Origin of the sequence: Ruixingdingia sedimenti (genome assembly GCF_031432425.1) — a bacterium.
Lineage (GTDB): Bacteria > Pseudomonadota > Alphaproteobacteria > Rhodobacterales > Rhodobacteraceae > Ruixingdingia > Ruixingdingia sedimenti.
In genome coordinates this window covers 142,647-240,880 of the sequence record NZ_JAVKPH010000005.1, presented here as the reverse complement: position 1 = coordinate 240,880, position 98,234 = coordinate 142,647, and the positions used below count along the sequence as shown (strand labels likewise).

Below are 98,234 nucleotides of genomic sequence, written 5' to 3'. Positions count from 1 at the left end.
ACCGCCGAAAGCTTCCTGGGCTTCATCGACATCACGTCGATCCGCCTCTGGCTCCGCCATTTGTCAACATGACCTAGACCCAAATATCCCCGCCGGAGGCTCCGGCCCCGTCGGCCGGGCCAGCCGGCGGGTGGGGGGCGGCGGTCAGTCCTTGCGGCGGATCAGGCGCACGTGGTCGCCCTGCGCATCGTCGGGGCCGAGCGCCTTGTTCACCGCATAGACATTGCCGCGGCCATCGGCATGGACGTGGTTGGGATAGCTGCCGCCGTCCAGCACCGCGACCACCGCGCCTTCGGGCGACACCACCGTCACCGTCCCCGCGCCGCGGTTCGACACATAGGCGAGGCCCGTCACCGGCTCGTGCGCCACGTTCAGCGCGCCCGCGCCCACCGGCACGTCCTGCACCACCTTGCCGCTGTCCAGATCCACCACCAGCAGGTTGTCGCTGTCCTGCGCGGCCACGAGCACCCGGCCCGAGGCGGCATCGAAGGTCACGCCGCTGGCGTTCTTTGCGCCCGGCAGGTCGATCACCTGCGCGACGGTATCGGTGGCGAGGTCGATCACCGCCAGTTCGTTGCTGATCCGGCTGACCGCGAAAAGCCGCCCGCCCGCCGCATCCAGCGCGAGGCTCATCACCGAGAACTCGCCGCCGCGCCTGGCCGAGGCGATCTGGATCACCCCCACCTTTTCCAGCGTCGCGGTGTCGAACACATGCACCCCGTCGGTCGCCGAGGCAGAGGCATAGGCCCGCCCGCGCGCGCCGTCCACGATCACGTCGCGGGCGTGATAGACGGTGCCGGGGGCGAACTGCCTGACCAGCGACAGGTCATCCTGGCCATAGACCGCAACGGTGTTGTGGAAGGTGTTCGTCACCCAGACCGTGCCCTTCGCCTCATCCACCGCCACGCCGAACACGCCCACCGGCTGCGGCCCCTCCTGCCCCGGGGGGCGCTGGTCCTCGGGCAGGTCGGGCGGGGTGATTTCGGCCAGCACCGCCAGCGTCTCGGGGTCGAGCTTGAGCAGTTTCGATCCCGCCGGACGGAACGAGGCCGAGGTCACGAACAGCGCCCCCACCCGCGCGCTGTAGGCGGACTGGTAGAGCCCCGGCGCGGGTTTCACGCCGTTCACGGCGAAGGCATCGGTGTTCGTCACCGGGATGTCGGGCGACACCTTCACATCCACCAGCACCGTGGACGAGGGGGTGTCGAGGAACACCGCCACCGGATGCAGCCCCACCGCCGCATCCGCCGGCAGGGTGAAAGTGAAGTTCAGGTTGCCATCGGCATCCGCGGCCGGCGCGCCGTCGTTCAGCACCGTCAGCCCGCGCTGGAACGTCGCCGCCTGCCCCGGCACGAGGCCGGAGCCCGTCAGCCTGACCTGCCCGCCCGGCAGGACCGGCCGGCCCGGTTCGGCGCCCGAGACGCGGAAGCGGCCGGCAAAGTCCACCGGGGCGGGGAAGGTCGATTCGGCCAGCGCCGCAAGCGGCGACAGCGCCAGAACGAACGCAAGCGGCAACAGGCCGCGCGAAAGGGGCAGAGGGGCCCGGATCATGGGGATACTCCTGGTCAGGTTGCGGAACCGGCATCGACCTGGCGCAGGCGGGGGAAAGGGGCCGGATACACCGGAAAGACGGCCCGGAGGCGCGATTGTCAACCTGAAACCGGGCCGCCGCCCCGCCCGCTGCGGCACAAATCCCACATCTGCAATTCAGCTTTGCCGTCGCGCCGATCATATCTTGACTATTTACCTAAGGTATACAAAACCACGCAGCACGCATGAACCGGAAGCGGCGAGCCCCGCTCGCATTCCGTTCCCTGCCCCACGCCAGCATCACGATCCCGCTAGCGATCCCCCGAAAACCGGACCGACGCGAGGCGGCTATGACTGGACGCAATTCCCTGCGTGCTGCTCTGTTGAGCAGTTGCGCACTTCTGTTCCCCACACTGGCCCTGGGCCAGGACACCGCGGGCACGACCGTGCTCGACCCGATCATCATCCAGAGCAAGCGTGACGTGCAGACCGACACGGCCACCGCCGTGACCGAGATCGACCAGGAGGAAATGGACGACCGGCAGGCGAACACCATCGCGGAACTGATCGATTCCGTCCCCGGGGTGACGCTCATCAACGGTTCCACCCCCACGGGCGGCGGCATCAACATCCGCGGCTTCGGCGCGGGCAACACCTACGGCAGCAACCAGAAGGTGCTGATCCAGGTCGATGGCGCCACGCAGGGGTCGGAAGAACTCTACCGCATCAGCACGCAGTTGCTCACCGATCCCGAACTCTACAAGAGCGTCGAGGTGATCCGCGGCACGACGGGTACGTTCGAATACGGGTCCGGCGTCGTCGGCGGCATGGTGCGGCTGCAAACCAAGGATGCAGGCGACTTCACCGGCGGACAGATCGGGGTGAAGGTACGGCAGGCGCTATCGTTCGGCACCAACGGCGACGGTATCAGCAGCAGCACGACGCTGGCATGGCAGCCGGCCGAGGATCTCGAATTCCTCGCCAACTACAGCTGGCGGCGGCAGGGCCGGCAGATCGGTGGCGACGGGCTGGACATCGGGGCAGAGGGTTTCAAGACGCCCTCCTATCTGCTCAAGGGCAAATACACCTTCGGGCAGAACCGCGACCAGTATGTCAGCCTGTCGCTCACCGAAACCAGCGCAGCCGAACGCGATGTGCCCTATGACGCCTTCGGCACCACCGGCGGCTTCTTCGGCAATGTGGACCGCGACATCACCTCGCGCAGCGCGGTGCTGAGCTATGGCTGGGATCCGGCGGCGAACGATCTGGTCAACCTCGAGGTCCGCCTCAGCCGCGCCGACCAGCAGATCGACAGCACCGCGATCGGGGGGCCGAATGCGCTCGGCGACGCCGATCACCGTTACGAAACCACCCAATTGCTGATCAAGAACACCGCCGAACTGCGCTTCGGCGGCTTCGACAACCGCTTGCGCACGGGGGTGGAGTTCATCCGCAAGGAAAGGCTCGAGGCCAGTTCGGCCCCCGGCGGGACGGACGACCGCGTGGCGCTGTTCATCGTCAACGACATGGATTTCCGCAACGGCCTGACGATCACCCCGGCGCTGCGCTATGAAACGCAGGACATCGACGGGCGCCGTTACGGATACGGCCGGTACGACAACGACGCGCTGATGGGCGGGATTTCCGCGCGCTACGAATGGTCGAACGGCTTTTCGGTCTTCGCCAGCGCGGCCTATACCGAAAGCCTGCCGATCCTCGACGACCTGACCAACACCGCGCAGAACTGGGGCGGGCGGATCGTCAACTACATGACGACGCCGGAACGGGCCCGCACCTATGAAATCGGCTCGGCCTATCGCGGGGACGACCTGTTCGCGACCGGCGATGCGTTCAGCTTCAAGGCCAATATCTATCATACCAAGGCGTGGGACCTGACCTCGGAACCCGGCATGTCCGGTACCGACATGAAGGGGCTGGAACTCGAAGCCGCCTACAGCATGGCGAACGGGATCTATCTGGATCTCAACGCCAACCTCGCGGACTACGCGGCGACAACCGTCGCGGGCGTTCCCGGCCAAGGGTATGCGCACACCCCGACCAACCAGGCACGGCTGACCATCGGCAAGAAGTGGGACCGGGGGCTGGATCTCAGCTGGGAAATGATCGCCGACAAACGGTATGACGCCGGCACCACGGTTTCGCCCGGCTTCGCCGTGCACAGCCTGCGCGCCAGCTACCGCCCCGAAAGCGGCGTGCTGGCGGGGGCGGAATTCCGCGTCGCCGTCGAGAACCTGTTCGACCGCGACTACAAACCGCGGCTCGGCACCCGCAACGGCCCCGGCCGCAACGTGAAGTTCGCCATCGCCAAGACGTTCTGAAATCCCGGGGTCCGCAGGTGCCGCGGGCCCCGGGGCAAATGCGGCGGGGGCCGATCCCTCCGGTTCCCCGCCGCGCCCCTTCCATCCATGACGGAGCCAACCATGCCACATCCATGCACCCGCCTGCTGTCCGGTATCGCCCTTCTGTCGGCGCTCGCCGCGCCCGCCCTTGCGCAGCAGCAACAGCCGCAGGGCGAAGGCCGCCCCGGCATCGCCGGCGGCCATACCGCCGCGGCCTTCATCGCCGCCTATGACCGCGACGGCGACGGCAAGGTCTCGAAGGACGAATTGTTCGCCCTGCGCACCGACCGCTTTCAGGGCGCCGACAAGGACGGCGACGGCAAGCTGAACGAGGCCGAATACGTGGCCGAATTCGAGGGCCGGCTGAAACAGCAATATGCCGAACAGGGCAAGGAGCCCGACGAGCGGTATGCCGGCGGCCTGAAACAGGCGGGTGTGCGGTTTGCGGTGCTCGACCGCGACCGCGACAACCTGCTGACGCAGGAAGAGGATCTGGCCTCGGCCGCAAAGACCTTCGACGGGCATGACACCAACGGCGACGGCGTGGTGTCTGCCGACGATCCGCCGCGTCAGCGCAACCGCGACGGCGATCGCGCGCAGGGCGAGGCGCGCGGCGGCAACTGACCGCGGCCCGCGCGCCCCTCGGGCGCCGGGGGTTCCCCGGCCGGCTCTCCCCCGGCTGCCCCGGCGCCCGTTCTCTGACCGCCGAATGCGAAAGGCCCTGCCATGCCGACGACCCCGCAGACCCGTACCGCCGCCGCCCGGCTGGCCTCTGCCGCCACTGCCACCGCGGCCCTGATCGCCACCCCCGCCGCCGCCGGCGGGCTGGAGGTGGAAATCACCCTGCCTGAGATCGACGCCGCCCCCTATTACCGCCCCTACCTTGCCGCCTGGATCGAGGATGCGGCGGCGAAAGAGATCCGGGGCACGGTCGCCGTCTGGTACGACACGCGGCTGCGCGACAACATCGGCGCGGGGTTCCTGCGCAGCCTGCGCACATGGTGGCGCAGCACGGGCGAGGCGATGACCCTGCCCGCCGACGGCATTTCCGGCCCGACGCACGGCCCGGGCAGCCATGCGCTGACGATCCCGGGCGACAGCGGCGTCCTGGCCGCGCTCGCCCCCGGCGACTATGTGCTGGTGGCCGAGGTCGCGCGCGAGGATGGCGGGCGCGAGGTCCTGCGCGCCCCCTTCGCCTGGGGCGGGGCCGCCAACGCAGGCGAGGCCGGGGGCGACACCGAAATCACCCGCCTGCGGGTGTCGGTCACGCCATGAGGGCCGCGGCACCCATGCCCGGCACCGGGGGAATGCGCGCCTTCTGGCTGCGCCAGTTCCGGCTGTGGCACTGGGTTTCCGCCGCCGTGGGCCTGACTGGCATGCTGTTGTTCGCGCTGACCGGGCTGATGCTGAACCATGCCGGTCTTTTCCCCGCGCGCCCGGTGACGGTCGAGGAAACCGTCGCCCTGCCCCCCGACCTGTTGCCCGTCCTGGCCGCGATGCCCGAGGCGGCCGAGGCCCCCCTGCCGCCTGAACTCGCCGCCTGGCTGACCACGCGGTTCCGCGTCGCGCTGGTGGGCCGGGCGACCGAAACCGACGCGGCAGAGGTCTATGTCGCCCTGCCCGTGCCCGGCGGCGACGGCTGGCTGGCCATCGACCGCGACACCGGCGAGGTGACGCACCGGCATACCGATCTGGGCTGGGTGGCCTTCCTCAACGACCTGCACAAGGGCCGCAACGCCGGGCCGGTCTGGGGGCTGTTCATCGACCTGCTGGCGGTGGCCTGCGTGGTGTTCACGGTTTCGGGCCTCGGGCTGCTGTGGCTGCATGCGCGGGTGCGGCCCGCGACCTGGCCGCTGACCTGGGCGGGGGCGCTGCTGCCGCTGCTGGTCGCGCTGCTGTTCGTGCACTGATGGCCCTGCCCGTCCTCACCCCCCGCCCCCGGAACCGTGTCGTCCTGCCCCCGGTGCACCCCGACGGCCCGCTGCTGCCGCCCCCGCCGGGATTGCGGCTGCACCGCCTGACGGGGGCGGCGATGGGCACCGGCTGGACGGTGCTGGCCCATGCCGCGCCCGATGCCGCCGATACCCTGCGCGCGCTGATCGCGGCGGAAATCGCCCGCACCATCGCGCTTTTCAGCCCCTGGGTGGCGGAGAGCGAGATTTCGCGGCTCAACACCGCCCCCGGCGGGGATCTGCCGCTGTCGCCCGCCTTCGCCGCCGTGCTGGCGCCGCTGCTGGATCTGGCGCGCGATACCGAGGGTGCGTCGGACCCGACGCTCGGCGCGCTGGTGGACCTGTGGGGCTTCGGCCCGCCCGGCCCCCGGCCCGCCGCCGCGCCCCTGCCCGGCGGGGCCGGGATCGCCGCCGCCCGCGCCGTCAGCGGCTGGCGCCGCGTGCATCTGGCCGCGGGCCGCCTGCACCGCCCCGCCGGGCTGCGGCTGGACCTGTCGGGCAGCGCCAAGGGATGGGCGGTCGATCAGGTCTCCGCCCGCCTGACCGCGGCGGGGGCGGAGTTCCACATGGTCGAGATCGGCGGCGAGCTGCGCGCACGGGGCCTCAAGCCCGACATGCAGCCCTGGTGGGTGGAAATCGAGCAGATCCACCCCGGCCCCCGGCTGCTGGTGGCATTGAACGGCATGGCGCTGGCCGGTTCGGGCGACTGGCGGCGGCAGTTCACCCATGCGGGGCGGCGCTATGCCCATACGATCGACGGCGCGGCGGGCTGGCCGGTGGACAATGGCGTGGCGACGGTCAGCGTGCTGCACGACAGCGCGATGATGGCCGATGCGCTGGCCACCGCGCTCATGGTGATGGGCCCCGGCCGCGGCATGGATTTCGCCGCCGCGCGCGGCATCGCCGCGCTGATGGTGCTGCACCGGGGCGACCGGATCGCCAGCCCGGCGCTGGCGCGGATGATGGAGGACGCATGCTGAGCCCCGATCCCGCCGACTGGCTGATCGCCGGGGCCGCGACGGCGGGGTGGCTGGCGCTTGTCGCGCGGATGGCGCTGCGCCGCCCTGCCGCCGGTGCGGCCCCGGGCCCCGATACCCCGGAAGGGCTGCTGATCGGCTATGCCAGCCAGACCGGGTTCGCCGAGGATCTGGCCCGGCAGGACGCGGATGCGCTGGCCGGTATCGGGCCGCGCGTGCTGCCGCTCGACCGGATCGGGGCGGCGGATCTGCTGGCGGCGCGGCGGGCGGTGTTCATCGTCTCGACCACCGGCGACGGCGATGCGCCAGAGAATGCGGCGGCCTTTCTGGCCCGGGTGATGCCGGGGCGGCCGGCGCTGAGCCATCTGTCCTATGCCCTGCTGGCGCTCGGCGACCGGGATTACCCGCGCTTTTGCGGCTTCGGCCGGGCGGTGGATGCTTGGCTGGCGGACTGCGGCGCGCAGCCCCTGTTCCCGCGGGTGGAGCTTGACCGCACCCGCCCCGAGGCGCTGGACCACTGGCGCCGCCGGCTGGCCGAAACCCTCGACGCCGCGCCCGCGGGCGACGGGCTGACCGACTGGCAACTGGCCGGGCGCCGCCACCTCAACCCCGGCAGCCCGGGGGGCGGCCTCTACCATCTGCGCCTTGTGCCGCAGGGGGTGTTGCCGCACTGGCAGGCGGGCGACATCGCGGCGGTAGAAATCGCGCTGCCGGACGGCACGCGGCTGATGCGGGACTATTCGCTCGCCTCGCTGCCCGCGAGCGGCGGGGTGGAGCTGATCGTGCGCCGCACGGCGGATGCGGCGGGCCGCCCGGGCCGGGGGTCGGACTGGCTGACCCGGCAGATCGCCCCGGGCGCGCCGGTGCGGCTGCGCCTGCGCGCCAATGCGGGCTTCCGCAGCCGGTCGGACCACGCGCCGATGATCCTGATCGGCAACGGGGCCGGCCTGTCGGGCCTGCTGGCGCATCTGCGCCACCGCGCCGCGCTGCGGGAAACCGGGCCGGTCTGGCTGATCTTCGGCGAACGCACCCGCCGCCACGATGCGATCTTCGACGACGAACTGCGCGGGTTGCAGGCGGCGGGCGTGCTCGACCGGCTGGACCGCGCCTTTTCGCGCGATGGCGGGGCGGGGCCGCGCTACGTGCAGGACCTGATCCCGGCACGGGCAGAGACGCTGCGCGCCTGGATCGGACAGGGGGCGGATATCCACATCTGCGGCCAGCGGCCCATGGCGCAGGGGGTGCGCGCGGCGCTGGAACAGGTGCTCGGCCCCGCGGCATGGGCCGATCTGCTGCGGGCGGGGCGGTGCCGGACGGATGTGTATTAGGGCGGGCCCGAAGCTCTCCTTGGCGGAAGGCGTGTGCCTTCGCCACCGCGATTCAGATCGCGTTGCCCCGGTCGGGGGGCCCCAAGCCCCCGGCCAGCGCCCCTGCGGCACCGCCGCGCGAACGGGCGGGGGAAACGCAGTGCGTTTCCTCATCCCGCCCGGCCAAACCGTAATGTGATTGCCCCCTACCCGCCATCCCGCCAGCGGTTGACCATCGGATAGCGGCGGTCGAGCCAGAAGGCGCGTTCGGTCAGCCGCGTGCCGGGGGCGGACTGGAAGCGTTTCCATTCGGCCCCGTAGACCAGCGCCTCCACCCGCTTCACCACCGCGCGGTCGTGGCCCGCGGCGACCAGATCGGCCACGCTTTCGTCGCGGTCCACCAGCCCTTCGAGGATCGCGTCCAGCACCGGATAGGGGGGCAGGCTGTCCTCGTCCTTCTGGTCGGGGCGCAGTTCGGCGCTCGGCGGCTTGTCGATCACCCGGGGGGGGATGACCTCGCCCGCCGGGCCCTTCATCCAGTCGCGGTGGTTGGCATTGCGCCAGCGGCAGGTCTCGAACACCCGGGTCTTGTAGAGATCCTTGATCGGGTTGTAACCCCCCGCCATGTCGCCGTAGATCGTGCAATAACCCACCGCGACCTCGGACTTGTTGCCGGTGGTCAGCAGCATCGCCCCGAACTTGTTCGACAAAGCCATCAGCAAGAGGCCCCGCAACCGGGACTGGATGTTTTCCTCTGCCAGCCCCGGCGCGGTGCCGGCAAAGAAGGGCGCCAGCGCCCCGGCCACCGCGGCGCGCGGCCCCTCTATCGGCAGGCTGTCCAGACGGCAGCCAAGGGCGCGGGCGACGCCCGCCGCATCCTCCAGCGACGCGGCAGAGGTGTATTCGGACGGCAGCATGAGGCAATGCACGTTGTCCGGCCCCACCGCATCGGCGGCGATCGCCGCCACCAGCGCGGAATCGATGCCCCCCGACAGGCCCAGCATCACCCGGGCGATGCCGCTCTTGCCCAGATAGTCGCGCAGGCCCTCGACCATCGCGCGGTAATCCGCTTCCCACGCATCCGGCAGGGGCGCGCGGGGCCCCTCTTCGGCGCGCCATCCCTCGGGGGTGCGGGTGAAGGTGACGATCTGTTCGGCCGCGTCGAAGGCCGGCATCTGCACCGCCAGCGCGCCGCCGGGGTTCAGCACGAAGGAGGCGCCGTCGAACACCTGGTCATCCTGCCCGCCGACCATGTTGAGATAGACCAGCGGCAGCCCAGTTTCCACGACGCGCGACACCATGATCATCTGCCGCCGGTCGTGCTTGCCCCGCGCATAGGGCGATCCGTTCGGCACCAGCAGGATTTCCGCCCCGGTCTCGGCCAGCGTTTCGCACACGTCCTCGTGCCAGGCGTCCTCGCAGATCGGGATGCCGATGCGCAGCGGGCCGATGCGGCAGGGGCCGGGCACCTGCGCGGGTTCGAACAGGCGGCATTCGTCGAAAACCTCGGCATTGGGCAGGTGATGCTTGCGCACCACCCCGGCGATGCGCCCGCCGTCGAGCACATACCAGGCGTTGTGGATCGCGCCCCCCGCTGCCTCGGGTGCGCCGATGCCGATGGCGGGGCCATCGGCGCAATCGGCGGCCAGCGCCGCGATGGCGGCGCGGATGTCGGCCAGAAAGGCGGGGCGCAGCACCAGATCCTGCGTCTGATAGCCGGACAGGAACATCTCCGGCAGCGCCACCATGTCGGCCCCCGCGGCGCGGGCCCGGGCCCAGGTGGCGCGGGCGGCATCGGCATTGGCCGCGATCGCCCCCACGGTCGGGTTCAGTTGCGCCAGCATCAGGCGGAAAATGTCGGCCATCCGGGATCCCCTGTCCATTCCCGCCCCGTTCTAGCAGAACATCCGCCGGGGGAAAGCCGCCGCCGGACGAAAGCGGGCGGGCATCCGCCCGCCGCCCCCGGGCTTGGCGCTTGTCAGCCCGGCCCCCGGCGGCTACCGTCCCGGGCAAGGTTCAGGCGGCAGGAGGCTGGGGCGGATGGCAGGCATGGCGCGCATCGGCATCGTGGCAGCGACGGCACTCGCACTGGCGGCAGGGGCCGCGGCGGCGCAGGTAGCGACCAAGCAATACGACGACGGATCCGTCTACGAGGGCGAGTTCCGCAACGGCCGGCAGCACGGCCAGGGCACCTACCGGATGCCCAACGGCTATGAATACACCGGCGCATGGGAGGACGGCGAGATCCGCGGTCAGGGCCGCGCGCGCTTTCCCAACGGCGCGCTGTATGAAGGCGCGTTCGCCGCCGGCAAGCCGGAAGGGCGCGGCAAGATCACCTTCCCCGATGGCGGCACCTATGACGGCGACTGGACCGGCGGCCAGATGACCGGCGAGGGCGTGGCCCATCACGCCAACGGGTCGGTCTATACCGGCAGCTTCGTCAACGGCAAAAGCCACGGCAAGGGCGTGCTGGAAAGCGAGGGCGGCTATCGCTACGAAGGCGACTGGGTGGAGGGCGAACGCGAGGGCCAGGCCCGCATCGCCTATCCCGACGGCACCGTCTATGAAGGCACCGTGGTCAAGGGCCAGCGCGCGGGCAAGGGCGTGCTGACCCGGCCCGACGGGCTGCGCTACGAAGGCGACTGGGTAGACGGCCAGATGCAGGGCGAGGGCAGGCTGACCCAGCCCGGCGGCGATGTCTACGAAGGCGGGATGGCGAACGGCAAGCGCGAGGGCAAGGGCAGCGTCACCTTTGCCGACGGCGCCCGCTACGAGGGCGATTTCCGCGACGACCGGCGCGAAGGCAAGGGCAGCTTCCGCGGCGCGGACGGCTTCGCCTACGAGGGCGACTGGGTGGCCGGCCGGATGGAGGGCCAGGGCAAGGCCACCTACCCCGACGGTTCTGTCTACGAGGGCGCCTTCGCCGGCGACAAGGCGCATGGCAAGGGCCGCATCACCTATCGCGACGGCTCGGGCTACGAGGGCGACTGGGTGGACGGCGTGATCGAGGGCGAGGGCACGGCCCGCCATGCCTCGGGCGTGGTCTACGAAGGCGCGTTCAAGGCAGGGCAGAACCACGGCCACGGCCGCGTCACCTACCCAGACGGCTATGGCTATGAAGGCGAATGGCTGGCGGGCGAACGCCACGGCGCGGGCAAGGCGACCTATGCCGACGGCAGCAGCTACGAGGGCGGTTTCGTCAAGGGCCTGCGCGAGGGCAAGGGCGTGCTGCGGATGGCCGACGGCTTCGTCTACGAAGGCGACTGGAAGGGCGGCGAGATGGAGGGCCAGGGCAAGGCCACCTATGCCACCGGCGATGTCTACGAAGGCGGCTTCCGCGCCGGCAAGCGGCATGGCCAGGGCGTGCTGCGCTATGCCGGCGGCCAGACCGCCGCGGGCACCTGGACGGACGGCATCCTGACCGGCCCGGCAGAGGGCGGCGAGGGCGAGGCCCCGGCGGAGCCTGCGGCGCAGTAGCCCGCCCCGCCGTTGCGCGGGTGGCGAGGGCGCGCCGGGGGCCAGCCCCCGGACCCCCGGGATATTTCTGGACAGAAAGTGAAGGGGGGGCGTGGGCTTGTCCGGGGGGAGCCGATCCGGACTGCGGGGCGGGGTTTGCGCTGGAAGGCCGCGCGCAGCGCGGCCCGGCCCAACCTTGAGGCGATGCGCCACAGGCGCGTCAACGAATGGCGGGAGTGGCCCCGGCCGCTTGTGGGCGGATCGGCATTCGTGGCCCCGCCGGCGGGTGTTTCCGGCGGCGCGGGGGATCCGGTATCGGTCATCGGCAGGGCGGCGCGGAAAGGCAGGATGACGCCTCCTCCGCATATCCCCCGGCCGTGTCGCGGTCAGTAGCCCACACTGAACCGCTGGCGGATGTGGCGGGGGGTTTCCAGTTCGTCCGCCAGGGCGACGGCGTAGTCCTCGAACGAGATGCTGGACCCTTCCGGCGTGGCGATCAGGTCGTCCTTGCCGAGCCGGAACCGGCCCGTGCGGGTGCCGGGGACGAACATCGCCGCGGGCGACAGGAAGGTCCAGTCCAGATCCGCGACCGTCCGCAGGTATTCGAGGAAGGCGAGGCCCGCCGACGCCTCGGGCCGGTAGGCGGCGGGGAAGTCGGGGGTGTCGATCAGCCGCCGGCCCGGCGCGACCTCGAGGCTGCCCGCCCCGCCCACGACCAGATAGCGCCGCACCCCCGCCGCGCGCACCGCGCCCACCAGGCGGGGCGCGTCCGCGGCGCGGAAATGCACCGCGCTGATCACCGCATCGTGCCCGCGCAACAGGGCGGCAAGGCCCGGCTGGTCGGACACGTCGCCCGCGGCGGCGGTGACGCCGGGCAGCGCGGCGATGCGTTCGGGGTGCCGCGCGATGGCGGTGACGGCATGGCCGCGGTCCGACAGTTCCTTCAGGATGCGGCTGCCCGCATTGCCGGATGCGCCGATGAGGGCGATCTCTGCCATCTCTCTCTCCTCTGGTTCCATTTTGCGACAAGGTATGCAATAGGGACCATTGGCTAGATCGCCCCGCCCGCCCTGGCAAGAAGGCACTTTCCGGCGATCAGGTCAGCGCCGCGTGACCATGGAGGGATGACGATGCTGAAGGATCTTGCGGGCCGCCCGCTGCGCCTCGACGCCCCCTGCCCGGTGCGCGACGTTCTGGACCGCGTGGGCGATCAGTGGAGCCTGCTGGTGCTGATGATGCTGGCGCAGGGCACGCAGCGGTTCAGCGCGTTGAACCGGGGCATCGGCGACATCTCGAAACAGATGCTGTCGCGCACCCTGCGGCGGCTGGAACAGGACGGCTATGTCAGCCGCGCGGTCTTTGCCGAGGTGCCGCCGCGGGTGGAATATGCGCTGACCGACATGGGGCGGTCGTTCCTCGGCCCGCTGAAGGTGCTGATGACCTGGGCCGAGACGCATCACGCCGACATCGCCGCGGCGCGGGCGCGTCGGGCCGGGGGCTGACCCGCGCCGGGCGGGCGGATGCGGCCGCGCAAATTCCGCACAGCGGCCTGCATTTTCCGCTTTTCATCCGGGCCGCGCCGGTTATAGTCCCCGGCATGGCACGGAATCGACATATCGCTTGTGGCGCGGGGGCGGATCGCCCCCTGACCCTCCGTGGCCTGCTTCTCCTTAGCTGCCTCTGAGCGTGCCCTCGGGCGCGACCGCTCGGAGGTGACCAGCGCCCAGGGACGAAGCAGAGACAGCAAGAGAGATTTCCCATGAATACCAAGACCGAACAGGACCGCGTCCTGATTTTCGACACGACGCTGCGCGATGGCGAACAGTCGCCCGGCGCGACGATGACGCATGAAGAAAAGCTGGAACTGGCCGCGCTGCTGGAAGAAATGGGCGTGGACATCATCGAGGCCGGGTTTCCCATCGCCTCGGTCGGCGATTTCGAGGCCGTCAGCGCCATCGCCCGCCAGTCCGACCGCAGCGTGATCTGCGGCCTGTCGCGCGCCGCCTTCACCGACATCGACCGCTGCTGGGAGGCGGTGAAACACGCCCGCCGCGCGCGGATCCACACCTTCATCGGCGTGTCGCCCACCCACCGCGACATCACCAACCTGACGATGGACGCGATGGTCGAACGCATCCATGCCACCGTCACCCATGCGCGCAACCTGCACGACGACATCCAGTGGTCGCCGATGGACGCCACGCGCACCGAACGCGACTTCCTGTGCCGGGTGGTGGAAACCGCGATCAAGGCCGGCGCCACCACGATCAACATCCCCGACACCGTGGGCTATACCGCGCCGCGCGAAAGCGCCGACCTGATCCGCATGCTGATCGAACGGGTGCCGGGCGCGGACGAGGTGGTGTTTTCCACCCATTGCCACAACGATCTGGGCATGGCGACGGCCAACAGCCTCGCCGCGGTCGAGGCGGGCGCGCGGCAGATCGAATGCACCATCAACGGTCTGGGCGAACGCGCGGGCAACACCGCGCTGGAAGAGGTGGTGATGGCGCTGCGGGTGCGCAACGACATCATGCCCTACCGCACCGGCATCGACACCACGCGCATCATGAACCTGTCGCGCCGCGTCGCCGCCATTTCCGGCTTTGCGGTGCAGTACAACAAGGCCGTGGTGGGCAAGAACGCCTTCCTGCACGAATCCGGCATCCACCAGGACGGCGTGCTGAAGAACGTGGAGACGTTCGAGATCATGAAGCCCGAGGATATCGGGCTGGTGGCCAACAACATCGCCATGGGCAAGCATTCGGGCCGCGCCGCGCTGCGCACCAAGATGCGCGAACTGGGGTTCGAACTGTCGGACAACCAGCTGAACGACGTGTTCGTCCGCTTCAAGGCGCTGGCCGACCGCAAGAAGGAAATCTACGACGAAGACCTGATCGCGCTGATGGCCGATACCGCGACCAATGCCGAACACGACACGATCCAGGTCAAACGCCTGCGCGTGGTCTGCGGCACCGAGGGCCCGCAGGAGGCCGAACTGACGCTGGCCATCGACGGGGCGGACCATGCGGTCGACGCCACCGGCGACGGGCCGGTGGATGCGGCCTTCAACGCGGTCAAGATGCTGTTCCCGCACCGGGCGCGGCTGCAACTCTACCAAGTGCATGCAGTGACCGAAGGCACCGATGCGCAGGCCACCGTCAGCGTGCGGATGGAAGAGGACGGCAAGATCGTCACCGGCCAGTCTTCCGACACCGACACGGTGGTCGCCAGCGTCAAGGCCTATGTCAACGCGCTGAACAAGCTGATCGTGCGGCGGCAGAAGACGAAACCCGAAACCGCCGACACCCCCTGAGGGGTGGGCGCGACCATCGCCGGGGGCGCGGGCACGACCTGCGCCCCCTGCCCTTTCCGGCCCCGCCAGCGGCATAATGCCCAAAGCCGCGCTTCGTGAACGGCGGGGGACTTTCCCTTGTGTGCGCCAGTCTCTATAGAATGCCGCCGCAGCGCAGCCAGAGTCGCGGGGCCCGCCCCGCGCAGGACAGGATCACCTCAGCATGTCGGTTTTCTCGGGCCTCTTCTCGTCGGACATGGCGATCGACCTTGGTACGGCCAATACGCTTGTCTACGTGAAAGGGCGCGGGATCATCCTGAACGAGCCCTCGGTGGTCGCCTATCACGTCAAGGACGGCAAGAAACAGGTGCTGGCCGTGGGCGAGGACGCCAAGCTGATGCTGGGCCGCACCCCGGGGTCCATCGAGGCGATCCGGCCCATGCGCGACGGCGTGATCGCCGATTTCGACACGGCGGAGGAAATGATCAAGCATTTCATCCGCAAGGTGCACAAACGCACGACATTCAGCAAACCCAAGGTCATCGTCTGCGTCCCCCATGGCGCGACCCCGGTGGAAAAGCGCGCGATCCGTCAGTCGGTGCTGTCGGCGGGCGCGCGGCGCGCCGGGCTGATCGCGGAACCGATCGCGGCGGCGATCGGGGCGGGGATGCCGATCACCGACCCCACGGGGTCCATGGTGGTGGACATCGGCGGCGGCACGACCGAAGTCGCGGTGCTGTCGCTTGGCGATATCGTCTATGCCCGCTCGGTCCGCGTCGGCGGCGACCGGATGGACGAGGCCATCATCAGCTATCTGCGCCGCCACCAGAACCTTCTGGTGGGCGACGCCACGGCCGAACGCATCAAGACCAGCATCGGCACCGCGCGCATGCCCGACGACGGCCGCGGCGCCAGCATGCAGATACGCGGCCGCGACCTGCTGAACGGCGTGCCCAAGGAAACCGAGATCAACCAGGCCCAGATCGCCGAGGCGCTGGCCGAACCCGTGCAGCAGATCTGCGACGCGGTGATGCAGGCACTGGAGGCGACGCCGCCGGATCTGGCCGCCGACATCGTGGACCGGGGCGTGATGCTGACCGGGGGCGGGGCGTTGCTGGGCGAACTGGACCTCAGCCTGCGCGAACAGACCGGGCTTTCGATCTCTGTCGCCGACGAGTCACTCAATTGTGTGGCGCTCGGCACCGGCAAGGCGCTGGAATATGAAAAGCAGCTCCGGCATGTGATCGACTACGACAGCTGAGGCACCGCCTGCGGGGCGGCGCGCGTGCATTTCAGGGGCAGCCGTGGCCAGGGACAGGTCGGCACAGCAGAACTTCGGGCGGCCGGTGCGCCGCATCCTGGTGGGCCTTCTGGTCTTCCTGCTGGTGGCGCTGTTCCTGTTGTGGCGCATCGACAGCCCCCGGGTGGAACGGCTGCGCGTGGCGCTGGTGGACCGTTTCGTGCCCGGCATGGACTGGGCGATGCGCCCCGTCACCCGCATGGTCGGGATGGTCGAGCATTTCCAGTCCTACGCCCGCGTCTATGAACAGAACCAGGAACTGCGGCGCGAATTGCAGCAGATGAAGGCCTGGCGCGAGGCGGCGCTGCAACTGGAACAGGAAAACGCCAAGCTTCTGGGGCTGACGCAGGTGCGGCTGGACCCGCGGCTGACCCATGTCACCGGCGTGGTGCTGGCCGATTCGGGCAGCCCCTTCCGGCAGTCGGTGCTGCTGAACGTGGGCGAACGCGACGGGATCCGCGATGGCTGGGCCACGATGGACGGCCTTGGGCTGGTGGGGCGGATTTCGGGCGTGGGGCGGACGACCAGCCGGGTGATCCTGCTGACCGACGCCAACAGCCGCGTGCCGGTGTCGATCCAGCCTTCGGGGCAACGCGCGATCCTTGCGGGCGACAACACGCCGCTGCCGCCGCTGGAATTCCTCGAAAAGGCCGATCTGGTGCGCCCGGGCGACCGGGTGGTCAGTTCGGGCGACGGGGGCGTGTTTCCGGCCGACCTGCTGGTGGGTCAGGTGGTGCAGGGGCCCGACCGGCGGCTGCGGGTGATCCCGGCGGCGGATTACCAGCGGCTGGAATTCCTGCGCGTGCTGCGCAGCCACGAGGCCGAACCGATCACCGACACCGGCGGGCTGATCGCGCCCCCCGGCGGAATCGCGCCGCCGCCTGACGCGGCGGTGGACGGATCGGGCGGAGGCAGCGATGGTTGATGCGGTCCGTTCCGCACCCTGGGGCTGGCGGGCGCTGTTCGTGGCGGTGGTGCTGGCGACGCTGGTCGTGCGGCTGCTGCCCTTGGGGCGCGCGGCCGGCGGCTGGCCCGCGCCCGATCTGGTGCTGTGCCTGACCTGCGCCTGGGTGCTGCGGCGGCCCGACTATGTGCCCGCCCTGCTGATCGCGGCGATGGTGCTGCTGGAGGATCTGTTGCTGATGCGCCCGCCGGGCCTGTGGACGGCCTTCGTGCTGCTGGGAAGCGAATTCCTGCGCGACCGCGCGTCGTTTTCGCGCGAACTGACCTTCATGGCCGAATGGATGATGGTGGCGGTGGTGATGCTGGCGATGCTGGCGGGCTACCGGCTGGCCACCGCGCTGGCCTTCCTGCCGCAACAGGGGCTCGGCATGGCGCTGGCGCAGGTGGCGGGGTCGATCCTCGCCTATCCGGTGGTCGTCGGGGCCTCGCGCCTGCTGTTCGGGCTGCGCAAGCCCGCCACGGGCGAAGTGGATGCCTATGGGAGGCGGCTATGAGACGCACCGCCCGCGACAGCGACGAAAGCGCCCGGCGCATCACCCGCCGCGCGCTGTTCCTGGGCGGCGCGCAACTGGCCTGGATCGCGGTCCTGGGCGCGCGCATGCGCTACATGCAGGTGGACCAGGCAGAGGAATTCCGCCTGCTGGCAGAGGAAAACCGCGTCGCCATCCGCCTGATCCCGCCCGAACGCGGCCAGATCTTCGACCGCAACGGCGTGCTGATCGCGGGCAACGAACAGAACTACCGCGTCGTCATCACGCGCGAGGATGCGGGCGATGTCGAGGCGGTGCTGGACCGGCTGTCCAAAGTCATCCCCCTGTCGCCCGAGGACATCGAGCGCACCCTGCGCGAGGTCAAGCGGCGCAGCGCCTTCGTGCCCATCGTCGTCGCCGACCGGCTGAGCTGGGAGGATCTGGCCCGGGTATCCGTCAACGCCCCCGCCCTGCCCGGCGTGACCGCCGAGGTGGGCCTGTCGCGCCACTATCCGCTGGTCGAGGATTTCAGCCATATCGTGGGCTATGTCGGCCCGGTCAGCGAAAGCGATCTGGCGCAGATCGAGAACCCCGACCCGGTGTTGCAGATCCCCAAGTTCCAGATCGGCAAGGTGGGCGTCGAACGGCGGATGGAGGATGCGCTGCGCGGTTCCGCCGGATCGCGCCGGATCGAGGTGAATTCCGTCGGCCGGGTGATGCGCGAACTGGGCCGGCAAGAGGGCGTGGCGGGCGCCGACCTGCGGCTGACCATCGACGCGGGGCTTCAGAACTATGTCCAGGCGCGGTTGGGCGCGGAAAGCGCGGCCGCGGTGGTGATGGATGTGCAGACGGGCGACCTGCTGGCCATCGCATCGGCCCCCGGCTACGACCCGAACCTGTTTGTGCGCGGGATCTCTTCCACCGATTACCGCGCGCTGATGGAAAACGACCATCGGCCGTTGTCGAACAAATCCGTGCAGGGCGCCTATCCGCCCGGGTCCACCTACAAGATGGTGACGGCGCTGGCGGCGCTGGAGGCGGGCGTGATCACGCCCGAAACCACCGTGCGCTGCCCGGGCTATTACGAATCCGGCGGGCGGCGGTTCCATTGCTGGCGCGGCGGCGGCCACGGGCCGGTGAACCTGCGCCGCAGCCTCGCCGAAAGCTGCGACGTCTATTATTACGACATTGCGCAGCGGGTGGGCATCGACGCGATCGCGGACATGGCCGCGCGGCTCGGCCTCGGCCAGCGCCACGACTTGCCGCTGTCGGCGATCAGCGAGGGGCTGAACCCCAACAAGCAATGGAAGCTCGAACGCCGCGGGCAGGAATGGCGCATCGGCGACACCATCAACGCCTCCATCGGGCAGGGCTATGTGCTGACCTCGCCCTTGCAACTGGCGGTGATGACGGCGCGCATCGCCTCGGGCCGGGCGGTGGTGCCGCGGCTGGTGATGGCCATCGGCGATCAGGACCAGCCGGTGCCCGAGGCCCCGCCGCTCGGCCTGTCGGCGGCGCATCTGGCGGCGATCCGCGACGGCATGTATGCGGTGATGAACATCCAGAGCGGTTCTGCCTATTCTTCGCGCATCGAGGAACCGACGATGCGCCTTGCCGGCAAGACCGGCACCAGCCAGGTGCGCAACATCACCGCCGCCGAGCGCGCGCGGGGCGTGCTGCGCAACGACCAGCTGCCATGGAACCGGCGCGACCATGCCCTTTATGTCGCCTTCGCCCCCCATGACGCGCCCAAGATCGCGGTGTCGGTGGTGGTCGAACATGGCGGCGGCGGCGGCGCGGTGGCCGCCCCGGTGGCGCGCGACATCGTGTTGCAGGCGCTTTACGGCGGGTTGCCGCCGCTGACCGCCTATCCGTCCAGCCAGCGCAACCGCATCGAAAGCCAGCGCCGCGACCTGCGCCTGCGCGAACCCTCGGCCGCCGCGCCGCAGGGGCGGACACGGGCCTGAGGGGGCGGCGGGATGAGCTACCTCGAATACAACGTCAAGCGCGCGCCGACCGGGTTCCGCAAGGTGCTGGCGATCAACTGGGCGCTGGTGCTCTTGCTGATCGCGGTGGCGGCGGCGGGGTTTCTGATGCTCTATTCCGTCGCCGGCGGGCGGATGGAGCCCTGGGCCGAACCGCAGATGAAACGGTTCGCCGCCGGGCTGGCGATCATGTTCGTCATCGCCTTCATCCCGATCTGGTTCATCCGCAACATGGCCGGGCTGGCCTATGGCATATCCGTCCTGCTGCTGCTGGCGGTGGAATTCTTCGGCACCGTGGGCATGGGGGCGCAACGCTGGATCGACCTCGGCTTCATGCGGTTGCAGCCGTCGGAACTGATGAAGATCACGCTCGTGCTGCTGCTGGCCGCCTATTACGACTGGCTCGACATCAAGAAGGTCTCGCGCCCGCTTTACGTGCTGATCCCGGCGGTGCTGATCCTTGCGCCGACCGCGCTGGTGCTGATCCAGCCGAACCTCGGCACCTCGATCATGCTGTTGCTGGGGGGGGCGGCGGTGATGTTCGCGGCGGGCGTCAGCCTGTGGTATTTCGCGGCGGTGGGGCTGATGGGCGGCGGCGCGGTGGCGGCGGTGTTCCTGTCGCGCGGCACGCCCTGGCAGTTGCTGCACGACTACCAGTTCCGCCGCATCGACACCTTCCTCGACCCGACCAGCGACCCCCTGGGGGCGGGCTACAACATCATCCAGGCGCAGATCGCGCTCGGTTCCGGCGGATGGGCGGGGCGGGGGTTCATGCAGGGCACGCAATCGCGGCTGAACTTCCTGCCCGAAAAGCACACCGACTTCATCTTCACCACGCTGGCAGAGGAATTCGGCTTCGTCGGCGCGATCTCGCTGGTGGTGATGTACGGGCTGATCATCTTCTTCTGCTTCGCCTCGGCGCTGAAATCGCGCGACCGCTTTTCCAGCCTGGTGCTGATCGGCATCGGCTGCACCTTCTTCTTCTATCTGGCGATCAACCTGGCGATGGTGATGGGGCTGGCGCCGGTGGTGGGGGTGCCCCTGCCCTTCCTTTCCTATGGCGGATCGGCGATGCTGGTGCTGATGGTGGCCTTCGGCGTGGTGCAGAGCGCCCATGTCCACCGTCCCCGCTAGACCGCGACAGGAGAACCGATGCCGCTGACCGTCTATTTCGCCGCCGGCGCGCGGCTGTGGCCCGTCTATGGTGAACATCTGCGCGCCGCGCTGGCGGCCGAAGGTGTCGAGGCCGAGATCCTGACCGACACGCCCACCGACCCGGCGGCGGTGGACTACATCGTCTTTGCCCCCGGCGGCGACATCGCCGATTTCCGTCCCTATACGCGGGTCAAGGCGGTGCTGAACCTCTGGGCGGGGGTGGAACGGATCGTGGGCAACGCCACGCTGACCCAGCCCTTGTGCCGCATGGTCGATGCCGGCATGACCGAGGGCATGGTGGAATATGTCACCGCCAACGTGCTGCGCCACCATCTGGGGCTCGACCGCTACCTCCTCGGGCAGGACGGCTGGAACCCGGCCGAAGAGGTGCCGCCGCTGGCGCGCGAACGCCCGGTGACGGTTCTGGGCTTCGGCGAATTGGGGCAGGCCTGCGGGCGGGCGCTGGCGGCGCTGAACTTTCCCGTGACGGGGTGGAGCCGCACCCCCCGCGCGACACCCGGCCTCACCTGCCTGCACGGCCCCGAGGGGCTGGAGGCCGCGCTGCGCCGGGCGCAGATCCTCGTGCTGCTGCTGCCGCTGACGGCGGAAACCGCCAATCTGCTGAACGCCGAAAGGCTGGCCTGGCTGCCGCGCGGGGCGGCGATCGTGAACCCCGGGCGGGGGCCGCTGATCGACGACGCCGCGCTGCTGGCGGCGCTGGACGCGGGCCATGTGGGGCATGCGACGCTCGATGTGTTCCGCACCGAGCCGCTGCCCGAGGGGCATCCCTTCTGGGCCCATCCCCGCGTGACCGTCACCCCGCATATCGCCGCCGGCACCCGCCCGATCACCGCCGCCAGGGTGGTCGCGGAAAACATCCGCCGGGGCGAAACGGGCCAGCCCTTCCTGCATCTGGTGGACCGCGCCCGGGGGTATTGAGCACCCGCCCGCAGGCTTGCGTTGACAGAACCGCGGCGATCCCGCATGCCAGTGGAAAAAATCCGCACGGCAGGCGCGAAGGGGCAGCGGCATGAAGATTGCGATGATCGGCACGGGCTATGTCGGCCTCGTTTCCGGCGTGTGCTTTTCCGATTTCGGGCACGAGGTCGTCTGCGTCGACAAGGACGCGGCCAAGATCGCCCGGCTGGAAGCGGGCGAGGTGCCGATCTACGAACCCGGGCTCGACCAGCTGATGGCGCGCAACGTGGCGGCGGGGCGGCTGTCGTTCACCTCTGACCTCGCGGGGGCGGTGGACGGGGCGGATGCGGTGTTCATCGCCGTGGGCACGCCCACGCGGCGCGGCGACGGGCATGCCGACCTGACCTATGTCCATGCCGCGGCAGAGGAGATCGCGCAGGCGCTGACCGGCTATGCGGTGGTGGTGACGAAATCCACCGTGCCGGTGGGCACCAACCGCCAGGTCGCCCGCACCATCCGCAAGGCCAATCCCAAGGCGGAATTCGATGTCGCCTCCAACCCCGAATTCCTGCGCGAGGGCGCGGCGATCGACGATTTCATGCGCCCCGACCGCGTGGTGGTGGGCGCCCAGACCGACCGCGCGCGCGAGGTGATGGCGGATGTCTATCGCCCGCTGTTCCTGCGCGATTTCCCCATCGTCTACACCGATCTGGAATCGGCAGAGATGATCAAATACGCCGCCAATGCCTTCCTCGCCGCCAAGATCACCTTCGTCAATGAAATCGCGGCGCTGTGCGAACGGGTGGGGGCGGATGTGAAATCGGTGGCGCAGGGCATGGGGCTGGACGGGCGCATCGGCAACAAGTTCCTGCATGCGGGCCCGGGCTATGGGGGATCGTGCTTTCCCAAGGACACCCGCGCGCTGGCCCGCATGGGGCAGGACCATGCGGTGCCGATGCAGATCACCGAGACCGTGATCAAGGTGAACGAGGAAACCAAGCGCCGCATGATCGAAAAGGTCGAGGATCTCTGCGACGGCAAAGTCAACGGCAAGGTGATCGCCGTGCTCGGCGTGACCTTCAAGCCCAACACCGACGACATGCGCGAAGCCCCCGCCCTGACCATCATCCCCGCGCTGGTGGGCGCCGGCGCGAAGGTGCGCGTGGTCGATCCACAAGGCCGGAAAGAGGGCGAGGCGCTGTTGCCCGGTGTGAAATGGATGGAGGATCCCTATCAGGCCGCCCATGCCGCCCATGCGCTGGTGATCCTGACGGAATGGAACGAGTTCCGCGCGCTCGACCTGCGCAAGATCGCCCGCAAGATGGCCGCCCCCCGCATGGCCGACCTGCGCAACATCTATTCCGAGAAAGACGCCCGCAAGGCCGGGTTCGACGCCTATATGGGCATCGGCCGCTAAGGCGGAAAGGGCGGCGCCGGGGCGCTGCCCCGGACCCCGGGATATTTAGGGACAGAAAATGAACAGGGGCGCATCCTTTTGGGAAAGGCGCGACCTTGTTCATTTTCTGTCTCTTAAATATCCCCGCCGGAGGCTCCCGCACCCTCCACCCGCGCAACCGCCGGGCGCGTGGCTCAGCCCCGCCCCACCAGCGGCATCTTCGTCGCCATCAGGGTCATGAACTGGACATTCGCCGCCAGCGGCAGGTCGGCCATGCGCAGCACGGCATCGGCCACCAGCGCGGGGTCGATCATCGGCGGCGCCTCTGCCGCCGGGTCGGCGGCGCGCAGGCGGGCGATGTGGTCTTCCAGCAGTTGCGTGCGCGCATTGCCCACGTCGATCTGCCCGCAGGCGATGTCGAAGGCGCGGCCATCGAGCGACAGGCTTTTCGTCAGCCCCGTCACCGCGTGTTTCGTGGCCGTATAGGCCACCGATCCGGGGCGGGGCGCCTGTGCGGCCACCGAGCCGTTGTTGACGATCCGCCCACCCCGCGGGTCCTGCCGCCGCATCCGGGCAAAGGCCGCGCGGGCGCAGAGGAACATGCCGGTCAGGTTGACGGCGACGGAATCGTGCCAGTCCTCCAGCGGGATTTCGTCGATCAGGCCGGCGGGGGTGAAGACCCCGGCGTTGTTGAAAAGCACATCCACCCGGCCGAACCGCGCCGTCACGGCGTCGAACGCCGCCTCGACCGCCGCCGCATCGGTCACGTCGCAGGGCAGCGCCAGCGCCGCCGGATGGCCCGCCGTCACCGCCTCCAGCGGCCCCGCGCGCCGGGCGAGCGCGGCCACCTGCCAGCCTGCGTCCAGAAACGCCCGCACCGCCGCCGCCCCGATCCCGGCCGAGGCGCCGGTGATCACCGCCACGCGCGCCATCGGCTCAGAACGCCTTGAAGGTCATCGTGGTCAGCGTGCGCACGATGCCGGGGATGTCGAACAGGCGGTCCGACAGGTAATGGCCCACATCCGCATCCGCGGGGATATAGATCTTGGCGATCAGGTCGTATTCGCCCGAGGTGGAGTAAAGCTCCGACACCACCTCGCGGTCGTAGATCGCATCGGCGACCTCGTAGGTCTTGCCGGGCTGGCAGCGGAACTGGACGAAAACGCAGGTCATGGCGGCCCTTTCGGTTGTCTGGCGGCAGGCTAGCCCATTTCGCGCCGAAGCTGAACCACCCGCCGCGGGGGATTTTCGGCATCGGCGTTGCCCGCCTGCGGGGGGGGGGGCAGGGCATGCTGGCAGGGACGCCGGGGAGGGACGGGCACGGGCGGAACGGCCACGGCAAGGCGGGCGGGCGATGCGCCCCCGCCCGGCAGAGATCCTGCCCGGTAATGGCGGCAACACGACCCGGGCACGGCTGCGCTGGCATTGGCGCGCACGCTGGCGCATCTGCGCGCGGTGGATCGGGGACAGGCGGTGCCGGGTTGACCGGCAGGAAGGCCGTACCTTTGTGCGGGGTGTCGAGAGGGTGCCCGGGGCGCAGGCGTTCTATAGAAACACCCTAGAACAAGGCCGCAGGAACGACGCGATTCCGCGATGCAGCTTTGCCCCCCGGGGGGGTCCACGGGTCCGGGCGTCAGCCCTGCCGCGATTCCAGCGCGGCGATGCGGGCTTCTAGCGCGGCGTTTTCCTCGCGCGCCTTGCGGGCCATTTCGCGCACGGCCTCGAATTCCTCGCGCGTCACGAAATCGCGATCGGCCAGCCAGCGGTCGATCATGCCCTTCATCGCCGTCTCCGCCTCTGTCCGTGCGCCCTGGGCCACGCCCATTGCATTGGTCATCAGTTGCGAGATGTCGTCGAAGATCTTCGAACGGGGGGTCATCGCCGGGCTCCTGTCACGTTTCATCCCTATATGAGCCCGCCGGGGGCGGCGCACAAGGTTGACTTCGCCGCCGCCCCCGCCCACAACCGCGGGCGCACAGCGGACGAGGCCGGACATGCCCCATATCCCCTTCCCCGACATCTCGCCCGAAATCTTCTCGATCGAGATCGGGGGCTTCAGCTTTGCGCTGCGCTGGTATGCGCTGGCCTATATCGCCGGGCTGATCGCGGGATGGCGGCTGGTAGTGGGGCTGATGCGGCGGCCGGCGCTGTGGGGCGGGGTGGCGCCGATGCAGCCCCGGCAGGTCGAGGATCTGCTGACATGGATCATCGTGGGCGTGGTGCTCGGCGGGCGGCTCGGTTTCGTGCTGTTCTACCAGCCGGCCTATTACCTTGCCAATCCGGGGCAGATCCTGGCGGTCTGGCAGGGGGGAATGTCGTTCCATGGCGGGTTCCTCGGCGTGGTGGCGGCGGCCTGGATCTACAGCGCGCGCCACGCGGTCCCGCGGCTCAGCCTTGCCGATGCGCTGGCGGTGGCGACGCCGCCGGGGCTGTTCTTCGGGCGCATCGCGAATTTCATCAATGCGGAACTCTGGGGTCATCCGACCACCATGCCCTGGGGCGTGGCCTTCCCCGGCGCGGGGCAGGATTGCGCGGGCGTGGTCGGCATCTGTGCCCGCCACCCTTCGCAACTGTACGAGGCGGGGCTGGAGGGGCTGTTGCTGGGCGCGGTGCTGCTGTGGCTGATCTACCGGCGCGGCTGGCTGAAGCGGCCGGGGCAGATCGCGGGGGCGTTCTTTGCCGGCTATGGCGCGGCGCGGTTCTTTGTCGAGTTCTTCCGCGAGGCGGATGCCCAGTTCGTCACCCCCGGCAATCCCTTTGGCCATGTGCTGCGGGTGGGGGAATGGGGGCTGTCGATGGGGCAATTGCTGTCCTTGCCGATGGTGCTGGCGGGGGTGGCGCTGATCGTCTTCGCCCGCGGGCGGCAGGCGGCATGACGCCGCTGGCGGCCCTGCTGACGCGGCGCATCGCCGCCACCGGGCCGATGACGCTGGCCGATTACATGGCCGAGTGCCTGCTGCACCCCGACCACGGCTATTACACCACCCGCCCGCCCTTCGGGGCCGAGGGCGATTTCACCACCGCGCCCGAGATCAGCCAGATGTTCGGCGAACTTCTGGGCCTGTGCCTTGCGCAGGCATGGCTGGATCAGGGGCGGCCCGGGGCCTTCACGCTGGCGGAACTCGGCCCCGGGCGGGGGGTGCTGATGGCCGATGTGCTGCGCGCGACGGCGCGGGTGCCGGGGTTCCATGCGGCCGCAAGGGTGGTGCTGGTCGAGGCGAGCCCCGCCCTGCGGGACCGCCAGCGCGCGGCGGTGGCCCCCCATGCCGTTGACTGGGCCGACAGCGCCGATGCCCTGCCCGAGGCGCCGCTTTTCCTTCTGGCCAACGAATTCTTCGACGCCCTGCCGATCCGCCAGTTCGCCCGGGCGGGCGCGGGATGGGCGGAAACCATGGTGGGGCTGAATGCCGACGGCCGGTTGGCCCTGGGCCGCGCAACACCGCTGCCGGTGGCGGCGCTGGCCGGGCGGCTGGCCGATACCGCGCCGGGCGATGTGGTGGAACTGTGCCCGGCCGCGCCCGGGGTGATGGCGGCGGTCGCAGGGCGCGTGGCCCGGCATGGCGGGGTGGCGCTGGCGGTGGATTATGGCGGCTGGCGGTCGCGCGGCGACACGTTCCAGGCGCTGCGGCGGCATGGTTTCGCCGACCCGCTGGCCGAACCGGGGCAGGCCGACCTGACCGCGCATGTGGATTTCGAACCCCTCGCCCGCGCGGCAGAGGATGCGGGGGCCCGCGCGCTGCCGCTGGTGACGCAGGGGGTGCTGCTGGAACGGCTCGGCATCGCGGCGCGGGCCAGCGCGCTGGCCGGGCGGCTGGCGGGCGATGCGCTGGCGGCGCATCTGGCCGCGCATCGGCGCTTGACCCATCCCGAAGAAATGGGAACCCTGTTCAAGGCGCTGGCGGTGATCCCGCACGGCGCGCCCCTGCCTGCCGGATTCGCCCCGTGACGCCCACCATGACGCTGGAAATCCTGACCGACCGCGCGCTGGCCCCGATCCGGCACGGATTCTTCACCCGGCGCGGCGGCGCCTCCTCGGGGATCTTCGCGGGGCTGAACTGCGGCACCGGATCGTCCGATCTGGCCGAGGTGGTGGCGATCAACCGCGCCCGGGTGGCAGAGGCGATGGGGGCCGCGCCCGACCGGATGGTGACGCTGCATCAGGTGCATTCCGCCGATGTGGCGGTGATCGACGCCCCGCCCGCGGTCCCGCCGCGCGCCGATGCGCTGGTGACGCGCACGCCGGGGCTGGTGCTGGCGGTGCTGACCGCCGATTGCCAGCCGGTGCTGTTCGCGGATCCAGAGGCCGGGGTGATCGGCGCGGCGCATGCCGGCTGGCGCGGCGCGCGCGACGGCGTGCTGGAGGCGACGGTGGCGGCGATGGAATCGCTCGGCGCCGACCGGGCGCGCATCCGCGCGGTGATCGGGCCGACGATCAGCCAGGCGGCCTACGAGGTCGGCCCCGAATTCGTCGAGGGGTTTCTCGACGACGACCCGGAAACCGCCCGCTTCTTCGCCCAAGGCGCGGGCGACCGGGCGCTGTTCGACCTGCCGGCCTATGGGCTTTACCGGCTGCGGGCGGCGGGCGTGGGCGAGGCGCTGTGGACGCGCCATTGCACCTACCGCGATCCCGAACGGTTCTATTCCTACCGCCGCACCACCCATGCGGGCGAGGCCGATTACGGGCGGCTGATCTCTGTCATCCGGCTCTGATCGTTTCCGGGACGGGGACAAGAAAACTCCCTTGGACTGCCGCGAAGCGCCGTCGGATGGCCATGTCCTTGCCGCAATCCGGGGCCCATATGGCGCCATGCCCCGGGTGACGGGATTGACGAGTGAGAGGATTGACCATCATGACGAAACAACGCCGCTGGCTGAAATCGGTCCTTGCCGCAAGCACCCAGCCCGTCCCCGCCCTGCCCTGGGCCCGCGGCAACCGCAGCGCCGCCGCCGCGCCCAAGGCCGCGCCGCAGCCCGCGCGCCCGGTGCGCGCCGCGCGCTGACCACCCCTCCCGAATCGTGACGCGACACACAGCCGGGCCCGCCCCGGCTGTCTGCGTTTCGGGGTCAGCACTGCCCCCTGGCGTGGTGATTCTGCCCGCCCTCGCCACGATCCGGCACGCCGCGCCGGACAATGTGCCACCCGTGGCGGGATTGTGTCGGCATGGGGCGGCAATTCAGGATTAATTTTGACAGCCCCGGACGCTTGCGACATTCTGCCCCTGTACGCCCCAGAAGGGTGCCGATCCGCCGCGATGCCCCCAAAGGTGACGCCGGACGCACCCGGGCGGACTGCTCGTACTCGACGACCCCGCCGCGCGGCCCTCTGTCCCGCGCGTTCCGGGGTCGTCAGTCGTTTCGGGGGGTGGTTGGCGCGGCGCAGGGATGCCGAGGCAAGCCCCGGCCGACGATCCTCAGGCCAGACGGGCCAGCCGTTCTTCCAGCACGTCGAAGGGCACGCCGGGGTCGTCCTTGGCGCCGCGGATCACCAGCGAGGTCTTGACGCTCGCCACATTGTCGGCCGAGGTCAGTTCGCCCGTCAGGAACCGCTGGAACGACGACAGGTCGGGCGCCACGCATTTCAGGATGAAGTCGATCTCGCCGTTCAGCATATGGCATTCGCGCACCAGCGGCCAGGCGCGGCAGCGGTCCTCGAAGGCGACCAGATCGGCCTCCGCCTGGCTGTGCAGGCGCACCATGGCAAAGACCTGCACCTCGAATCCCAGTTCGCGGGCGTTGATGTCGGCGTGATAGCCGCGGATATAGCCCGCCTCTTCCAGCGTGCGCACCCGGCGCAGGCAGGGGGGCGCGGAAATCCCGACGCGGCGGGCCAGTTCCACATTGGTCATGCGCCCGTCGGCCTGCAATTCCGCCAGAATCCGCCGGTCGATCGGGTCAAGCTTCGCGCCTGCCATGTCGGGTCTCCTTCTTCGCGGCGGAATGTAGGGGTTTCGCCCGACCCGCGCAACAATGTTTCAATTGCGGTCCTTCACAGGCATTTCCTGTCGGGGGCACAGGTGCGGCGCGCAATCCGCCGCAGTCCGCCCCGGCGGGGCTTTCCGCGCGCAGGGGCGCGTTCTATATCGGGGCGAACAAGGAAAGGAAAGAATGCGATGCCGGACAAACGCCATACTCGGGTGCTCATCATCGGTTCGGGTCCGGCGGGTTATACCGCCGCGGTCTATTCCGCGCGGGCGATGTTGCAGCCGCTGCTGGTGCAGGGCATCCAGCCCGGCGGCCAGCTGACCATCACCACCGAGGTCGAGAACTGGCCCGGCGACACGATGGTGCAGGGCCCCGACCTGATGGTCCGCATGGAAGACCACGCGCGCGAGATGGGGGCAGAGATCGTCGCCGACCAGATCCTGTCGCTCGACCTGTCGGCGCGGCCCTTCACCGCGCAGGGCGACAGCGGCACCACCTATACCGCCGACGCGGTGATCCTCGCCACCGGGGCGCAGGCGAAATGGCTGGGGATCCCGTCCGAGGAACGGTTCAAGGGCTTCGGCGTGTCGGCCTGCGCCACCTGCGACGGGTTCTTCTACCGCGGCAAAGAGGTCGTGGTGATCGGCGGCGGCAACACCGCGGTGGAAGAGGCGCTGTTCCTGACCAATTTCGCCAGCAAGGTGACGGTCGTCCACCGCCGCGACAGCTTTCGCGCCGAAAAGATCCTTCAGGACCGGCTGTTCAAGCATCCCAAGGTCGAGGTGGTCTGGAACCATACCGTCGAGGAGATCCTGGGCGAGGGCGACCCCGCCGCCGTCAGCGGCGTGCGCATCCGCGACGTGCAGACCGGCACTGAGCGCACCCTGCCCTGCGCGGGTTTCTTCGTGGCGATCGGCCATGCGCCGGCGTCGGAACTGGTCAAGGATCAGCTGGACCTGCACCACGGCGGCTACGTCAAGGTCGAACCCGGCACCACCCGCACCTCGATCCCCGGGGTGTTCGCGGCGGGCGACCTGACCGATCACGTCTACCGCCAGGCCGTGACCTCTGCCGGCATGGGCTGCATGGCCGCACTGGACGCCGAACGCTTTCTTGCGGGCGGCGAATAGGCGTTCTCCTGCCGCAGGGCGGCATTTTTCGCCCCTGCGGCAGGTTTCGCGGCCAATTGCGCTTGAAAAGCGGGGCGTGACGGGGGTAAGGCCCGGCTAGCGCGTTTTCGCGTTCAAGCCGCATTTTCAGGAAAGCCGAGATACGCAATGGCTCTGTCGTCCCATGCTCCGATCCCGGAGCTTTATGTTTCCGCCGAATCCGCCCAGAAACTCAAGATCGAAGCCGGCAACCTGCTGTCGTGGGATCTGACCCCGCGTCAGACCTGCGACCTCGAACTGCTGATGAACGGCGGCTTCTATCCGCTCAAGGGCTTTCTGGGCGAGGCCGACTATGACGGCGTGGTGGAAAACATGCGGCTCGCGGACGGGTCGCTCTGGCCGATGCCGATCACGCTCGACGTGTCCGAAGCCTTCGCCGAGAAGGTCGAGCCCGGCACCGACATCGCGCTGCGCGATCAGGAGGGCGTGATCCTCGCCATCCTGTCGATCAGCGACAAATGGGTGCCGAACAAGTCGAACGAGGCCGAAAAGGTCTTCGGTGCCGACGACGTGGCGCATCCGGCGGTGAACTATCTGCACAACACGGCCGGCAAGGTCTATCTGGGCGGTCCCGTGACCGGCATCCAGCAGCCGGTGCACTACGACTTCAAGGCCCGCCGCGACACCCCGAACGAGTTGCGCGCCTTCTTCCGCAAGGTGGGCTGGCAGAAGATCGTTGCGTTCCAGACGCGCAACCCGCTGCACCGCGCGCACCAGGAACTGACTTTCCGCGCCGCGCGCGAGGCGCAGGCGAACCTGCTGATCCATCCGGTGGTCGGCATGACCAAACCGGGCGACGTGGACCATTTCACCCGCGTGCGCTGCTATGAGGCGGTGCTGGACAAATATCCGCAGTCGACCACGCATCTGTCGCTGCTGAACCTCGCCATGCGCATGGCCGGCCCGCGCGAGGCGCTGTGGCACGCGATGATCCGCCGCAACCACGGGCTGACCCATTTCATCGTCGGGCGCGACCATGCGGGCCCCGGCAAGAACAGCCAGGGGCAGGATTTCTACGGCCCCTATGACGCGCAGGAACTGGTCCGCAAGCACCAGGACGAAATCGGCATCAGGATGGTCGATTTCAAACAGATGGTCTATGTGCAGGAAAAGGCCCAGTATTTCCCCGAAGGCGAGGTGCCCGAGGGCGCGACGGTGCTGAACATTTCCGGCACCGAACTGCGCCGCCGCCTGCGCGAGGGGCTGGAGATCCCCGAATGGTTCAGCTTCCCCGAGGTCGTGGCCGAACTGCGCCGCACCTCGCCGCCGCGCGCGAAGCAGGGCTTCACGGTGTTCTTCACCGGCCTGTCCGGGTCGGGCAAGTCCACCATCGCCAACGCGCTGATGGTCAAGCTGATGGAAATGGGCGGCCGTCCGGTGACGCTTCTGGACGGTGACGTGGTGCGCAAGCATCTGTCGTCGGAACTGGGGTTCAGCAAGGAACACCGCGACATCAACATCAAGCGCATCGGCTATGTCGCGTCCGAGATCACCAAGAACGGCGGCATCGCCATCTGCGCCCCGATCGCACCCTATACCGCGACCCGCCGCGCCGTGCGCGAGATGATCGAGGCCTACGGCGCCTTCATCGAGGTGCATGTGGCGACCTCGGTCGAGGAATGCGAACGCCGCGACCGCAAGGGGCTCTACAAGCTGGCCCGCGAAGGCAAGATCAAGGAATTCACCGGGATCTCCGACCCCTACGAGGCACCGGTGAAGCCCGAACTGCGGGTGGAAACCGAGGGCACCGATGTCGACAGCTGCGCGCATCAGGTGCTGCTGACGCTGGAATCGATGGGCCTGATCAAGGCCTGATCCGGCACGGCCGGATGCGGAAGGGCCCGTCCTGCCGGACGGGCCCTTTTCCGTTTCCCGGTCGGATTAACCCCTTGTTTACCTTTGCGCGGTTAGATCGGCCGGGCCGGCACGCACCGGCGATCACAAGGGAAGCCATCAGATGAGAAAATCCGTGCTGCTGACCGTCCTTCTGACGGCGCTGACCGCCTGCGCCGCGCCGACGGTCGAACCCGCGGTGTCGCAATACAACGGCGACAGCGTGAGCATCCAGCTCGACGGCGGCGCGCTGATGTTCGCCTCGGATCAGGACCGCGCGGCGGTCAACGCCAAGGCCGACGCCCGGGCGGTGGAAATCTGCCAGCGCGGGCACCGCAAACGGGCAGAATTCACCAGCACGCGGAACATCCCGACGGGGCAGTATACCTACGTCATCGAACGGCTGTACCTCTGCCTCAACTGAGGCAGCCCCGGCGCGTCAGTGCACGTTCACCGGCGCCAGATCGTGCTGGCGCGCCAGCAGGAAGGCGAGCTTGCGGTCGCGCACCAGCGCCAGCCGTTCGCCATCCGGGCGGTGGACGGAATAGATCACGTCCAGCCCGCCGACCTGCGCGCGCAGATCCTCGGGCAGGTCGGCCACCGCGACGGGGCGGACATAGACGATGCGGTCGCCCGTTTCGGGCCCGAAATCAAAAGGAACATCCATTACACGAGCCTCCTCAAGCACTGGTAATGTGGATTGTCTGCACCACCGTTTCCGGCACGGCGCGGCGCAGGTCGACATGAAGCAGGCCGTTTTCCAGCCGCGCGCCCGCCACCTCGACCCCTTCGGCCAGAACGAAGCTGCGCTGGAACTGCCGCGCTGCGATGCCGCGATGCAGGAAAACGCGGCCTTCGTCGGCTTCGTCCTGCCGGCCGCGGATGACAAGCTGCCGGTCCTCGACGGTGATCGCCAGATCGCTTTCGCGGAACCCCGCCACCGCCAGCGTGATGCGATAGTCGTTTTCGCTCACCCGTTCGATGTTGAACGGCGGATAGCCTTCGCCCGCGGTCTTGGCCGTCCGTTCGACAAGCCGTTCCAACTGTTCGAAGCCCAGAAGGAAGGGATGCGACCCGAAGCTCAGTTTCGTCATTTCCATGCCCTTGCAGCAAGCGACACCGTTGCGGGCCCCCGCCTTGCAGGCAACCCGCCGAATGAATATGGGGGGCGGGGAACTGATCGGCAAGCCCCCGCCATGCCGTGGATTTCCTTCCAAACCGGCGCGCATGGGCCTAGAATGGGCGGCAAGCCACCGCAACGACTCACATAGCTTTCATGAACGCCCCGACCGAACTCGACACCGAGGAAGTTCTGCGCATCCGCCTGGAGGTCCTGCGCCGCGAACACCGCGACCTGGACGAGGCGATCCATGCGATGGAGGCCGCGCAGCGCAGCGACCCGCTGACGCTGCGCCGGCTGAAAAAGCACAAGCTGGCGCTCAAGGACATGATCGCCACGATCGAGGACCGCCTGATCCCCGACATCATTGCCTGAGCCCGCCGGGCCGTTATAGTGCGCGCTCCGAATCCGGGGGAACGAATGGCACAGGTTGGGATCATCATGGGCAGCCAGTCCGACTGGCCGACGATGAAAGAGGCGGCCGCGGTGCTGGACGAACTCGGCGTGGCGTGGGAAGCCAAGATCGTCTCCGCCCACCGCACGCCCGACCGGCTGTGGTCCTACGGCAAGGCGGCGGCGGACCGCGGGCTGAAGGTCATCGTCGCGGGCGCGGGCGGCGCGGCGCATCTGCCGGGCATGATGGCGTCGAAAACCCGCCTGCCGGTGATCGGCGTGCCGGTGCAGACCCGCGCGCTGTCGGGCGTGGACAGCCTTTATTCCATCGTGCAGATGCCCAAGGGGTTCCCCGTGGCAACGATGGCGATCGGGGCGGCGGGGGCGGCGAACGGCGGGCTGATGGCGGCGGCGATCCTGGCGCTGTCGGACCCCGCGCTGGCCGAACGGCTGCAAGCCTGGCGCGATGCGCTGTCGGCCTCGATCCCCGACGAACCCGTTGACGAATAGCCCGCACGGGCGCCGCGCCTCGGGCTCTGGGGCGGGAACACGCATGACCACCCCCCTGCCCCCCGGTTCCGTCATCGGCATCCTCGGCGGCGGCCAGCTTGGCCGGATGCTGTCGGTCGCGGCGGCGCGGCTCGGCTATCGCTGCCATATCTATGAACCGGCGGCCAACCCGCCCGCGGGGCAGGTGGCGGAAAAGACCTTCACCGCGCCTTACGAGGATGCCGCCGCGCTGGCCGATTTCGCCGCGGGCGTGGATGTGATCACCTACGAGTTCGAGAACGTGCCGACCGCCGCGCTCGACCTGCTGGAGGCCGCCCGCCCGATCCGTCCCAACCGCCGCGCGCTGGCCGTCAGTCAGGACCGGATCGCCGAAAAGACCTTTCTGAGCGGGATCGGCCTGCGCACCGCGCCCTTCGCCCCGGTGAACGACCTTGCCGATCTGGACGCCGCGCTGGCGCGGATCGGGGCGCCGGCGATCCTGAAAACCACACGGCTCGGCTATGACGGCAAGGGGCAGGCGCGGATCAAGGCGGCGGGCGATGCGCCCGGCGCGCTGGCCGCCATGCAGGGCGCGTCGGCGGTGCTGGAGGGGTTCGTGACCTTCAGCCACGAGGTCTCGGTGATCGCCGCGCGGGGCGTCGACGGCAGCGTCGCCGCCTATGACCCCGGCGAGAACGTGCACCGCGACGGCATCCTTGCCACCACCACCGTGCCCGCCCGGCTGACGGCGGCGCAGCAGCAGGACGCGGTGCTGATCGCGGCGCGGATCCTCAATGCGCTCGATTATGTGGGGGTGTTGGGGGTGGAGCTGTTCGTGACCCCGCAGGGCCTGCTGGTGAACGAGATCGCGCCGCGCGTCCACAACTCCGGCCACTGGACGCAGAACGGCTGCGCGGTGGACCAGTTCGAACAGCATATCCGCGCCGTCGCCGGCCTGCCGCTTGGCGATGGCGGGCGGTATGCGGATGTGGTGATGGAAAACCTGATCGGCGAGGATGTGGACCGCCTTCCCGACCTGCTGCGCGAGGCGCGGACCGCCGTGCACCTCTACGGCAAGGCAGAGGCGCGGCCGGGCCGCAAGATGGGCCACGTGAACCGCATCCGGCCGCGCAGCTAGGGCGGGTCGGCGGTCAATCCTAGGGCAGCAGCCGCGCCACCGCCTCGACCCAGTTGGCCTCGGGGTCGAAGCGGCCGGTGGACAGAAAGGCCAGCACCTGCGCGATGACGATGGGCGAGTTCATCATGAACGTATGCGTCACCGGCAGCACGATATGGTCGGCCATCCCCGCCACGCGGGTGGAATCGACCGACACCTTGCCATCGTCGGGCCCCGCGATCAGCGCCGAATAGACCGGGTTCAGCGACCGGTCGCCCGCGATCACGCCAAGCGCGAAATCCACCGGCGGCAGGTGGCGCGGCACGCTGCCCTCGCCGGTGCCCAGTTCGTGCCCCGCGGGGCCGTTGATCCATTCGAAGGCGGCGATTTCCCCCAGGGCGTCGACCAGTTCGCTGCCCTGGTTGGGCGGACCCAGCATCACCACCCGGCCCGGATGCGTCAGGCGATGCGCCGTCAGCCAGATGCGCACGAGGATCCCGCCCATCGAATGGGTGACGAAATGCACCGCCCCCTCGGGGCCGCATTCGCGCACCGCCGGGCCGACGTAGTCGCGCGCCAGATCCTCCACCGGGGCGGTGGTCGAGGGATAGCCGCGGTTGACCACGCGATAGCCCGCACCCTCCAGCGCCGCGCGCATCAGCGCCAGCGACGCCTCGCTGCGGGCCAGCCCGTGCAGCAGCACCACGCAATCGGCCGCCCGGGCGGGCGCCGCGGCGGCAAGGGCCGCCACGAGGGCAAGAAGGATCGGCAGGCGCGGCATCGGGTCCTCGTCGGGCAACAGGGCAAAGGTAGGCGTGGCGGCGCCGCGATGCGAGAGGGGGAATGGACATTGCCCCCCGCCCGGCGCAGAAATCGCCCATGACCCTGCGTCCCGCCCGCCACCGCCTTGCCGTCCGCGCCCTGATCCTGCATCAGGACCGGCTGTTGCTGGTCAATGCCTGGCCCGGCGGGGTGTCGGATCTGTGGTGCGCGCCCGGCGGCGGGGCGGAACCGCACCAGTCGCTGCCCGACAACCTCGCCCGCGAGGTGCACGAGGAAACCGGGCTTGCCGTCGCCGTGGGCCGGCCGGTGCTGGTGAACGAATACCACGACCCGGCCAACGGCTTTCACCAGATCGAGGTCTTTTTCCGCTGCACCATCACCGGCGGCGCGCTGTCGCCCGACTGGCGCGACCCCGAGGGCGTGGTGACGGAACGGCGGTTCTTCGCCCGCGCCGAGATGGGCGCGATCCGGTTCAAGCCCGACAGCCTGCCGCAGGCGGCATGGGGCGAGGGGATCGGCTATGACCCGCTGGAGCCGCTGGCTCGCTGACTAGCGCCCCAGATGGGCGCGGATGATCGCGCTGCGGTGGCGGAACACCTCGTCGTCGCTGAACATCGCGCCATCGGCCGCCGCGGCCCGGATCGCCCCGGCGAGCCGCCCGCGGTCCCGCGCCAGCGCCGCCACCGCCCCGGCCAGCGCCGCCACATCGCCCTGCGGCACCAGCACCCCGCCGCCATGCCCGGCGATCAGATCGCGCGCGAAGGCCCCGTCATAGCCCAGGATCGGCGCGGCGGACACCAGCGCCTCGATCAGGCAGCGGGGCGATTCCGGGGTCTGGTGGCAGAAGAGGAAGAGATGCGCGCCCCGCAGCAGGCGCAGCACCGCCCCCCGGTCCTCGGTGAAGCCGGGCAGATCCACCCGCCCCGCCAGCAGCCCCCCATCGGCGGCCAGCCGGGCGCGCATCCAGGCCAGATCCTGCCCGTCGCCCAGCCAGGTGGCGCGGAAATCGACCCCTTCGGCGGCCAGCCTTTCCAGCACCGCGATCCAGTCGCGCGGGCCCTTCATCGGATCCGCCCGCCCGACATAGGCCAGACGCAACGGCCCCTCGGCCGCGCCGGCCGCCTTGGCCTTCAGCGCCGCGGGGGCGATGTGGTCGGCGCGCGACAGATGAATGTCATGCACCATATGGGGATTGCGGCTGAAGGGGGCATAGGCGGCAAAGGTCTCGCCGCCATGAAAAAGGCCGAGGTCCGCCCCCCGGATCACCGCGCGTTCCAGCGCCGCCATCGGCCGGTGCGTCAGCCGCGCCCGCAGCCGCGCGCGCCAGGGGCCCGGCTGCGCCGCCATGTGCCGCGTCACCGCCGATTCCACCCGGTCGGTCCAGACCGCATGCCGCCGGCCCATCCGGCGCGCCTCGAAACAGGCGACGGCGCCCCAGTCGCCGAACAGCCCGCCGATGGCGAAACTGAGGTAATCCGCCCGGTCGATCAGCGCGCGGATGCGACGGCGCGTGGCGGGCAGATGCCGCAGGAAGCGGTCGGGCCGCCAGGCCATGGGCAGCGCCGCGATCTCTATCCGCGCCACTGCCGGGCCGATGGCGGCGGCAGGCACCCACCCGGGCGGCGGCGCGCCGGGGGCAAGCGGCATCATCACGATCACCCGCGCAAAGTTCTCCGCCCAGAGCCGCAGCCCGTTGCAGGCCTGCGCCTCGACCAGCCAGCCGCCATCCGCCGCGCGATACAGCGGCACCGGCGCGTAGATGAGCAGCGTTCCGTCACTCTGGTCCATTCCGTTCCCATCCGCCTGCCGCGGCGCCCTCGTCCCTCTCCGTCAGGAACAACCTAGCCGCCCGCCCCACCGGGCACGAGCCCGGAATGCAGAAAGGGGGCCCGAAGGCCCCCTTCCCCTGATGGTTCCGCCAAGCGGGATTACATCATGCCGCCCATGCCGCCCATGTCGGGCATGCCGCCGGCCGGGGCCTTGGGCTCGGGCTTGTCGGCGATCATCGCTTCGGTGGTGATCAGCAGCGAGGCGACCGAGGCCGCATCTTCCAGCGCGGTGCGCACGACCTTGGCCGGGTCGATCACGCCGAACTTGAACATGTCGCCATATTCCTCGGTCTGCGCGTTGAAGCCGAAGTTCGCGTCGGACGATTCGCGCACCTTGCCGGCCACCACGGCGCCGTCGACGCCGGCGTTGGTGGCGATCTGGCGCAGCGGCGCTTCCAGCGCGCGGCGGATGATGGCGATGCCGGCATCCTGGTCGCTGTTGGCGCCCGTCAGCCCGTCGAGCGACTTCGCCGCCTGAACCAGCGCCACGCCGCCGCCGACGATCACGCCTTCCTGCACCGCGGCGCGGGTGGCGTTCAGCGCGTCGTCCACGCGGTCCTTGCGCTCTTTCACTTCGACTTCGGTCATGCCGCCGACGCGGATCACCGCGACGCCGCCCGCCAGTTTCGCCACACGCTCCTGCAGCTTCTCGCGGTCGTAGTCCGAGGTGGTTTCCTCGATCTGCGTGCGGATCTGGGTCACGCGGGCCTCGATCTCGGCCTTTTCACCGGCGCCGTCGACGACGGTGGTGTTGTCCTTGTTGATCGAGACCTTCTTGGCGCGGCCGAGCATGTCGATCGTGACGTTTTCCAGCTTCATGCCGAGGTCGTCCGAGATGACCTGGCCGCCGGTCAGGATCGCGATGTCCTGAAGCATGGCCTTGCGGCGGTCGCCGAAGCCCGGGGCCTTGACGGCAGCGATCTTGAGGCCGCCGCGCAGCTTGTTGACCACCAGGGTCGCCAGCGCCTCGCCCTCGACGTCTTCGGCGATGATCAGCAGCGGGCGCTGCGACTGGATCACGGCCTCGAGCAGCGGGACCATCGGTTGCAGCGACGACAGTTTCTTTTCGTGCAGCAGGATGTAGGCGTCTTCCAGTTCCGCGACCATCTTGTCGGCGTTGGTCACGAAATAGGGCGACAGGTAGCCGCGGTCGAACTGCATGCCCTCGACGACTTCGACCTCGGTCTCCATCCCCTTGTTTTCTTCGACGGTGATGACACCCTCGTTGCCGACCTTCTGCATCGCATCGGCGATGAAGCGGCCGATCTGGGCCTCGCCGTTGGCCGAAATGGTGCCGACCTGCGCGACTTCGTCGCTGTCCTTCACCGGGCGGGCGGCGGCCTTGATGGTCTCGACCACTTTCGCGGTGGCGGTGTCGATGCCGCGCTTGAGGTCCATCGGGTTCATGCCCGCGGCCACGGCCTTGAGGCCCTCGCGCACGATCGCCTGCGCCAGAACGGTCGCGGTGGTGGTGCCGTCGCCGGCCTCGTCATTGGTGCGGGAAGCGACTTCCTTCACCATCTGCGCGCCCATGTTCTCGAACTTGTCGGACAGTTCGATTTCCTTGGCGACGGACACGCCGTCCTTGGTGATGCGCGGGGCGCCGAACGATTTCTCGATCACCACGTTGCGGCCTTTCGGGCCCAGGGTGACTTTCACGGCATCGGCGAGGATGTTGACGCCGCGCAGCATGCGGTCGCGGGCGTCGGTATCGAAACGGACTTCCTTGGCAGCCATGTTGCTGTTCTCCTTGGATTATGGGATAGGGTGCGCGGCCTGCGCACCGATCTGGAAAAGCGGTCTCAGCCGATGATGCCGAGGATGTCGCTTTCCTTCATGATCAGCAGTTCTTCGCCATCCAGCGTCACTTCGGTGCCCGACCACTTGCCGAACAGGATGCGGTCGCCCGCCTTCACCGACGGCGCGATCAGCTCGCCCGAATCCTTGCGCGCGCCCTCGCCCACGGCGACGATCTCGCCCTCGGCGGGTTTTTCCTTGGCGGTGTCGGGGATGATCAGACCGCCCTTGGTCTTTTCCTCGCTCTGGACGCGGCGAACCAGCACGCGGTCATGCAGCGGTTTGAATGCCATCTGAAAACACTCCCTAGGTTTCAGGTTTCATGTTGGCACTCACCTTGTCCGAGTGCCAACGCGGGATCTAGGTAGTCAATGCGCCCGTCCCTGTCAACGGGGGCGGCGGCGGGGACGGCGGGGCCTTGGCGGGGGCCGGCGGGCGTGCGATACGGGGGGCATGTGGCACCGCCTGTTCCTTCGCCTTCTGCTGGCCGGCCTGTTTTTCGCCGCGGCGCAGCAAGCCGCGGCCGCCTGCGCCGGGCGCGACCTGATCGCCGCCCTGCCCGACGCGGATCGCCGGGCGCTTTACCGCGCCGCCGCCGCCGTGCCCTACCCCGAGGGCAATATCTGGCGCGCGCAGCGCGGGGATGCCGTGATCCATCTGGTCGGCACCTATCATCTGGACGATCCCCGCCACGACGCGCTGATGGACGCCATCGCGCCGCTCCTGTCGGATGCGCGCCTGCTGCTGGTCGAGGCGGGGCCGGAGGAACAGGCCCGCCTGACCGCCGATCTGGCCCAGAAGCCCGACATCATGTTCCTGACCGAAGGCCCCACCCTGCCCGAACTGCTGCCCGAGGCGGATTGGCAGGCGGTCATGGCGGCGATGCGGGCGCGGGGGGTGCCGGGGTTCATGGCGTCGAAATTCCGGCCCTGGTATGTGGCGATGCTGCTCGGCCTGCCGCCCTGCGCGCTGGAGGCGCTGAAGGCCGGGGCGGAGGGGCTCGACAACCGGCTGATCGCGGCGGCGCAGGCGCGGGGCCTGCCGGTGGCGGCGCTGGAACCGCATGACACGCTGTTCCGCATCTTCGAGGGGCTCGACCCCGCGCAGGAACTGGGCATGATCCGCGCCACGCTGCTGATGGCCGAGGATGCCGAAAACCAGGCGGTGACGCTGGCCAACGCCTATTTCCGCGGCCAGTCGCGGCTGATCTGGGAATTCACCCGCGCGCGGGCGCTGCACCAGCCGGGGCTGAGCACCGAAGAGGCCGCCGCGCAGATGGATCTGGCCGAATCCCTGCTGATGACCACGCGCAACCGCGCCTGGATCCCGGTGCTGACAGAGGCCGCAGGGCGCGGGCCGGTGCTGGCGGCCTTCGGCGCGCTGCACCTGCCCGGGGACACCGGCGTGCTGGCGCTGCTGGCGGCAGAGGGGTTCACCATCGCGCGGCTGGACGGGTAGATGCCGCAACGCAGAAAATCGCCCCGGGGCGGATGACATTCCACCGGCCCTCGGCTAAAAGGCCGGTGTTTTCCACAGCCGGCCACAAGCCAGACGCAAGGAACCAGACATGATCAAGGTATTCGGCCACAAGGCCCCCGACACCGATTCGACCGGCTCTCCCATCATCTGGGCCTGGTATCTGACCGCCATCAAGGGCACCCCGGCCGAGGCGAAGCTTCTGGGCGAACCCAATACCGAGGCGGCCTTCGTGCTGAAACGGTGGGATCTGCCGAAGCCCGAGATCATCGCCGACGTGGCCGCGGGCGACGACGTGGTGATCGTGGACACCAACAACCCCGCCGAACTGCCGCCCTCGGTCAACGACGCGAACATCATCCAGATCATCGACCACCACCTGCTGGCCGGCGGCCTGAAAACCAGGGGGCCGATCGACATCACCATCCGCCCGCTCGCCTGTACCGCGACGATCATGCACGACCTGATCGGCGACGACATGGCCAGCATGCCGGAAAACGTCAAATGCGCGATGCTGTCCTGCATCCTGTCGGACACGCTGGAATTCCGCAGCCCCACCACCACGCCGCATGACCGCGCGGTGGCGGAAAAGCTGGCGCGCGAACTGGGCATCTCGATCCCCGACTATGCAGAGGAACTGTTCGCGGCGAAATCGGATGTGTCGGCCTTTTCGGATGCCGAACTGCTGCGCATGGACAGCAAGGAATATGAGGTCGCGGGCAAGCAGTTGCGCGTCTCGGTGCTGGAAACCACCGCGCCCCGCGTCCTGCTGGACCGCAAGGACAGCCTGATGGCCGCCATGCCCGGCGTCGCCGCCGAGGACGGGGCCGATCAGGTGCTGCTGTTCGTCGTCGACATCCTGAAGGAAGAGGCGACGCTGCTGGTGCCCAACGATCTGGTGAAACGGATCGCCGAGGCGTCCTTCGCCTGCACGGTCACGGGCGACACGGTGGTCCTGCCCGGCGTCATGAGCCGGAAAAAGCAGATCATCCCGGCGCTCAAGATCTGATCCGCAAGGGGCGCCTCGGCGCCCCTTCCCATGAACAGGACCGCCATGACCCGCCTCATCACCGCGCTGGCCGAGATTTCCGCCGATTACGACGCGCTTTTCTGCGATCTCTGGGGGTGCCTGCACAACGGGCGCGAACCCTTCGCCCCCGCGGTGGCGGCACTGGCGGCGTTCCGCGCCCGGGGCGGCGCGGTGGTGCTGCTGACGAACGCCCCCCGGCCCAAGCCCTCGGTCGTCCGGCAACTGGATACGATCGGCGTGCCGCGGGATGTGTATGACGAGGTGGTGACATCGGGCGATGCGGCGCAGGCGGCGCTGGTGGCGGGCGCGGTGGGGCGGCGGGTCTGGCATCTGGGCCCGCCCAAGGACGACACCTTCTTCACCGAGATGGCCGACGACCTGACCGGCGGCGAGACCATCACCCGCGTGCCGCTGGCAGAGGCCGAAGGCATCGTCTGCACCGGCCTTTTCAACGACATGACCGAGACGCCCGAGGATTACCGGGGCCAGTTGCTGCTGGCCAAGGTCAACGGGCTCAAGATGCTCTGCGCCAATCCCGACATCGCGGTGGATTACGGCGACAAGCGGCTCTACTGCGCGGGGTCGCTGGCGCAGCTTTACACCGAGATGGGGGGCACCGCGCTTTATTTCGGCAAGCCGCATCCGCCGATCTACGACCTTGCACGCCGGCGGCTGGCCGCGATCCGCCCCGACATCGCACCCGACCGCATCCTTGCCGTGGGCGACGGCATCGCCACCGACGTGGCCGGGGCAGAGGGCGAGGGGCTGGACGCGCTTTTCGTCACCGGGGGTCTGGCGGCGGCGGAATTCGGCGCCGACCCGGCGGCGCCCGATGCAGGGCGGTTGCAGGCGTGGCTGGATGCGCGGCAGATGGCGCCGCGCTATGCCATCGGGCGGTTGGGGTGAAACCGGCGGGAAACATTCTTTCCCGTCAAACCGAATCCTTGTAAACTTGTTGCGCACCGGATTGCGCTGCATCGCGGCATGATGTATATGCTGCAACAGCCCAATCCCCCGGCAGAGGCCAAGGTCAAGGTGAACGACATGCTCGACAACATGCCCCGCGGCACGATCTGCATCGAAGACATCGAGATCGGCATGACCCGCCATCTGCGCAAGCAGGTGACGGATCGCGATATCGAACTCTTCGCCGAGGTCTCGACCGACCGCAACCCGGTGCATCTGGACGACGACTATGCCCGCGACACGATCTTCGAGGGGCGAATCGCGCATGGCATGCTGACGGCGGGGCTGATCTCTGCCGTGATCGGCGAACAGCTGCCCGGCCACGGCACCGTCTATCTGGGGCAGAGCCTGAAATTCATGGCCCCCGTGCGCCCCGGCGACACGGTTCTGGCAGAGGTCAGGGTGACGGCCATCGACCATGCGCGCCGCCGTGTCACCCTTGAAACCCATTGCGCCGTGGGCGATACGGTGGTCCTGAAAGGCGAGGCGCTGGTTCTGGCGCCGAGCCGCAAGTTCGACTGACGGCGGACGCCCCCGCGCATCCGCGGTTTGCGGGGGAAGATGCAACGACACCGGCATTGGCAACGGCTTTCCGCCGCGGACAGGGGCGCCTCGGTCGCGATGGGCAATTTCGATGGCGTGCATATCGGCCATCAGGCGGTGATCGACATCGCGCGCCGCCCGGACCTGCCGCTCGGCGTGGTGACGTTCGAACCCCATCCCCGCGAATTCTTTGCCCCCGAGGCCCCGCCCTTCCGGCTGATGAGCCCCGCCGCCCGCGCCAGCCGCCTGTCCAAGCTGGGGGTGGATCACCTTTACGAACTGCCCTTCGACGCCCGCCTCGCCGCGCTTACGCCCGAGGAATTCGTGGCCGAGGTGCTCCATGACGGTCTCGGGGTCCGCCATGTCGTGGTGGGCGAGGATTTCCGCTTCGGCCGCGGCCGGCAGGGCGATGCGGCGGCGCTGCGCGCGCTTGGCGCCGCCCACGGGATCGCGGTGTCGGTCGCCGGCACGGTGGAAACCCCGGGCGGCGGGCAGGTGTCCTCGACGGCGATCCGCACCGCGCTGACCGAGGGCCGCCCGCGCGACGCCGCCCGGATGCTGGGCCACTGGCACCGGATCGAGGGGCCGGTGCTGCATGGCGCGAAGCGGGGGCGCGATCTGGGTTTCCCGACCGCCAACATGTCGCTCGACCGGCTGCACCTGCCGCGGCTCGGCGTCTATGCGGTGCGGGTGGATGTGCGCGACGGGCCGCAGGCGGGCAGCTATCTGGGCGCCGCCAGCCTCGGCGTGCGGCCCATGTTCGGGGTGAACCAGCCCAATCTGGAAACCTTCATCTTCGACTTCGCGGGCGACCTTTACGGCCGCAACCTGTCGGTCGCGCTGGTGGACTATCTGCGCCCCGAAGCCGCCTTCGACAGCCTCGACGCGCTGATCGCCCAGATGCAGGAGGATTGCGCCCGCGCCCGCGACATCCTCGCCGCGTCATGACGATGTGCGCACCGCCCATCACTTTCTGTCCCCAAATATCCCCGCCGGAGGCTCCCGCCCTCTCCTCCGAGGCAAAGGCCGGGCAAGGCCCCGCCATCCTCGCGGCCCCCTTCCCTTTTCCCCGCCCCGCAGGCAAGACTCGCCCATGACCAAGCTTCGCCCCCGCTTCTGGGAAACCGTCCCCTTGAACCGCATGACCCCTGCGGAATGGGAATCCCTGTGCGATGGCTGCGGCAAGTGCTGCCTGAACAAGATCGAGTTCGAGGATACGGGCGAGGTCGCCTTCACCCGGGTGGCCTGCCGGCTGCTGGATGGCGAGACCTGCCGCTGCACCCAATACCCCATCCGTCACCAGTTCGTGCCCGACTGCGTGGTGCTGACCCCGAAAAAGCTGCCCGAGGTCGCCTATTGGCTGCCCCGCAGCTGCGCCTATCGGCTGCTCTACGAAGGCCAGCCCCTGCCGGACTGGCACCCGCTGCGCACGGGCGACCCGGAATCGGTGCATGCGGCGGGGGCCTCGGTGCGCGGCTGGACGGTGCCGGAATACGAGGTGACGGAAGACGACTGGGAAGACTACCTGATCGAGGAAGAGCCCTGATGTTCTTCGCCTCCGACAACGGCGCGCCCTGCCCGGCGCCGGTGATGGCGGCGCTGGCGGCGGCGAACGACGGCCCGGCGATGCCCTATGGCGCGGATCCGCTGACCGCGCGGGCGGTGGCGATGATCCGCGACCTGTTCGAGGCGCCGGGGGCCGCGGTGCATCTGGTCGCCACCGGCACGGCGGCGAATGCGCTGGCGCTCGGCGCCGTTTGCCCGGCCTATGGCGCGGTGTTCTGCGCCGATCAGGCGCATATACTGCACGACGAATGCGGCGCGCCGGAATTCTATACCGGCGGGGCGAAACTGCTGCCCGTCGCCGCCCCCGACGGGCGGATGGACCCGGCGGCGCTGGCCGCGGCGGTGGACCGGCTGGCGGGGGCGGGTGTGCATGCGGTGCGGCCGGCGGCGGTCAGCCTGTCGAACCTGTCGGAACTCGGCACCCTTCATACGCCTGCGCAGGTGGCGGAACTGGCCGCCATCGCCCATGCGCGGGGGCTGGCGGTGCATATGGACGGCGCGCGGCTGGCCAATGCGCTGGCCACGGCGGGCTGTTCCCCGGCAGAGGCGACATGGAAGGCCGGGGTGGATGTCCTGTCGCTCGGCGGGACCAAGAACGGGCTGATGGGGGCAGAGGCGGTCGTCATCTTCGACCCCGCCCGCGCGGCGGATTTCGACCGCCGGCGCAAGCGGGGCGGGCATCTTTTGTCCAAGCACCGCTATCTGGCGGCGCAGATCGCGGCATGGCTGGAAGGCGGGTTGTGGCTCGACCTCGCCACGCGGGCGAACGCGATGGCGGCGCGGCTGGCGGCGGGCATCGCGGCGCTGCCGGGCGGGCGCCTGCTGCACCCCGTGCAGGGCAACATGGTCTTTGCCACCCTGCCCGCCCCATCCCTGGCCCGGGCGCGGGCGGCGGGGGCCAGGTTCTACCCGCATGGGGACGGCCACGGGGCCGTGCGGCTCGTCGCCTCCTGGGCCACCACGGCGGCAGAGGTGGACGGGTTCCTCGCCGCCCTGCGCGGCTGAACGGGGACGGATCGCCCTTTGCACACCGCTCGGGCCGGGCGGGATCAGGAAACGCGCTGCGTTTCCCCCGCCCGTTCGCGCGGCGGTGCCGCTAGGAACGGAGATGCCGGGCAACCCGGGTAGGCCAGCGCCTGCCCCGGCGGGCGAGAAGCGCCCGCCATGGGCGGGGCGGGCGCTGGCCGGGGGCTTGGGGCCCCCGGCCGGGGCAACGCAATCTGCATCGCGGTGGCGAAGGCACGCGCCTTCGCCAGACAAATCGGCGGGGCCGCAAGGCGCGCGCCCTACGTCGGTTCCGCCAGCATCGCGCGCAGCCCGGCCGCCACCGCGGCGGAATGGGTGATCGGCAGCATATGCCCCGCCCCCGGCACCACCAGCCGGCGCGCGTCGGGAATGCGGCGGGCGAGTTCGCCCATGATCGCGCCGATGACCGGGGGCGAGGCGCCGCCCTCGGCCAGCAGCACCGGCATCGGCAGCGATTCGAGGCCCCCGGGCCGCAGCAGCCCCGCGCTGTCCTGCGCCAGATAGGGATCCTGCGCCACGATCAGGCCCATGCGGTCCACGATATAGCGCCGCTGGCGTTCGGGCAGCGCGTCCAGCGCGATACCGTTGCCCCATTCGGCATGGAACAGCGCCGCCGCATCCTCGCGCCGCCCCTCGCGCCAGGCCTGCGCAAAGGGGGCCTGCGCGGTGTCGGCGGCATAGTGCGCGGGGTCGGCCCGATGGGCGGCCGCGAACAGCACCGGTTCGATCAGCGTCAGGCTGCGCACCCGTTCGGGCCGTTCCAGCGCCAGCCGCAGCGCGACGGTGCCGCCGAAGGAATGGCCGATCAGGTCCACCGGCCCCTGCGCCGCGAAATGCGCCGCGATGTCGGTGGACAGCCGGTGCAGGTCGGTCCCGCCGTCCCAGTCCGCCGTCCGCCCGTGGCCCGGCATGTCCACCGCCGTCATCGTCAGAAGATCGCCCAACCGTTCGCCCACCGCCGCCCAGGCCCCGGCATGGGCCAGCGAACAATGCAGCGCCAGCGCCGGGCGCGGCCCGTGGCCGAACACCCGCCAGGCGGTGCGATGGCCGGCGATGACCGCCTCGGTCATCGCGCCTGCCCCGCAAGGTGACGGTCGAGGAAATCCAGCCGGTCCTGCCCCCAGAAACATTCCTGCCCGACGACATAGAACGGCATGCCGAACACGCCCGCGGCCACCGCATCTTCCAGATTGCGGCCATAGGTTTCGGCCCCGGTGAAAAGGCCCTTGTCGGCCAGCGCGGGGTCGAAGCCATGGGCGGCCAGCAGATCGCGGATCACCTCGTCCTCGGCGATGTTGCGCCCCTCGGCCCAGACCGCGCGCAGAAAGGCATGCACCAGCCCGCCCGGATCGCCCCCGCCCGCGGTCTGCGCCGCGATCACGGCGTAAGAGGCGGGCGCCGGGTTGGTTGGAAAGAACGCCGGCTGCGGGTCGAGCTTCATCCCCAGATGGTCCGACCAGCGGCGCAGTTCCTGCAGGCGATAGGCGCGGCGGCTTTCGTGCCGTTCGGGCAGCATCTTGCCCCCGGTGCGGGCGAACAGCCCCGCCGGATCGACGGGTTTGTAGGTGATGCCCGCGCCGTGGCGGGCGGCGATGCCTTCCAGCCGCTGGCCGGCGAGGTAGCACCAGGGCGACAGAAGCGTGAAATAGTAATCGACATGGGCCATGCTGCGGTCCCCCTGGCTGGCTGTGCGGGGCAATTTCGCCGCCCCCGCGCCAACATGCAACCCGTGCCGTCATCGCCCGGGTTTGCAAGCCGCAAGGCGGGTGATAAGCGGGAACGGAATCCCGAATCCGCCCGGATGCTGCCCGAAGGACCCCCCATGCCCGTGATGACCGAGCCGAAGCTGATTTCCGGCAACGCCAACCGTACCCTAGCTTCCGCCATCGCGCGCCGCATGTCGATGCATCGCGGCATGTCGGTGAACCTGCTGAATGCGCGGGTCGAACGCTTCAACGATCAGGAAATCTTCGTCGAGGTCTACGAAAACGTCCGCGGCGAGGACATGTTCATCATCCAGCCGACCTCGAACCCGGCCAATGACAACCTGATGGAACTGCTGATCATCACCGACGCGCTGCGCCGGTCCTCGGCGGCGCGCATCACGGCGGTGATCCCCTATTTCGGCTATGCCCGGCAAGACCGCCGCGCCAAGGCGCGCACCCCCATTTCGGCGAAACTGGTGGCGAACCTGCTGACCGAGGCGGGGGTGGAACGGGTGCTGACGCTCGACCTGCATGCGGCGCAGATCCAGGGGTTCTTCGACATCCCGGTGGACAACCTCTATGCCGCGCCGATCTTCGCGATGGATGTGGAACACCAGTTCCGCGGGCGGCTGGACAATGTGACCATCGTGTCGCCGGATGTGGGCGGCGTGGCGCGGGCGCGGGAACTGGCCAAGCGCATCGGCTGCGCGCTGGCCATCGTGGACAAGCGGCGCGAACGTGCGGGCGAGGTGGCCGAGATGACGGTGATCGGCGACGTGCGGGGGCAGACCTGCATCATCGTCGACGACATCTGCGATACCGCGGGCACGCTGGTGAAGGCCGCCGACCTGCTGATGGAAAACGGCGCGACCGAGGTGCACAGCTACATCACCCATGGCGTGCTGTCGGGTCCGGCGGTGGAACGGGTGGCGAAATCGCAGATGAAATCGCTGGTCATCACCGATTCGATCGAGCCTTCGGCCGCCGTGCGCGCGACCCCCAACATCCGCATCGTGCCCACGGCGCCGCTCTTCGCGCAGGCGATCCTGAACATCTGGAACGGCACCTCGGTATCCTCGCTGTTCGAGGTCGAGACGCTGCAACCGATCTACGAGGGGCTCTATCCGCGGCCCTGAGGCGGGGCGGATCGTCCGTCCGCCCTTCCGCTCTGGCCGGCGAAGGCGCGTGCCTTCGCCACCACGATGCCATGACCACTGCCCCGGCGGGCGCTGGCCTAGCCGGGTTTCCCGGCCTCACCGCCCCTGATGGCACCGCCGCGCGAACGGGCGGTGTGAATGCGCCCCCTAGCGCACGTCCCACAGATCATCGTCGGGCAGCGCGCCGATGGCCGTCCAGTCGGCGCGGATGCGGGCGACCCGCGTGTCGCCCCAGGTGCGGAACACGATCTCGAACCCTTCGGCGGTGATGTTTTCCGCCGCGATATGGGCGCGGATGTTGGTTTCGCGGTCCATGTCCCACATGGCGATGCCGACGATCACCGCCGGGGGCGCGGTGAAGGCCTGATCGAACCGCACCGGATGGCGGCTTTCGCGCGGGCCCGCGCCGGCCCACATCGGGCCGTCGTCCGCGAAATCGGAAAACAGCAGGCTGCTGCCCTGGGTCACGCCGACGATCCGGCCATCGAATTTCTGCATGCGGGGTCCGTTCTGCAACCGGGCCGTGGCTAGGGGCCAAAGCGGGCGGAAATGTGATGCGGGGCGGGCGGCGGAATGGCCGGGCGGGGGGCGTGGTCAGGCACGGCGGCGCCCCTCGCCCATGATCGCGGGCTCGCGCCGGGCGGCGCAGTCGCGGCGCGGGCAGATGCGGCAGGACACGCCCACCGGCGTCACCGGCCCGCCCGCCGCGCCCTCCGGCCCGGTATCGGGCAGGATCAGCATATAGGCCCGCATCACCGGCGCACCGTCGAAGCCTTCGGGATAGACCGGCTGGCACCAGGCCAGCGCCAGGAACCGCGCGCCGAGCCTTCCCGCCACATCCACCCGCCGCCGGATCGGCAGCGCCGGATGCGCCAGCGCCAGATAGAGCGGCCACAAGGGACAGGCCGCCCCGAACCGCGGCAGCCCGAAACCCGGCAGCGGCTTGCGCTGGATCAGCGTGCCCGACCCGTCGCAGACCACCAGCCCGAAGGCCCCCGCATCGGCGGGCAGCGTCGCCAGCCGCCGGAACACCGCCGCCGGATCCACCCCGAACCGCCCCGCCAGCCGCCCCGGATCGGGCCCCAGTTCCGCCACCCCGGCCAGAAAGGGCGCCAGCGGCAGGCGCGCGGCATCCTCGCGATAGGTCGCCATCCAGTCCAGCGCCAGCCGCCGCGCCGCGACGCTCGCCAGTTCCGCCGCCCCCCCGATCAGCGATTCGGGTGCGGCGCCCTCTTCCAGCGCGGGCAGGTGCCAGTCCTGCCCGGTCAGCCATGCCTCCAGTTCCTCCTGCGGGGCGGCGAGGCCGGTTTCCTCGGCCGCCACCCCGTCGAGGTATCCCGCCAGCGCCTCCGCCCCCTCGGCCAGCCGGCCGCTGTCCTCGGCCAGGTTGCGCTCGAACCGCTGGCGCCAGTCGGGGTCGATGTCGGGGGTTTCCGACAGGATCGCGGCGGTGGCACGCACGGCGGTGGCGGCCGACAGGATCTCGTGCAGCACGGCCGACAGATGGGGGTCGTGGCTCATCCGGTCGCTCAGCGCCTCGATCGCGCGGTCGAGCTGCGACAGCCGGTCGTGCTGCTGCACCACCAGCCCGGCCCAACCGGGAAAGCGGCCGGCGAAATCCTCGATCTGGTCCACCTCGGCCGCGGGCCCCCGCGGGGGCCCCGCCTGCGCCGCGGCCTCGCGCAAGGTATCGGCCAGCCCCGCCTCCGCCTCGCCCGACAGCACGCCGGTCTCGACGCCGAGCGCACCGGCCAGCCGCGCCAGAACCTCCGCCCCGATGCGGCGGCGGTTGTGTTCGATCAGGTTGAGATAGGATGCCGAAATCCCCGCCGCGCGCGCCAGATCGGCCTGCCGCACCCCCAGATGGATGCGGCGTTCGCGGATGCGGGTTCCTGTCAGCGGCACTTGCGACATGGGGCGGGGGTCCTCCTGGCGGGGGCACGTTAGCGCAAAGCCCCGGCCTGCATAAGCCCTGCCCCTTTTCCTGCGCCCCCCCGCCGCCTATAAGGCCACATCCGCCCCGAAGGAGACCCCCATGCGCCAGGCGACGATCACCCGCAAGACGGCCGAAACCGACATCGCGGTGACGGTGAACCTCGACGGCACCGGCACCTGCGACAACCGCACCGGGGTGGGGTTCTTCGACCACATGCTGGACCAGCTGGGCCGGCATGCGATGATCGACCTGACGGTGCGGGCGACGGGCGATCTGCATATCGACGACCACCACACGGTCGAGGATACCGGCATCGCCATCGGCCAGGCGCTGGCCCGCGCGCTTGGCGACAAGCGCGGCATCCGCCGGTACGGGTCGTGCCACCTGCCGATGGACGATGCGCAGGTGCGCGCGGCGCTGGACCTGTCGGGCCGGCCCTTCCTGGTGTGGAACCTCGCGCTGCCCACGCCCAAGATCGGCACCTTCGACACCGAACTGGTGCGCGAGTTCTTTCAGGCGCTGGCCACCCATGGCGGCATCACGCTGCATGTGGACCTGCTGCACGGCGTGAACAGCCACCACATCGCCGAGGCCGCCTTCAAGGCCGTGGCGCAGGCCCTGCGCGCGGCGGTGGAACCCGACCCGCGCCGGGGCGATGCGATCCCGTCCACCAAAGGGGCGCTGTGATGGCGGGCCTGACCGTCCTGGTCGATTACGAATCGGGCAACCTGCATTCGGCGGAAAAGGCGTTCCAGCGCGTGGCGGCCGAAATGGGCGGGGGCGAGGTGCTGGTCAGCGCCCGGCCCGAGGATGTCGCCCGCGCCACCCGCGTGGTGCTGCCCGGCGATGGCGCCTTTCCCGCCTGCCGCGCCGCGCTGATGGACCGCCCGGGCCTGTTCGAGGCGATAGACGAGGCCGTGAGCCGCCGCGCGGTGCCCTTCCTCGGCATCTGCGTCGGCATGCAGATGCTGGCCGAATGGGGCCGCGAATACCGCGACACGCCCGGCTTCGGCTGGATCGGGGGCGAGGTCACGCGCATCGCCCCCGCCGACCCCGCGCTGAAGGTGCCGCATATGGGCTGGAACGATCTGGTGATCGACCGCCCGCATCCGGTGCTCGACGGCATCGCCAGCGGCGATCACACCTATTTCGTGCACTCCTACCACTTCCGCGTCGCGGATGCGGCCGACCTGCTGGCCCATGTCGATTACGGCGGCCCGATCACCGCCATCGTGGGCCGGGGCAACGTCGCCGGCACCCAGTTCCACCCGGAAAAAAGCCAGGCCACCGGCCTGCGCCTGATCGCCAACTTCCTGCGCTGGCGGCCCTAGCGCCGGCGCAGCAACCGCCCGTCGATCAGCACGAGGCCAAGCGCGATCAGCGCCATCCCCGCGATCTGGCGCGCCACCAGCACCTCGCCCAGAACCAGCACGCCCAACAACAGCGCCGTGACCGGGATCATGAAGGTCACGAGTTGCAGGTTCACCGGCCCGGCAGAGATCAGCAGGCGGAAATAGATCAGATAGGCCCCGGCGGTGGACATAAGCGCCAGCACCACCAGCGCCGCCAGCGCATGCGGGGGCGGCATCGGCAGCGTCCATGGCGCGTCGAACAGCAGCGACAGCGGCAGCAGCAGCAGGGTCGCCATGCTCAGCTGGCCGAAGGCCATGGCGACCGGCGACAGGCCCCCGGGCACGATCCGGCGGGCAAAGACGGTCCCGGTGGCATAGAAGAACGCCGCGGCGAGGCTGAGCATCTGCGCCCCCGCCTGCCCCGGCCCGCCCGACAGCGCGCCGCTGCCCACCATCACCGCCACGCCGGCCATGCCCGCCGCCACCCCGCCAAGGCGCGCGGGCGTCAGCCGCTCGGCGCTGGTGGCGATGCGCGCCAGCACCACGGTGAACAGCGGCACCGTGGCATTCAGCACCGAGGCGAGCCCGCTGTCGATCGTCCCCTGCGCCAGCGCCACCAGCGAAAACGGCAGCGCATTGTTCAAAAGCCCCAGCATCGCCAGCCCGCCCCAGGCCCGCGCCCCGCGCGGCAGGCGGATCCCGCGCAGCCGCATCACCCCGGCCAGCGCCAGCGCCGCCAGCGCCAGCCGCACTGTGACCAGCGTGAACGCGGGCACGGACGGCAGGACGACCGCGATGAAAAAGAACGACACCCCCCACAGCAGCGCCAGCAGGCACAGCAGCAACCAGTCGCTCCGCCGCATGCTCTGCGCGCTCATGGCACCCCCGGGGCAAATCACCGCGCATCCTTGCCCCCGCCCCGGGGGGGATACAAGCCCGTCCGGGCCGTGCAACCGCACAGGCCCCCGCCCGGCGGTTGCGCGGGCGCAGAGTGCGGGAGCCTCCGGCGGGGATATTTAAGTCCAGCCTGAAGAACCAGCGCGCTCCCTTCCGAAAGCATGTGCAGGTCTTCAGGCTGGCGCAAATATCCCGGGGGCGGCGGCTGGTGCGCCACTGGTTCGAGAACCAGCCGGCGCGGGCAGCGCCCCGGCCCTGTCCCCTTCGCCCGCGCACCGGCCGGGTTACTTCGCCCGCGTCCATTCCTGCGCCCGGCAGAACACCGTGACGCAGCCCGAAACCGCCAGCGTGTCGCCGTTCAGTTCCATCTTAGCGCTGTAGGTCTTGTCGCGGTCGGGCGCCCAGACCTTGCCGCCGCCGTATTTGCCGTTGCCCCTGGGCTGCATGTCCCAGACGATCCGCTTGCCGACATTGGCAGAGGCCATCGGCTTTCCGGCCGCATCGAACGCCTTGACCAGCGTTCCGCAGACCATGGCCCCGCAGGGCACGATTTCCACCTGGCCGAAATTGCCGTTGTCGTCCGGTTTCGTCTTCCACAGCCCCAGCACCGGATCGGCCAGTGCGGGCGCGGCGGCCAGTGCCAGCCCCGCCGCCAGAATGAGTCGCAACATGTCGGGTCTCCTCCCCCGGATGATCACGCAGGCCAGCATCCGCCAGTCCCGCCCGCCCGGCAAGCCCGACCCTGCGGCAAGCCACCTTGGCAAAGGGCGCGCATTCTGCCAAGGAACCCCCGCCGGGCGCAGGCCCCGGGCCAGACGCAGGAGCCGCCGATGATCCTCTACCCCGCCATCGACCTCAAGGACGGCCAGTGCGTGCGCCTGCTGCGCGGCGACATGGACAAGGCCACCGTCTTCGGCGACGACCCGGCGGCACAGGCGGCGGCCTTTGCTGCGGCGGGCTGCGACTGGCTGCATCTGGTCGACCTCAACGGCGCCTTCGCCGGCACCCCCGTGAACGCCGCGGCGGTCGAGGCGATCCTTGCCCGCGTCGAGGTCCCCTGCCAGTTGGGCGGCGGCATCCGCGACATGACGACCATCGCGATGTGGCTGGAAAAGGGCCTTGCCCGCGTCATCCTCGGCACCGTGGCGGTGGAAAACCCCGCGCTGGTGCGCGAGGCCGCGCGCGCCTTCCCCGGCCGCGTCGCCGTGGGCATCGACGCCCGCAAGGGCCGGGTGGCCACCAAGGGATGGGCCGAGGAAACCGATGTGATGGCGACCGACCTCGCCCGCAGTTTCGAGGACGCGGGCGTGGCCGCCATCATCTACACCGACATCGACCGCGACGGCGCGATGGCGGGCCCCAATATCGAGGCGACCGCGGCCCTTGCCCGCGCCGTCGCCATCCCCGTCATCGCCTCGGGCGGCGTCAGCCGGATGGAGGACCTGCTGGCGCTGCGCGACACCGGCGTGATCGCCGGTGCGATTTCCGGCCGCGCGCTCTACGATGGCGCGATCGACCTTGCCGCGGCCCTTGCCGCGCTCAGGGCCTGAGCCCTTTTCCCGCCCGCCCCGCCACGCTAAGATCCGCCCATGCTCAAGACCCGCATCATCCCCTGTCTCGACGTGGCCGACGGCCGCGTGGTCAAGGGCGTCAACTTCGTCAACCTGATCGACGCCGGCGACCCGGTGGAGGCCGCGCGCGCCTATGACGCGGCGGGGGCGGACGAGCTGTGCTTTCTCGACATCCACGCCACGCATGAAAACCGCGGCACGATGTACGACCTCGTGACCCGCACCGCCGAACAGTGCTTCATGCCGCTGACCGTGGGCGGCGGCGTGCGCACGCCCGAGGACGTGCGCGCCCTGCTGCTGGCGGGGGCGGACAAGGTGTCCTTCAACTCCGCCGCCGTGGCCGACCCCGATGTGGTCGCGCGGGCCGCCGACCGTTTCGGGTCGCAATGCATCGTGGTCGCCATCGACGCCAAGACGGTCGCGCCGGGCCGGTGGGAAATCTTCACCCACGGCGGGCGCAGGCCCACCGGCATCGACGCGGTGGATTTCGCCCGCACCGTGGCGGCCAGGGGCGCGGGGGAAATCCTGCTGACCTCGATGGACCGCGACGGCACCCGCGCGGGATTCAACATCCCCCTCACCCGCGCCATCGCCGATGCGGTCACGGTGCCCGTCATCGCCTCGGGCGGGGTCGGCACGCTCGACCATCTGGTCGAGGGCGTGACCGAAGGCCATGCCTCGGCCGTGCTTGCCGCCTCGATCTTCCATTTCGGCGAATTCACCATCCGGCAGGCCAAGGACCACATGGCCGCCGCCGGCATCCCGGTGCGGCTGTCGTGACGCTGGCATGGCAGGATATCCGCCTGGAGGAAGGCGATATCCACCAGACGCCCTGCGACTGCTGCGGCACGACCACCAGCCGGATCGAGGGCGAATTGTTCGCCCCCGCCGGCTGGCTGGCCTTCTATGCCCTGCGCTTCGCCGCCGGGCACCGCGACCACGGCGTCCTGTTCCAGATCGGCACCGGGGACTGGTCCTCCGGCGATCCCGCGGCACGCCAGCTGTTCCGCGCGGTATACGACCCGGCGGCAGAGGGTTTCCGGATCACCGACATGCCGCAGGACACCGGCGCCAACGCCACCGCGCTGTCCCGTGCCGACATCCTCGGCACCCCTTTCGCGCCCCGGGCCTTCGCCATGCTGGATGCGATATTCATGCACGACAGCCGCCTGCAAGGAATGCTCAGATGAGTACGCTCGACCGCCTCGCCGCCACCATCGCCGCCCGCAAGGGCGCGGACCCGGACAGTTCCTGGACCGCCAAGCTGCTGGCGAAGGGCCCCGAGAAATGCGCCGAGAAATTCGGCGAAGAGGCCATCGAGGCGATCATCGAGGCGGTGAAGGGCGACCGCGCGCGCCTGACGGCCGAGGCCGCGGATGTGATCTATCACCTGCTGGTGATGCTGGCCGCGCGCGACGTGACGCTGGCCGATGTGCTGGCCGAACTGGAACGGCGCGAGGGCACCTCGGGCATCGCCGAAAAGGCGGCGCGGCCATGAACCCCGACCATCTGCGCTTTGCCGCGGTGATGCTGGCCGCGGGCGCCGGGGTGCCGGTGCTGGCGATGCTCAACGCGCAGCTCGGGCTCCGGCTCGGCGCGCCCGCGGCGGCGGCCTGCGTGCTGCTGGTGGTGGCGTTCCTGGGCGCGGTGGCGGTGATGCTGTTCACCACCGGCCCCGCGCCGCTGGCGAAACTCGCCGCGCAGCCGCGCCACCTGCTGTTCGGCGGGCTTCTGATGACCTTCTACCTCGTCAGCGTCACGGTAGTCGCGCCACGCTTCGGGCTCGGCAACGCGATCTTCTGCGTGCTGGTGGGCCAGATGGTCTCTGCCGCGGTGATCGACCATTTCGGGCTGATGGGCGCGCCGGTCAAGCCGATCAGCCTGATCCGCGCCACCGGCATCGCGGTGATGGCCGCGGGCGTGCTGCTGACGCAAAGGGGCTGATCCCCGGCGTCGGCCGCGTGGCGGGTGCTGTGTTCGAGTATTTCCGGCAAGATGAAGCCACCGGCGCGCCCGTCCCGCACTGGCGCACCCCTGATCATTTTCTGTCCCTAAATATCCCCGCCGGAGGCCCCGCACCCTCCGCCCGCGCAACGCCTTCCGGTCAGACCACCCGCCCCGCCTCCAGCCGCACCACCCGGTCCATCCGCGCGGCAAGGTCCATGTTGTGGGTCGCGATCAGCGCCGACAGGCCGGTTTCGCGCACCACCTCCATCAGCACGCCGAACACCTGCGCCGAGGTCGCGGGGTCGAGGTTGCCGGTGGGTTCGTCCGCCAGCAGAAGCTTCGGCGCATTGGCCAGCGCGCGGCAGAAGGCCACGCGCTGCTGTTCGCCCCCCGACAGCGCCGCGGGCCGGTGGCCGGCGCGGGCGGCAAGGCCGACGCGGGCCAGCAGGCCCTCGGCCCGCGCCCGCGCCGCGGCGGCGCCTGCGCCATTCGCCAGTTGCGGCAGCACGATGTTTTCCAGCGCGGTGAATTCGGGCAACAGGTGGTGGAACTGGTAGATGAAGCCCACCTCGCCCCGGCGCATTTCGGTCCGCGCGCGGTCGGATGCGCCCTGCATCGCCCGCCCGGCGATCGCCACCTGCCCCGCATCGGGCGTATCCAGAAGCCCCGCCACATGCAGCAGCGTCGATTTCCCCGCACCCGAAGGGGCGACCAGCGCCACCACCTCGCCCCGCGCAACGGAAAGGCTTGCCCCCTGCAACACCCGCACCTCGCCCGGGCGGTTGCGGTTGTAGGTCTTTTCGATCCCGTCGAGCATCAGCACCGCGTCACTCATAGCGCAGGGCCTCCACCGGGTTCATGCGCGCCGCGCGCCGCGCGGGAAAGATGGTGACGATGAACGACAGACCCAGCGACAGCCCCACCGCCTGCATCACATCGGCCAGCCGCAACTGCGCCGGCAGGTTGTAGATGCCCCGGATCGACGGATCCCAGACGCCGCCGCCCGCGACCCAGTTCACGAAGGAAAACACCGGGTCGATATAGATCGCGAACAGGCATCCCAGCACCACCCCCGCCGCCGTTCCCGCCAGCCCCGTCGCCGCGCCGCAGATGAAGAACACCCGCAGGACGGACCCTTCGGTCAGGCCCATCGTGCGCAGGATGCCGATGTCGCGGCCCTTGTTCTTGACCAGCATGATCAGGCCCGAGACGATGTTCATCGCCGCGATCAGCACGAGGATGGACAGGATCACGAACATCACGTTGTCCTCCACGTCCAGCGCGCGCAGGAAGCTGCCGGCGCTGTCGCGCCATGTCCAGACCAGCGCATGGTCGCCCGCCGCCTGCATCAGGCGCAGCGCGTAGCCGTCCACCGCCTCGGGGTTTTCGACCATGACCTCGATCTCGTCGGCCACGCCCTCGCGGTTGAAATAGCTCTGCGCCTCGGCGAAGGGCATGTAGATGCGGGTGCGGTCGATGTCGTAGCGCCCGGCGGTGAAGATATAGACCACCTCATAGGCGTTCACCCGGGGCGAGGTGCCGAAGGCCGTGCGCACCCCCTCGGGCGAGATCAGGCGGATGCGGTCGCCCGCCACCACGCCCAGTTCGCGCGCAAGGCCGGACCCGATGGCGATGCCCTGATCGAACCGGGCGATGTCGCCCTCGAAGGTCTCTGCCCGGCCGACGCGGGGGATGGTGCGCAGGTCGTCGAGCGTGATGCCGTAGACCTCCGCCCCCGCGTTGCGCCCCGTGGCATTGGCCATCACCTGGCCGCGGATCAGGGGGGCGGTGCGGGTGACGCCGGGGATTTCGGCGATGCGGGCGGCCGTTCCGGCGTAATCCGCCATCGTCCGGTCGAGCCCGCCCGCAGGCGTCTGCCGCGCGGCGGAATAGACGGTGACATGGGCATTGGCGCCCAGGATCGTGTCCACGAATTCGGCGCGGAACCCCGCACGCACCGCCAGCGTGGCGATCAGCGCGAACACCGCCAGCGTGATGCCGACAAGGCTGATCCAGGTCATCACGCTGACCCCGCCCTCGGCCCGCCGCGCGCGCAGATAGCGCCAGGCGATCATCCATTCGAAGGCGGCGAAGGGGGCGGTTCTGGCGGCCATGGCGGCTCCGGTTGTGGCTGGCGGGCACCATGGCGGCGGGTGGGGCGAAGGTCAAGCGAGGGGCTGCGGGGCGCGGCCCGGCCTACGCCGATGTGAAGGGGTTCGGGGGGAGCGCCGGCCCCGCGCCTGCAACACCCCGCCCCGGGCCGCATCGACATTCGCGCCATGACGGGGCCGGGCGGGATCAGGAAACGCACTGCGTTTCCCCCGCCCGTGGCGCGGCGATGGCGCCAGGGACGGTGATGCCGGGGAAAATGGAGAGGCCGGCGCCCGCCATGGGCGGGGCGGGCGCTGGCCGGGGGCTTTGGGCCACCGGCCGGGGCAACTCCACGCGCCGGATATGGCGAAGGCACGCGCCTTCGCCAGCCTGCCCGGGGGAACAAATTGCCCCCGCAGGGTCACTTCAACTGGCTGTCCTTCGATCCGCGCCGGTTGATGCCGCCGCGCAGGACGGGCCGTGCGTCGCGGGTCTGCTGGCAGTCGATGCAGAGCTTGACGCCCGGGACCGCCTGCCTGCGCGCCTCGGGGATCGGTTCGTCGCATTCGGCGCAATGGGTGAAGCTTTCGCCCCGCGGGCGCGGGCGCGCCCGCATCCGGGCGAGTTCATCCCCGATCGACGCCTCGATCTGTTCGTTCACCGCGCCGTCATGCGCCCAACCGCCGGCCATCGCCCTTCCCCCGGATGCCACCCGTTCAAGATGGGCGGCGCGGGGGTGGGGGTCAAGCCGGGGGCTCAGGGATGCGCGGCGTAGATCTGCGCGATACGGTCCACCGCGGCCTCGGGGCTCATTTCCTCGGATTCGCCGGTGCGGCGGCTGGTCAGTTCCACCTTGCCGTTCGCCAGCCCGCGCGGCCCCACGGTGATCCGCCACGGCAGGCCGATCAGGTCCATCGTCGCGAACTTGGCCCCCGCGCGTTCGTCGCGGTCATCGTAGAGCGGTTCCAGCCCCTGCGCGGTCAGCGCCTTGTAAAGCCCCTCGCAGGCCGCATCGGTCGCGGCGTCGCCCTGTTTCAGGTTCACGATCCCCACCGGGAAGGGGGTCACGCCCTCGGGCCAGATGATGCCCTTGTCGTCATGGCTCGCCTCGATGATCGCGCCCAGAAGGCGCGACACGCCGATGCCGTGGCTGCCCATGTGGACGGGCACGCGCTCGCCCTTGTCGTTGACCACCACCGCGCCCATCGGTTCGGAATACTTGGTCGAGAAGTAGAAGATCTGCCCCACCTCGATCCCCCGGCCGACCTTGCGGTGCGCCTCGGGGATCTGGTCGAACAACGCGGGGTCGTGGGTTTCGTCGGTGCGGGCGTAGAGGGTGGTGAATTCCTTGCAGATCCCCGCCACCTCGGCCCGGTCGTCGAAATCCACCACGCGGTCGCCCAGTTTCAGGCCCGTCACCCGGTCGTCGTAGAACACTTCCGACTCGCCCGTCGCCGCCAGCACCAGGAATTCATGCGTGTTGTCGCCCCCGATGGGGCCCGAGGCCGCGCGCATCGGGATCGCCGTCAGCCCCATGCGTTCGTAGGTGCGCAGATAGCTGACCATGTGGCGGTTGTAGGCGTGCAGCGCGGCGTCCTTGTCGATGTCGAAGTTGTAGCCGTCCTTCATCAGGAACTCGCGCCCCCGCATGACGCCGAAGCGCGGGCGGATCTCATCGCGGAACTTCCACTGGATATGATAGAGCGTCAGCGGCAGGTCCTTGTAGCTGCCGACATGGCTGCGGAAGATGTCGGTGATCATCTCCTCGTTCGTCGGCCCGTAGAGCAGATCGCGCTTGTGCCGGTCGGTGATGCGCAGCATTTCCTGCCCGTAGTCGTCGTAGCGGCCGGATTCGCGCCACAGGTCCGCCGGTTGCAGCGTGGGCATCAGCAGCGGGATGTGGCCGGCGCGCGCCTGTTCCTGATGCACGATGTCCTCGATCCGCCTGAGCACGCGATAGCCGAGCGGCAGCCAGGAATAGATCCCCGCGGCCTGCTGCTTGATCATGCCCGCGCGCAGCATGTAGCGGTGGCTGACGATCTGCGCCTCGGCGGGGTTTTCCCGCAGGACGGGCAGGAAATAGCGGGACAGGCGCATCGGTTCCTCCGGTGGGATTGGCACCCGCAGGGATTATGCGATCCGCAGGGGGCAGGCAAGCGGGGCGGGGCTTTGCCTTCGTCCAAAGCGCACCGTGCGGGGGAAGCCCCGCCGCCGCGGGTGAGAAACGGATGCATCCTGCCCCCCGCGCGCGCCTTCCGGCGGCCGCGATGACATCCCGCCGCCGCACGGCCCCCCATGTCCACGGGCGCTTTGCGCCCCGCCCTCTTCACCTTCGTGATCCCCCTGCCCCTTGCAACGCGGGCGGGGTTGGGCAATCTGATGGCGTCGGGCGGAAGGGATTTTTCGATGGCATTGTCGATCCGGGAACAGTTGCGGTACTGGGGCATCGCCGCGGCGGTTTTCCTGCTGATCCTGTGGCTTCTGGGCGATGTGATCCTGCCCTTCCTCGTCGGCGGCGCGATCGCCTATTTCCTCGATCCCGTGGCCGACCGGCTGGAACGCTGGGGCATGAGCCGGGTGCTGGCCACCATCACCATCTCGGTCGTCGCGGTGCTGGTGGCGGTGCTGCTGGTTCTGGCGGTGATCCCGACGCTGGTGTCGGAACTGCGCGCGCTGATCAACACCGCGCCCGACCTGCTGACGCAGTTGCAGACCTTCCTGATCGACCATTTCCCGGAAATCCGGGACGAGACCAGCACCATCCGCCAGACCCTGGGCGAGATCGGCGAGGGGATCAAGTCGCGCGGGGGGGAACTGGCGAACAGCCTGCTGACCTCGGCCATGGGGGTGATCGGGGCGGTGCTGTTCATCGTCGTCGTGCCGGTGGTGGCCTTCTACATGCTGCTGGACTGGGACCGGATGATCGCCCGCATCGACGACATGCTGCCGCGCGACCATGCCCCGGTGATCCGCCATCTGGCGCATGAGATCGACCTGGTGCTGGCCGGGTTCGTGCGCGGGCAGATGTCGGTCTGCATGATCCTCGGCGGGTTCTATGCCGTGGCGCTGACGGTGGCGGGGCTGCAATTCGGGCTGGTGATCGGCGCCATCGCGGGGGCCATCGCCTTCATTCCCTATGTCGGCACGCTGGTGGGCGGCGTACTGGCCATCGGGCTGTCGCTGTTCCAGTTCTGGGGCGACTGGCTGTCGATCGGGATCGTGGTGGCGATCTTCGTGCTGGGCCAGTTCGTCGAGGGCAACATCCTCACGCCCAAGCTGGTGGGCGGGTCGGTGGGCCTGCATCCGGTGTGGCTGTTGTTCGCGCTGTCGGCCTTCGGATCCCTTTTCGGGTTCGTGGGCATGGTGGTGGCGGTGCCGGTGGCGGCGGCGATCGGGGTGCTGATGCGGTTCGCGGCGCAGAAATACGAATCGAGCCTGCTGTACCGGGGCCTAGGCCGGCGGCCGCCGGCCGGAACCGACGGGGACGCGGGATGAACCGGCAGCTGATCCTCGACCTGCCGGTGCGGGTGGCGCGGGGGCGGGCGGATTTCATCGTCTCGCCCGCCAATGCGCAGGCGCTGACGGCGGTCGAGGGCTGGCGCGGCTGGCCGGGGGGCAAGCTGGTGCTGGCGGGCCCCCCTGGCGCGGGCAAGACGCATCTGGCCCATGTCTGGGCGGCGGCGAGCGGGGCGGCGGTCATCGCCGCCGCCGACCTGCCCGGGGCCGACCTGCCGGCGCTGGCCGCGACCGGCGCGGTCGCGGTCGAGGATGCCGACCGCATCGGGGGCAAGGGCGCGGCCGAACGCGCGCTGTTCCACCTGCACAACCTGCTGGTGGCAGAGGCGCGGGGCGCGCTGCTGGTCACGGCCGCCGGCCCACCGCGCGACTGGGGCCTCGCGCTGCCCGATCTGGCCAGCCGCATGCAGGCCGCCGGACTTGCGCGCATCGGCAGCCCCGACGACGCGCTGCTGGCCGCGGTCCTGATCAAGCTTTTCGCCGACCGGCAACTGGCGGTCGCGCCGGGGCTGATCGACTGGCTGGTGCCGCGCATGCCGCGCGCGCTGGATGTGGCGCAGGCGCTGGTCGCGGCGCTGGATGCGCGCGCGCTGGAACAATCGCGCCCCGTCACCCGCGCGCTTGCCGCCGAAGTGTTACAAAACCTTGTTGAAGATGCGGCAGAAGGCGGATGACGCCACCAGCCGGAGTGTAGGGATCTTATGACCCAGGCCGATTTTCTTGCCGCCCCCTTTCCCGATCCCGTGACCCTGCCGGATTCCGAAACCCGGGGCCCGCGGCGGTTCTTCAACCGGGAACTGTCCTGGCTCGCGTTCAACTGGCGGGTGCTGGACGAGGCGGCGAATCCCCGCGTGCCGCTGCTGGAACGGCTGCGGTTCCTGTCGATTTCCGCCACCAACCTGGACGAATTCTATACCGTCCGCGTGGCCGGGCTGCGCGAACTTGCGCGGGCGAACAAGAGCACGCTGTCCGATGACGGGCGCACGCCCGCCGAACAGCTGGTGCTGATCAACGCCGATGCGCGCAACCTCATGCAGGTGCAGCAGAAGGTGTTCAACAAGCTGAAGCGCGAGATGGAGGATGCCGGGATCGCCATCCTCAGCCGCGCCAAGCTGACGGTGCGCGACCGGGCCTTCCTGCAGGAACATTTCGTCGCCAAGGTGTTCCCGGTGCTGTCGCCGCTGGCCATCGACCCGGCGCATCCCTTTCCCTTCATCCCCAACACCGGCTTCTGTCTGGGGCTGGAACTGGAACGCATCGCCGACCGGCGCAAGCTGCGCGCGATCCTGCCCATCCCGCAGCAGATCGCGCGATTCGTGGTGCTGCCGGGCAAGGAAGGCGAATACCGCGTCCTGCCGATGGAAGAGATGCTGTTGCTGCATCTGCGCAGCCTGTTCCCGGGATACGAGGAAACCGGCCACTGCACCTTCCGCGTGCTGCGCGACAGCGACATCGAGGTCGAGGACGAGGCCGAGGATCTGGTGCGCGAGTTCGAACACGCGCTGAAACGCCGCCGGCGGGGCGAGGTGATCCGGCTCAAGATCTCTGCCGGCGCGCCGGAGGGGCTGCGCGCGCTGATCATGGCCGAACTCGACGCCGCCCCCGACGAGGTGGTCGAGGTGCGCGGGCTGGTGGGCGTGGCCGACCTGAAGGAACTGGTGATCGACCGGCGCGACCTTCTGTGGCCGCCCTTCACCCCGCGCGTGCCCGAACGGGTGACGGACCACGACGGCGACATCTTCGCCGCGATCCGGCAGAAGGACATGCTGCTGCATCACCCCTACGAGACCTTCGACATGGTGATCCGCTTCCTGCAACAGGCGGCGCGCGACCCCAATGTGCTGGCGATCAAGCAGACGCTCTACCGGACCTCGCACGACAGCCCCATCGTCGATGCGCTGTGCGAGGCGGCGGAGGGCGGGAAATCCGTCACCGCGCTGGTCGAACTCAAGGCCCGCTTCGACGAGGCCGCGAACATCCGCCAGTCCCGCCGGCTGGAACGCGCGGGCGCCCATGTCGTCTACGGCTTCATGCGCTACAAGACCCATGCCAAGATGTCGGTCGTGGTCCGGCGCGAGGGCGAGAACCTTGTCACCTACAGCCATTTCGGCACCGGCAACTATCACCCGATCACCGCGCGCATCTATACCGACCTGTCGCTGTTCACCTGCGACCCGGCCCTGGGGCGCGATGCGACCAAGGTGTTCAACTACCTGTCGGGCTATGCGCAGCCCGAGGGGCTGGAAAACCTCGCCATCAGCCCCATCGACCTGAAATCCCGCCTGCTGGACCTGATCGGGGCCGAGGCCGACAACGCCCGCGCCGGGCGGCCGGCGGAGATCTGGGCCAAGATGAACAGCCTGATCGAACCCGAGGTGATCGACGCCCTTTATGCCGCCAGTCAGGCCGGGGTGAAGATCAGCCTCGTCATCCGCGGCGTCTGCGGCCTGCGCCCCGGCATCAAGGGGCTGTCGGAAACCATCCGGGTGAAATCCGTCGTCGGGCGGTTTCTGGAACACAGCCGCATCGTCTGTTTCGGCAACGGCCATGCGCTGCCCTCTGCCCATGCGCGGGTGTTCATGTCCTCTGCCGACTGGATGGGGCGGAACCTGCTGCGCCGGGTGGAAACGCTGGTCGAGGTGCGCAACCCCACCGTCAAGGCGCAGATCACCAACCAGATCATGGCCGCCAACATGGCGGACGAGGCGCAAAGCTGGATCCTCGCCCCCGATGGCAGCTATGCCCGCAATCTGGCCGCGAAGGACGGCGATCTGTTTTCCTGCCACCGCTTTTTCATGGAAAACCCGTCGCTGTCGGGCCGCGGGCGGGCGGGGGCGGCGGATGTGCCGCGGCTTGCCCACAGCCGCGGCTGATCGCACCGCCGCGCCCGCAAAGGATTGACGCCGCGGGGCGGCATCGGCATCGTCGCGCCAACCGTCGCAGATGGAGACCGCGGATGAACGAGATCCAGCCCCCGGCACCCGACGACGCCGGCCCTTTCGGCCGCCCCCTGTTCGAAGACCCCTCGGCCCGTGCTTTGGCCCGGGTGGGGGTGGTGGATGTGGGGTCCAACTCTGTCCGCATGGTGGTGTTCGACGGGGCGGCGCGCAGCCCGGCCTATTTCTACAACGAAAAGGTGATGGCGGGTCTGGGCAAGGGGCTGGCCGAAACCGGGCGGCTGAACCCCGAGGGCCGCGCCCGCGCGCTGTCGGCGCTGCGCCGTTTCGCCCTGCTGGCCGAGGACATGGCGATCGGCCCGCTGACCGTGGTGGCGACGGCCGCGGTGCGCGAGGCCGCCGACGGCCCCGAATTCCGCGATCAGGTGTTTCGCGAAACCGGCCTGCGCCTTTGGGTCATCGACGGCGCCGAAGAGGCGCGGCTGTCGGCGCAGGGCGTCCTGCTCGGCTGGCCGGGGGCCGAAGGGATCGTCTGCGACATCGGCGGCAACTCGATGGAACTGGCGCGCATCGGCAAGGGCAAGGTCGGGCGGCGGGTATCGACGCAGCTCGGCCCCTTCCGGTTGCAGCAGCTTCGCGGCGGGGCGAAGGAACGCGCGGCGCATGTGGCCGCGGCGCTCAAGCCCGTGCGGGCGGATCTGCAAACCGAGGGCGCGCGGATCTACCTTGTCGGCGGATCGTGGCGGGTGTTCGCGCGGCTCGACATGGAACGGCGCGCCTATCCGCTGACGGTGCTGCACGAATACCGCATGACGCCGCAATCGGTGCTGGAAACGGTGGACTGGATCGCCCGGACCGACCTGCCCACCCTGCGCGCGCGCATCGGCGTTTCCGCCGAACGGATCGAGCTTTTGCCGCTGGCCTGCGAGGTGCTGGCGGAAATGATCCGCGTGCTGAAGCCGCGCGAAATCGACGTGTCGGCCTATGGCATCCGCGAGGGGCTTTTGTACGAACAGATGCCCGAACGCCTGCGCGCGCGCGATCCGCTGCTGGAGGCCGCGCGCATGGCAGAGGTGACGCAGGCGCGCATGCCGGGCTTCGGCAAGCGGCTGTTCCATTTCCTCCTGCCGCTGTTCAAGGGCCTGCCGGACGAACGGCTGCGGCTGGTCAAGGCCGCCTGCCTGCTGCACGACACCACATGGCGCGCGCATCCCGACTATCGCGCCGAGGTCTGTTTCGACAACGCCACGCGCGCGAATCTCGGCGGGCTCGACCATGCGGGGCGGGTGTTCCTGGGGCTGGCGCTGCTGCACCGCTACAAGAACAACCGCGCGGGCACCCGGTTCGAGCCGCTGTTGCGCCTGCTGTCCGAAGACCAGTTGCGCGAGGCCGAGGTTCTGGGCAAGGCCATGCGCTTCGGCGCGATGTTCGCCTTTGCCGATCCCGAAAGCGCGGGGCAGTTGCGCTGGCAGCCGAAAAAGCGGGTGATCACGCTGGCCCTGACGAAACGCGGGCGCGACCTGTTCGGCGAGGTGGCACAGGCCCGCTTCGCCGCCTTCGTGCAGGCGATGCGGGCCACGGCGGATGTGCTGGACGCGGGCTGAGGGCGGGCCCGGATCGGCCTTCGCCGATCCCCCTAGATCTCGATCTCTTCGCCTTCGGGCAGATCGGGCAGCGCCGGTTCCGGCATCTTGCGGCGCAGGATGATATCGCCGTTCGGCAGCTTTTCCGGCGCGTGATAATTGCGGATGTCGCCGATCATTTCGGCCAGATCCTCCAGCACCGGGCGCATTTCGGTGAAGGCGCGGCCCATCTCGTCCAGCGCCGGTTCCATTTCCGACAAAAGCCCCCGCAGCAGGCGGCGCGCGCCTTCCTCCAGCAGGTCGGCGCCTTCGCGCAGGTCGCCGCCGTCCTTGGGGGCGTCTTCAGGCGCCCCGGTCTGCGCGGCCAGCGGGCCGGCGGCAAGGGCAAGGCAAAGGGCAAGGATCAGGCGTCGCATGGCCCGACCCTACCCCATCCCCCGGCAGGGTCAAAGCGCCAGATCGAGCGTCACCGGGAAGTGATCCGACGCCGCCAGCAGCGCATCGCGCAGGCCCGCATCCTCCCAGCACTGCGGATCCTCGAACGGATGCCAGATGCGCCAGCGCGGATCCCGCGCGCAAAGGTCGGGCGACACCATGATGTAATCGAGCAGCGCCGACAGATACCGCCCCTCCTCGGCCAGCCAGAACCGCGAACTGGTCGGCGCGGCGGCCAGCGGATGGTGCAGCGCGCGGCGCGCGTTCGGGTCGTGCAGGCGCAATGCGGGCGCGGCGTCGAGGCCCATCACCACCTCCACCCCCGACTGGCCGAAGCCGTTCTCGTATTCGTCCAGCCCCGGACCGTCGTTCAGGTCGCCCAGAACGATCAGGCTGTCGCCCGCGGCCAGATGATCCTCGACCCGCGCGCGCAGCCACAGGCATTGCGCCAGTTGCTTGCGGCGGTTGGCCAGCGCGATGGCATGCGCCGCCTCGGGATTGCGCGCGCCGTGGGGGGCCTTGGATTTCAGATGCACCCCGATCAGCCGCAACGCCTGCCCGCCCCCCGCAGGCCGCAGCACCAGTTCCAGCGGCGGGCGGGCGAAGCGCACGTGATCCACCTGCCCGTCGGCATTCAGGTCGATGCGGAACACGCCGTCGAACCGCGGCGCGCGGTCCTGCCCGCGCCGGCCGCGGGCCGGGCCCTGCGGGTCGTGGACCGCCGCCACCCGGCCGGGGTCGTAAAGCAGCGCGAGTTCCTGTTCGGTTTCCGAGGCGAAGCCCATCAGCGCGCTGCGGGTGCGCAGGCCGAAGGCGGCGGCGAAGTTTTCCAGCGCCCGCACGGTGGACCGGCGGCGGCCCTCGTTCGGGGCCTCGACCACCAGCACGGCGTCGGCGTCGATGGCGGCAAAGACCCGCGCCAGCGCCGCCACCTGCCGGGCGCGGCTGACGCCGTGGCGCCCGCCCGGGGCGTCATCCGGCAAAAGCTGGCCGTTGTCGTCGAAGAGCGCGTTGAACCATTCGACATTGTAGGTTGCGAGGCGGAACATCGCAGGCATCAGGCCGCCCGGGCGCGGCTGATTTCCTCCCACGCCGCGTTGATGTCGACCAGGCGGCGTTCGGCCAGCCGCAGCGCCTCGGGCGGCACGCCGCGGGCGACCATGCGGTCGGGGTGGTTGTCGCGCACCGCCTGCCGCCAGGCGATGCGGATTTCGGCCAGCGGCGCGCCAGGGGGCACGCCCAGAACGTCATGGGGATCGCGCGGCGCACCCGGCACGAACCGCGCCCGGAGCGCGCGGAACTGTGCCTGCCCGATGCCGAAGATCGCGGCGACGCGGGACAGGAAGATATCCTCCGCCTCGTGATAGTCGCCATCCGCCACCGCGATGTGGAACAGCCCCTCCATCAGGTCGGCCAGCATCTGCGGATCGCCCGCGAACATGCGCGCGATCTTGGCCGCGTAATGGTCGAACCCCGCCACATCCTGCCGGGCGAGGTTGAAGACGCGCGCGGCGTTCGCCTCCTCCCCCGGCGGGATGGCGAATACCTGGCGGAAGGCCGTCACCTCGTCGCGCGTGACCAGCCCGTCGGCCTTGGCCATCTTGGCGCCGAGGCCGATCACCGCGATGGTGAAGGCGACGGACCGTTCCGGCGGCGTGCGCAGGCGGTCGAACACGGCGGCAAGGCCCTCGCCATTGGCGAGGGCCGCGAGGGCTTGGGCGATGCGGGTCCAGATCGACATGGCGCCAGCATAGGGCCTCGGCGCGATGCTGTCAGGCCGGAAGTTTCCGCGACTGCAAAGGGACCATGCCCGGCCTCTGGTTCGGTGCAGAGCGCGGGAGCCTCCGGCGGGGATATTCAGGGACAGAAAATGAACAGGGGCGTGCCCTTCCGGAAAGAGCACGCACCGTGGCTTCATCTTTTCAAAAGTACTCCGGGGTCCGGGGCAGCGCCCCGGCACCGCGCCCTCCGCCCGCACCACCGCCGGGCAAAGGGCGCGGGGCCGGGCAAGCCTACTTGCCCCGCGCCTCGCGGATCAGGCGCAGGATGTCGCGCGCGGCACTGGGGATGTTGGTGCCGGGGCCGAAGATCGCCTTGATGCCGTGGTCGTAGAGGAACTGATAGTCCTGCTGCGGGATCACGCCGCCGCAGATCACCAGGATATCCTCTGCCCCGCGGTCCTTCAGCGCCTGCACCAGCTGCGGCGCCAGCGTCTTGTGGCCCGCGGCCAGCGACGACACGCCGACCACGTGGACGTCGTTGTCGATGGCGTCCTGCGCGGCCTCTTCGGGGGTCTGGAACAGCGGGCCCACGTCCACGTCGAAGCCGATATCGGCATAGGCGGTGGCGATCACCTTGGCGCCGCGGTCATGCCCGTCCTGCCCCATCTTGACCACCAGAAGGCGCGGGCGGCGGCCTTCCTGTTCGGCGAATTCATCGACCTCGCGCTGGATCGCGGCAAAGCCCTCGTCGCCCTCGTAGGCCGCCCCGTAGACGCCCGAAAGCGTCCTGACCTCCGCCCGGTGGCGGCCGAACACCTTTTCCATCGCGTCGCTGATCTCCCCTACGGTGGCCCGGGCGCGCGCGGCCTCGACCGCGGCGGCGAGCAGGTTGCCGCCCTCGGCGGCGCGGCGGCCGAGTTCGGCCAGCGCGGCCCGGCATTGCGCCTCGTCCCGCCCGGCGCGCACGGTGTTGAGCCGCGCGATCTGCGCCTCGCGCACCTTCACGTTGTCGATGTCGAGGATGTCGATCGGGTCTTCCTTGGCGAGCCGGTACTTGTTCACCCCCACGATGACCTCTTCGCCGCGGTCGATCATCGCCTGCCGCCGCGCCGCGGTTTCCTCGATCCGCAGCTTGGGCATGCCCGAGGCGACGGCCTTGGTCATGCCGCCCATCGCCTCGACTTCCTCGATCAGCGCCCAGGCCTTTTCGGCCAGTTCCGCCGTCAGGCTTTCGACATAGTACGACCCGGCCAGCGGATCGACGACATGGGTGATGCCGGTTTCCTCTTGCAGGATCAGCTGGGTGTTGCGCGCGATGCGGGCGCTGAATTCGGTGGGCAGCGCGATCGCCTCGTCCAGCGCGTTGGTGTGCAGCGACTGGGTACCGCCGAGCGCCGCCGCCAGCGCCTCGTATGCCGTGCGCACGACGTTGTTGTAGGGATCCTGTTCCTGCAACGACACGCCCGAGGTCTGGCAATGCGTGCGCAGCATCAGGCTGCCCGTCTTCTGCGGGTTGAACTCGCTCATGATCCGGTGCCACAGCAGGCGGGCGGCACGCAGTTTCGCCGCCTCCATGAAGAAGTTCATGCCGATGGCGAAGAAGAACGACAGCCGTCCGGCGAAATCGTCGACGTTCATCCCCCGCGCCAGCGCCGCGCGCACATATTCGCGCCCGTCGGCCAGGGTGAAGGCCAGTTCCTGCACCAGGTTCGCCCCCGCCTCCTGCATGTGATAGCCGGAGATGGAGATGGAGTTGAACTTGGGCATGTCGGTCGAGGTGTATTCGATGATGTCGGCGATGATCCGCATCGAGGGTTCGGGCGGATAGATATAGGTGTTCCGCACCATGAATTCCTTGAGGATGTCGTTCTGGATCGTGCCCGACAGAAGGCTGCGGTCCACGCCCTGTTCCTCGCCCGTGACGATGAAATTGGCGAGGATCGGGATGACGGCACCGTTCATCGTCATCGACACGGACACCTTTTCCAGAGGGATGCCGTCGAAGAGGATCTTCATGTCCTCGACCGAATCGATGGCCACGCCCGCCTTGCCGACATCGCCCGGAACGCGCGGGTGGTCGCTGTCATAGCCGCGGTGGGTGGCAAGGTCGAAGGCGACCGAAACGCCCTGCTGCCCCGCCGCCAGCGCCTTGCGGTAGAAGGCGTTCGATTCCTCTGCCGTCGAAAAGCCCGCATACTGGCGGATCGTCCAGGGCCGGCCGGCATACATCGTCGCCCGCACGCCGCGGGTGAAGGGCGCCACCCCGGGAACCGTGCCCATATGCGGCAGGTTCGCGGTATCCGCGCTGGTGTAAAGCGGCTTGACCGCGATCCCTTCCAGCGTGTCCCAGGTCAGGCTGTCGGGATCGGCGCCCTTGAGTTCCTTCGCGGCGAGCTTGCGCCAGGCATCGAGATTTTCGGTCATGCTTGCAGTCCTTCCGCTACCGCCGCACGCGGCGGGGCCGTTACCCTTTTGTTTTCCGTCCCCATGCGCCTATATGAGGCGCAACCGGAGGACGCATGAAGCCAGCCATCAGCCTGATCCTTGCCATGCTGCTGCCCCTTGCGGCGCTGGCCCAAGCCGCAGCACCCGCAGATCCCGCCGCCGTCCCCGCCCCCTGGGCGCCGGTCGAGGCGGCGGGGGTGGATCTGGAATCCTTCCACTGGATCAGCCGGCCCATCGTCGTCTTCGCCGACAGCCCGCAGGATCCGCTGTTCCTGCAACAGATGAAGCTGCTGGCGGCGGATCCGGCGGGGCTGATCGAGCGCGACGTGGTGGTGATCGTGGATACCGACCCCGCCGCCCGCACGCCCGTGCGCCAGGCGCTGCGCCCGCGCGGCTTTTCGCTGGTGCTGATGGACAAGGACGGCAAGGCGATGCTGCGCAAGCCCCTGCCCTGGGACGCGCGCGAGATCACCCGCGCCATCGACAAGTTCCCCCTGCGCCGGCAGGAGATGCTGGAACAGCGGCCCTCGGGGCGGTAGGGGTTTGGCTGGATGAAGGGCGGGATCGCCCACCTCACCGGGCCGCAGGGTGGGCAATCCTGCCCATCCTCCCCGCCAAGGCGGTATCCGACCGACCCGCAAGCTCATCGGGACACCCAGTCGCGCGCGATCACCATGCCGATCAGCCCGTAACCCGCGAGGGCGACCAGAAGGCCCGCGTCGTGGGATATCGTGCCGGACGCGGCCATCCCGCCCAGGGCCGCCGCGCTGGCCAGACCCACGAGCCACAGCAGCGCCACCCGCAGCCACCGCACCCGGCCGAACACCAGCCGCATGACGAGGCCATAGGCCAGCGCGGCCCAGGCGCCCTTCACGCCGGTGTTCAGCACATGGATCCAGACCGGTGCGCCGCCGGGGGTGGGGATGCCTGTCAGCGGGATAACCCGGCCAAGGGTCATGACATAGAGAACCTCCAGCAGGAACCATGTGAGGAAACCGGCAGCGAGAGCACCGAGCACGCCCAGATACCGCCGCGCCGATCGCATCTCACTCGAACTCCATGATCACATCGTCCACCCGCAGGCTGGCACCGGCGCTGGCGTTGATCTTCTTCACCACGCCCTTGCGTTCGGCCTTGAGGATGTTTTCCATCTTCATCGCCTCGACGGTGGCGAGCGCCTGGCCTTCCTGCACCTCCTGCCCTTCCTCGACGCTGATCTTCACCACCAGCCCGGGCATCGGGCAGAGCAGGAATTTCGACGTGTCGGGGGCGACCTTTTCCAGCATGTGCGCGGACAGCGCCTTCTGCCGGGGCGATTGCACCAGCACGCGCAGATCCGCCCCGCGCAGCCGCATGCGGAAGCCCATGGGGATCTTGCCGGTCTTGATCACCAGCGGCGTGCCGTTCACCGTCATCCGCGCCAGCGGCTGGCCCGGGGTCCAGTCGCTTTCCACGCGGATCTGTTCGCCGTCCTCGAAGGTGACGGTGGATCCTTGCGGGTCGGCGGCGATGGCGACGGCGAAAGCCTCGTCCTGCACCGTCACCACCCAGTCGTCGCCCACCCGGCGGGTGTGGTTGTCCATCGTGCCGGAAATCCGCGTGCGCCGGATTTCCGCCACCCGGTTCATCGCCGCCGCCGCCGCCGCGACCCGGCGCAGCAGCGCCGCATCCAGCGCCGCACCGGCAAAGCCCTCGGGGTATTCCTCGGCGATGAAGGCGGTGGTGATGGCGCCCGACACGAAGCGCGGGTGATCCATCACCGCCGAACAGAAGGGCAGGTTGTGGCCGATCCCCTCGACCTCGAACGTGTCGAGCGCGAGCCGCATTTCCTCGATGGCATCGGCCCGCGTCGGCCCCCAGGTGCAGAGCTTGGCGATCATCGGGTCGTAGTACATGCTGATCTCGCCGCCCTCATAGACGCCGGTATCGTTGCGCACGATGCCGCCATCGGTCTTGCCCTCGACCGGCGGGCGATAGCGGGTCAGGCGGCCGATGGAGGGCAGGAAGTTCCGGTAGGGGTCTTCGGCGTAAAGGCGGCTTTCCATCGCCCAACCGTTGATCTTCAGATCGGCCTGCGCGAAGGGCAGCTTTTCGCCCGCCGCGACGCGGATCATCTGTTCCACCAGATCGACGCCGGTGATCAGTTCGGTGACGGGATGTTCCACCTGCAACCGGGTGTTCATTTCCAGAAAGTAGAAGTTCCGGTCGCCGTCCACGATGAATTCCACCGTGCCCGCGCTGGTATAGCCCACCGCCCGCGCCAGCGCGCAGGCCTGTTCGCCCATCGCCTTGCGCGTCGCCTCATCCAGAAACGGCGAGGGCGCTTCTTCGATGACCTTCTGGTTGCGGCGCTGGATCGAGCATTCGCGTTCGTGCAGATAGACGGTGTTGCCGTGCTTGTCGGCCAGCACCTGGATCTCGATATGGCGCGGTTGCGTCACGAATTTCTCGATGAAGATCCGGTCGTCGCCGAAGCTGTTGGCGGCCTCGTTCTTGGACGACTCGAACCCCTCGCGCGCCTCCTGCGCATTCCAGGCGATGCGCATGCCCTTGCCGCCGCCGCCCGCGCTGGCCTTGATCATCACCGGATAGCCGATCTGGTCGGAAATCTTCACCGCCTCGTCGGCATCCGCGATCAGGCCCATATAGCCCGGAACGGTGGAAACCCCCGCCTCCTGCGCCAGTTTCTTCGAGGTGATCTTGTCGCCCATCGCCTCGATCGCGCCCGAGGGCGGGCCGATGAACACCACGCCCTCTTTTTCCAGCGCGGCGGCGAAGTTCATGTTTTCCGACAGGAAACCATAGCCGGGGTGCACGGCCTCCGCCCCGGTCTTGCGGATCGCCTCCATGATCTTGTCGATGACGATATAGGACTGGTTCGCGGGCGGCGGGCCGATATGCACCGCCTCGTCCGCCATCTGGACATGCAGCGCGTTGCGGTCGGCGTCGGAATAGACCGCGACGGTCTGGATGCCCATCTTGCGGGCGGTCTTGATGACGCGGCAGGCGATTTCGCCCCGGTTCGCGATCAGGATCTTCTTGAACAAGGTTGCACTCCCTCAGATTGCCCGGACCGGGGGCAGAAACGGAAAGGACCACCCGGGCGCGCGGCCCGGATGGTCCTGGATGACAGATGAAGGCACCGCGTCACACCGCCCTGCGCGGGCGCGGTGCGGGCCTTGTCAGTAGCAGTTGTTGGTGCCGGGCACGGCGCACGACCCGCCGCCGATGACGGCGCCGATAAGCGCGCCGCGGGTCTTGGAGCCGCCGGTCGCGTCGGCGATGACGGCGCCGGCCGCAGCCCCGCCCACGGTGCGCGCCGCGGCCGAGTCATGCAGCGGGCGGTTGTAGCCATAGTTGCTGCCGGTGCACCCGGCCAGCGTGAAAGCGGCAACGATGCCCGTTGCCCAAATGATCCTGCGCATCCTGCTCTGTCTCCGTTAGGGGATGTTGTGCAGGTGTCAGTATCGCGCGCGGCCCCGGCAGGGTCAAATAACGGGCTGGAGAGGCGCCCCCCCTGCGCGGGGTTCTGCCGAAGGCCGGGGGGCACATAAAGGTGCGGCCCGGCGGGTCGGCCGGGCCGCAGTCTCAGGGAAGGGAAACGGCCGACAGGGGCCGCGATGCGGCCACGCACAAGCCGCATCTGGCAGAAAAGATCGGCGCTGCCGGGCGCTGCCGCAAGGGGTGCGGGCCCGGGGGCGGGGCGATGGGCGGCATCCTGCCGGCGGGCGGTCATCGGCGCCCCCCCCGGTCGTCGTCGTCATCCTCGTCTTCGCCCCAATCCTCGCCGTCCCAGTCGTCCTCGGCCCCCTCATCGGCGGGGGCGTCGAACACCTCGGGGAAAGAGGCGCGCGCGCGGCGCAGGTCGATGCGCAGCAGCGCCGCGTAGCTGGCGGGGTCGAAGGGGTCCTCGGCCGGCACGACCTCGCGCCCGATCAGCCAGGACAGGCGGCCGGCGTCAAGGTTGCCGCGCTCGAACGGTTCTTCGCCGAAATGGTTCCACAGCGCGCGCATGAAGCCGATGTCGGCCTGACGGTCGGCATGGGCGCGGTCGCGATAGCGTTCGCGGCGCACGATTTTGGTCGCGCCCCCCTTGAGGTTCGCGCGGCGGATGGTGAACTGGAAATCCGTGCCCGGCAGGCGGGAGGGAAAGCCGCGGTGCTTCAGCATGGCAGCCCCCCCCGCACGGAACAAAGGGGCCGCGGGTGACGGGACCGCCGCGTCGCGGCAGCCCCGTGCGTCAGATCACTTGTATTTGCCGGTGTAGACGGGTTCCTGCGAAACCGGCTCGGCGACATAGACCGGCTCTTCCTTCTTGGCGCAGGCGGCCACGAAAGCGACGAGGGAAAGCGCCAGAACGGCACGAACAGTTTTCGACATCCTCTGCTCCATTTGTGATGGGTGCGGCGGGCGGATGATCCCGGCACCGGATTGACGACGGCAACCACATGCGGGTCGCTATCGGTCAGAATAGCGCATCCGCCGGCGGCTTGACATGACCCGCCCGCCAAGATCGCCATCTGTGGCGCGCTTGCATCAGCACGGCGCGGGATGGACCGCGCGGCCCGGGCGACAGGATGCGGCTGCATCAGAACCCCTCGTAAACGCAGGTGCCATCCTCGATGAGATACACCTCGATGAATTGCGTCGCCTCGGGCATGGTGGTGCCGAAGGGCACCGGCATGTCCGAAAGCGAGATGATGATCTCGTCCGGCCGGGGGTCGGCGATGCGGTCCACCTCGGGCAGGGCATGGGCCCGGCAGAGGTGATCCATGTCGGCCAGCGCGACCTCGGGCGCGATCGTCCCCCCGTCCCGCGCGATCTGCGGCGCGATGAAGCGGAACCGCACCGCCATACCGTTTTCCCCCGGATCGTTCCAGATCACCTCGTAAAGCTCGACCCGCTGGCCCGAGGGCACCGCGACCGGATCCCCCGCCCGCCCTGCCCCGGCGGACAGCGCCAGCACCGCAACCTCGGCACCGCACAGCGCAAGCACAGCCATCGCCCGCACCGCCGCACCGGATCAGAGCGGGATGTTGTCGTGCTTCTTCCACGGGTTGGACAGCTTCTTGTTGCGCAGCGCGGCGAAGGCCCGGCAGATGCGGCGGCGGGTCGAATGCGGCATGATCACCTCGTCGATGAAGCCCTTTTCGGCCGCCACGAAGGGGTTGGCGAAACGGTCCTCGTAATCCTTGGTGCGCGCGGCGATCCGGTCCTTGTCGCCAAGTTCGCTGCGGTAGAGGATTTCGACCGCGCCCTTGGCGCCCATCACCGCGATTTCCGCCGTGGGCCAAGCATAGTTGAAATCGCCCCGCAGGTGTTTGGACGACATCACGTCATAGGCCCCGCCATAGGCCTTGCGGGTGATCACCGTGACCTTCGGCACCGTCGCCTCGCCATAGGCGAACAGAAGCTTGGCGCCGTGCTTGATGACCCCGCCATATTCCTGCGCCGTGCCGGGCAGGAAGCCGGGTACGTCGACGAAGGTCAGGATCGGGATCTCGAACGCATCGCAGAACCGCACGAACCGCGCGGCCTTGCGGCTGCTGTCGATGTCGAGGCAACCGGCCAGCACCATCGGCTGGTTCGCCACCACGCCCACCGTCTGCCCCTCGATCCGCACGAAGCCGGTGATGATGTTGGCGGCGTAGTCCTTCTGGATCTCGTAGAAATCGCCCTCGTCCGCGACCTTCAGGATCAGTTCCTTCATGTCGTAGGGCTGGTTGGGGTTGTCGGGGATCAGCGTGTCGAGGCTATCCTCCACCCGCGCGGGGCTGTCGAAGAAGGGCCGCACCGGCGCCTTTTCGCGGTTGTTGAGCGGCAGGAAATCGACCAGCCGGCGCACTTCGGCCAGCGCCTCCACGTCGTTCTCGAACGCGCCGTCCACCACGCCCGACTTGCGGGCATGGGTCGAGGCGCCGCCCAGTTCCTCGGCCGTCACCACCTCGTTCGTCACCGTCTTGACCACATCGGGGCCGGTCACGAACATGTAGGAGGTATCCTTCACCATGAAGATGAAGTCGGTCATCGCCGGCGAATAGACCGCGCCGCCCGCGCAGGGGCCCATGATGACGGAAATCTGCGGCACCACGCCCGAGGCCATGATGTTGCGCTGGAACACGTCGGCGTAACCGGCCAGCGAGGCCACGCCTTCCTGGATCCGCGCGCCGCCGGAATCGTTCAGCCCGATGACGGGCGCGCCGTTCTGCACCGCCATGTCCATGATCTTGCAGATCTTCTGCGCATGGGTTTCCGACAGCGAGCCGCCGAACACGGTGAAATCCTGGCTGAACACATAGACCAGCCGGCCGTTGATCGTGCCCCAGCCGGTGACGACGCCATCGCCCGGGCTGCGCGTGTCCTGCATGCCGAAGTCGGTGCAGCGGTGGGCCACGAACATGTCGAACTCTTCGAACGACCCTTCGTCGAGCAGCAGTTCCACCCGCTCGCGCGCGGTGAGCTTGCCCTTGGCGTGCTGCGCCTCGATCCGCTTGGCGCCACCGCCCAGACGGGCCATGGCGCGGCGGTCTTCGAGCTGTTGCAGGATGTCCTTCATCGAGTCCCCCCGGGAAAAGTTTGGCGCAACCTAGCGGCAGGTTGCCCGTTTCGAAAGCGGATTTGCGAAAATTTGCAAAATATTGGCAGATCAAGCCGCGCAAATCGCAAACATGCAAATTCATCCTGCTGGACGGCACCCGCGTGTCGGACCCAGGAAAAAATGGCCATTTCAGGGGGTTTTTGACCATTCCTCCACAAGGTTCGTGACCACCCCGCGACGGAGAGACTCACTTTTCTTTATTTATCAATATGTTGACAAGATAACCCTCCCCAAGCATCCAATTTGGGAGTGCATGGGGACGAGCTACCCTCCCGTTGACCTTCCCCGCCCCCGCATCGCCGCCGGGGGATTCTTCGCCGCTGCCGGCTTTGCGCCGCCGGTGCGGATGGAGATGGGCGCGAACGAAGCGATCAAGCAGGCGGTGATCGCGGGCCTTGGCCTCTCGGTCCTGTCGCGCGGCACCTGCCGTCTGGAACTGGCGCATGGCCATCTGGTGGAACTGGACGCGGCGGGCTTTCCCCTGCAACGCCACGGGCACGTTGCCTGGCCCGGCGGCAGGCGGCTGTCGGCGGGGGCCGCGGCCTTCCGAGCGATCCTGCCGGCAAATCCCCCGGCCGATCAGGCATCCGGCCGGGTGAACACATAGGCCATACCGCCCGCCATCAGCGCCGCCACCGCCAGGACAAGCGGCCCGCCCGGATCGCCGAGCGTCAGGAACGTCACGAATCCCAGGGCACTGCCGCCCAGCGACATCTGCTTGGCACGCCACGGAATGGCGCCGCGCTCGCGCCAGTCCGACAGGAGCGGGCCGAACTGCGGATGCGCCAGCAGCCAGGTCTCCAGCCGTTCGGACGAACGGGCGAAACAGGCGGCGGCGACGATCAGGAAGGGCACCGTGGGCAGCACCGGCAGGAAGATCCCCAGAAAGCCGAGGCCGGTGAAGAGCAGGCCGAGGATGAGGAATACCCCGCGCAGAAGGGCCGAACTGCGTTCAGGCCGGGGCATTCGCGCCGTCGGCCGCCCGGCGGCGCTTGAGGAACGGATCGTTCAGGAAGGTTCCGAACGGGACGAAGGAGGCGAACGCGGTGCGCATCCAGTCGCCGCCGCTCCACCCCCGGCCGCGAAGGGCCAGCACCATCAGCGCCAGATAGGCGACGAAGGCATAGCCATGCACCGGCCCCATCACCTGCACCCATGATGCATCACCGGCCAGATATTTCACCGGCATGGCGACGAAGAACAGCAGGATCGTCGTGACGCCCTCCACCACGGCCACCAGCCGGAACAGGCCGAAAAGCCGGTCGGAGCCCCGGCTGCGGATAACAGGTGTTGCCTGGCTCAAGGCGGCGTTCCTTTCGATTTCCGGCCCGGGGGTCGGCCCCGGTCGATGCGGATGATCCCCGCCGCGTCCCGCGCGGCGGGGCCAAGGTGTCAGAAGCTCAGGACCGAGGTGCCGGGGGCGACGATGGCGGCGCCCATCACATCGGGGGCGGCAGGGGTCACGCCGTCGATCAGCACGGAAGGCTCGGCGCCCTTGCCCGGCAGGTAGATCGCGCAGACCTGCACCTTCAGGCCGGATTTTTCCATCATCGTCTTCATCAGCCCCTGCGGGCTGGCCCCCTTCGGCGGCTGCCCGGCGGTGGCCGTGGCCGGCGCCTCCTTCAGGGCGATGTCACCGGCGGGGCCGCACAGCAGCATCTCCGCCTCCGCCCCCGCCGCGATGGCGTTCATCGTCAGCACCATGGCCATCAGTTGCGTCTGCGGTTCCGGCGCGGTGAGGATGGTCAGCAGCCGGTTGGGGGTTTCGGCCTGGACTGCCCCTGCAAGGGTCAGGGCCAGAAGCGGCGCGGCAAGGCGGATCGGTTTCATCGAAGTCTCCATGTTCGGGATGGCACGGGCAGGGGTGGCGGGCGGACAGGCCCGCCGGGTTTGTGCAGCCCCGTGCAGGCCGCAGTCCCCATTCTGGGTTCAAATTCATGAATCAGAATGTGATGGATTGTCGCGGCGGCGGCACGGGACGCTGCACCGCCGCCGCAATGGCGCCCCGGCTATGAACCGGCGCGCCCGCCGGGGCTGTGGGTGCCCCGGGCGATGGTTGTCTCGTCTTCCTTCAGTTCCAGCCACATCGCGTTCATCACCGCGAAGATGGCAGCCAGCGGCAGGCCGAGGATCCAGGCGAAATACCACATGGTCGCGTCCTTTCAGTAAGCGGTGTGGGAGTTTTCGGTGACGTCGGTCTCTGTCACCCGGCCCCACAGAACTTTGTAGACCCAGGCCGTATAGGCCATGATCATCGGCATGAAGATCACCGTCGAGACCAGCATGATGAACAGCGTCAGATGCGAGGACGAACTGTTCCACACCGTCAGGGACGAGCGCGGATCGCTGGAGGAGGGCATGATGAACGGAAACATCGTCAGCCCGACCGAGGCGATCACGCCCAGGATCGACAGGTTCGACGACAGGAAGGCCAGCCCCCCGCGCCCCGCCCGCAGGCCGAGAAAGGCCCCCAGCCCGCCCAGCAGGCCAAGCGCCGGGGCGATGGCGATCCACGGGCGGTCGGTGTAGGCGGAGAGCCAGCTGGCGGTGCGCGCCACCTCGAAATGCAGCGGGTTCGACGGGCCGCCGGTGGCATAGTCGCCGGTGATGCGGAACCCCTCGATCCCGAAGGCCATCCAGACCCCGGCCAGGGCATAGGCAATCACCGCGACCAGCGCCGCCTGCGCGCCGTAGCGCCGCGCGCGTTCCTGCACCGCGCCTTCGGTCTTGATCGCCAGCCACGCCCCGCCGTGCATCAAGAGCATCGCCAGCGACACCACCCCGGCCAGGATGGAGAACGGGTCCAGCAGGCCGATGAACTTGGCATACCAGGCGCCTTCATAGACGGTGTGCAGATCGTCGGTGAAATGGAAGGGCACGCCCTGGATCACGTTGCCGACCGCGACGCCGAACAGCAGCGCCGGCACCGCGCCGCTGATGAACAGCGCCCGGTCCCAACGGGTGCGCCAGACGGGATCATCCTTCTTGGAGCGGTATTTGAACGCGACGGGGCGGACGATGAAAGCGGCCAGCACCACGAACATCGCCAGATAGAAGCCCGAGAAGCTGACCGCGTAAAGCGGCGGCCAGGCGGCGAAGATCGCGCCGCCGCCGAGGACGAACCAGACCTGATTGCCTTCCCACACCGGGCCGACGGTGTTGATGATCACCCGCCGCTCCACATCCGTCTTGCCGACGAAAGGCATCAGCGCCGCGGTGCCCATGTCGAAGCCGTCGGTCAGCGCAAAGCCGATCAGAAGGACGCCCAGAAGCCCCCACCAGATCACGCGCAACAGTTCGTAGCTGAAGAATTCATGCAGGATCATGATCTTACTCCGCGGGTTGGGCGATGGCGTCGGCGTTGCGGCGGCCGGACAGGCGGTCATGGTGGCGCTGCACCCAGGCGTCGGTTTCCGCCACATCCTGGAACGGGCCTTTGCGGATGTATTTCAGCATCAGGCCCATCTCGATGATGAAGAGCACGGTGTAGAACAGCACGAAGCCTGCCAGCGTCAGCCCGACCTCGGTCATCGACAGGGCGGAAACCGACATGGCGGTGGGCAGCACCCCGTCCACCGTCCAGGGCTGACGGCCGTATTCGGCGACGAACCAGCCCATCTCGGCGGCGATCCAGGGCGCGGGGATCATCCAGACCGCCATGTGCAGCGCCCATGTCGGGTATTGCATCCGCCGGAACGAGGACCGCCAGAAGAAATAGGCCATGGTGCCGATGAAGCCGAAGCCGAGCGCGACCATGATACGGAAGGCCCAGAACAGCGGCCAGACCGTGGGCACCGTATCGTCGGCGGCGGCCTTGATCTGCTCTTCGGTCGCGGTGCGGGGATCGTCGACATATTTGCGCAGCAGGAAGGCGAAGCCCAGATCGGCCGAATGCTGCTCGAACGTCGCCATCACGGCCGGGTCCGTGGCATCGCGATCTTCGCGCACCATCATCAGCGCGTCATAGGCGATCAGGCCCGAGCGGATGCGGGTCTCGGCCTGCGCCACCAGATCCTCGATGCCCGGGATCTCGGAGGTCAGCGACCGGGTGCCGATCAACCCCATCACCAGCGGAATTTGCAGGGCGTATTTCGTCTCGCGCGCTTCCTGGTCGGGAATGCCGATCAGATTGAACGGCGCGGGCGCCGGTTCGGTGTGCCACATGCCCTCCATCGCGGCGAGCTTCATCTTCTGGCTGTGGGTGGCGGAATAACCCGATTCATCCCCCAGCAGCACCACCGAGAAGGCCGAGGCGAGGCCGAAGGCCGCCGCGACGGTGATCGACCGGCGCGCCAGTTCGACATGGCGTTCGCGCAGCAGATACCAGGCCGAAACGCCGATCACAAAGACCGCCGCCGTCACATAGCCCGCCGAAACGGTGTGGACGAACTTCGCCTGCGCCACCTCGTTGAACAGCACGGCGAAGAAATCGGTCATCTCCATGCGCATGGTCATCGGGTTGAACGCGGCGCCGACCGGGTTCTGCATCCAGCCGTTGGCGATCAGGATCCACAGCGCCGAGAAGTTGGAGCCGATGGCGACCAGCCAGGCCACCACCAGATGCTGCACCTTCGACAGCTTGTCCCAGCCGAAGAAGAACAGCCCGACGAAGGTCGCCTCGAGGAAGAAGGCCATCAGCCCCTCCAGCGCCAGCGGCGCGCCGAAGATGTCGCCGACATAATGGCTGAAATAGCTCCAGTTCATGCCGAACTGGAATTCCATGGTGATGCCGGTCGCCACGCCCAGGGCGAAGTTGATCCCGAACAGCAGGCCCCAGAACTTGGTCATCTGACGCCAGATCGGCCGGTTGGTCATCACATAGACCGTCTCCATGATCGCCACGAGGATCGACAGACCCAGGGTCAGCGGCACGAAGAGGAAGTGATACATCGCCGTCATCGCGAATTGCAGGCGAGACAGCTCGACGATCCCGAATTCCATGTCTTCCGCTCCAGTTTTCGGGGAGGTGCCCCCGGATTCTCAGACATTCTGTTTCTTGCATGTTTCTTTACGCGATGGCGCTGCCGCACATTGATCCATGTCAATAAGTCGCATCAACTATACGAGTTATTTGGATACGCCGGTCGGCAAAGGCGGTTTCCGCCGCGCGGTGGGACGCCATCAGGATGGCGGCTTGCGGCGCAAGGTGGCGAATGCCCGCAAGCACGGACCCCGAGGTCGGCGCGTCGAGGCCCTCGGTCGGCTCGTCCAGCAGCAGCACATCGGGCCGCCGCAACAGCGCCCGGGCCAGCGCAAGGCGCCGTCCTTCTCCGCCCGAAAGGCCAGCACCCCCCGGTCCGATCCAAAGATCCAGCCCCCCCCGGGCCCGCAGCGGATCGGCCAGACGGACGGCCTCCAGCGCCTGCCACAGATCCGCATCCGGGGCGTCCGGGCAGGCGAGGCGCAGGTTCCCGGCCACAGTCCCCGCCAGCAGGGCCGAGCGTTGCGGCAAGAGCGTGAGGCGGTCGCGCAACGTCGCCTCGTCCATCCCGGCAAGGCCGCGCCCACCGATCGCAACCCGGCCCCGCGCGATCGGGTGCAGCCCCGCCAGCGCCAGAAGGACGGTGGACTTGCCGCAACCGCTCGGCCCGGTCAGGGCCACGGTCTCGCCCGGCGCGACGGCAAGCGACAGGTCGCGGACCAGCCAGCCGCCGCCACCGGCCGGTTTCAGCCAGAGACCGTCGCAGGACAGGCCGGGGCCTGCATGGCCGGCATCCTGAACGGCGGCGGCAGGCGGCGGGGTCAGCGAGGGGCCGATCCGCCGGGCGGCATCGGTCATTCGGCCCAGATCGGCCAGCGCGCGGCGTACCGGCGCGACCGCCTCGAAAAGCGCGAGCGTCGCGAAGAAGCCGAGCGCCGCCGCGGCGGGAGTGATTTCGCCGGATTGCGCAAGCGTGCCGCCGAGCCAGAGCGCGCCGCCGCCGATCAGGGCCGAGACCGCCATCAGCGCCGCCCCTGCCCGCCGGTCGGCCCGGTCGAGGATGCGGCGCAGCGCATGGCGGCGATTGTCCGCCGCCAGCACCGCCCCGGCCTGCCGTTGCAGCAGCCCGTAGACCGCCAGATCGTCGCGCGCGCGGATCAGGTCGATGAGGCGCGAACGGAATGCCTGCGCCGCCGCCTCGATCCGCCGCGAGGGGCCAAGCGCGGTTCGACCCGCCAGCCACAGGATCGCCCCACCCGCCGCCAGCCAGCCGACACAGATCCAGAGAGCGACCGCCAGCCCGACCAGCCACCACAGCAGGACGAAGGTGATGGCCAGCGCCGCCAGACCCGCCGCCAGCGGCAAAACCAGCCGCAGCACGAGGCCGTCCAGCGCATCGACATCCGCCGTCAGCCTGTTCAGCGCCTGCGCACTGCGGATCCGCGCCATCCGCTGCCAAGGGGCGGCAAGAAACCCGCGCAGCACCTGCAAACGCAGGCTTTCCAGCCCGCGCAACACCGCGTCATGGGTCAAAAGCCGCTCGCCATAGCGCGCCGCCGTGCGCCCCAATGCCAGGAACCGCACCCCGGCAGAGGGGCGGAACACGTCGAACACGGCCCCCGCCCCGGCCAGACCCGCAGCCGCGGCGGCGGTGATGAACCAGCCCGACAGACCCAAGAGCGCCACCCCTGCCAGCAGCACTGCCAGCGCCAGTGTGGCACCGCGCAAAAGCGCCGGGCGCTGGTCGCGCAGGATCAGCCGCAGGATCGGCGCCAGATGTTTCATGCCGTGCCCTCCAGCCGGATGATGCGGTCCATGCGGGCGGCAAGGTTCCTGTCGTGGGTGGCGACGACAAGCGTCGCGCCGCGCCGGTTCGCGGCCAGCAGGCCCTCGGCCACCGCCCCGGCGGTCCCGGCATCCAGATCGGCCGTCGGCTCGTCGGCCAGGATCACGTCGGGCGCGCCGTGCAGCGCGCGGGCCAGCGTCATCCGCCGCGCCTCGCCGCCCGACAACCCGCCGCCGGTCTCGCCCAGCCGGGCTGTCAACCCGCCGGGCAGCCGGGTCACGACCCCGGCCGCGGCGGATCCGGCCAGTGCGGCGGCCACATCGCCCGCGCGGCCCAAAGTCAGGTTGGCGCGCAGGCTGGCGTTCAGGAAATGCACCGATTGCGGCATCCAGCCGATCCGTGCCCGCCAGGCATCTGCATTGTCCGAGGTCAGCGTCTGCCCGGCTACCCGAACCTCGCCATCGCACGGCAGGCTCAACCCGGCCATCAACCGCAACACCGTGGTCTTGCCCGCGCCGGATGGGCCGACCAGCGCCACCGCCTCGCCCGGGGCGATGGCCATGTCCGGCAGGCGCAGGCCATGGGCCGCACGGCAACCCGCCAGAGTGATCGAAGCGGGGCCAGCTAGGGGTGCCACCCTCTCGCCCCTGCCCGGCAGGGACGGGGTCTGTGTAGCGGCCCGAGCCGCCAGTTCGGCCGCGACCGCCTCGGCCGCGGCCTTGTCGTGCCACGCGGCGGCCAGATCGCGCATCGGCTGATAGAAGTCGGGCGCCAGCAGCAACAGGAATATCCCGGCTTCCGGGGCCAGAGGCGCACCCCACGTGCCGAAGCTCACGACGCCCAACAGGGAAAAGCCGACCCAGACCGCCATCATCGCCACACCGACCGCGGCGAAGAGTTCCAGCACGGTCGAGGACAGGAAGGCCAGCCGCAGCACCGCCATCGTGTCGCGGCGCAGGCCGCCCGCCTGCGTGGCGAAATCCCGCGCCACCGCATCGCCCGCGCCCAAGAGGCGGATGTCGGCCAGCGCCGAAAGCCGGTCGACCAGCAGGTCGTTCAGGCTGCCGATCCGCGCCATCTGCCGTTCGCTGGTCTCTCGCGCCGCAAGGCCGACCAGCGCCATGAAAACCGGGATCAGCGGCCCCGAGATCAACAGCACCAGCCCCGCCGCCCAGGAAAACCAAAGGCTCAGCGCCAGAATCACCGGCGGCAGCACCGCCACCCGCAGCCGCGCGGGGGCGTAGCGGGTCAGCCAGGGCACCAGCGCCTCCAGCTTCTCGGCGGCCAGCGCGGCCACCGCACCGGCCCCGCCGGCAGCCCCGGCACCGGAACGCGCGGCCTCGCCCGCCACGATCTCGGCCCGCAGCCCGGCGGTCAGCGTCTCTGCCGCCGCCTGCGCCTTGCGGTCGGCCGCCATGCCGAGCCAGGCCCGCACCAGCCCCAGCACGACATATGCCGCGGCCAGACCGCCGATGCCGACGGGCTGGCCCGCCACAAGCCTGCCGAAGGCCGTGGCGACCAGCGCCGCCTGTGCGGGCCAGACCAGGCCGGATAGCACGGTCAGCGCCGACCCCTGCCGCAGCACCCGCGAAACGGGCTGCACCAGTCGCGCAAGCGGATCAGGATCGCGCCGCATCGATCATCCCGGCCTTAAGATAAGTGACGAACGACATACGACTTATACCTTCCGGCATTCCGGTGTCCTGATCCAGATCAGTTACATCCGGGCCTGTCCGTGCAAGGATGGAAAGCCGCAGAACCGATGAGACTTTCATGCGCATCACCACCCGAACCAACCTCGCGATCCGCGTCCTGATGTTCTGCGCGGTCAACGAGGGCCGCACCGTCCGCACCGCCGAGATCGCCGAACGGTGCAATGCCTCGGTCAATCACCTGTTGCAGGTGGTGAACCTGCTTCAGGAAAACGGCTTCGTCGAAACCATCCGCGGCCGCACCGGCGGCATCCGGCTGGCGCATCCGGTCCATCAGGTGTCCATCGGCCGGGCGTTCCGGGTGTTCGAGGACAACAGCCGTTTCGCGGAATGTTTCGATCCCGCGACCAACACCTGCCCGCTGTCCGCGACCTGCCGGCTGCGCTCTTACCTGACGCGCGCGGTCGAGGCGTTCTTTCACGAGCTGGACATGGTGACGCTGGCCGATCTGGTGAAAGGCAACTGCGGATTGAACAGCCTGCTCGACCTGTCGGAAAACCTGAAGGCGTCCTGCGACCGGACGCGGGAGTTGCAGCCTTCGTAAGGCCCTTCCCCCAAGGGAAACGGCCCCTTCCAGAGGAAGGGGCCGGCACCGTTCATGCCACCAGATCGAAGCGGTCGGCGTTCATCACCTTGGCCCAGGCCGCCGCAAAGTCGCGCACGAAGCGGCCGCCGTTGTCGGCCTGCGCATAGACTTCGGCATAGGCGCGCAGGATCGAGTTGGACCCGAACACCAGATCCATCCGCGTTGCCGTCCACTTCACCGCGCCGGTCTTGCGGTCGCGGATCTCGTAGTGGTCCCCGGCCCTGGCCCAGGTGTTCGCCATGTCGGTCAGGTTGACGAAGAAGTCGGTCGTCAGCGCGCCCGCGCGGTCGGTGAACACGCCGTGCTTCGTGCCGCCGTGATTGGTGCCCATGGCGCGCATCCCGCCCACCAGCACCACCATTTCCGGCGCGGTCAGGCCCATCAGCTGGGTGCGGTCCAGCATCAGTTCCTCGGGGGCAACCACATAGTCCTTCTTCAGCCAGTTGCGGTAGCCGTCATGGATCGGCTCCAGCACCGCAAAGCTGGCCGCGTCGGTCATCGCATCGGTGGCATCACCGCGGCCCGGCGCGAAGGGTACCTCGATCGGGAAGCCCGCGGCCTTCGCGGCCAGTTCCACGCCGACATTGCCCGCCAGCACGATGGTATCGGCCACGCTGGCGCCGAATTCGGCCGCCAGAGGCTCCAGCACCGCCAGCACCTTTTGCAGGCGCGCCGGTTCGTTGCCTTCCCAGTCCTTCTGCGGGGCCAGACGGATGCGCGCGCCATTGGCGCCGCCGCGCTTGTCCGAGCCCCGGAAGGTGCGGGCCGAATCCCAGGCGGTCGAGACCATCTCGGCCACGGAAAGTCCGCTGTCCGCGATGCGCGCCTTCAACCCGGCGATGTTGTAGCCGGCATTGCCTGCGGGAACCGGATCCTGCCAGATCAGGTCTTCGGTCGGCGCCTCGGGGCCGATGTAGCGCGCCTTCGGCCCCATGTCGCGATGGGTCAGCTTGAACCAGGCGCGGGCGAAGACTTCCGAGAAGTGATCCTGATCCGCCATGAACCGCAGCGAGATTTCCCGGTAGACCGGGTCCATCTTCATCGCCATGTCGGCATCGGTCATGATCGGGTTGTAGCGGATCGACGGATCCTCCACATCGACCGGCTTGTCTTCTTCCTTGATGTTGACCGGTTCCCACTGCCACGCGCCGGCGGGGGATTTCTTCAGTTCCCAGTCATAGGTGAACAGCAGGTGGAAAAAGCCGTTGTCCCATTTGGTCGGATGGGTGGTCCAGGCGCCCTCGATGCCCGAGGTCATCGTATAGCGGCCCTTGCCCGACTTGTGCCGGTTGGTCCAGCCCAGACCCTGTTCGCAGACATCGGCCGCCTCGGGGTCCGGCCCCAGCAGGTCGGCCTTGCCGTTGCCATGGCATTTGCCGACGGTATGGCCGCCCGCGGTCAGCGCCACGGTTTCCTCGTCGTCCATCGCCATGCGGGCGAAGGTCTCGCGCACCATGGCGGCGGTTTTCAGCGGGTCGGGCTGGCCGTTCACCCCTTCGGGGTTCACATAGATCAGACCCATCTGCACGGCAGCCAGCGGGTTTTCCATCGAGGCGGCGTCGCTCAGATCGCCCATGCGCTGGTCCTGCGGCGCCAGCCATTCCTTTTCCGCGCCCCAGTAGGTGTCCTTCTCGGGGTGCCAGATGTCCTCGCGGCCATAGGCGAAGCCATAGGTCTTCAGGCCCATGTTCTCATAAGCCACGGTGCCGGCGAGGATGATCAGGTCGGCCCAGCTCAGCCGGTTGCCGTATTTCTGCTTGATCGGCCACAGCAGACGGCGGGCCTTGTCCAGGCTCACGTTGTCGGGCCACGAGTTGATCGGGGCGAAACGCTGGTTGCCGGTGCCGCCGCCGCCCCGCCCGTCCGCGATGCGATAGGTGCCCGCCGCGTGCCAGGACATGCGGACGAACAACCCGCCGTAATGGCCCCAGTCGGCCGGCCACCAGTCCTGGCTGTCGGTCATCAGCGCGTGCAGGTCGGCTTTCACCGCGTCGAAATCCAGCTTGCGCACTTCCCTGCGGTAGTCGAAATCCCTCAGCGGGTTGGTCTTGCCGTCATGCTGGTGCAGGATGTCGAGGTTCAGCGCATTGGGCCACCAGTCCATGTTCGAAGTGCCCATGGCGGTGTTTCCGCCATGCATCACCGGGCACTTGCCGGTGGCCTTGATGTCGTTTCCGTCCATTTCCGTCTCCAGTTGTCGTGGTGGCATCGACGGCGGGAAGGTCCCTGCCGTTCTGGAATCGCTCTAGTCCGGCTGCGACATCATTCATATTCGTATTTTCAAATGTGTCTGATATGGAGCGCTTATGAACGCCATTTCCATGAAACACCTGCGCTACTTCTCGGTGCTGGCCGAGCAGCGCCATTTCGGCCGCGCGGCCGAGGCCTGTTCGATCTCGCAGCCGGCATTGTCCCTTCAGATCAAGGAGTTGGAGGGGATCCTCGGCGCTGCGCTGGTCGAACGCGGCGGCCGCCAGATCCGGCTGACCCCGCTGGGCGAATCCTTCGCCCTGCGCGCCCGCGACATTTTGCGCGGGGTGGACGAACTGGGCGGGCTGGTGCGCGCCTCCTTCGGCCCGCCCTCGGGCCTTGTGCAGATCGGGGTGATTCCGACGGTGGCGCCCTATCTCTTGCCCGGTGTGATCACGCGGATGGCCGAACGGTTCCCCCTGCTGGACCTGCGCCCGCGCGAGGCGGTCACGCCCCGGCTGGTCGAGGAGCTGCTGGGCGGGCGGCTGGATGCGGCCATCGTGGCGCTGCCGGTGTCGGAACCGGCGCTGGCCGAATATCCGCTGTTCGACGAGGAATTCGTGCTGGTCCGCCCCGCGGCGGATGCGGACAAGCCGGTTCCAGATGCCGAACACCTGCGCGAGATGCGGCTTTTGCTGCTGGAAGAGGGGCATTGCTTCCGCGATCAGGCCATCGCCTTTTGCAAGCTGTCCTCCGATCCGGCCCGCGACCTGCTGGAGGGAAGCTCGCTCTCGACCCTGGTGCAGATGGTCGGCGCGGGCCTGGGAGTCACGCTGATCCCGCAGATGGCCGTGGCGATCGAGACCTGCTCGGCCGCCGTCTCGGTCTCGCGGCTGGCCGCGCCGCGCCCGGCCCGCACCATCGGCATGATCTGGCGGAAGTCGAATCCGCTTGCCGACCACTTGATCGCCATGGCCGAAGTCGTCAGGGAAGCGGCTACGGGCGCGCCGCAGGCGTGACCCGCACCGCAGCGGGCCTGCCGGTAACGCTGTTCACCGACGCCGAGGGGCGGGTGGTCTCGTCGCATATGGACGAGATTTCCCGCGCGACGCTGCTGGCGGGGGTCGGGGCGCTGATGCCTTAGAGCCTGTCCGACAAAAGTGGACACCGGTTTGGCGAAAGACAGGCGGCCACTATCCCGCTCATTCTCCCCGGCCGCGAAGCCAGCTTTGCGGCGGGCTGCCGAAATGGCTGCGGAAGGCGGCGACGAAGGCGCTGGTGCTGCGCCAGCCCAGCGAATGGGCGATGGTGGTGCTGCTTTCGCCCCGCTCCAGCCGCCCGACCGCCGCCAGGAGGCGCACCCTCCCGCGCCAGTCGCGGAAGGTGAGGCCGGTTTCGGCGCGGAACAGCCGCTCCAGCGTGCGGGGGCTGGCGCCCGCCTCGGCGGCCAATGCGGGCAGCGGGCGGGGATCGGCGGGATGGCGGCCCAGATGCGCGGTCAGCCGCCGCAGGCGCGGGTCGTGCCCGCCCGGCAGGTCCAGCGGCGCGGGCCGCGCCGCCGCGATCTCGTCCAGCGCCACCGCGCCCAGCCGGGCCAGCCGCGCGGCGTCCCCCTCGTCCGCCATGCGCAGGATCACCTCGCGCAGCAGGGCCGAGACCGGCAGCACCTCGCAGCCCCCCGCATCGGCGCGCGCCGGGCAGGAGGGATCGACATAAAGATTGCGGGTCCGCGCGCCGGTGCCGGGCCGCGAGATCACCCGCATCGCGTGCCGCGTGCCGCCGGGTATCCAGATGCCGAAGCCGGGGGGCACCAGCCAGACGCCATCCTCGGCCGTCAATCGCAACAGTCCCTCGGCGGCCCACAGAAGCTGGCCGCGCGGATGGGCATGGGGCGCGACATGGGCGCCCGCCGCCAGATCGCGGCCATGCGCCAGCACCGGGCGGCCCGGATCCAGCACGAAGGCCGCCCCACTGGGGTCGAAGCGCAGATCTGGCGTTTCAGCGACATCTTTTGTCATGATGCCGATCTTACGCAAGGCACCCGTTCCGGTCCAGTGTGCGCCATCCGCAACAAGGCGCCCGTCATGCAGCTTTCCACCCGTCCCGTCCTGTTCCTGATCAGTCTTCTCGCCGCCGCCGCGCTGGCCCTCGGCCCCGTGCCGCAGCCCATGGGCCTGACCGCCGCCGTGGTGCTGGTGACGCTGGCCTTGTGGAGCACGGGGCTGATCCCGCCCTTCCTGACCGCGCTGATCTTCTTTGCCGCCGTGCTGATCCCCGGCCTTGCCGCGCCTGATCTGGTTTTTGCCGGCTTCGGCTCGGCGGCGGTCTGGCTGATCGTGTCGGGCTTCGTGATCGGGGCGGCGATCGCCGGATCTGGCCTTGGCGCGCGCATGGCCGAGGCGCTGGTGCCGCTGGTCGGCCACAGCTACCCGCGGCTGGTCGCGGTGCTGACGCTGGCGGCGATGGCGCTCGGCTTCGTAATGCCCTCCTCGGTCGGGCGGGCGGTGGTGCTGGTGCCGGTCGGCATGGCGCTGGCCGAACGGCTGGGGCTGGCGAAAGGCTCGAACGGGCGGATCGGGGTCGCGGTGGCGCTGACGCTGGCCTGCAACATGCCGAGCTTCGCGATCCTGCCCTCGAACATCCCGAACATGATCCTCGCCGGTGCGTCCGAGGGGCAGCATGGCGTGACCTTCGGCTACCTCTCGTATCTGGCGCTGCATTATCCGGTGCTGGGGCTGCTGAAATCGGCGCTGACGGTGGTGCTGGTGGTGGTGCTTTTCCCCGACCGGATCGTGGCGAAGGGCCTGACGGCAGCCGGGCGCAACCCGGTTTCGGCCGAGGAAAAGCGGGTGGCGCTGATCCTCGCCGCAACGCTGGCCTTGTGGATGACCGACCGGCTGCATGGCATCGGCCCGGCCTGGATCGGCATCGCCACCGCCGCCGCGCTGTTGCTGCCGCGCATCGGCGCGGTGGCGCCCAAGCAGTTCAACGCCTCGGTCGATTTCGGCATGGTGCTGTTCGTCGCGGCGGCGCTGGCGCTTGGCGCAGTGGTCAATGCCTCGGGGCTGGGGGCGGTGGCGGGCGGCTTTCTGCAAGCGGTCCTGCCGCTGCATCCGGGGGCGAGCTTCACCAATTTCCTGTCGCTGAGCGGCATGGCGGGGCTGATGGGGCTGGTGACGACCACCCCGGGCGTGCCCACCGTGCTGACACCGATGGCGCCCGATCTGGCGGCGGCGACCGGGTTCACGCTGGAGGCGGTGCTGATGACGCAGGTGATCGGCTTCGCCACGGTGATCTTTCCCTATCAGGTCGGGCCTTTCGTGATGGCGATGCAGCTTTCGGGCGAAAGGCTGGGCCATCTTCTGCGCGTCACCCTGCCGCTGGCCGCGCTGACCTTCGTTGTCCTGATGCCGCTGGACTGGCTATGGTGGCGGATGCTGGGCTGGCTGTGACCGGGCGCCGCAGCACCGGCGGAACGGCGCGGCAATAGCGTAAGACTGACAACCCAACCCGGACAGGCAGGCCCATGACCCAACCGGACGACGATCTTCCGATCCAGATCGAGCCGCCGCAGGCCGCCCCGGCCCCGCACCGGCGGGGGCCGCGCCGGCGCTGGCTTCTGGTGCTGCTGGTGCCGGTCCTGATGTTCTCGGGCGCGGTGATCGGGCTTTACTTCCAGCCGCCCGCCCTGCGCGCCTTCTACGCGGCGACCGGGCTGCAACCGGGCGGCGGCGCCTCGGCCCCGATCGCCCTGCCGCCCGAGGTGGAACTGCCCAAGGAAATGGCCGAGACCATGCGCCCCTCGGACGTGCTGGGGCTGGCGCGGCTGATGCCGCAGGGCGATCTGTCGCCGGTCGCGGCGCCCTATGGCGCGGGCGATGCGCGGCTGGCCGAGATTCTGGTGGCCGAGGGCGAGCGGGTGGAAAAGGGCGCGGTGGTCGCGCGGCTGGACAACCACGATTTCCTGCAAAGCGCGGTGTTGCAGGCCGAGGCCGCGCTGGCGATCCGCGAGGCGGCGCTGATGCAGACCCGCGCCGCCGTCCAAAGCAGCCGCGACGAGGCGCAGGCCACGCTGGACCAGATGCGCGCCGCCGCCACCGAGGCGACCGCCCAACGGATCCGCACCGAGGAACTGTTGGCCCGCGCCGCCGCCACGCAGGCCACATTGGACGCCCAGCTTGCCGCCGAACGGCAGGCGCTGGCCGCCGTCGCCAAGGCCGAGGCGACGCTGGCGCGCTTCACCACGCTGGCGCTGGACGAACAGCCCGACGTGGTGGTGGCGCTGCGCAACCTTCAGGCGGCGCAGACCGATCTGGACCGGGCGCAGCGCGACCTTCGCCGGGCCGAGGTGCTGGCGCCCATCGCGGGCACGGTGATCGACATCACCGCAACGCCCGGCGCCCGCCCGCCAGCGGACGGCATCATGCTGATCGGCGACACTTCGGCGATGATGGCCGAGGCCGAGATCTGGCAGGACCGCATCTCTCAGGTCGCGGTGGGCCAGCCGGTGGAACTGGCGGCGACCGCATTGGGGCGCACCTTCCACGGAAGGGTGCAATCCATCGGCCTGATCGTCGGGCGGCAGGGGCTGGTGTCCGACGACACCGCCGCCAACACCGACGCCCGCGTGGTGCGGGTGATGGTGGCGCTGGACGAGGCTTCCAGCGCGCAGGCGGCGGGCTTCAGCAATCTGGAAGTGATCGCCCGCATCGACACGCGCGCCGGGCCTGCGCCGAAGGACGCGCCCGGGGACGCGCCATGAGCCGGCTGCTTCAGGCGCTGTTCGGCCGCCTGCCCATCGGCTGGCTGCAACTGACGCACAGCCGCACCCGGTTCATGGCGGCGCTGGCCGGGGTGGCCTTCGCCAATGTGCTGGTATTCGTGCAGCTTGGCATCATGCAGTCCATGGCCACCGCGACGCTGAAACCCTACGATTTCTTCCGGGCCGATGTGATGATCTCGGCCACCGATGCCAACACCATGTCGGAAGGCGGCAATGTCGCGCGGCAATGGATGTTGCAGGCCATGGCCCACCCCGACGTGACCGCGGGCATGGGGCTGTTCCTCGCCAATGTGAACTGGCAGCGCGCGCCGAGCGCCCTGTCGCTGACCACCTTCGGCATCGACCCGGCGCAGACCGGCTTTCTCGCCCCCGACCTTGCCGCCAAGACCGCGCCCTTGCGGATGCGGATGGCGGGGCTTCTGGACCGGCTGTCGCGCGGCCTGCCCCGCGACGAGGCGGCGGGCATCCGCCCGCAGGCGCCCCTGTCGTTCGAGACCTCGGGCCAGACGCTGACGCTTTACGACAGCTTTGCGGGCGGCGGCGGCTTCGGCGGCGACGGCTACATGATCGTGTCGGACCAGACCTTCCTGTCGCTGTTCCCCGCCCGCAGTTCCGCCGCGCCCGACCACATCCTGTTGCGCCTGCGCCCCGGCAGCGACGCCGAAAAGGTCGCCGCCGACCTGCGCGGCCTGATCTCGGACAAGACCCTGCGCATCCGCAGCTATGCGGCGGCGGCGCAGGAGGATCTGTCGTATCAGCAGACAAGGCGGCCCACGGGCGTGATCTTCGGTTTCGGCGTCCTGATCGGGGTGCTGGTGGGCATCGTCATCGTCTATCAGGTGCTGTCGACCGACGTGGCCGACCACATGCGCGAATACGCCACCTTCAAGGCCATGGGCTACGGCCCCGGCTTCTTCCTCGGCATCGTGTTCGAGGAGGCGCTGATCCTGGGCCTCTTCGGCTTCGTGCCCGGCGCGCTGATCGGGGGCGGGTTGCTGACGCTGATGGGGTCCATCACCACGCTGCCGCTGGCGGTGACGCCGGCGATGATCCTGTCGGTGCTGGCGGGCACGCTGGTATTCTCCACCCTCTCGGGCGCCATCGCCACGCGGCGGCTGTCCGCGGCAGATCCGGCGGACCTGTTCTGATGGCGGATGAGGATTTCCCCATGCAGACCCGGGCGCTGAACCACTGGTTCGGTGCGGGCGAGGCGAAGAAGCAGGCGCTGTACGACATCGACCTGCGGATCGCGCGCGGCAGCCTGACGGTGCTGGTGGGGCCGTCGGGATCGGGCAAGACCACGCTGCTGACCCTGCTCGGCTGCCTGCGCGAGGTGCAGGACGGTTCTGTCACGCTGCTGGGGCACGAGTTGCACGGCGCGGCCCCCGCGCAGACCATGGCGCTGCGGCGCCGGCTGGGCTTCATCTTCCAGGCGCACAACCTGCATGAAAGCCTGACGGCGGCGCAGAACGTGGTGATGGGCGTGCAGGTGCGGGGGCGGATCGACGACGCCCCGGCGCGACAGGCGGCGGCGCATGTGCTGGGCCTGCTGGGTCTGTCGGACCGGCTGGACTACCTGCCCGCCAACCTGTCGGGCGGGCAAAAGCAGCGGGTGGCCATCGCCCGCGCGCTGGTCGGCAACCCCGATGTGGTGCTGGCCGACGAACCCACGGCGGCGCTCGACCGCGACAGCGGTGCCAATGTGGTGGACCTGCTGAAACGGCTGGGGCGCGCGCGCGGCACCACCACGCTGATGGTGACGCATGATAACCGCATCCTCGACCGCGCCGACCGCATCCTGACGCTGGAGGACGGCCGCATCGTCGGCGACGAGGCCCGCGGCGGATGATATTTGCCCGCCTGATCCAGTGTCACCGGCCCGGCCAAATACATTCACACTTTTGAATGCGTCAACTTGTAGCGGCCCGGGTCCCTAGCCAGATCCCGGATGGCAGTGCTAACCTCGGCAATGGAAATGCGCGCTCTGTCGGCCGCCGCGAACCGGCCCGAGCCTTGGGAGGGGAAGAGAGCATGCCACCCGTATTCCGGGCCCTGCGGTTGGCCGCATGGGCTGTCTGCATCACGGTAGCCGCTGCCCAAGCGCAGGAAGCCCCGGCCGTGCCGGGGCTTGCCAGCACGGCCGACCATTCGAAGTTCCCCGCGCTGAAGGGTCCCTTCTCCTCGGGGCCGGAGGTGACGGCGGCCTGCCTGTCCTGTCATACCGAGGCGGGCGACCAGGTGATGCACACGCTGCACTGGAGCTGGGACTATACCCACCCGGAAACCGGGCAGAAGCTGGGCAAGGCCAATGTGGTCAACTCGTTCTGCGGCAATGTCGGATCGAACGAGACGCGCTGCACCTCCTGCCATACCGGCTATGGCTGGACCGATGTGCGCCAGCCCCCGCCGCAGGACCCCGCGCGGGTGGATTGCCTGGCCTGCCATGACCGCTCGGGCCAGTATACCAAGCTCGACAACATGGCGGGGCATCCGCCGCTCGACCCGGTGCCGGAAGGGGCCAAGACCATCACCGGCAAACCCGCCTGGCCGGTGGATCTGGCGCAGGCCGCCCGGTCCGTCGGCCCGCCGGGGCGCGAGAATTGCGGCAGTTGCCACTTCTACGGCGGCGGCGGCGACAATGTGAAACACGGCGACCTGTCCTCGGCGCTGGTCAGGCCGGATCTGGCGACCGATGTCCACATGTCGCCCGAAGGCGGCAATTTCACCTGCCAGACCTGCCATGTCACCGAGGCGCACAGGATCGCCGGTTCGCGCTACGACACCGAGGCGAAGGACATCGCCGACCCCCATCTGCTGGGCCAGCCCCGCGACGCCGCGACCTGCGAAAGCTGCCACGGCAACCGCCCGCACGAGGCGACGCCGGTCGGGCTGAAGCTGAACGACCATACCGACCGCCTGGCCTGCCAGACCTGCCATGTGCCGGAATTCGCCCGTGGCGGCGTGGCCACCAAGACGCTGTGGGACTGGTCCACCGCAGGACAGTTGAAGGACGGCAAGCCGTTTTCGGTCAGCGGCTTCACCCGTTCGGACGGGAAAGAGCTGGAAACCTATCTCTCGACCAAGGGCACCTTCGAATGGGCCGAGAACGTGGCCCCGCATTATGCCTGGTTCGACGGCACCGTCGAATACACCAACGACACGACGGCCATCGACCCCTCGGCCCCGGTCGAGATCAACCCGCTGCATGGCGCCTCCGACGATCCGGGCTCGCGCATCTGGCCCTTCAAGCGGATGGAGGGCCGCCAGGCCTATGATACCGAGCGGATGGTGCTCTTGCACAGCCAGGTCTACGGGCCGGAGACCGACACCGCCTTCTGGACGAACTTCGACTGGTCCAAATCCCTTCAGGCGGCGTCGGACTATCTGGGCACCGACTATTCGGGCAAGTTCGATTTCGTCGATACGCAGATGTACTGGCCGATCACCCATATGGTCGCCCCGGCCGACGACGCCCTGAAATGCGACGCCTGCCATGCCCGCGACGGGCGCATGGCGAACCTTGCCGGGGTCTATATTCCCGGCGCGGGCCTGCCGCCCGGCGGGATGCTGGGCCTCGCGCTGCTGGCGCTGGCGGCGGCGGGGGTGGCCGGGCACGGGATGCTGCGGCTCATCCGGCGGAAAGGGGGCCATCATGGCTGAGCGCAAGGTCCTGATCTACACCCGGTTCAACCGGCTCTGGCACTGGAGCCAGATGGCCTCGATCCTGATCCTGCTGTTCACCGGCGCGCGGATCATGGGGTTGCACGGCATCCTGCCCTTCGGGCTGGCGGTGACGATCCATTCGCTGGTCGCGCTGGCACTGCTGCTTCTGTGGGCCTTCGTCACCTTCTGGCTGTTCACCACCGGCGCCTGGCGGCAGTTCATGCCCAGCACCGCGGGCCTGTGGCAGGTGGCGCGCTTCTATGCCTTCGGCGTGTTCCAGGGCGAGGCGCACCCCTACCGCAAGATCCTTCGCCGGCGGCACAACCCCCTACAGGCGCTGTCCTATCTGGCGCTGAAGATCCTGCTGTTCCCGGCAATCTGGATCAGCGGCCTCGCCTATCTGGGCTATACGTTCTGGGATCACCTCGACCCCTCGGGCCAGGGCATCTGGCTGGTGGCGAACATCCATATCCTCGCGGCCTTCGCGATTGCGGCCTTCGTGGTGGTGCATGTCTATCTGCTGACCGTCGGCCACGGCTTCCGCGAACATGTGAAGCCGATGGTGACCGGGTTCGAAACCATCGACCTGACCCCGGAACAGGAAGCCTATCTCGCAGC

The 98,234-nt window shown here is 69.2% G+C and carries 101 protein-coding genes (1 of these 101 only partly in view); 57 read left to right on the top strand and 44 right to left on the bottom strand.

Annotated features, from left to right (window positions below):
• Positions 1–144 precede the first annotated feature (144 nt).
• A complete protein-coding gene (locus RGD00_RS07085; protein ID WP_310456606.1) occupies positions 145–1,551 on the bottom strand; it encodes a YncE family protein in 1,407 nt (468 codons plus the stop codon).
• A gap of 362 nt (positions 1,552–1,913) precedes the next feature.
• On the opposite strand from RGD00_RS07085, the gene RGD00_RS07080 reads away from it, so the two are divergent.
• The 6 genes from RGD00_RS07080 (at position 1,914) to RGD00_RS07055 (ending at position 8,147) form a co-directional block, all read left to right on the top strand.
• A complete protein-coding gene (locus tag RGD00_RS07080) occupies positions 1,914–3,869 on the top strand; it encodes a TonB-dependent receptor domain-containing protein (RefSeq protein WP_310456605.1) in 1,956 nt (651 codons plus the stop codon).
• Between the two features lie 102 nt (positions 3,870–3,971).
• Positions 3,972–4,514, top strand: a complete 543-nt coding sequence (locus RGD00_RS07075) for an EF-hand domain-containing protein (protein ID WP_310456604.1) — start codon at positions 3,972–3,974, stop codon at positions 4,512–4,514.
• A gap of 102 nt (positions 4,515–4,616) precedes the next feature.
• A complete protein-coding gene (locus RGD00_RS07070; protein ID WP_310456603.1) occupies positions 4,617–5,165 on the top strand; it encodes a DUF2271 domain-containing protein in 549 nt (182 codons plus the stop codon).
• Between the two features lie 32 nt (positions 5,166–5,197).
• Positions 5,198–5,800, top strand: coding sequence for a PepSY-associated TM helix domain-containing protein (locus RGD00_RS07065; protein WP_310456602.1), 603 nt, complete (start codon positions 5,198–5,200; stop codon positions 5,798–5,800).
• Positions 5,800–6,822, top strand: a complete 1,023-nt coding sequence (locus RGD00_RS07060) for an FAD:protein FMN transferase (protein WP_310456601.1) — start codon at positions 5,800–5,802, stop codon at positions 6,820–6,822. The genes RGD00_RS07065 and RGD00_RS07060 overlap by 1 nt, the downstream gene beginning before the upstream one ends.
• The gene (locus RGD00_RS07055) at positions 6,816–8,147 is read left to right on the top strand and encodes a sulfite reductase subunit alpha (protein ID WP_310456600.1); all 1,332 of its coding nucleotides are present in this window, start codon (positions 6,816–6,818) and stop codon (positions 8,145–8,147) included. The genes RGD00_RS07060 and RGD00_RS07055 overlap by 7 nt, the downstream gene beginning before the upstream one ends.
• Positions 8,148–8,332: 185 nt before the next feature.
• On the opposite strand, the gene RGD00_RS07050 is transcribed toward RGD00_RS07055, so the two are convergent.
• Positions 8,333–9,991, bottom strand: a complete 1,659-nt coding sequence (locus RGD00_RS07050; protein WP_310456599.1) for an NAD+ synthase — start codon at positions 9,989–9,991, stop codon at positions 8,333–8,335.
• Positions 9,992–10,175: 184 nt separating this feature from the next.
• Between RGD00_RS07050 and RGD00_RS07045 the strand changes: the two genes are divergently transcribed.
• Positions 10,176–11,603, top strand: coding sequence for an MORN repeat-containing protein (locus RGD00_RS07045; RefSeq protein WP_425603383.1), 1,428 nt, complete (start codon positions 10,176–10,178; stop codon positions 11,601–11,603).
• Positions 11,604–11,968: 365 nt separating this feature from the next.
• Here RGD00_RS07045 and RGD00_RS07040 read toward each other — a convergent pair whose 3' ends face one another.
• Positions 11,969–12,580 (bottom strand): NAD(P)-dependent oxidoreductase, encoded by a 612-nt coding sequence (locus RGD00_RS07040; protein WP_310456597.1) that lies wholly within the window; start codon positions 12,578–12,580, stop codon positions 11,969–11,971.
• A gap of 132 nt (positions 12,581–12,712) precedes the next feature.
• Between RGD00_RS07040 and RGD00_RS07035 the strand changes: the two genes are divergently transcribed.
• From RGD00_RS07035 to RGD00_RS06995, 9 genes are all read left to right on the top strand, one after another.
• Positions 12,713–13,084: a winged helix-turn-helix transcriptional regulator gene (locus RGD00_RS07035; protein WP_310456596.1), complete on the top strand. Its 372-nt coding sequence runs from the start codon at positions 12,713–12,715 to the stop codon at positions 13,082–13,084.
• A gap of 257 nt (positions 13,085–13,341) precedes the next feature.
• Complete coding sequence (locus RGD00_RS07030) at positions 13,342–14,898, top strand: 2-isopropylmalate synthase (RefSeq protein WP_310456595.1); 1,557 nt, start codon at positions 13,342–13,344, stop codon at positions 14,896–14,898.
• Positions 14,899–15,100: 202 nt separating this feature from the next.
• Positions 15,101–16,138, top strand: a complete 1,038-nt coding sequence (locus tag RGD00_RS07025) for a rod shape-determining protein (protein ID WP_310456594.1) — start codon at positions 15,101–15,103, stop codon at positions 16,136–16,138.
• A gap of 43 nt (positions 16,139–16,181) precedes the next feature.
• Positions 16,182–17,102, top strand: a complete 921-nt coding sequence (mreC, locus tag RGD00_RS07020; RefSeq protein ID WP_310456593.1) for a rod shape-determining protein MreC — start codon at positions 16,182–16,184, stop codon at positions 17,100–17,102.
• Entirely contained in the window at positions 17,095–17,634 is a 540-nt protein-coding gene (locus RGD00_RS07015; RefSeq protein ID WP_310456592.1) for a rod shape-determining protein MreD, read from the top strand. Before mreC ends, RGD00_RS07015 begins: the two co-directional genes overlap by 8 nt.
• Positions 17,631–19,577 carry a penicillin-binding protein 2 gene (mrdA, locus tag RGD00_RS07010; protein WP_310456591.1) on the top strand — a complete coding sequence of 649 codons (1,947 nt, stop codon included), beginning with the start codon at positions 17,631–17,633 and terminating at the stop codon, positions 19,575–19,577. Before RGD00_RS07015 ends, mrdA begins: the two co-directional genes overlap by 4 nt.
• A 12-nt stretch (positions 19,578–19,589) precedes the next feature.
• Complete coding sequence (rodA, locus tag RGD00_RS07005) at positions 19,590–20,729, top strand: rod shape-determining protein RodA (protein ID WP_310456590.1); 1,140 nt, start codon at positions 19,590–19,592, stop codon at positions 20,727–20,729.
• 18 nt (positions 20,730–20,747) lie between these two features.
• The gene (locus RGD00_RS07000; RefSeq protein ID WP_310456589.1) at positions 20,748–21,689 is read left to right on the top strand and encodes a 2-hydroxyacid dehydrogenase; all 942 of its coding nucleotides are present in this window, start codon (positions 20,748–20,750) and stop codon (positions 21,687–21,689) included.
• Between the two features lie 91 nt (positions 21,690–21,780).
• Complete coding sequence (locus RGD00_RS06995) at positions 21,781–23,085, top strand: UDP-glucose dehydrogenase family protein (RefSeq protein ID WP_310456588.1); 1,305 nt, start codon at positions 21,781–21,783, stop codon at positions 23,083–23,085.
• 173 nt (positions 23,086–23,258) lie between these two features.
• Here the strand turns inward: RGD00_RS06995 and RGD00_RS06990 are convergent, their stop codons facing one another.
• From RGD00_RS06990 to RGD00_RS06980, 3 genes are all read right to left on the bottom strand, one after another.
• Positions 23,259–23,996 (bottom strand): SDR family oxidoreductase, encoded by a 738-nt coding sequence (locus RGD00_RS06990; RefSeq protein WP_310456587.1) that lies wholly within the window; start codon positions 23,994–23,996, stop codon positions 23,259–23,261.
• 4 nt (positions 23,997–24,000) lie between these two features.
• Positions 24,001–24,237, bottom strand: coding sequence for an Lrp/AsnC ligand binding domain-containing protein (locus RGD00_RS06985; RefSeq protein WP_310456586.1), 237 nt, complete (start codon positions 24,235–24,237; stop codon positions 24,001–24,003).
• A 460-nt stretch (positions 24,238–24,697) separates the two neighbouring features.
• Positions 24,698–24,943 carry an accessory factor UbiK family protein gene (locus RGD00_RS06980; protein ID WP_310456585.1) on the bottom strand — a complete coding sequence of 82 codons (246 nt, stop codon included), beginning with the start codon at positions 24,941–24,943 and terminating at the stop codon, positions 24,698–24,700.
• A gap of 115 nt (positions 24,944–25,058) precedes the next feature.
• On the opposite strand from RGD00_RS06980, the gene lgt reads away from it, so the two are divergent.
• The 4 genes from lgt (at position 25,059) to RGD00_RS06960 (ending at position 28,064) form a co-directional block, all read left to right on the top strand.
• Positions 25,059–25,940 carry a prolipoprotein diacylglyceryl transferase gene (lgt, locus tag RGD00_RS06975; protein ID WP_310456584.1) on the top strand — a complete coding sequence of 294 codons (882 nt, stop codon included), beginning with the start codon at positions 25,059–25,061 and terminating at the stop codon, positions 25,938–25,940.
• Positions 25,937–27,010, top strand: coding sequence for a class I SAM-dependent methyltransferase (locus RGD00_RS06970; protein ID WP_310456583.1), 1,074 nt, complete (start codon positions 25,937–25,939; stop codon positions 27,008–27,010). The genes lgt and RGD00_RS06970 overlap by 4 nt, the downstream gene beginning before the upstream one ends.
• 8 nt (positions 27,011–27,018) lie before the next feature.
• The gene (gene pgeF, locus RGD00_RS06965; RefSeq protein WP_310456610.1) at positions 27,019–27,774 is read left to right on the top strand and encodes a peptidoglycan editing factor PgeF; all 756 of its coding nucleotides are present in this window, start codon (positions 27,019–27,021) and stop codon (positions 27,772–27,774) included.
• Positions 27,775–27,914: 140 nt separating this feature from the next.
• Entirely contained in the window at positions 27,915–28,064 is a 150-nt protein-coding gene (locus RGD00_RS06960) for a hypothetical protein (RefSeq protein WP_310456582.1), read from the top strand.
• A gap of 411 nt (positions 28,065–28,475) precedes the next feature.
• Here the strand turns inward: RGD00_RS06960 and RGD00_RS06955 are convergent, their stop codons facing one another.
• Positions 28,476–28,976 carry an Lrp/AsnC family transcriptional regulator gene (locus tag RGD00_RS06955; protein ID WP_310456581.1) on the bottom strand — a complete coding sequence of 167 codons (501 nt, stop codon included), beginning with the start codon at positions 28,974–28,976 and terminating at the stop codon, positions 28,476–28,478.
• A 198-nt stretch (positions 28,977–29,174) separates the two neighbouring features.
• On the opposite strand from RGD00_RS06955, the gene trxB reads away from it, so the two are divergent.
• The 3 genes from trxB (at position 29,175) to RGD00_RS06940 (ending at position 32,412) form a co-directional block, all read left to right on the top strand.
• Entirely contained in the window at positions 29,175–30,116 is a 942-nt protein-coding gene (trxB, locus tag RGD00_RS06950; protein ID WP_310456580.1) for a thioredoxin-disulfide reductase, read from the top strand.
• 147 nt (positions 30,117–30,263) lie between these two features.
• Complete coding sequence (locus RGD00_RS06945) at positions 30,264–31,970, top strand: bifunctional sulfate adenylyltransferase/adenylylsulfate kinase (protein WP_310456579.1); 1,707 nt, start codon at positions 30,264–30,266, stop codon at positions 31,968–31,970.
• A gap of 142 nt (positions 31,971–32,112) precedes the next feature.
• The gene (locus RGD00_RS06940; protein ID WP_310456578.1) at positions 32,113–32,412 is read left to right on the top strand and encodes a hypothetical protein; all 300 of its coding nucleotides are present in this window, start codon (positions 32,113–32,115) and stop codon (positions 32,410–32,412) included.
• A 15-nt stretch (positions 32,413–32,427) separates the two neighbouring features.
• Here the strand turns inward: RGD00_RS06940 and RGD00_RS06935 are convergent, their stop codons facing one another.
• Both RGD00_RS06935 and RGD00_RS06930 read right to left on the bottom strand, forming a co-directional pair.
• Complete coding sequence (locus tag RGD00_RS06935) at positions 32,428–32,655, bottom strand: DUF1150 family protein (protein ID WP_310456577.1); 228 nt, start codon at positions 32,653–32,655, stop codon at positions 32,428–32,430.
• A gap of 13 nt (positions 32,656–32,668) precedes the next feature.
• The gene (locus RGD00_RS06930; protein WP_310456576.1) at positions 32,669–33,082 is read right to left on the bottom strand and encodes an Hsp20 family protein; all 414 of its coding nucleotides are present in this window, start codon (positions 33,080–33,082) and stop codon (positions 32,669–32,671) included.
• A 182-nt stretch (positions 33,083–33,264) separates the two neighbouring features.
• Here RGD00_RS06930 and RGD00_RS06925 point away from each other — a divergent pair, with 182 nt between their 5' ends.
• Genes RGD00_RS06925 through RGD00_RS06915 form a run of 3 tightly spaced genes read left to right on the top strand, consistent with a single transcriptional unit; the run spans position 33,265 to position 35,128 of the window.
• Positions 33,265–33,483 (top strand): YdcH family protein, encoded by a 219-nt coding sequence (locus RGD00_RS06925; RefSeq protein WP_310456575.1) that lies wholly within the window; start codon positions 33,265–33,267, stop codon positions 33,481–33,483.
• A 45-nt stretch (positions 33,484–33,528) separates the two neighbouring features.
• Entirely contained in the window at positions 33,529–34,011 is a 483-nt protein-coding gene (gene purE, locus RGD00_RS06920; protein ID WP_310456574.1) for a 5-(carboxyamino)imidazole ribonucleotide mutase, read from the top strand.
• A gap of 43 nt (positions 34,012–34,054) precedes the next feature.
• Positions 34,055–35,128, top strand: coding sequence for a 5-(carboxyamino)imidazole ribonucleotide synthase (locus RGD00_RS06915; protein WP_310456573.1), 1,074 nt, complete (start codon positions 34,055–34,057; stop codon positions 35,126–35,128).
• A 19-nt stretch (positions 35,129–35,147) separates the two neighbouring features.
• Here RGD00_RS06915 and RGD00_RS06910 read toward each other — a convergent pair whose 3' ends face one another.
• On the bottom strand, positions 35,148–35,888 hold the full coding sequence (locus RGD00_RS06910; protein WP_310456609.1) for an alpha/beta hydrolase: 741 nt from the start codon (positions 35,886–35,888) through the stop codon (positions 35,148–35,150).
• Between the two features lie 98 nt (positions 35,889–35,986).
• Here RGD00_RS06910 and RGD00_RS06905 point away from each other — a divergent pair, with 98 nt between their 5' ends.
• Complete coding sequence (locus RGD00_RS06905) at positions 35,987–36,439, top strand: NUDIX domain-containing protein (protein ID WP_310456572.1); 453 nt, start codon at positions 35,987–35,989, stop codon at positions 36,437–36,439.
• Here RGD00_RS06905 and RGD00_RS06900 read toward each other — a convergent pair whose 3' ends face one another.
• The 3 genes from RGD00_RS06900 to groES all read right to left on the bottom strand — a co-directional run bounded on the left by RGD00_RS06900 (position 36,440) and on the right by groES (position 39,809).
• Positions 36,440–37,678 carry a glycosyltransferase gene (locus RGD00_RS06900; protein WP_310456571.1) on the bottom strand — a complete coding sequence of 413 codons (1,239 nt, stop codon included), beginning with the start codon at positions 37,676–37,678 and terminating at the stop codon, positions 36,440–36,442.
• Positions 37,679–37,818: 140 nt separating this feature from the next.
• Positions 37,819–39,456, bottom strand: a complete 1,638-nt coding sequence (groL, locus tag RGD00_RS06895; protein ID WP_310456570.1) for a chaperonin GroEL — start codon at positions 39,454–39,456, stop codon at positions 37,819–37,821.
• A gap of 65 nt (positions 39,457–39,521) precedes the next feature.
• Positions 39,522–39,809: a co-chaperone GroES gene (groES, locus tag RGD00_RS06890; RefSeq protein ID WP_310456569.1), complete on the bottom strand. Its 288-nt coding sequence runs from the start codon at positions 39,807–39,809 to the stop codon at positions 39,522–39,524.
• A 160-nt stretch (positions 39,810–39,969) separates the two neighbouring features.
• On the opposite strand from groES, the gene RGD00_RS06885 reads away from it, so the two are divergent.
• The 7 genes from RGD00_RS06885 (at position 39,970) to RGD00_RS06855 (ending at position 46,102) form a co-directional block, all read left to right on the top strand.
• On the top strand, positions 39,970–40,974 hold the full coding sequence (locus RGD00_RS06885; protein WP_310456568.1) for a TraB/GumN family protein: 1,005 nt from the start codon (positions 39,970–39,972) through the stop codon (positions 40,972–40,974).
• A gap of 109 nt (positions 40,975–41,083) precedes the next feature.
• Positions 41,084–42,001 carry a manganese-dependent inorganic pyrophosphatase gene (locus RGD00_RS06880; protein WP_310456567.1) on the top strand — a complete coding sequence of 306 codons (918 nt, stop codon included), beginning with the start codon at positions 41,084–41,086 and terminating at the stop codon, positions 41,999–42,001.
• Between the two features lie 45 nt (positions 42,002–42,046).
• The gene (locus RGD00_RS06875; protein WP_310456566.1) at positions 42,047–42,928 is read left to right on the top strand and encodes a TIGR01459 family HAD-type hydrolase; all 882 of its coding nucleotides are present in this window, start codon (positions 42,047–42,049) and stop codon (positions 42,926–42,928) included.
• A 138-nt stretch (positions 42,929–43,066) separates the two neighbouring features.
• On the top strand, positions 43,067–43,510 hold the full coding sequence (locus RGD00_RS06870; RefSeq protein ID WP_310456608.1) for a MaoC family dehydratase: 444 nt from the start codon (positions 43,067–43,069) through the stop codon (positions 43,508–43,510).
• A 39-nt stretch (positions 43,511–43,549) separates the two neighbouring features.
• On the top strand, positions 43,550–44,479 hold the full coding sequence (locus RGD00_RS06865) for a bifunctional riboflavin kinase/FAD synthetase (protein WP_310456565.1): 930 nt from the start codon (positions 43,550–43,552) through the stop codon (positions 44,477–44,479).
• Positions 44,480–44,624: 145 nt separating this feature from the next.
• Complete coding sequence (locus RGD00_RS06860) at positions 44,625–45,077, top strand: YcgN family cysteine cluster protein (protein WP_310456564.1); 453 nt, start codon at positions 44,625–44,627, stop codon at positions 45,075–45,077.
• Positions 45,077–46,102: a threonine aldolase family protein gene (locus RGD00_RS06855; protein WP_310456563.1), complete on the top strand. Its 1,026-nt coding sequence runs from the start codon at positions 45,077–45,079 to the stop codon at positions 46,100–46,102. Before RGD00_RS06860 ends, RGD00_RS06855 begins: the two co-directional genes overlap by 1 nt.
• A 281-nt stretch (positions 46,103–46,383) precedes the next feature.
• On the opposite strand, the gene RGD00_RS06850 is transcribed toward RGD00_RS06855, so the two are convergent.
• Together RGD00_RS06850 and RGD00_RS06845 are read right to left on the bottom strand one after the other, a co-directional pair.
• Positions 46,384–47,193, bottom strand: a complete 810-nt coding sequence (locus RGD00_RS06850; protein ID WP_310456562.1) for an alpha/beta fold hydrolase — start codon at positions 47,191–47,193, stop codon at positions 46,384–46,386.
• Complete coding sequence (locus tag RGD00_RS06845; RefSeq protein ID WP_310456561.1) at positions 47,190–47,789, bottom strand: 2-hydroxychromene-2-carboxylate isomerase; 600 nt, start codon at positions 47,787–47,789, stop codon at positions 47,190–47,192. The genes RGD00_RS06850 and RGD00_RS06845 overlap by 4 nt, the downstream gene beginning before the upstream one ends.
• Positions 47,790–47,945: 156 nt before the next feature.
• On the opposite strand from RGD00_RS06845, the gene RGD00_RS06840 reads away from it, so the two are divergent.
• The gene (locus RGD00_RS06840) at positions 47,946–48,965 is read left to right on the top strand and encodes a ribose-phosphate pyrophosphokinase (protein WP_310456560.1); all 1,020 of its coding nucleotides are present in this window, start codon (positions 47,946–47,948) and stop codon (positions 48,963–48,965) included.
• Positions 48,966–49,133: 168 nt separating this feature from the next.
• On the opposite strand, the gene RGD00_RS06835 is transcribed toward RGD00_RS06840, so the two are convergent.
• Positions 49,134–49,484, bottom strand: coding sequence for an H-type lectin domain-containing protein (locus RGD00_RS06835; protein WP_310456559.1), 351 nt, complete (start codon positions 49,482–49,484; stop codon positions 49,134–49,136).
• 96 nt (positions 49,485–49,580) lie between these two features.
• Entirely contained in the window at positions 49,581–50,900 is a 1,320-nt protein-coding gene (locus RGD00_RS06830) for a helix-turn-helix domain-containing protein (protein WP_310456558.1), read from the bottom strand.
• 121 nt (positions 50,901–51,021) lie between these two features.
• Between RGD00_RS06830 and hisB the strand changes: the two genes are divergently transcribed.
• Complete coding sequence (gene hisB / locus RGD00_RS06825; protein WP_310456557.1) at positions 51,022–51,609, top strand: imidazoleglycerol-phosphate dehydratase HisB; 588 nt, start codon at positions 51,022–51,024, stop codon at positions 51,607–51,609.
• Positions 51,609–52,253, top strand: coding sequence for an imidazole glycerol phosphate synthase subunit HisH (gene hisH / locus RGD00_RS06820; RefSeq protein WP_310456556.1), 645 nt, complete (start codon positions 51,609–51,611; stop codon positions 52,251–52,253). The genes hisB and hisH overlap by 1 nt, the downstream gene beginning before the upstream one ends.
• Here hisH and RGD00_RS06815 read toward each other — a convergent pair.
• On the bottom strand, positions 52,250–53,152 hold the full coding sequence (locus RGD00_RS06815) for a DMT family transporter (protein ID WP_310456555.1): 903 nt from the start codon (positions 53,150–53,152) through the stop codon (positions 52,250–52,252). The two genes, hisH and RGD00_RS06815, sit on opposite strands and share 4 nt — an antisense overlap.
• 303 nt (positions 53,153–53,455) lie before the next feature.
• Entirely contained in the window at positions 53,456–53,842 is a 387-nt protein-coding gene (locus RGD00_RS06810) for a DUF2147 domain-containing protein (RefSeq protein WP_310456554.1), read from the bottom strand.
• A gap of 159 nt (positions 53,843–54,001) precedes the next feature.
• Here RGD00_RS06810 and hisA point away from each other — a divergent pair, with 159 nt between their 5' ends.
• Genes hisA through RGD00_RS06785 form a run of 5 tightly spaced genes read left to right on the top strand, consistent with a single transcriptional unit; the run spans position 54,002 to position 56,686 of the window.
• Positions 54,002–54,721 carry a 1-(5-phosphoribosyl)-5-[(5-phosphoribosylamino)methylideneamino]imidazole-4-carboxamide isomerase gene (hisA, locus tag RGD00_RS06805; protein ID WP_310456553.1) on the top strand — a complete coding sequence of 240 codons (720 nt, stop codon included), beginning with the start codon at positions 54,002–54,004 and terminating at the stop codon, positions 54,719–54,721.
• 39 nt (positions 54,722–54,760) lie between these two features.
• Complete coding sequence (hisF, locus tag RGD00_RS06800) at positions 54,761–55,522, top strand: imidazole glycerol phosphate synthase subunit HisF (protein ID WP_310456552.1); 762 nt, start codon at positions 54,761–54,763, stop codon at positions 55,520–55,522.
• Positions 55,519–55,932 carry a hypothetical protein gene (locus RGD00_RS06795; RefSeq protein WP_310456551.1) on the top strand — a complete coding sequence of 138 codons (414 nt, stop codon included), beginning with the start codon at positions 55,519–55,521 and terminating at the stop codon, positions 55,930–55,932. Before hisF ends, RGD00_RS06795 begins: the two co-directional genes overlap by 4 nt.
• The gene (locus RGD00_RS06790) at positions 55,929–56,240 is read left to right on the top strand and encodes a phosphoribosyl-ATP diphosphatase (protein WP_310456550.1); all 312 of its coding nucleotides are present in this window, start codon (positions 55,929–55,931) and stop codon (positions 56,238–56,240) included. The genes RGD00_RS06795 and RGD00_RS06790 overlap by 4 nt, the downstream gene beginning before the upstream one ends.
• Positions 56,237–56,686, top strand: a complete 450-nt coding sequence (locus RGD00_RS06785; protein WP_310456549.1) for a DMT family transporter — start codon at positions 56,237–56,239, stop codon at positions 56,684–56,686. Before RGD00_RS06790 ends, RGD00_RS06785 begins: the two co-directional genes overlap by 4 nt.
• A gap of 160 nt (positions 56,687–56,846) precedes the next feature.
• Here the strand turns inward: RGD00_RS06785 and RGD00_RS06780 are convergent, their stop codons facing one another.
• The 4 genes from RGD00_RS06780 to proS all read right to left on the bottom strand — a co-directional run bounded on the left by RGD00_RS06780 (position 56,847) and on the right by proS (position 60,877).
• Positions 56,847–57,524: an ABC transporter ATP-binding protein gene (locus tag RGD00_RS06780; protein WP_310456548.1), complete on the bottom strand. Its 678-nt coding sequence runs from the start codon at positions 57,522–57,524 to the stop codon at positions 56,847–56,849.
• Positions 57,517–58,803 (bottom strand): lipoprotein-releasing ABC transporter permease subunit, encoded by a 1,287-nt coding sequence (locus tag RGD00_RS06775; protein ID WP_310456547.1) that lies wholly within the window; start codon positions 58,801–58,803, stop codon positions 57,517–57,519. The genes RGD00_RS06780 and RGD00_RS06775 overlap by 8 nt, the downstream gene beginning before the upstream one ends.
• Positions 58,804–59,201: 398 nt before the next feature.
• Positions 59,202–59,471: a DksA/TraR family C4-type zinc finger protein gene (locus RGD00_RS06770; RefSeq protein WP_310456546.1), complete on the bottom strand. Its 270-nt coding sequence runs from the start codon at positions 59,469–59,471 to the stop codon at positions 59,202–59,204.
• A 65-nt stretch (positions 59,472–59,536) separates the two neighbouring features.
• The gene (gene proS, locus RGD00_RS06765; RefSeq protein ID WP_310456545.1) at positions 59,537–60,877 is read right to left on the bottom strand and encodes a proline--tRNA ligase; all 1,341 of its coding nucleotides are present in this window, start codon (positions 60,875–60,877) and stop codon (positions 59,537–59,539) included.
• Positions 60,878–61,186: 309 nt separating this feature from the next.
• Between proS and RGD00_RS06760 the strand changes: the two genes are divergently transcribed.
• From RGD00_RS06760 to RGD00_RS06745, 4 genes are all read left to right on the top strand, one after another.
• The gene (locus tag RGD00_RS06760; protein ID WP_310456544.1) at positions 61,187–62,275 is read left to right on the top strand and encodes an AI-2E family transporter; all 1,089 of its coding nucleotides are present in this window, start codon (positions 61,187–61,189) and stop codon (positions 62,273–62,275) included.
• The gene (locus tag RGD00_RS06755) at positions 62,272–62,970 is read left to right on the top strand and encodes a P-loop NTPase family protein (protein WP_310456543.1); all 699 of its coding nucleotides are present in this window, start codon (positions 62,272–62,274) and stop codon (positions 62,968–62,970) included. The genes RGD00_RS06760 and RGD00_RS06755 overlap by 4 nt, the downstream gene beginning before the upstream one ends.
• A 27-nt stretch (positions 62,971–62,997) precedes the next feature.
• The gene (locus tag RGD00_RS06750) at positions 62,998–65,169 is read left to right on the top strand and encodes an RNA degradosome polyphosphate kinase (protein ID WP_310456542.1); all 2,172 of its coding nucleotides are present in this window, start codon (positions 62,998–63,000) and stop codon (positions 65,167–65,169) included.
• 83 nt (positions 65,170–65,252) lie between these two features.
• Positions 65,253–66,797, top strand: a complete 1,545-nt coding sequence (locus tag RGD00_RS06745; RefSeq protein ID WP_310456541.1) for a Ppx/GppA family phosphatase — start codon at positions 65,253–65,255, stop codon at positions 66,795–66,797.
• A gap of 32 nt (positions 66,798–66,829) precedes the next feature.
• Here RGD00_RS06745 and RGD00_RS06740 read toward each other — a convergent pair whose 3' ends face one another.
• The 4 genes from RGD00_RS06740 to scpA all read right to left on the bottom strand — a co-directional run bounded on the left by RGD00_RS06740 (position 66,830) and on the right by scpA (position 71,356).
• Positions 66,830–67,192 carry an AAA+ family ATPase gene (locus tag RGD00_RS06740; RefSeq protein WP_310456540.1) on the bottom strand — a complete coding sequence of 121 codons (363 nt, stop codon included), beginning with the start codon at positions 67,190–67,192 and terminating at the stop codon, positions 66,830–66,832.
• Positions 67,193–67,222: 30 nt separating this feature from the next.
• Complete coding sequence (locus RGD00_RS06735; RefSeq protein ID WP_425603380.1) at positions 67,223–68,269, bottom strand: endonuclease/exonuclease/phosphatase family protein; 1,047 nt, start codon at positions 68,267–68,269, stop codon at positions 67,223–67,225.
• Positions 68,269–68,952: a molecular chaperone DjiA gene (locus tag RGD00_RS06730; RefSeq protein ID WP_310456538.1), complete on the bottom strand. Its 684-nt coding sequence runs from the start codon at positions 68,950–68,952 to the stop codon at positions 68,269–68,271. The genes RGD00_RS06735 and RGD00_RS06730 overlap by 1 nt, the downstream gene beginning before the upstream one ends.
• Before the next feature lie 271 nt (positions 68,953–69,223).
• Complete coding sequence (gene scpA / locus RGD00_RS06725) at positions 69,224–71,356, bottom strand: methylmalonyl-CoA mutase (RefSeq protein WP_310456537.1); 2,133 nt, start codon at positions 71,354–71,356, stop codon at positions 69,224–69,226.
• A gap of 95 nt (positions 71,357–71,451) precedes the next feature.
• Here scpA and RGD00_RS06720 point away from each other — a divergent pair, with 95 nt between their 5' ends.
• Entirely contained in the window at positions 71,452–71,916 is a 465-nt protein-coding gene (locus RGD00_RS06720) for a DUF4174 domain-containing protein (RefSeq protein WP_310456536.1), read from the top strand.
• 104 nt (positions 71,917–72,020) lie between these two features.
• Here RGD00_RS06720 and RGD00_RS06715 read toward each other — a convergent pair whose 3' ends face one another.
• From RGD00_RS06715 to RGD00_RS06685, 7 genes are all read right to left on the bottom strand, one after another.
• The gene (locus tag RGD00_RS06715; RefSeq protein ID WP_310456535.1) at positions 72,021–72,422 is read right to left on the bottom strand and encodes a hypothetical protein; all 402 of its coding nucleotides are present in this window, start codon (positions 72,420–72,422) and stop codon (positions 72,021–72,023) included.
• Position 72,423: 1 nt separating this feature from the next.
• The gene (locus RGD00_RS06710; RefSeq protein ID WP_310456534.1) at positions 72,424–74,424 is read right to left on the bottom strand and encodes an acetyl-CoA carboxylase biotin carboxylase subunit; all 2,001 of its coding nucleotides are present in this window, start codon (positions 74,422–74,424) and stop codon (positions 72,424–72,426) included.
• 135 nt (positions 74,425–74,559) lie between these two features.
• Entirely contained in the window at positions 74,560–74,802 is a 243-nt protein-coding gene (locus RGD00_RS06705; protein WP_310456533.1) for a hypothetical protein, read from the bottom strand.
• A 307-nt stretch (positions 74,803–75,109) separates the two neighbouring features.
• Positions 75,110–75,547, bottom strand: a complete 438-nt coding sequence (locus RGD00_RS06700) for a hypothetical protein (RefSeq protein WP_310456532.1) — start codon at positions 75,545–75,547, stop codon at positions 75,110–75,112.
• A 75-nt stretch (positions 75,548–75,622) separates the two neighbouring features.
• Positions 75,623–75,757 (bottom strand): hypothetical protein, encoded by a 135-nt coding sequence (locus RGD00_RS06695; protein WP_310456531.1) that lies wholly within the window; start codon positions 75,755–75,757, stop codon positions 75,623–75,625.
• Between the two features lie 208 nt (positions 75,758–75,965).
• The gene (locus RGD00_RS06690) at positions 75,966–76,379 is read right to left on the bottom strand and encodes a DUF6497 family protein (protein ID WP_310456530.1); all 414 of its coding nucleotides are present in this window, start codon (positions 76,377–76,379) and stop codon (positions 75,966–75,968) included.
• 21 nt (positions 76,380–76,400) lie between these two features.
• Positions 76,401–77,933, bottom strand: coding sequence for an acyl-CoA carboxylase subunit beta (locus tag RGD00_RS06685; protein WP_310456529.1), 1,533 nt, complete (start codon positions 77,931–77,933; stop codon positions 76,401–76,403).
• Between the two features lie 295 nt (positions 77,934–78,228).
• Here RGD00_RS06685 and RGD00_RS06680 point away from each other — a divergent pair, with 295 nt between their 5' ends.
• Positions 78,229–78,582 carry a LysR substrate-binding domain-containing protein gene (locus RGD00_RS06680; RefSeq protein WP_310456528.1) on the top strand — a complete coding sequence of 118 codons (354 nt, stop codon included), beginning with the start codon at positions 78,229–78,231 and terminating at the stop codon, positions 78,580–78,582.
• Here the strand turns inward: RGD00_RS06680 and RGD00_RS06675 are convergent.
• The 8 genes from RGD00_RS06675 to RGD00_RS06640 form a co-directional block, all read right to left on the bottom strand.
• Positions 78,555–78,941 carry a YbaN family protein gene (locus tag RGD00_RS06675; protein WP_310456527.1) on the bottom strand — a complete coding sequence of 129 codons (387 nt, stop codon included), beginning with the start codon at positions 78,939–78,941 and terminating at the stop codon, positions 78,555–78,557. The two genes, RGD00_RS06680 and RGD00_RS06675, sit on opposite strands and share 28 nt — an antisense overlap.
• A complete protein-coding gene (locus RGD00_RS06670; RefSeq protein ID WP_310456526.1) occupies positions 78,928–79,278 on the bottom strand; it encodes a DUF3817 domain-containing protein in 351 nt (116 codons plus the stop codon). Before RGD00_RS06670 ends, RGD00_RS06675 begins: the two co-directional genes overlap by 14 nt.
• Before the next feature lie 89 nt (positions 79,279–79,367).
• Positions 79,368–79,805, bottom strand: a complete 438-nt coding sequence (locus tag RGD00_RS06665) for a DsrE family protein (RefSeq protein WP_310456525.1) — start codon at positions 79,803–79,805, stop codon at positions 79,368–79,370.
• 179 nt (positions 79,806–79,984) lie between these two features.
• Positions 79,985–80,125, bottom strand: a complete 141-nt coding sequence (gene cydX, locus RGD00_RS06660; RefSeq protein ID WP_310456524.1) for a cytochrome bd-I oxidase subunit CydX — start codon at positions 80,123–80,125, stop codon at positions 79,985–79,987.
• A gap of 12 nt (positions 80,126–80,137) precedes the next feature.
• Entirely contained in the window at positions 80,138–81,301 is a 1,164-nt protein-coding gene (gene cydB / locus RGD00_RS06655; protein ID WP_310456523.1) for a cytochrome d ubiquinol oxidase subunit II, read from the bottom strand.
• Positions 81,302–81,305: 4 nt separating this feature from the next.
• A complete protein-coding gene (locus RGD00_RS06650) occupies positions 81,306–82,916 on the bottom strand; it encodes a cytochrome ubiquinol oxidase subunit I (protein WP_310456522.1) in 1,611 nt (536 codons plus the stop codon).
• A gap of 100 nt (positions 82,917–83,016) precedes the next feature.
• A complete protein-coding gene (gene cydC / locus RGD00_RS06645; RefSeq protein ID WP_310456521.1) occupies positions 83,017–84,681 on the bottom strand; it encodes a thiol reductant ABC exporter subunit CydC in 1,665 nt (554 codons plus the stop codon).
• Positions 84,678–86,318 (bottom strand): ATP-binding cassette domain-containing protein, encoded by a 1,641-nt coding sequence (locus tag RGD00_RS06640; RefSeq protein ID WP_310456520.1) that lies wholly within the window; start codon positions 86,316–86,318, stop codon positions 84,678–84,680. Before RGD00_RS06640 ends, cydC begins: the two co-directional genes overlap by 4 nt.
• 137 nt (positions 86,319–86,455) lie before the next feature.
• On the opposite strand from RGD00_RS06640, the gene RGD00_RS06635 reads away from it, so the two are divergent.
• Complete coding sequence (locus RGD00_RS06635) at positions 86,456–86,938, top strand: Rrf2 family transcriptional regulator (RefSeq protein WP_310456519.1); 483 nt, start codon at positions 86,456–86,458, stop codon at positions 86,936–86,938.
• 52 nt (positions 86,939–86,990) lie between these two features.
• Here the strand turns inward: RGD00_RS06635 and katG are convergent, their stop codons facing one another.
• Positions 86,991–89,162 (bottom strand): catalase/peroxidase HPI, encoded by a 2,172-nt coding sequence (gene katG / locus RGD00_RS06630; RefSeq protein ID WP_310456518.1) that lies wholly within the window; start codon positions 89,160–89,162, stop codon positions 86,991–86,993.
• A gap of 124 nt (positions 89,163–89,286) precedes the next feature.
• On the opposite strand from katG, the gene RGD00_RS06625 reads away from it, so the two are divergent.
• Complete coding sequence (locus tag RGD00_RS06625; protein ID WP_310456517.1) at positions 89,287–90,189, top strand: hydrogen peroxide-inducible genes activator; 903 nt, start codon at positions 89,287–89,289, stop codon at positions 90,187–90,189.
• A complete protein-coding gene (locus RGD00_RS06620; protein WP_310456516.1) occupies positions 90,186–90,314 on the top strand; it encodes a hypothetical protein in 129 nt (42 codons plus the stop codon). Before RGD00_RS06625 ends, RGD00_RS06620 begins: the two co-directional genes overlap by 4 nt.
• Positions 90,315–90,372: 58 nt before the next feature.
• Here the strand turns inward: RGD00_RS06620 and RGD00_RS06615 are convergent, their stop codons facing one another.
• Positions 90,373–91,188, bottom strand: a complete 816-nt coding sequence (locus tag RGD00_RS06615; RefSeq protein ID WP_310456515.1) for an AraC family transcriptional regulator — start codon at positions 91,186–91,188, stop codon at positions 90,373–90,375.
• Positions 91,189–91,254: 66 nt separating this feature from the next.
• Here RGD00_RS06615 and RGD00_RS06610 point away from each other — a divergent pair, with 66 nt between their 5' ends.
• The 6 genes from RGD00_RS06610 to RGD00_RS06585 all read left to right on the top strand — a co-directional run.
• Positions 91,255–92,622, top strand: a complete 1,368-nt coding sequence (locus RGD00_RS06610) for an SLC13 family permease (protein WP_310456514.1) — start codon at positions 91,255–91,257, stop codon at positions 92,620–92,622.
• Positions 92,623–92,696: 74 nt separating this feature from the next.
• On the top strand, positions 92,697–93,932 hold the full coding sequence (locus RGD00_RS06605) for an HlyD family efflux transporter periplasmic adaptor subunit (RefSeq protein WP_310456513.1): 1,236 nt from the start codon (positions 92,697–92,699) through the stop codon (positions 93,930–93,932).
• Positions 93,929–95,101 carry an FtsX-like permease family protein gene (locus RGD00_RS06600; RefSeq protein ID WP_310456512.1) on the top strand — a complete coding sequence of 391 codons (1,173 nt, stop codon included), beginning with the start codon at positions 93,929–93,931 and terminating at the stop codon, positions 95,099–95,101. Before RGD00_RS06605 ends, RGD00_RS06600 begins: the two co-directional genes overlap by 4 nt.
• A gap of 20 nt (positions 95,102–95,121) precedes the next feature.
• A complete protein-coding gene (locus RGD00_RS06595) occupies positions 95,122–95,802 on the top strand; it encodes an ATP-binding cassette domain-containing protein (RefSeq protein ID WP_310456511.1) in 681 nt (226 codons plus the stop codon).
• Between the two features lie 182 nt (positions 95,803–95,984).
• Positions 95,985–97,613, top strand: a complete 1,629-nt coding sequence (locus RGD00_RS06590) for a tetrathionate reductase family octaheme c-type cytochrome (RefSeq protein ID WP_310456510.1) — start codon at positions 95,985–95,987, stop codon at positions 97,611–97,613.
• Positions 97,606–98,234, top strand: the 5' portion of a protein-coding gene (locus RGD00_RS06585) for a cytochrome b/b6 domain-containing protein (RefSeq protein WP_310456509.1). It continues 28 nt past the right edge of the window; 629 of the gene's 657 nt are visible here — the first part of the coding sequence; its start codon is at positions 97,606–97,608; the stop codon falls past the right edge of the window. Before RGD00_RS06590 ends, RGD00_RS06585 begins: the two co-directional genes overlap by 8 nt.

What these genes read in the sequence shown, in the direction of transcription:
- RGD00_RS06740 (WP_310456540.1), bottom strand. Translation starts at nt 67,192, where the DNA reads ATGCGACGCCTGATCCTTGCCCTTTGCCTTGCCCTTGCCGCCGGCCCG.
- RGD00_RS06930 (WP_310456576.1), bottom strand. Translation starts at nt 33,082, where the DNA reads ATGACGAAACTGAGCTTCGGGTCGCATCCCTTCCTTCTGGGCTTCGAA.
- RGD00_RS06945 (WP_310456579.1), top strand. Translation starts at nt 30,264, where the DNA reads ATGGCTCTGTCGTCCCATGCTCCGATCCCGGAGCTTTATGTTTCCGCC.
- proS (WP_310456545.1), bottom strand. Translation starts at nt 60,877, where the DNA reads ATGCGCCTGTCCCGCTATTTCCTGCCCGTCCTGCGGGAAAACCCCGCC.
- RGD00_RS06595 (WP_310456511.1), top strand. Translation starts at nt 95,122, where the DNA reads ATGCAGACCCGGGCGCTGAACCACTGGTTCGGTGCGGGCGAGGCGAAG.
- RGD00_RS06635 (WP_310456519.1), top strand. Translation starts at nt 86,456, where the DNA reads ATGCGCATCACCACCCGAACCAACCTCGCGATCCGCGTCCTGATGTTC.
- cydC (WP_310456521.1), bottom strand. Translation starts at nt 84,681, where the DNA reads ATGAAACATCTGGCGCCGATCCTGCGGCTGATCCTGCGCGACCAGCGC.
- RGD00_RS07025 (WP_310456594.1), top strand. Translation starts at nt 15,101, where the DNA reads ATGTCGGTTTTCTCGGGCCTCTTCTCGTCGGACATGGCGATCGACCTT.
- RGD00_RS06875 (WP_310456566.1), top strand. Translation starts at nt 42,047, where the DNA reads ATGACCCGCCTCATCACCGCGCTGGCCGAGATTTCCGCCGATTACGAC.
- RGD00_RS06935 (WP_310456577.1), bottom strand. Translation starts at nt 32,655, where the DNA reads ATGGATGTTCCTTTTGATTTCGGGCCCGAAACGGGCGACCGCATCGTC.
- RGD00_RS06750 (WP_310456542.1), top strand. Translation starts at nt 62,998, where the DNA reads ATGACCCAGGCCGATTTTCTTGCCGCCCCCTTTCCCGATCCCGTGACC.
- RGD00_RS06745 (WP_310456541.1), top strand. Translation starts at nt 65,253, where the DNA reads ATGAACGAGATCCAGCCCCCGGCACCCGACGACGCCGGCCCTTTCGGC.
- RGD00_RS06720 (WP_310456536.1), top strand. Translation starts at nt 71,452, where the DNA reads ATGAAGCCAGCCATCAGCCTGATCCTTGCCATGCTGCTGCCCCTTGCG.
- RGD00_RS06615 (WP_310456515.1), bottom strand. Translation starts at nt 91,188, where the DNA reads ATGACAAAAGATGTCGCTGAAACGCCAGATCTGCGCTTCGACCCCAGT.
- RGD00_RS06665 (WP_310456525.1), bottom strand. Translation starts at nt 79,805, where the DNA reads ATGAAACCGATCCGCCTTGCCGCGCCGCTTCTGGCCCTGACCCTTGCA.
- RGD00_RS06610 (WP_310456514.1), top strand. Translation starts at nt 91,255, where the DNA reads ATGCAGCTTTCCACCCGTCCCGTCCTGTTCCTGATCAGTCTTCTCGCC.
- hisB (WP_310456557.1), top strand. Translation starts at nt 51,022, where the DNA reads ATGCGCCAGGCGACGATCACCCGCAAGACGGCCGAAACCGACATCGCG.
- RGD00_RS06685 (WP_310456529.1), bottom strand. Translation starts at nt 77,933, where the DNA reads ATGAAGGACATCCTGCAACAGCTCGAAGACCGCCGCGCCATGGCCCGT.
- RGD00_RS06760 (WP_310456544.1), top strand. Translation starts at nt 61,187, where the DNA reads ATGGCATTGTCGATCCGGGAACAGTTGCGGTACTGGGGCATCGCCGCG.
- RGD00_RS07060 (WP_310456601.1), top strand. Translation starts at nt 5,800, where the DNA reads ATGGCCCTGCCCGTCCTCACCCCCCGCCCCCGGAACCGTGTCGTCCTG.
- RGD00_RS06640 (WP_310456520.1), bottom strand. Translation starts at nt 86,318, where the DNA reads ATGCGGCGCGATCCTGATCCGCTTGCGCGACTGGTGCAGCCCGTTTCG.
- RGD00_RS07050 (WP_310456599.1), bottom strand. Translation starts at nt 9,991, where the DNA reads ATGGCCGACATTTTCCGCCTGATGCTGGCGCAACTGAACCCGACCGTG.
- hisF (WP_310456552.1), top strand. Translation starts at nt 54,761, where the DNA reads ATGCTCAAGACCCGCATCATCCCCTGTCTCGACGTGGCCGACGGCCGC.
- RGD00_RS06830 (WP_310456558.1), bottom strand. Translation starts at nt 50,900, where the DNA reads ATGTCGCAAGTGCCGCTGACAGGAACCCGCATCCGCGAACGCCGCATC.
- RGD00_RS07040 (WP_310456597.1), bottom strand. Translation starts at nt 12,580, where the DNA reads ATGGCAGAGATCGCCCTCATCGGCGCATCCGGCAATGCGGGCAGCCGC.
- RGD00_RS06775 (WP_310456547.1), bottom strand. Translation starts at nt 58,803, where the DNA reads ATGGCCGCCAGAACCGCCCCCTTCGCCGCCTTCGAATGGATGATCGCC.
- RGD00_RS06695 (WP_310456531.1), bottom strand. Translation starts at nt 75,757, where the DNA reads ATGTCGAAAACTGTTCGTGCCGTTCTGGCGCTTTCCCTCGTCGCTTTC.
- RGD00_RS06915 (WP_310456573.1), top strand. Translation starts at nt 34,055, where the DNA reads ATGACCACCCCCCTGCCCCCCGGTTCCGTCATCGGCATCCTCGGCGGC.
- RGD00_RS06845 (WP_310456561.1), bottom strand. Translation starts at nt 47,789, where the DNA reads ATGGCCCATGTCGATTACTATTTCACGCTTCTGTCGCCCTGGTGCTAC.
- RGD00_RS06900 (WP_310456571.1), bottom strand. Translation starts at nt 37,678, where the DNA reads ATGGACCAGAGTGACGGAACGCTGCTCATCTACGCGCCGGTGCCGCTG.
- trxB (WP_310456580.1), top strand. Translation starts at nt 29,175, where the DNA reads ATGCCGGACAAACGCCATACTCGGGTGCTCATCATCGGTTCGGGTCCG.
- RGD00_RS06985 (WP_310456586.1), bottom strand. Translation starts at nt 24,237, where the DNA reads ATGACCTGCGTTTTCGTCCAGTTCCGCTGCCAGCCCGGCAAGACCTAC.
- hisH (WP_310456556.1), top strand. Translation starts at nt 51,609, where the DNA reads ATGGCGGGCCTGACCGTCCTGGTCGATTACGAATCGGGCAACCTGCAT.
- RGD00_RS06840 (WP_310456560.1), top strand. Translation starts at nt 47,946, where the DNA reads ATGCCCGTGATGACCGAGCCGAAGCTGATTTCCGGCAACGCCAACCGT.
- rodA (WP_310456590.1), top strand. Translation starts at nt 19,590, where the DNA reads ATGAGCTACCTCGAATACAACGTCAAGCGCGCGCCGACCGGGTTCCGC.
- RGD00_RS06680 (WP_310456528.1), top strand. Translation starts at nt 78,229, where the DNA reads ATGGGGACGAGCTACCCTCCCGTTGACCTTCCCCGCCCCCGCATCGCC.
- groES (WP_310456569.1), bottom strand. Translation starts at nt 39,809, where the DNA reads ATGGCATTCAAACCGCTGCATGACCGCGTGCTGGTTCGCCGCGTCCAG.
- RGD00_RS07030 (WP_310456595.1), top strand. Translation starts at nt 13,342, where the DNA reads ATGAATACCAAGACCGAACAGGACCGCGTCCTGATTTTCGACACGACG.
- RGD00_RS06880 (WP_310456567.1), top strand. Translation starts at nt 41,084, where the DNA reads ATGATCAAGGTATTCGGCCACAAGGCCCCCGACACCGATTCGACCGGC.
- RGD00_RS07045 (WP_425603383.1), top strand. Translation starts at nt 10,176, where the DNA reads ATGGCGCGCATCGGCATCGTGGCAGCGACGGCACTCGCACTGGCGGCA.
- RGD00_RS06870 (WP_310456608.1), top strand. Translation starts at nt 43,067, where the DNA reads ATGCTCGACAACATGCCCCGCGGCACGATCTGCATCGAAGACATCGAG.
- RGD00_RS07015 (WP_310456592.1), top strand. Translation starts at nt 17,095, where the DNA reads ATGGTTGATGCGGTCCGTTCCGCACCCTGGGGCTGGCGGGCGCTGTTC.
- RGD00_RS06815 (WP_310456555.1), bottom strand. Translation starts at nt 53,152, where the DNA reads ATGAGCGCGCAGAGCATGCGGCGGAGCGACTGGTTGCTGCTGTGCCTG.
- RGD00_RS06980 (WP_310456585.1), bottom strand. Translation starts at nt 24,943, where the DNA reads ATGACCCCCCGTTCGAAGATCTTCGACGACATCTCGCAACTGATGACC.
- RGD00_RS06940 (WP_310456578.1), top strand. Translation starts at nt 32,113, where the DNA reads ATGAGAAAATCCGTGCTGCTGACCGTCCTTCTGACGGCGCTGACCGCC.
- RGD00_RS06960 (WP_310456582.1), top strand. Translation starts at nt 27,915, where the DNA reads ATGACGAAACAACGCCGCTGGCTGAAATCGGTCCTTGCCGCAAGCACC.
- RGD00_RS06885 (WP_310456568.1), top strand. Translation starts at nt 39,970, where the DNA reads ATGTGGCACCGCCTGTTCCTTCGCCTTCTGCTGGCCGGCCTGTTTTTC.
- RGD00_RS06650 (WP_310456522.1), bottom strand. Translation starts at nt 82,916, where the DNA reads ATGGAATTCGGGATCGTCGAGCTGTCTCGCCTGCAATTCGCGATGACG.
- mrdA (WP_310456591.1), top strand. Translation starts at nt 17,631, where the DNA reads ATGAGACGCACCGCCCGCGACAGCGACGAAAGCGCCCGGCGCATCACC.
- RGD00_RS06770 (WP_310456546.1), bottom strand. Translation starts at nt 59,471, where the DNA reads ATGGCCGGCGGTTGGGCGCATGACGGCGCGGTGAACGAACAGATCGAG.
- RGD00_RS06990 (WP_310456587.1), bottom strand. Translation starts at nt 23,996, where the DNA reads ATGGCGCGCGTGGCGGTGATCACCGGCGCCTCGGCCGGGATCGGGGCG.
- RGD00_RS07055 (WP_310456600.1), top strand. Translation starts at nt 6,816, where the DNA reads ATGCTGAGCCCCGATCCCGCCGACTGGCTGATCGCCGGGGCCGCGACG.
- RGD00_RS06865 (WP_310456565.1), top strand. Translation starts at nt 43,550, where the DNA reads ATGCAACGACACCGGCATTGGCAACGGCTTTCCGCCGCGGACAGGGGC.
- RGD00_RS06905 (WP_310456572.1), top strand. Translation starts at nt 35,987, where the DNA reads ATGACCCTGCGTCCCGCCCGCCACCGCCTTGCCGTCCGCGCCCTGATC.
- groL (WP_310456570.1), bottom strand. Translation starts at nt 39,456, where the DNA reads ATGGCTGCCAAGGAAGTCCGTTTCGATACCGACGCCCGCGACCGCATG.
- katG (WP_310456518.1), bottom strand. Translation starts at nt 89,162, where the DNA reads ATGGACGGAAACGACATCAAGGCCACCGGCAAGTGCCCGGTGATGCAT.
- RGD00_RS07070 (WP_310456603.1), top strand. Translation starts at nt 4,617, where the DNA reads ATGCCGACGACCCCGCAGACCCGTACCGCCGCCGCCCGGCTGGCCTCT.
- RGD00_RS06700 (WP_310456532.1), bottom strand. Translation starts at nt 75,547, where the DNA reads ATGCTGAAGCACCGCGGCTTTCCCTCCCGCCTGCCGGGCACGGATTTC.
- RGD00_RS06600 (WP_310456512.1), top strand. Translation starts at nt 93,929, where the DNA reads ATGAGCCGGCTGCTTCAGGCGCTGTTCGGCCGCCTGCCCATCGGCTGG.
- RGD00_RS07035 (WP_310456596.1), top strand. Translation starts at nt 12,713, where the DNA reads ATGCTGAAGGATCTTGCGGGCCGCCCGCTGCGCCTCGACGCCCCCTGC.
- RGD00_RS06790 (WP_310456550.1), top strand. Translation starts at nt 55,929, where the DNA reads ATGAGTACGCTCGACCGCCTCGCCGCCACCATCGCCGCCCGCAAGGGC.
- RGD00_RS06605 (WP_310456513.1), top strand. Translation starts at nt 92,697, where the DNA reads ATGACCCAACCGGACGACGATCTTCCGATCCAGATCGAGCCGCCGCAG.
- RGD00_RS06995 (WP_310456588.1), top strand. Translation starts at nt 21,781, where the DNA reads ATGAAGATTGCGATGATCGGCACGGGCTATGTCGGCCTCGTTTCCGGC.
- hisA (WP_310456553.1), top strand. Translation starts at nt 54,002, where the DNA reads ATGATCCTCTACCCCGCCATCGACCTCAAGGACGGCCAGTGCGTGCGC.
- pgeF (WP_310456610.1), top strand. Translation starts at nt 27,019, where the DNA reads ATGACGCTGGAAATCCTGACCGACCGCGCGCTGGCCCCGATCCGGCAC.
- RGD00_RS06715 (WP_310456535.1), bottom strand. Translation starts at nt 72,422, where the DNA reads ATGCGATCGGCGCGGCGGTATCTGGGCGTGCTCGGTGCTCTCGCTGCC.
- RGD00_RS07000 (WP_310456589.1), top strand. Translation starts at nt 20,748, where the DNA reads ATGCCGCTGACCGTCTATTTCGCCGCCGGCGCGCGGCTGTGGCCCGTC.
- RGD00_RS06785 (WP_310456549.1), top strand. Translation starts at nt 56,237, where the DNA reads ATGAACCCCGACCATCTGCGCTTTGCCGCGGTGATGCTGGCCGCGGGC.
- scpA (WP_310456537.1), bottom strand. Translation starts at nt 71,356, where the DNA reads ATGACCGAAAATCTCGATGCCTGGCGCAAGCTCGCCGCGAAGGAACTC.
- purE (WP_310456574.1), top strand. Translation starts at nt 33,529, where the DNA reads ATGGCACAGGTTGGGATCATCATGGGCAGCCAGTCCGACTGGCCGACG.
- RGD00_RS07085 (WP_310456606.1), bottom strand. Translation starts at nt 1,551, where the DNA reads ATGATCCGGGCCCCTCTGCCCCTTTCGCGCGGCCTGTTGCCGCTTGCG.
- RGD00_RS06835 (WP_310456559.1), bottom strand. Translation starts at nt 49,484, where the DNA reads ATGCAGAAATTCGATGGCCGGATCGTCGGCGTGACCCAGGGCAGCAGC.
- RGD00_RS06625 (WP_310456517.1), top strand. Translation starts at nt 89,287, where the DNA reads ATGAACGCCATTTCCATGAAACACCTGCGCTACTTCTCGGTGCTGGCC.
- RGD00_RS06735 (WP_425603380.1), bottom strand. Translation starts at nt 68,269, where the DNA reads ATGCCTGCGATGTTCCGCCTCGCAACCTACAATGTCGAATGGTTCAAC.
- RGD00_RS06730 (WP_310456538.1), bottom strand. Translation starts at nt 68,952, where the DNA reads ATGTCGATCTGGACCCGCATCGCCCAAGCCCTCGCGGCCCTCGCCAAT.
- RGD00_RS06910 (WP_310456609.1), bottom strand. Translation starts at nt 35,888, where the DNA reads ATGCCGCGCCTGCCGATCCTTCTTGCCCTCGTGGCGGCCCTTGCCGCC.
- cydX (WP_310456524.1), bottom strand. Translation starts at nt 80,125, where the DNA reads ATGTGGTATTTCGCCTGGATCCTCGGCCTGCCGCTGGCTGCCATCTTC.
- RGD00_RS06755 (WP_310456543.1), top strand. Translation starts at nt 62,272, where the DNA reads ATGAACCGGCAGCTGATCCTCGACCTGCCGGTGCGGGTGGCGCGGGGG.
- RGD00_RS06855 (WP_310456563.1), top strand. Translation starts at nt 45,077, where the DNA reads ATGTTCTTCGCCTCCGACAACGGCGCGCCCTGCCCGGCGCCGGTGATG.
- RGD00_RS06925 (WP_310456575.1), top strand. Translation starts at nt 33,265, where the DNA reads ATGAACGCCCCGACCGAACTCGACACCGAGGAAGTTCTGCGCATCCGC.
- cydB (WP_310456523.1), bottom strand. Translation starts at nt 81,301, where the DNA reads ATGATCCTGCATGAATTCTTCAGCTACGAACTGTTGCGCGTGATCTGG.
- RGD00_RS07075 (WP_310456604.1), top strand. Translation starts at nt 3,972, where the DNA reads ATGCCACATCCATGCACCCGCCTGCTGTCCGGTATCGCCCTTCTGTCG.
- lgt (WP_310456584.1), top strand. Translation starts at nt 25,059, where the DNA reads ATGCCCCATATCCCCTTCCCCGACATCTCGCCCGAAATCTTCTCGATC.
- RGD00_RS06850 (WP_310456562.1), bottom strand. Translation starts at nt 47,193, where the DNA reads ATGACCGAGGCGGTCATCGCCGGCCATCGCACCGCCTGGCGGGTGTTC.
- RGD00_RS06675 (WP_310456527.1), bottom strand. Translation starts at nt 78,941, where the DNA reads ATGCCCCGGCCTGAACGCAGTTCGGCCCTTCTGCGCGGGGTATTCCTC.
- RGD00_RS06970 (WP_310456583.1), top strand. Translation starts at nt 25,937, where the DNA reads ATGACGCCGCTGGCGGCCCTGCTGACGCGGCGCATCGCCGCCACCGGG.
- RGD00_RS06690 (WP_310456530.1), bottom strand. Translation starts at nt 76,379, where the DNA reads ATGGCTGTGCTTGCGCTGTGCGGTGCCGAGGTTGCGGTGCTGGCGCTG.
- RGD00_RS06860 (WP_310456564.1), top strand. Translation starts at nt 44,625, where the DNA reads ATGACCAAGCTTCGCCCCCGCTTCTGGGAAACCGTCCCCTTGAACCGC.
- RGD00_RS06705 (WP_310456533.1), bottom strand. Translation starts at nt 74,802, where the DNA reads ATGCGCAGGATCATTTGGGCAACGGGCATCGTTGCCGCTTTCACGCTG.
- RGD00_RS07065 (WP_310456602.1), top strand. Translation starts at nt 5,198, where the DNA reads ATGCGCGCCTTCTGGCTGCGCCAGTTCCGGCTGTGGCACTGGGTTTCC.
- RGD00_RS06590 (WP_310456510.1), top strand. Translation starts at nt 95,985, where the DNA reads ATGCCACCCGTATTCCGGGCCCTGCGGTTGGCCGCATGGGCTGTCTGC.
- RGD00_RS06810 (WP_310456554.1), bottom strand. Translation starts at nt 53,842, where the DNA reads ATGTTGCGACTCATTCTGGCGGCGGGGCTGGCACTGGCCGCCGCGCCC.
- RGD00_RS06955 (WP_310456581.1), bottom strand. Translation starts at nt 28,976, where the DNA reads ATGGCAGGCGCGAAGCTTGACCCGATCGACCGGCGGATTCTGGCGGAA.
- RGD00_RS06780 (WP_310456548.1), bottom strand. Translation starts at nt 57,524, where the DNA reads ATGAGTGACGCGGTGCTGATGCTCGACGGGATCGAAAAGACCTACAAC.